Annotated in this window: 90 protein-coding genes and 3 tRNA genes; 50 read left to right on the plus strand and 43 right to left on the minus strand. The window is 39.9% G+C overall.

The genetic code is table 11. From position 1 onward, the window contains the following. Positions 1–204: 204 nt before the first annotated feature. The 3 genes from AC07WY_RS12215 (at position 205) to AC07WY_RS12225 (ending at position 2,600) form a co-directional block, all read left to right on the plus strand. Positions 205–280 (plus strand) — tRNA-Phe (locus tag AC07WY_RS12215). A gap of 201 nt (positions 281–481) precedes the next feature. Then, on the plus strand, positions 482–1,243 hold the full coding sequence (locus tag AC07WY_RS12220; RefSeq protein ID WP_270383326.1) for a class I SAM-dependent methyltransferase: 762 nt from the start codon (positions 482–484) through the stop codon (positions 1,241–1,243). A gap of 85 nt (positions 1,244–1,328) precedes the next feature. Then, on the plus strand, positions 1,329–2,600 hold the full coding sequence (locus AC07WY_RS12225; protein ID WP_419336007.1) for an OmpP1/FadL family transporter: 1,272 nt from the start codon (positions 1,329–1,331) through the stop codon (positions 2,598–2,600). A gap of 45 nt (positions 2,601–2,645) precedes the next feature. Here the strand turns inward: AC07WY_RS12225 and AC07WY_RS12230 are convergent, their stop codons facing one another. Continuing rightward, the gene (locus AC07WY_RS12230) at positions 2,646–3,065 is read right to left on the minus strand and encodes a GNAT family acetyltransferase (RefSeq protein ID WP_004725355.1); all 420 of its coding nucleotides are present in this window, start codon (positions 3,063–3,065) and stop codon (positions 2,646–2,648) included. Between the two features lie 213 nt (positions 3,066–3,278). Between AC07WY_RS12230 and AC07WY_RS12235 the strand changes: the two genes are divergently transcribed. Further along, a complete protein-coding gene (locus tag AC07WY_RS12235) occupies positions 3,279–4,925 on the plus strand; it encodes a GMC family oxidoreductase (protein WP_034616844.1) in 1,647 nt (548 codons plus the stop codon). 105 nt (positions 4,926–5,030) lie between these two features. On the opposite strand, the gene scpC is transcribed toward AC07WY_RS12235, so the two are convergent. From scpC to ompR, 3 genes are all read right to left on the minus strand, one after another. Next, on the minus strand, positions 5,031–6,554 hold the full coding sequence (gene scpC, locus AC07WY_RS12240) for a succinyl-CoA:acetate CoA-transferase ScpC (protein ID WP_004816606.1): 1,524 nt from the start codon (positions 6,552–6,554) through the stop codon (positions 5,031–5,033). A 205-nt stretch (positions 6,555–6,759) separates the two neighbouring features. Then, positions 6,760–8,220 carry an ATP-binding protein gene (locus AC07WY_RS12245; protein WP_419336011.1) on the minus strand — a complete coding sequence of 487 codons (1,461 nt, stop codon included), beginning with the start codon at positions 8,218–8,220 and terminating at the stop codon, positions 6,760–6,762. A 377-nt stretch (positions 8,221–8,597) separates the two neighbouring features. After that, positions 8,598–9,362: an osmolarity response regulator transcription factor OmpR gene (ompR, locus tag AC07WY_RS12250; RefSeq protein WP_004816610.1), complete on the minus strand. Its 765-nt coding sequence runs from the start codon at positions 9,360–9,362 to the stop codon at positions 8,598–8,600. A gap of 183 nt (positions 9,363–9,545) precedes the next feature. Here ompR and AC07WY_RS12255 point away from each other — a divergent pair, with 183 nt between their 5' ends. Together AC07WY_RS12255 and AC07WY_RS12260 are read left to right on the plus strand one after the other, a co-directional pair. Then, positions 9,546–9,965 carry a carboxypeptidase regulatory-like domain-containing protein gene (locus AC07WY_RS12255; RefSeq protein WP_419336013.1) on the plus strand — a complete coding sequence of 140 codons (420 nt, stop codon included), beginning with the start codon at positions 9,546–9,548 and terminating at the stop codon, positions 9,963–9,965. 108 nt (positions 9,966–10,073) lie between these two features. Further along, positions 10,074–12,446 carry a Tex family protein gene (locus AC07WY_RS12260; protein WP_262087226.1) on the plus strand — a complete coding sequence of 791 codons (2,373 nt, stop codon included), beginning with the start codon at positions 10,074–10,076 and terminating at the stop codon, positions 12,444–12,446. Positions 12,447–12,496: 50 nt separating this feature from the next. On the opposite strand, the gene AC07WY_RS12265 is transcribed toward AC07WY_RS12260, so the two are convergent. Continuing rightward, complete coding sequence (locus tag AC07WY_RS12265; RefSeq protein ID WP_004725368.1) at positions 12,497–12,874, minus strand: MerR family transcriptional regulator; 378 nt, start codon at positions 12,872–12,874, stop codon at positions 12,497–12,499. Positions 12,875–12,973: 99 nt separating this feature from the next. On the opposite strand from AC07WY_RS12265, the gene AC07WY_RS12270 reads away from it, so the two are divergent. Further along, positions 12,974–14,065, plus strand: a complete 1,092-nt coding sequence (locus tag AC07WY_RS12270; RefSeq protein WP_419336015.1) for an SDR family oxidoreductase — start codon at positions 12,974–12,976, stop codon at positions 14,063–14,065. 38 nt (positions 14,066–14,103) lie between these two features. On the opposite strand, the gene AC07WY_RS12275 is transcribed toward AC07WY_RS12270, so the two are convergent. Then, a complete protein-coding gene (locus AC07WY_RS12275) occupies positions 14,104–14,859 on the minus strand; it encodes an SDR family oxidoreductase (RefSeq protein ID WP_004725372.1) in 756 nt (251 codons plus the stop codon). A gap of 105 nt (positions 14,860–14,964) precedes the next feature. Between AC07WY_RS12275 and AC07WY_RS12280 the strand changes: the two genes are divergently transcribed. Next, the gene (locus AC07WY_RS12280) at positions 14,965–15,882 is read left to right on the plus strand and encodes a LysR family transcriptional regulator (protein ID WP_056517526.1); all 918 of its coding nucleotides are present in this window, start codon (positions 14,965–14,967) and stop codon (positions 15,880–15,882) included. Between the two features lie 30 nt (positions 15,883–15,912). Here AC07WY_RS12280 and AC07WY_RS12285 read toward each other — a convergent pair whose 3' ends face one another. From AC07WY_RS12285 to AC07WY_RS12300, 4 genes are all read right to left on the minus strand, one after another. Then, on the minus strand, positions 15,913–16,656 hold the full coding sequence (locus AC07WY_RS12285; RefSeq protein WP_419336018.1) for a hypothetical protein: 744 nt from the start codon (positions 16,654–16,656) through the stop codon (positions 15,913–15,915). Continuing rightward, entirely contained in the window at positions 16,656–17,582 is a 927-nt protein-coding gene (locus AC07WY_RS12290) for a DUF2167 domain-containing protein (RefSeq protein ID WP_419336020.1), read from the minus strand. The genes AC07WY_RS12285 and AC07WY_RS12290 overlap by 1 nt, the downstream gene beginning before the upstream one ends. 212 nt (positions 17,583–17,794) lie before the next feature. Then, complete coding sequence (locus AC07WY_RS12295) at positions 17,795–18,682, minus strand: SDR family NAD(P)-dependent oxidoreductase (protein ID WP_004725376.1); 888 nt, start codon at positions 18,680–18,682, stop codon at positions 17,795–17,797. A 358-nt stretch (positions 18,683–19,040) separates the two neighbouring features. Continuing rightward, positions 19,041–19,394, minus strand: a complete 354-nt coding sequence (locus AC07WY_RS12300) for an SEL1-like repeat protein (protein WP_004816626.1) — start codon at positions 19,392–19,394, stop codon at positions 19,041–19,043. Positions 19,395–19,661: 267 nt separating this feature from the next. Between AC07WY_RS12300 and AC07WY_RS12305 the strand changes: the two genes are divergently transcribed. Genes AC07WY_RS12305 through AC07WY_RS12320 form a run of 4 tightly spaced genes read left to right on the plus strand, consistent with a single transcriptional unit; the run spans position 19,662 to position 26,048 of the window. Next, the gene (locus tag AC07WY_RS12305) at positions 19,662–20,138 is read left to right on the plus strand and encodes a hypothetical protein (RefSeq protein ID WP_056517521.1); all 477 of its coding nucleotides are present in this window, start codon (positions 19,662–19,664) and stop codon (positions 20,136–20,138) included. Between the two features lie 58 nt (positions 20,139–20,196). Beyond that, on the plus strand, positions 20,197–21,561 hold the full coding sequence (locus AC07WY_RS12310; RefSeq protein ID WP_154129425.1) for a TolC family protein: 1,365 nt from the start codon (positions 20,197–20,199) through the stop codon (positions 21,559–21,561). Between the two features lies 1 nt (position 21,562). After that, positions 21,563–22,867, plus strand: a complete 1,305-nt coding sequence (locus tag AC07WY_RS12315; RefSeq protein ID WP_419336024.1) for an efflux RND transporter periplasmic adaptor subunit — start codon at positions 21,563–21,565, stop codon at positions 22,865–22,867. Further along, a complete protein-coding gene (locus AC07WY_RS12320) occupies positions 22,857–26,048 on the plus strand; it encodes an efflux RND transporter permease subunit (RefSeq protein WP_494736455.1) in 3,192 nt (1,063 codons plus the stop codon). The genes AC07WY_RS12315 and AC07WY_RS12320 overlap by 11 nt, the downstream gene beginning before the upstream one ends. A gap of 71 nt (positions 26,049–26,119) precedes the next feature. On the opposite strand, the gene AC07WY_RS12325 is transcribed toward AC07WY_RS12320, so the two are convergent. Beyond that, positions 26,120–26,920 (minus strand): DUF4198 domain-containing protein, encoded by an 801-nt coding sequence (locus AC07WY_RS12325; RefSeq protein WP_004816636.1) that lies wholly within the window; start codon positions 26,918–26,920, stop codon positions 26,120–26,122. 152 nt (positions 26,921–27,072) lie between these two features. Between AC07WY_RS12325 and AC07WY_RS12330 the strand changes: the two genes are divergently transcribed. Beyond that, a complete protein-coding gene (locus tag AC07WY_RS12330) occupies positions 27,073–28,038 on the plus strand; it encodes a cation diffusion facilitator family transporter (protein ID WP_419336028.1) in 966 nt (321 codons plus the stop codon). A 40-nt stretch (positions 28,039–28,078) separates the two neighbouring features. Here AC07WY_RS12330 and AC07WY_RS12335 read toward each other — a convergent pair whose 3' ends face one another. From AC07WY_RS12335 to AC07WY_RS12355, 5 genes are all read right to left on the minus strand, one after another. Further along, complete coding sequence (locus AC07WY_RS12335) at positions 28,079–28,420, minus strand: hypothetical protein (protein ID WP_004725393.1); 342 nt, start codon at positions 28,418–28,420, stop codon at positions 28,079–28,081. A 152-nt stretch (positions 28,421–28,572) separates the two neighbouring features. Next, positions 28,573–28,648: transfer RNA gene (locus AC07WY_RS12340), tRNA-Glu, on the minus strand. A gap of 26 nt (positions 28,649–28,674) precedes the next feature. After that, a tRNA-Ala gene (locus AC07WY_RS12345) sits at positions 28,675–28,750 on the minus strand. Positions 28,751–28,808: 58 nt separating this feature from the next. Further along, positions 28,809–30,317 carry a glutamate--tRNA ligase gene (gene gltX / locus AC07WY_RS12350; RefSeq protein WP_004725395.1) on the minus strand — a complete coding sequence of 503 codons (1,509 nt, stop codon included), beginning with the start codon at positions 30,315–30,317 and terminating at the stop codon, positions 28,809–28,811. A gap of 138 nt (positions 30,318–30,455) precedes the next feature. Continuing rightward, positions 30,456–30,767 (minus strand): hypothetical protein, encoded by a 312-nt coding sequence (locus AC07WY_RS12355; RefSeq protein WP_004725398.1) that lies wholly within the window; start codon positions 30,765–30,767, stop codon positions 30,456–30,458. A gap of 363 nt (positions 30,768–31,130) precedes the next feature. Here AC07WY_RS12355 and AC07WY_RS12360 point away from each other — a divergent pair, with 363 nt between their 5' ends. The 10 genes from AC07WY_RS12360 (at position 31,131) to AC07WY_RS12405 (ending at position 42,111) form a co-directional block, all read left to right on the plus strand. Continuing rightward, a complete protein-coding gene (locus AC07WY_RS12360; protein WP_004725400.1) occupies positions 31,131–32,123 on the plus strand; it encodes a sulfate ABC transporter substrate-binding protein in 993 nt (330 codons plus the stop codon). Between the two features lie 246 nt (positions 32,124–32,369). Beyond that, positions 32,370–33,386 carry a sulfate ABC transporter substrate-binding protein gene (locus tag AC07WY_RS12365; protein WP_004816643.1) on the plus strand — a complete coding sequence of 339 codons (1,017 nt, stop codon included), beginning with the start codon at positions 32,370–32,372 and terminating at the stop codon, positions 33,384–33,386. A 101-nt stretch (positions 33,387–33,487) separates the two neighbouring features. Further along, the gene (locus AC07WY_RS12370) at positions 33,488–33,922 is read left to right on the plus strand and encodes a GNAT family N-acetyltransferase (RefSeq protein WP_262087217.1); all 435 of its coding nucleotides are present in this window, start codon (positions 33,488–33,490) and stop codon (positions 33,920–33,922) included. Positions 33,923–34,095: 173 nt separating this feature from the next. After that, a complete protein-coding gene (gene rsmH / locus AC07WY_RS12375; RefSeq protein ID WP_056517503.1) occupies positions 34,096–35,022 on the plus strand; it encodes a 16S rRNA (cytosine(1402)-N(4))-methyltransferase RsmH in 927 nt (308 codons plus the stop codon). After that, positions 35,019–35,351, plus strand: coding sequence for a cell division protein FtsL (gene ftsL, locus AC07WY_RS12380; RefSeq protein ID WP_004725407.1), 333 nt, complete (start codon positions 35,019–35,021; stop codon positions 35,349–35,351). Before rsmH ends, ftsL begins: the two co-directional genes overlap by 4 nt. 9 nt (positions 35,352–35,360) lie before the next feature. Continuing rightward, positions 35,361–37,196, plus strand: coding sequence for a penicillin-binding protein PBP3 (gene ftsI, locus AC07WY_RS12385; protein WP_004816649.1), 1,836 nt, complete (start codon positions 35,361–35,363; stop codon positions 37,194–37,196). A 7-nt stretch (positions 37,197–37,203) separates the two neighbouring features. Further along, entirely contained in the window at positions 37,204–38,700 is a 1,497-nt protein-coding gene (locus AC07WY_RS12390) for a UDP-N-acetylmuramoyl-L-alanyl-D-glutamate--2,6-diaminopimelate ligase (RefSeq protein ID WP_494736489.1), read from the plus strand. A 9-nt stretch (positions 38,701–38,709) separates the two neighbouring features. Further along, the gene (locus tag AC07WY_RS12395; protein WP_419336031.1) at positions 38,710–40,119 is read left to right on the plus strand and encodes a UDP-N-acetylmuramoyl-tripeptide--D-alanyl-D-alanine ligase; all 1,410 of its coding nucleotides are present in this window, start codon (positions 38,710–38,712) and stop codon (positions 40,117–40,119) included. Next, complete coding sequence (gene mraY, locus AC07WY_RS12400; RefSeq protein ID WP_004725416.1) at positions 40,119–41,237, plus strand: phospho-N-acetylmuramoyl-pentapeptide-transferase; 1,119 nt, start codon at positions 40,119–40,121, stop codon at positions 41,235–41,237. Before AC07WY_RS12395 ends, mraY begins: the two co-directional genes overlap by 1 nt. Before the next feature lie 70 nt (positions 41,238–41,307). Then, on the plus strand, positions 41,308–42,111 hold the full coding sequence (locus tag AC07WY_RS12405) for a putative RNA methyltransferase (protein ID WP_262087214.1): 804 nt from the start codon (positions 41,308–41,310) through the stop codon (positions 42,109–42,111). 60 nt (positions 42,112–42,171) lie between these two features. Here AC07WY_RS12405 and ponA read toward each other — a convergent pair whose 3' ends face one another. Continuing rightward, a complete protein-coding gene (ponA, locus tag AC07WY_RS12410; protein WP_494736456.1) occupies positions 42,172–44,712 on the minus strand; it encodes a penicillin-binding protein PBP1a in 2,541 nt (846 codons plus the stop codon). Between the two features lie 163 nt (positions 44,713–44,875). Between ponA and AC07WY_RS12415 the strand changes: the two genes are divergently transcribed. The 10 genes from AC07WY_RS12415 to AC07WY_RS12460 all read left to right on the plus strand — a co-directional run bounded on the left by AC07WY_RS12415 (position 44,876) and on the right by AC07WY_RS12460 (position 59,037). Then, entirely contained in the window at positions 44,876–45,934 is a 1,059-nt protein-coding gene (locus tag AC07WY_RS12415; RefSeq protein WP_262087212.1) for a pilus assembly protein PilM, read from the plus strand. Beyond that, positions 45,934–46,575, plus strand: coding sequence for a PilN domain-containing protein (locus AC07WY_RS12420; RefSeq protein ID WP_494736457.1), 642 nt, complete (start codon positions 45,934–45,936; stop codon positions 46,573–46,575). The genes AC07WY_RS12415 and AC07WY_RS12420 overlap by 1 nt, the downstream gene beginning before the upstream one ends. Continuing rightward, positions 46,572–47,318, plus strand: a complete 747-nt coding sequence (locus tag AC07WY_RS12425; RefSeq protein WP_151801310.1) for a type IV pilus inner membrane component PilO — start codon at positions 46,572–46,574, stop codon at positions 47,316–47,318. Before AC07WY_RS12420 ends, AC07WY_RS12425 begins: the two co-directional genes overlap by 4 nt. Next, positions 47,315–47,845: a pilus assembly protein PilP gene (locus AC07WY_RS12430; RefSeq protein WP_262087210.1), complete on the plus strand. Its 531-nt coding sequence runs from the start codon at positions 47,315–47,317 to the stop codon at positions 47,843–47,845. The genes AC07WY_RS12425 and AC07WY_RS12430 overlap by 4 nt, the downstream gene beginning before the upstream one ends. Before the next feature lie 20 nt (positions 47,846–47,865). After that, a complete protein-coding gene (locus AC07WY_RS12435) occupies positions 47,866–50,049 on the plus strand; it encodes a type IV pilus secretin PilQ (RefSeq protein ID WP_494736458.1) in 2,184 nt (727 codons plus the stop codon). Between the two features lie 36 nt (positions 50,050–50,085). Next, positions 50,086–50,628 (plus strand): shikimate kinase AroK, encoded by a 543-nt coding sequence (aroK, locus tag AC07WY_RS12440; protein WP_004725433.1) that lies wholly within the window; start codon positions 50,086–50,088, stop codon positions 50,626–50,628. A 36-nt stretch (positions 50,629–50,664) separates the two neighbouring features. Continuing rightward, positions 50,665–51,744: a 3-dehydroquinate synthase gene (aroB, locus tag AC07WY_RS12445; protein WP_494736459.1), complete on the plus strand. Its 1,080-nt coding sequence runs from the start codon at positions 50,665–50,667 to the stop codon at positions 51,742–51,744. 16 nt (positions 51,745–51,760) lie between these two features. Further along, positions 51,761–52,624, plus strand: coding sequence for a hypothetical protein (locus tag AC07WY_RS12450; protein WP_262087203.1), 864 nt, complete (start codon positions 51,761–51,763; stop codon positions 52,622–52,624). Positions 52,625–53,049: 425 nt separating this feature from the next. Next, a complete protein-coding gene (gene gltB / locus AC07WY_RS12455) occupies positions 53,050–57,525 on the plus strand; it encodes a glutamate synthase large subunit (protein WP_239044765.1) in 4,476 nt (1,491 codons plus the stop codon). Positions 57,526–57,615: 90 nt separating this feature from the next. Beyond that, complete coding sequence (locus AC07WY_RS12460) at positions 57,616–59,037, plus strand: FAD-dependent oxidoreductase (protein WP_262087201.1); 1,422 nt, start codon at positions 57,616–57,618, stop codon at positions 59,035–59,037. Between the two features lie 73 nt (positions 59,038–59,110). Here AC07WY_RS12460 and AC07WY_RS12465 read toward each other — a convergent pair whose 3' ends face one another. Further along, complete coding sequence (locus AC07WY_RS12465) at positions 59,111–59,659, minus strand: NAD(P)H-dependent oxidoreductase (protein WP_262087199.1); 549 nt, start codon at positions 59,657–59,659, stop codon at positions 59,111–59,113. Positions 59,660–59,750: 91 nt separating this feature from the next. Here AC07WY_RS12465 and AC07WY_RS12470 point away from each other — a divergent pair, with 91 nt between their 5' ends. Both AC07WY_RS12470 and AC07WY_RS12475 read left to right on the plus strand, forming a co-directional pair. Next, on the plus strand, positions 59,751–60,104 hold the full coding sequence (locus AC07WY_RS12470; RefSeq protein ID WP_056517466.1) for a winged helix-turn-helix transcriptional regulator: 354 nt from the start codon (positions 59,751–59,753) through the stop codon (positions 60,102–60,104). A gap of 571 nt (positions 60,105–60,675) precedes the next feature. Beyond that, positions 60,676–61,566 (plus strand): metal-dependent hydrolase, encoded by an 891-nt coding sequence (locus AC07WY_RS12475; protein ID WP_004725446.1) that lies wholly within the window; start codon positions 60,676–60,678, stop codon positions 61,564–61,566. 44 nt (positions 61,567–61,610) lie between these two features. Here the strand turns inward: AC07WY_RS12475 and AC07WY_RS12480 are convergent, their stop codons facing one another. The 9 genes from AC07WY_RS12480 to AC07WY_RS12520 form a co-directional block, all read right to left on the minus strand. Then, positions 61,611–62,237: a riboflavin synthase subunit alpha gene (locus AC07WY_RS12480; protein WP_262087197.1), complete on the minus strand. Its 627-nt coding sequence runs from the start codon at positions 62,235–62,237 to the stop codon at positions 61,611–61,613. Positions 62,238–62,983: 746 nt separating this feature from the next. Next, positions 62,984–63,364 carry a Na+/H+ antiporter subunit G gene (locus AC07WY_RS12485; protein WP_034615073.1) on the minus strand — a complete coding sequence of 127 codons (381 nt, stop codon included), beginning with the start codon at positions 63,362–63,364 and terminating at the stop codon, positions 62,984–62,986. Positions 63,365–63,387: 23 nt separating this feature from the next. Next, complete coding sequence (locus AC07WY_RS12490) at positions 63,388–63,663, minus strand: monovalent cation/H+ antiporter subunit F (protein ID WP_494736460.1); 276 nt, start codon at positions 63,661–63,663, stop codon at positions 63,388–63,390. Next, positions 63,660–64,181: a Na+/H+ antiporter subunit E gene (locus tag AC07WY_RS12495; protein WP_004816689.1), complete on the minus strand. Its 522-nt coding sequence runs from the start codon at positions 64,179–64,181 to the stop codon at positions 63,660–63,662. Before AC07WY_RS12495 ends, AC07WY_RS12490 begins: the two co-directional genes overlap by 4 nt. After that, positions 64,182–65,984 carry a monovalent cation/H+ antiporter subunit D gene (locus tag AC07WY_RS12500; protein ID WP_262087194.1) on the minus strand — a complete coding sequence of 601 codons (1,803 nt, stop codon included), beginning with the start codon at positions 65,982–65,984 and terminating at the stop codon, positions 64,182–64,184. Then, positions 65,984–66,349, minus strand: coding sequence for a Na+/H+ antiporter subunit C (locus AC07WY_RS12505; RefSeq protein ID WP_004725457.1), 366 nt, complete (start codon positions 66,347–66,349; stop codon positions 65,984–65,986). The genes AC07WY_RS12500 and AC07WY_RS12505 overlap by 1 nt, the downstream gene beginning before the upstream one ends. 3 nt (positions 66,350–66,352) lie before the next feature. Further along, the gene (locus AC07WY_RS12510) at positions 66,353–69,190 is read right to left on the minus strand and encodes a monovalent cation/H+ antiporter subunit A (RefSeq protein ID WP_419336045.1); all 2,838 of its coding nucleotides are present in this window, start codon (positions 69,188–69,190) and stop codon (positions 66,353–66,355) included. Between the two features lie 450 nt (positions 69,191–69,640). Beyond that, complete coding sequence (locus tag AC07WY_RS12515) at positions 69,641–71,014, minus strand: ATP-binding protein (protein ID WP_494736461.1); 1,374 nt, start codon at positions 71,012–71,014, stop codon at positions 69,641–69,643. A 93-nt stretch (positions 71,015–71,107) separates the two neighbouring features. Further along, entirely contained in the window at positions 71,108–72,601 is a 1,494-nt protein-coding gene (locus AC07WY_RS12520) for a UvrD-helicase domain-containing protein (protein WP_004725463.1), read from the minus strand. A gap of 261 nt (positions 72,602–72,862) precedes the next feature. Between AC07WY_RS12520 and AC07WY_RS12525 the strand changes: the two genes are divergently transcribed. Then, positions 72,863–74,860 carry a PhoX family protein gene (locus AC07WY_RS12525; RefSeq protein ID WP_262087192.1) on the plus strand — a complete coding sequence of 666 codons (1,998 nt, stop codon included), beginning with the start codon at positions 72,863–72,865 and terminating at the stop codon, positions 74,858–74,860. 59 nt (positions 74,861–74,919) lie between these two features. Here the strand turns inward: AC07WY_RS12525 and hisIE are convergent, their stop codons facing one another. The 7 genes from hisIE to AC07WY_RS12560 form a co-directional block, all read right to left on the minus strand. Then, positions 74,920–75,705, minus strand: coding sequence for a bifunctional phosphoribosyl-AMP cyclohydrolase/phosphoribosyl-ATP diphosphatase HisIE (gene hisIE, locus AC07WY_RS12530; protein ID WP_004816700.1), 786 nt, complete (start codon positions 75,703–75,705; stop codon positions 74,920–74,922). Positions 75,706–75,871: 166 nt separating this feature from the next. Further along, positions 75,872–77,161: an FAD-dependent oxidoreductase gene (locus tag AC07WY_RS12535; protein WP_494736462.1), complete on the minus strand. Its 1,290-nt coding sequence runs from the start codon at positions 77,159–77,161 to the stop codon at positions 75,872–75,874. A 572-nt stretch (positions 77,162–77,733) separates the two neighbouring features. Then, entirely contained in the window at positions 77,734–78,816 is a 1,083-nt protein-coding gene (locus tag AC07WY_RS12540) for a patatin-like phospholipase domain-containing protein (protein WP_494736463.1), read from the minus strand. Between the two features lie 130 nt (positions 78,817–78,946). Continuing rightward, positions 78,947–80,566, minus strand: a complete 1,620-nt coding sequence (locus tag AC07WY_RS12545) for an ABC1 kinase family protein (RefSeq protein WP_105713844.1) — start codon at positions 80,564–80,566, stop codon at positions 78,947–78,949. Positions 80,567–80,569: 3 nt separating this feature from the next. Next, positions 80,570–81,241 carry a ubiquinone biosynthesis accessory factor UbiJ gene (locus AC07WY_RS12550; protein WP_262087189.1) on the minus strand — a complete coding sequence of 224 codons (672 nt, stop codon included), beginning with the start codon at positions 81,239–81,241 and terminating at the stop codon, positions 80,570–80,572. Between the two features lie 32 nt (positions 81,242–81,273). Then, the gene (gene ubiE, locus AC07WY_RS12555; protein ID WP_315074938.1) at positions 81,274–82,218 is read right to left on the minus strand and encodes a bifunctional demethylmenaquinone methyltransferase/2-methoxy-6-polyprenyl-1,4-benzoquinol methylase UbiE; all 945 of its coding nucleotides are present in this window, start codon (positions 82,216–82,218) and stop codon (positions 81,274–81,276) included. A gap of 152 nt (positions 82,219–82,370) precedes the next feature. Beyond that, a complete protein-coding gene (locus tag AC07WY_RS12560; RefSeq protein ID WP_262087186.1) occupies positions 82,371–83,078 on the minus strand; it encodes a DUF8198 family protein in 708 nt (235 codons plus the stop codon). Between the two features lie 199 nt (positions 83,079–83,277). On the opposite strand from AC07WY_RS12560, the gene pap reads away from it, so the two are divergent. Then, a complete protein-coding gene (pap, locus tag AC07WY_RS12565) occupies positions 83,278–84,696 on the plus strand; it encodes a polyphosphate:AMP phosphotransferase (RefSeq protein WP_494736464.1) in 1,419 nt (472 codons plus the stop codon). 117 nt (positions 84,697–84,813) lie between these two features. Here the strand turns inward: pap and AC07WY_RS12570 are convergent, their stop codons facing one another. Together AC07WY_RS12570 and AC07WY_RS12575 are read right to left on the minus strand one after the other, a co-directional pair. After that, a complete protein-coding gene (locus AC07WY_RS12570; protein ID WP_494736465.1) occupies positions 84,814–85,248 on the minus strand; it encodes a MarR family winged helix-turn-helix transcriptional regulator in 435 nt (144 codons plus the stop codon). 183 nt (positions 85,249–85,431) lie between these two features. Next, positions 85,432–86,469: a 2,5-dihydroxypyridine 5,6-dioxygenase gene (locus AC07WY_RS12575; RefSeq protein WP_262087184.1), complete on the minus strand. Its 1,038-nt coding sequence runs from the start codon at positions 86,467–86,469 to the stop codon at positions 85,432–85,434. A gap of 229 nt (positions 86,470–86,698) precedes the next feature. On the opposite strand from AC07WY_RS12575, the gene AC07WY_RS12580 reads away from it, so the two are divergent. From AC07WY_RS12580 to AC07WY_RS12610, 7 genes are all read left to right on the plus strand, one after another. Then, complete coding sequence (locus AC07WY_RS12580; RefSeq protein WP_494736466.1) at positions 86,699–87,841, plus strand: FAD-dependent monooxygenase; 1,143 nt, start codon at positions 86,699–86,701, stop codon at positions 87,839–87,841. Further along, positions 87,838–88,644, plus strand: a complete 807-nt coding sequence (locus tag AC07WY_RS12585) for an alpha/beta fold hydrolase (RefSeq protein ID WP_262087181.1) — start codon at positions 87,838–87,840, stop codon at positions 88,642–88,644. The genes AC07WY_RS12580 and AC07WY_RS12585 overlap by 4 nt, the downstream gene beginning before the upstream one ends. 12 nt (positions 88,645–88,656) lie before the next feature. After that, complete coding sequence (locus AC07WY_RS12590) at positions 88,657–89,412, plus strand: maleate cis-trans isomerase family protein (protein WP_494736467.1); 756 nt, start codon at positions 88,657–88,659, stop codon at positions 89,410–89,412. Positions 89,413–89,422: 10 nt separating this feature from the next. Beyond that, a complete protein-coding gene (locus tag AC07WY_RS12595) occupies positions 89,423–90,061 on the plus strand; it encodes an isochorismatase family protein (protein ID WP_239044783.1) in 639 nt (212 codons plus the stop codon). Positions 90,062–90,246: 185 nt separating this feature from the next. Then, positions 90,247–91,563: an MFS transporter gene (locus tag AC07WY_RS12600; RefSeq protein ID WP_262087180.1), complete on the plus strand. Its 1,317-nt coding sequence runs from the start codon at positions 90,247–90,249 to the stop codon at positions 91,561–91,563. Positions 91,564–91,619: 56 nt separating this feature from the next. Next, positions 91,620–92,810, plus strand: a complete 1,191-nt coding sequence (locus tag AC07WY_RS12605) for a hypothetical protein (RefSeq protein WP_244014253.1) — start codon at positions 91,620–91,622, stop codon at positions 92,808–92,810. A gap of 21 nt (positions 92,811–92,831) precedes the next feature. Continuing rightward, positions 92,832–93,536 carry a nitroreductase gene (locus AC07WY_RS12610; protein WP_262087178.1) on the plus strand — a complete coding sequence of 235 codons (705 nt, stop codon included), beginning with the start codon at positions 92,832–92,834 and terminating at the stop codon, positions 93,534–93,536. A gap of 71 nt (positions 93,537–93,607) precedes the next feature. Here AC07WY_RS12610 and AC07WY_RS12615 read toward each other — a convergent pair whose 3' ends face one another. Then, positions 93,608–94,114 carry a hypothetical protein gene (locus AC07WY_RS12615; protein ID WP_004725502.1) on the minus strand — a complete coding sequence of 169 codons (507 nt, stop codon included), beginning with the start codon at positions 94,112–94,114 and terminating at the stop codon, positions 93,608–93,610. Between the two features lie 184 nt (positions 94,115–94,298). Between AC07WY_RS12615 and AC07WY_RS12620 the strand changes: the two genes are divergently transcribed. The 3 genes from AC07WY_RS12620 (at position 94,299) to recD (ending at position 103,741) form a co-directional block, all read left to right on the plus strand. Next, positions 94,299–98,078, plus strand: a complete 3,780-nt coding sequence (locus tag AC07WY_RS12620) for an exodeoxyribonuclease V subunit gamma (protein ID WP_494736468.1) — start codon at positions 94,299–94,301, stop codon at positions 98,076–98,078. A 2-nt stretch (positions 98,079–98,080) separates the two neighbouring features. Continuing rightward, complete coding sequence (locus tag AC07WY_RS12625; protein ID WP_494736469.1) at positions 98,081–101,869, plus strand: UvrD-helicase domain-containing protein; 3,789 nt, start codon at positions 98,081–98,083, stop codon at positions 101,867–101,869. A 96-nt stretch (positions 101,870–101,965) separates the two neighbouring features. Next, positions 101,966–103,741, plus strand: coding sequence for an exodeoxyribonuclease V subunit alpha (gene recD, locus AC07WY_RS12630; protein WP_494736490.1), 1,776 nt, complete (start codon positions 101,966–101,968; stop codon positions 103,739–103,741). A gap of 634 nt (positions 103,742–104,375) precedes the next feature. Here recD and AC07WY_RS12635 read toward each other — a convergent pair. Continuing rightward, the gene (locus AC07WY_RS12635) at positions 104,376–105,674 is read right to left on the minus strand and encodes a serine hydrolase domain-containing protein (protein WP_494736470.1); all 1,299 of its coding nucleotides are present in this window, start codon (positions 105,672–105,674) and stop codon (positions 104,376–104,378) included. Between the two features lie 269 nt (positions 105,675–105,943). Between AC07WY_RS12635 and rpsO the strand changes: the two genes are divergently transcribed. The 3 genes from rpsO to AC07WY_RS12650 all read left to right on the plus strand — a co-directional run bounded on the left by rpsO (position 105,944) and on the right by AC07WY_RS12650 (position 109,928). Next, positions 105,944–106,213 (plus strand): 30S ribosomal protein S15, encoded by a 270-nt coding sequence (rpsO, locus tag AC07WY_RS12640; RefSeq protein ID WP_004725514.1) that lies wholly within the window; start codon positions 105,944–105,946, stop codon positions 106,211–106,213. Between the two features lie 255 nt (positions 106,214–106,468). Next, positions 106,469–108,556 (plus strand): polyribonucleotide nucleotidyltransferase, encoded by a 2,088-nt coding sequence (gene pnp / locus AC07WY_RS12645; RefSeq protein WP_171066865.1) that lies wholly within the window; start codon positions 106,469–106,471, stop codon positions 108,554–108,556. Positions 108,557–108,704: 148 nt separating this feature from the next. Continuing rightward, positions 108,705–109,928, plus strand: coding sequence for a magnesium transporter CorA family protein (locus tag AC07WY_RS12650; RefSeq protein WP_004725517.1), 1,224 nt, complete (start codon positions 108,705–108,707; stop codon positions 109,926–109,928). Positions 109,929–109,935: 7 nt separating this feature from the next. Here the strand turns inward: AC07WY_RS12650 and AC07WY_RS12655 are convergent, their stop codons facing one another. The 5 genes from AC07WY_RS12655 to AC07WY_RS12675 all read right to left on the minus strand — a co-directional run bounded on the left by AC07WY_RS12655 (position 109,936) and on the right by AC07WY_RS12675 (position 114,878). Next, entirely contained in the window at positions 109,936–110,205 is a 270-nt protein-coding gene (locus tag AC07WY_RS12655) for an HP1242/YdcH family protein (protein WP_004725519.1), read from the minus strand. Positions 110,206–110,327: 122 nt separating this feature from the next. Further along, complete coding sequence (locus tag AC07WY_RS12660) at positions 110,328–110,666, minus strand: chaperone modulator CbpM (RefSeq protein ID WP_004725521.1); 339 nt, start codon at positions 110,664–110,666, stop codon at positions 110,328–110,330. A gap of 41 nt (positions 110,667–110,707) precedes the next feature. Further along, a complete protein-coding gene (locus AC07WY_RS12665) occupies positions 110,708–111,676 on the minus strand; it encodes a DnaJ C-terminal domain-containing protein (protein WP_239044788.1) in 969 nt (322 codons plus the stop codon). Between the two features lie 347 nt (positions 111,677–112,023). Then, complete coding sequence (gene hslO / locus AC07WY_RS12670; RefSeq protein WP_004725526.1) at positions 112,024–112,899, minus strand: Hsp33 family molecular chaperone HslO; 876 nt, start codon at positions 112,897–112,899, stop codon at positions 112,024–112,026. An 83-nt stretch (positions 112,900–112,982) separates the two neighbouring features. Next, on the minus strand, positions 112,983–114,878 hold the full coding sequence (locus AC07WY_RS12675; RefSeq protein WP_262087171.1) for a monovalent cation:proton antiporter-2 (CPA2) family protein: 1,896 nt from the start codon (positions 114,876–114,878) through the stop codon (positions 112,983–112,985). Positions 114,879–115,343 lie beyond the last annotated feature (465 nt).

Genomic DNA, 115,343 nt, shown 5'->3' on the forward strand with positions numbered 1-115,343 from the left:
TGATAGCTCAGTAGGTAGAGCAACGGATTGAAAATCCGTGTGTCCCCAGTTCGATCCTGGGTCTCGCCACCATATTTAAAATCTTTGAGATTTCAATCCCTGATCCCATCAGGGATTTTTTTTGGGTAAAAAATATTCGGTTGAATAAAAAAGTCATGATTTTTATTGACTATTGAACTGAGATACGGCTTAATACACCGCATCGGCGTGATAGCTCAGTAGGTAGAGCAACGGATTGAAAATCCGTGTGTCCCCAGTTCGATCCTGGGTCTCGCCACCATATTTGAAAAACCTCAAACATTGTTTGGGGTTTTTTATTGCCTGCTTTTTATCTTCAATTCAGAAATTGATGTTCATCATTAAAACAGCATGTCATTTTGAATGCGTAAATTGAACCCATTGTCTTACAAAATATCTTGCTATGGACTATAAATATCGTAAGATAAACCTTTGGTAAGTGAAATAGATTGTTATAAGAACAATGAAAGATTTATTTTCATCAGGCAGCCAGCTTTATCAGCAAGCTCGACCGAGTTATCCGCAAGAAGTGGTTCAGGAAATTTTAAATCATGTTCCAGAGCGCGGTTTTGCTTGGGATTGTGGTGCGGGTTCAGGTCAATTTACTCAATTGCTTAGCCCTTATTTCGATCATGTTGTTGCAACGGATATGAGCGAAAAACAATTAAACCTTGCGCCTTATTTTGACAATGTCAGCTATCAAGTCCAGTCTGCTGAACAGACTTCATTTACAGCACAGAGTTTTGATTTGATTTCAGTGGCTCAGGCCATTCATTGGTTTGATTTTGATGGCTTTTATAAAGAAGTTGAACGCACATTAAAACCACAAGGTATTCTTGCTGTGATCGGTTATGGCTTAATTCATGTCGAAAATGCAGCCATCAATACCATGATTCAAAGCTTATATGCTGAAAAACTAGATGGTTATTGGGATGTGGAGCGCCGTTATATCGATGAAGAATATAAAACCATTCCCTTTCCTTTTGATGAAATAAACGTTGCTGAGTTTAAGATGCAGTATCAGTGGTCTTCTGCACAACTGTTAAAGTATTTATCTACTTGGTCTGCAATTAAACACTATTGCGAAAGAAATCAGGATCATCCATTACTTGATCTAGCTGAAGCATTAACCAGCGAGCTTGCAGATTTGACCATCACATTCCCAGTTTTTTTAAGAGTGGGTAAAATTAAAAAATCAAAGAAAAAATGCTTTATGCACAAATAAAATAAGGATCGCATTTTATCTTTGATTACAACAGATATAGCTAACAATATACTTACTTATATATTATTTAAAAGTAAGATAAATCATGAAAGCTCCAGTTAAAATATTATCCACTGCTGTATGGCTATCGGCATTCAGTTCTACCGCTTTTGCAACGACAGGCTATTTTATGCATGGCTATGGGGTAAAAGCCCAAGGCAATGCAGGGACTTCAATCGCTCAATTTCAAGATGCATTAACGATTGCCAATAACCCAGCAGGCTTAAGCTGGATTGGTGATCGTATTGATGTCGGTGCAACCGTGTTTTCACCTGATCGTTCAGCTGAGATTACCGCGAATCAAATGCCACAAGCTTACCCCAACGCCAATGGTCGATATGATGGCAATGGACGCAAATACTTTGTACTCCCAGAGCTTGCATTCAACCATCAAATCAATGACCAAGTTGCTTTAGGTTTAGCAATATATGGGAATGGTGGAATGAATACGGGGTATAAAAATAATCCATTTGCAGCATTTGGCAACAGTGGAACAGCAGGAGTGGATTTAACCCAGGTTTTCATTACTCCAGCAGTTGCTTGGAAATATGCAGAAAATCAATCTATCGGCATTGCAACCAATATTCTCTATCAACGTTTTGAAGCACGGGGAATTGCTGGGTTTAGCGGATTTTCAGCCGATGCTTCAAATTTAAGCAATCGTGGTAAGGATTCTGCGACTGGCATTGGTGCACGTATTGGTTGGGCTGGAAAATTCTTTGATCAACGCTTAACCTTAGGCGCAAATTATTCTTCAAAAATTAATGCAGATCGCTTTGATCGATATCGTGGATTATTTGCTGAACGCGGTGACTTTGATGTTCCTGAAAGTTATGGTGTGGGTGCAGCTGTCAACATCACACCTCAATTAACAGTGGCTGCGGATATACAACGAATTAACTATTCGGATGTGAAATCGGTAGGAAATCCTTTTGATCTTGCACAATTACAACAAGGTCATGCTTTTGGTACACCACAAGGGCCAGGATTTGGCTGGAATGATATCAATATCTATAAACTGGGTGTGTCTTATCAAGCCCATCCAAAACTCACACTAAGAGCTGGTTATAGTCATAATGATCAACCGATTCCAGACAGTGAAGTGTTTTTAAATATTCTTGCTCCTGGAGTAATTCAAGACCACCTCAGCGTGGGTGCAACTTGGAATCTCGATCAACATCAAGAAATCAGTATTGCCTATACACATGCCTTGGAAGATGAAGTAAAAGGCAAAATTTCCCCTGCGTTTGGTGGGGGTGAAGCGAAACTCAAAATGAGTCAAGACATTTTAGGGTTGTCGTATGGCTATAAATTCTAAGTTTTTCTGTCAATCGCCATGAAAGCAGATGGATTCGACAGATTTTTAATCTGAAATAAGACGTTTACCCAAACACACGACTTCGATTTCTTCATAGCCGAGTTGCTCATAAAAGCTTTGTACATCAATATTATCCTTACGGATTAACAGTTGCAGTTTGGGGCAACCTAATGCAACTAAACGCTTTTCAAGTTGTTGTATCAATGCAGTTGCAACACCATTACGTTGATCATGAGGATGGACAGCAAGATAATTGACCCAGCCCCGATGCCCATCATAGCCCCCCATAACCGTAGCGATCAATTGTTCATCTTTGACCGCCAATAGAAACAATCCGTCTTTTTGTGCGACTTTACGGAAGATATCAATTTCTGGGTTGTTCCAAGGACGGGTTAAATCGCAGACTTCCCACAGTGCGATGACTTCGTCTAAATCGGTTTCCTGAAACTGTCTGATAATAAACATAGAATTTTTATCTCTTGTTTTTTAAAACAATCTTTACAGCAGATTAATATAAAAAACCGCAGTTGATAAGTTTATTTTTTAGACAATGCGTAAATACTTTTTGCTGAGTTTGTTAACTTATAAAAACGTTATAGGCTGAGAATAGTGATTTTTTATTGATTGAAAGTGTGCATAATAATGGAGGCATAATTTAAAACAAAAAAGGAACTTCACGTGAATAAACAGGAATTTGATTATATTATTATCGGTGGTGGAAGCTCAGGCTGTGTGTTGGCTGGGCGTTTATCAGAAAACCCGCAAGTTTCTGTTTGTCTGCTTGAAGCTGGGGGCTCAGGAGAGGGTTGGAAAGTAGAAGTTCCTTGTGCAGCGGTGATTAGTATTCCAACCAAGATCAATAACTGGGCCTTTGAAACTGTACCGCAAAAGGGCTTAAATGGTCGTAAAGGCTATCAGCCTCGTGGAAAATGCTTGGGTGGCTCATCGGCAATTAATGCCATGGTGTATATCCGTGGACATCGACAAGATTATGATGATTGGGCAGCCTTAGGCAATACCGGTTGGTCATATGATGAGGTTTTGCCTTATTTTATTAAGTCTGAAAATAACCAAAGAATTAAAAATCAATATCATGGCAATGCTGGCCCACTTTCAGTTATTGATTTACGTAGTGATAACCCCTTACAGCAAAAATATATCGCAGCTGCCAAAGAACAGGGTTATCGAATTCTGGATGACTTCAATGGAGAAGAGCAGGAAGGTTTAGGCGTTTATCAAGTGACCCATATCAATGGGGAGCGTTGTAGTTCTGCGCGGGCTTATTTATTTCCACATCGAGATCGTAAAAATTTAACGGTGGAAACCCATGCACAGACTCAGCGAATCTTGATTGAAAATGGCGTGGCTGTTGGGGTGGAATACAAGCAAGGCGGTCAGCTGAAACAAATCTTTGCACGTCGAGAAGTGTTATTGAGTGCGGGAGCGATGCAGTCGCCACAGATTCTGATGCTCTCAGGTGTTGGTGACCAACAAGAACTTGCGCAACATGGCATTGAAGTAAAACAACATTTACCTGGTGTGGGTAAAAATTTTCACGATCATCCTGATTTTATTTTTGGTTATAAAGTCAGTGAAATTCAAGGCACCTTTGGCTTATCTATTCCAGGTTCAATTGATTTATTTAAACAAATTGGACGTTATCGTAAAGAACGCCGTGGTTTGTTGACTACGAATTTTGCTGAATGTGGCGGCTTTATTAAAAGTTCAAATGAGCAAAGTCTACCGAATTTACAATTACATTTTGTGATTGCACTGGTGGATAACCATGCACGAACCATGCACACAGGGCATGGTATTTCTTGTCATGTCTGCCTTTTAAATCCAGTCAGTCGTGGGTCGATTAAGATAAGTGGGCCAAGTATCGATGATCCTTTATTGATTGATCCGAATTTTTATGGTGAAGAATCTGATTTAGAAGAAATGGTTAAAGGCTTTAAACTCACTCAGAAATTAATGCAATCTGATGCTTTTAAAAGCATGATTAAAGAAGATTTATTTACAGCCACGGTAAAAACAGATGAGGACATTCGCCAAGTTTTAAGAGATCGCTCAGATACCGTTTATCACCCTGTGGGAAGTTGTAAAATGGGGGTAGACGATATGGCTGTGGTTGATCCACGGTTACGCGTTTATGGTATTCAAAACCTGCGTGTGGTCGATGCGTCAATCATGCCAAAAGTGGTGAATGGCAATACCAATGCCCCTGCAATTATGATTGCAGAGAAAGCGGTTGAGATGATTAATCAGGACCAAGCTGGTGTGGCGTTTATTGAAAAGAAAGATAAAGTGCGTGTTGCAATCTGAGTCTTTAGATATTTAAAAAATCAGTGGGTGGGCATTCAAACCCAAATAAGCTCGTAAAAAAACGCCCTGAAGGGCGTTTTTACTTTTTATATCAGATTTAAAATCTTATGCAGATTTTTTAGCTTGATCTTCTAAAGAAGCAAGCATATGGCCTGTTTCTTCAAAGTTATAGTGCCAAGAAAGTGCTTCGCGAAGAATATGCGGCGTTTGACCGCCTTTTTCACATGCACGATCAAAGTAATCATTCAATGCATCACGATACATTGGGTGAGCACAGTTGTTGATGACTGCACGAGCACGTTCACGAGGCGCTAAACCACGTAAGTCAGCAAGACCTTGTTCAGTCACAAGAATATCAACATCATGCTCAGCATGGTCGATATGTGAAGCAAATGGGACAACAGAAGAGATGTCGCCACCTTTTGCAATCGATTTGGTCACGAAGATTGCTAAATGTGCATTACGTGCGAAATCACCTGAACCACCAATACCATTCATCATCTTGGTGCCGCACACATGGGTCGAGTTGACGTTGCCGTAAATATCAAACTCAAGTGCAGTATTGATCCCGATGATGCCTAAGCGGCGAACCAATTCAGGATGGTTTGAAATCTCTTGTGGACGTAGAACCAGTTTGTCTTTGTATTGTTCTAGGTTGTTAAATACTTTTTCGCCATATTTAGCAGAAAGGGTAATTGATGAACCTGAAGCAAACTTCATTTTACCCGCATCAATCAATTCGAAAGTACAGTCTTGCAGTACTTCTGAATACATCACCAAATCTTCAAAGTTAGAATCTTTAAGACCGGTTAATACCGCATTGGCAATCGAACCGATGCCCGCTTGTAAAGGACCAAGATTCGAAGGTAAACGACCTTCTTCAACTTCTTTTTCAAAGAATGCGATTAAGTGGTTGGCAATACCTTGAGTTTCATCATCTGGTAGTGTCACTGTTGATGGAGAGTCATGATATTCGTTGTTAATTACGATACCCACGATTTTTGCAGGATCAATATTAATTGCAGGTGTACCAATACGTTGATCAACATGTGTCAAAGGAATTGCTTGACGTGTTGGACGGTAAGTTGGGATATAAATATCGTGTAAGCCTTCAAAAGCAGGGCTTAAGTTGGTGTTGATTTCAACAATCACTTTTTCAGCAAAAATTGCAAAGCTTGCAGAGTTACCCACAGATGTTGTTGGAATGATGCCACCATCTTCAGTAATCGCAATCGCTTCAATCACCGCAACATCAGGTTTTTTCAACTGAAGGTTACGCATTTGCTCAACAGTTTCAGACAAATGCTGATCGATGAACATCACTTCACCGTTGTTGATAGCTTTACGTAAAGTGTTATCGACTTGGAATGGTAAACGACGCGCAAGTACACCAGCTTCAGTTAATTGTTTGTCTAGGTCATTACCTAAACTTGCACCTGTGATTAAAGTAATCTTCAACGGATTCACTTTGGCTTGTTTTACCAGCGCTAAAGGTACAGCTTTTGCTTCACCTGCACGAGTAAATCCACTCATCCCCACAGTCATCCCATCTTGGATAAAAGTTGCAGCTTGTTCTGCGCTCATGACTTTGTCATGGAGAGATGCTAAACGAATACGATCTAAAGACATGGTTTACGCTCAATTCTTGTTCAAAACTAGACGGATTGTACCGCCCTCAAACTGAATTGTGCATGCCTCTAATGCTAAGGTCTAATTTTTTCAATAAATGCAGGTATAAATTCTGGTGATGGTTTTTAAGTTATTATTTATTAATAAAATAATGATAGCTGTTTGTTAAATAAACAAAGTTAAGTGTTGATTTATTGAGCAATCACTAAAAGTGATCACTCAAACTTTGTTTGAATTTTTGAATTGGATTTGTAGGTGTCGGTTCTTCCTCAACTTTTATTGAAGTTGGTAGTGAAATGATGGCTTGTAAGCCGCCTTCAGGACGGTTGGAAATCAACAGTTCACCTTGATGAATATCAACAATTCGTTTGACAATCGCCAAACCTAAACCACTCCCTTGCACTGTACGTGCAGCATCACCACGCACAAAAGGTTGCATAAGCCCTTCAATTTGGTCTTCGGGAATTCCTTCACCATTGTCTGCTACACAGATTTTAATATGCTCATCTTCTACAAAAGCACTGAGTTCAATTGGTTCTGCGCCATAGCGTTTTGAATTGTTGATGAGATTACCAATCAAACGTTTTAACGACAGTGAGCGAGCAGTAATGACGGGTAATTCTTGCGGCGTGAACTGAATATCTAAAGGTTTAAACTGAATGATCAGCTCTTGTAGCAAAGCATTGATATTGGTGTCTTGAAGCTCTTCATCTGAGCCATCACGCATATAGGAAATAAACTGGCTTAAAATGGCATCCATATCATCGACATCATAAATCAAACCTTCTTTTAAGAAGTCATCATCAGACATCATCTCTGCACTTAAACGGATCCGTGTTAGCGGTGTTCTTAAATCATGCGAGATACCTGCCAACATGATTTGGCGATCACGTTCAGTTTGTTCAAGTGTATAGATCATCTGGTTAAAAGCTTGGTTTACCTCACGGATTTCTTGTGGTCCATGATTGGTTTCCAAGTAGGGCGCTTTCCCTGTTTTACTGTAGCTATTCGCAGCATGTTGTAAGCGACGTAACGGGCGATTAAGCTGTCTGACCAGTGTCAGGATGATTGCCGCAGCAATCAGTGGAATACCCAATAACCAAGCTAAAATGAGTTCAGGACTATAGTTGGCATAGGTATTGAGAGGTTCACGGACCCAATTGCCATTCATTTCTGGGGTTTGGACCCAGATGCGTGGACTGGGTTTAAACTGGAAATAAACCGTCACATCTTTGATTTTTAATTCTTCTGCAAGCTGATTCTCAATACGATTGGTAAAGAAGTCCGCAATAATTTTATCTTTTACATTTGGGTATTCTTTGGGATTTGTAACGTATTCTACGCCAACCCGTTGCTTTAACCATTCGTCAATATCGAGTTGGATCTCGTCATGGTAAATCTGTAAGCGCGGATTATTGACCATTTCCAGCTCAACCGCCAAAAAACGTGCATGCTGTTGAATTTCAGGTAAATAAAGTGTTTTCCAAAAAAACCACAATGACATAAATAGGCTAAAGAACACCACGAATACCACCAATACCGTAGTACGCATTGCTGCCGAACGCGGTTTAACTTTATCGAGGAAGCGTTCCCAGGGTGTACGTTTGCGTTCTTTGTAGCTGACAAAGTCGGTAAATTCTTGTGGGTCTATGGGTTCTAATTTCACAGGAGCATTCCAATCTGTGCGATATTGTTAATCTATGGATTTAGTTTAAAGGATGGCAGATTTATCGCAATATTAAAAATGTTAGGTTACTCGGCTTTAACTTATTTATGGTCATAAATACTCAGATTTAAAATATTTTAAACTCAACAAAATAAGAGATGCATGGCATTGAGATCACACCGTTTTTGTAGAATCGCCAAATATGCTTATATTTAAAATACCAGTGAAATCATCAGTAAAGCGTCGCTCTAGGGCAAAGCCATCAAGACTATTGTTTTGGATGAATAAATATGGATAAAAAAATACTGGTCACATGCAAAACCAAATATGTGACCAGTACTTTTGAAACTGATTCATGTTATCGAATCAAGATCTATTTATTCCGCACCATCTGGAACGAACACATAACCTACGCCCCAAACTGTTTGAATATAACGTGCACGTGCAGGGTTTTCTTCAATCAGACGACGTAAGCGAGAAACTTGAACATCGATTGAACGTTCCATAGCACCCCATTCACGACCACGTGCAAGATTCATCAACTTGTCACGTGTTAATGGTTCACGTGGGTGCTGAACTAATGCCTTCAAGACTGCAAACTCACCTGTGGTTAATGTGACCACTTGCCCTTCACGTGTCAGGGTACGTGTTGATAAATCTAAAGACCAAGGGCCGAAAGACACAACTTCTACGTTTTGACTTGGTGCACCTGGAACTTCACGAACCTGACGACGCAGTACGGCACGAATACGTGCTAATAACTCATTTGGATTAAATGGTTTTGGCAAATAATCATCCGCACCAGCTTCTAAGCCAGCAATACGGTCAGAGTCACTGCCTCGTGCGGTCAGCATAATGACAGGTGTATCTATATTTGATGAGCGTAAACGTCTACAAATACTTAAACCATCTTCTACAGGAAGCATAAAGTCTAAAACGATGAGTGAAAATAACTCACGTTGTAATAGGCGATCCATCTGCGTTGCGTCGTGGGCCGTTTTTACCACAAAGCCTTTATCTTCAAGGAAACGCTGTAAAAGGGTACGTAAACGCACATCATCATCGACCACTAAAATGCGTTCGACACGGTCAGTTTCGTTTTGTACGATATCTGTATTTTCAGCAGGTACAACCAAACTCATGATGTACTCCCTTAATGTTGTAAATTATAAATATTCGTCAATCTCAGTATACTGCCTAAGCTCTTGTTAAGACTATGTATCAAATTGCTCAAAAATACAATTTTCAGGCTGTTTTGAAACCAAAAAACAACATCTATAACGATTTGAGATGATTCTATGTTTATAAATAAAAAGATATACCATATGCAAATGAAAGTTTTATGTATTTTGGCAATAAGTTTTGCTTTAAGTGCATGTATTAGCCGACTTTCCAGACCTGAAATCTCAGGACAAGTGATTGACCAATTTGACCAACCGCTTGGTCAGGTCCAAGTCGGTGAAACGCAAACCGACATGCAAGGCAACTTTCGACTCAAGGAGCGACGCTATGCTGCATTTTTGCTGAAAGAAATCATGTATATGGAAGCGCCACCAGTATTTGTACAAGAACGTCTAAGTAAACAGGGTTATCAGCCGTGTGATTTGCAATATTTCAATTCTCATGGCGGTGGACAGCGCAAAGGTGCACAATGGAAAGTTGGAAAAATTATTTTACAAAGCAATTTAAATAGAGCAAAGCAGGATGAAATACCCGATTGCACTGTAAAAACTCAAGAAAAATGATCTTTTATCACTTTTTTCACTGCTAATTTGCAAAACAATTGTGGATTTTATGGTCTTGGTCTTTATAATCACTAACTTTTAGTCCTTATCCTTGTGGAATTAAACACGATGACTGACTTAGTTCAGCAGTTGGCAAGTGAACTTGCCGTACGTCCAAACCAAGTAGAAGCTGCCATTAAACTGATAGATGAAGGCTCTAGTGTTCCATTTATTGCACGTTACCGTAAAGAAGTAACGCAAGGCTTAGACGACATCCAATTACGCCAACTTGATACACGCCTTGTTTATCTACGTGATTTATTTGAACGCCGTGAAAAAGTAATCGAATCATTAAAAGAACAAAATAAGCTCTCTGATGACTTACTTGCTCGGGTCAATGGCGCTGAAACAAAAAATGCATTAGAAGAACTTTACGCACCGTACCGTCCAAAACGTACCAGTAAATCATTCAAAGCAAGAGAAGCAGGATTAGGGGAATTTGCTGAGAAAATTATCGCAGAGCAAATTGATCCGACTGAAGCCTTGGCTGGTTTTAGCCATGAAGAATACCCAGATGTTGAAAGCCAATTAGACGCGATTCAACACATCATCATTGATGACTGGGCACAAAATATTTCATTAACCACAGAACTTAAATCAACATTTGCCAAAACAGCGGTGTTAAAAAGTTTAGTGGCGTCTGATGAGAAAAAAGAAGTCGGTAAGAAATTCCGTGATTACTTTGATTTCTCTGAGAATTTAAATAAAGTGCCTTCGCATCGTTTATTGGCAATGCTACGTGGCCGCCAAGAAAATGTATTGGGACTTAAAGTTGATGGTGATGATCATGCACCACTTGCACGTATTGAAACTGAATACGCGCTTGAAAGTGTGCAACCACAAGCACGTCAAGATTTCTTAAAGCAAATCGCAAAGCTGTTTTGGTTAGGCAAAATTCGCCCAACGATTGAGCATTCTTTGTTGACTGAAAAGCGCCTTGCAGCTGAATCAGAAGCAATGGACGTGTTTGCAGAAAACTTACGTCATTTATTACTCTCTGCACCTGCAGGTTCACGTACAACTTTAGGTGTTGACCCTGGTATTCGTACAGGGGTGAAACTGGCGGTTGTTTCAAATTCAGGTGATGTGCTTGCACATAGCACGATTTATCCATTTGCACCAAAAGAAGATAAAGCCGGCTCGATTGCTGAACTTGCACGTCTTTGCCGTGAATTTAATGTGGATTTAATCGCAATTGGCAATGGTACTGCGAGTCGTGAAACTGAAGCTGTTGTTGCAGAAATGATGGCTGAAAATGCAGATCTTACATTAACGCGTGTTTCAGTAAGTGAAGCGGGTGCATCTGTTTACTCAGCATCAGAATTGGCTTCTGCTGAACTGCCTGAGCTTGATGTTGCGATTCGTGGCGCTGTTTCAATTGCACGTCGCTTACAAGATCCATTGGCTGAACTGGTAAAAATTGATCCTAAATCTATTGGTGTTGGTCAATATCAGCATGATGTGAATCAAACCAATTTGGCAAAAACATTGGATGCTGTGGTTGAAGACTGTGTGAATGCGGTAGGTGTAGATGTAAATACAGCCTCTCCAGCAATCTTGGGCTATATCGCAGGTTTAAATAAAGCCATTGCGCAGCAAATTGTAGATTATCGTAAAGAAAATGGTCGTTTTGACAATCGTCAAGCATTGAAAAATGTACCACGTTTAGGCGAGCGTACCTTTGAGCAAGCTGCTGGTTTCTTACGTATTCAAGATGGTTCAGAACCTTTAGATGCATCATCTGTTCACCCTGAATCGTATGGTTTGGTCAACAAAATTGTTGAAGCAAAAGCGACTACAGTGAAAGATATCATTGGTAATACTGAAATTATTCGTCAAGTGAAAGCAGAAGATTTTGCGGACGACAAATTTGGTCTACCCACAATTCAAGACGTGTTAAGCGAGTTGGAAAAACCAGGTCGTGACCCTCGTCCAGAATTCCGTACAGCAAAATTCCGTGAAGATATCACTGAAGTCAGTCAATTGACTGAAGGAATGCAGCTTGAGGGTGTGATTACCAATGTGACTAACTTCGGTGCATTCGTCGATGTTGGTGTGCATCAAGATGGTCTAATACATATTTCAGAACTTGCCAATGAATTTGTTTCTGATCCACATAAAGTTGTGAAACCAGGGCAAATCGTACAAGTACGTGTATTGACTGTAGATGCTGAGCGAAATCGTGTGAATTTATCGATGCGCCCAGAAGGTTCGGAAGCACCAACTAAAGCACCACGTCAAAAGCGTGAGTTCAATAACAATGAACAACGTGGTGAGCGTAAGCCTCAGGGTAAACGTCCACAGCAAGGTCGTCCAAACCATGACAATAAAGACAAAGCACCACGTCATGACAAGAAACCACAAGCAGCTAAACCTCAAGAAAACAAAATTGGTGGTTTAGGTGCGTTGTTATTACAAGCAGGGATTAAAGGGTCTAAATAAGCCCTAATTTCTCAATAAAGAAACCGCCGTAAGGCGGTTTCTTTTATGGATTAGACAATTGCAGAAAGATCACAATCTTTTTTAAATGGACATGCTTCCCCAACCACAAGATTTTCAAGTAGATTTTGAATATTCTGTAATTGGAGAATTTTTTCACCAATGACACTGAGCTTATCTTTTAAAATCATATGAAATTGTTCTGCTGGAATTTCATTGACGTTGACCAAGTCTAAAATCTGTTTAATTTCAGCCAAAGTAAAACCTAGATTTTTAGCGACTTGAATCAGTTGTAATTGCTGTAAGTCTTGTTTTGAATAATCCTTATAACCATTATTTCGTGTCAATGGGCGGATAAGATCAAGCTTTTCATAAAAACGAATGGTATCCCGACTGAGATTTAATTGCTCTGATAATTCACCGATTAACATCACTTGCTCCAAATTTTATGTATTTGCAAGAAACACTTGACTGTGGAGTGTACTCCATCCTTTAGCTTAAGTGCGAGCATATAAAGGGTGTATAAAGTGATGCAAAATAATCAAAGCGTAGAAAAAGTTGCCTTGGTGGTTGGTGCAACAGGGTTTATTGGTAAATTTCTTGTAGCGCGATTACTTCAAAGCAATGACCAAGTTTTTGCCTTGTGCCGTCGTCTCGATCAGCAAGAGCCGAGTTTGAGAATGTGGCTGGAAAAACAAGGAATAAACCATCAAAAATTATTCTGTCTACAAGGCGATGTTACCTTGCCTGATTTGGGTATTTCAGTTGAAGATTGGAAACGGCTTGCTGAGGTAAATTATTTATTTAATACCAGTGCATTATTTGCATGGAACCTTTCAATACAACAGGCAAGGGAAGTCAATGTTAAGGGCTTAATCAATTTACTTGAATGTGTGAACGAACATTGCCAATTGAAACGGGCAATTCATCTTTCTGGCTATATGTTGACACTCACTCAGCACTTACAGCATGCTGGAGTCTGTTTAGAAAATATCGAGAGTACGAATTGGAGGCAGGTGTACCAAAAACTGGGTGCTTATGAGGCTTCTAAAATTGAAGCTCATTTTGCGTGGGTGAAATGCGCTCAACAGTTGAAAATTGACTGGACAGTGATTCATCCTGCAACAGTGGTAGGGGATGAAAATTCTGGTGAAATTGCAGACAACCAGCCAATTACTCACCTGATTACCCAGCTTAAACAGGGTAAAATGACCGCAATTCCTGCAACCCCTCAGCATTATTTACCTTTGGTTTCCGTGACAATGTTGGTCAATGCGATATGCAAAGCATCACAGGATCAACTTGCAAGTCACCAAGCTATATTGATTGCCAATCCCACTCAGATTTCTTTACAAGCGCTTATTCATAATGCAGCTCATAGATTAAATCTAAAAGCACCGCAATATTTCGTCTCGCTGAGCATTTTAAAAGTGATTTTAAAATGGAAGTGGCTTGCTCAAAAGCTGGATCTATCTGCTGAGATGTTGAATTTCATCCGAACTGAGCAATTAAATATGGATCAGTTTTTAACATTAAACCAGAAATGGCAAATACCAGAAACCAATCTTAAACAGAGCATTGCACTGACTGCAGAATGGGTGGATCGGAATCATCAGATCTAGCAATAAACTGCCCATTTCAATAAATGGGCAGTTTATTATTAACGTGTTGTATAACCACCATTGGCAAAAATAGTTTGACCTGTAATCCACCAACCCTCTGTCACTAAAAAGCGTACCAAAGGTTCAATATCTTCAATCTTGGTTAGACCACCCAGTGCAGAGGCAGATTTATGATAGGCCACTGCTTCAGGCGCTTCTTGACCATAGAAAAAAGGTGTATCCATTGGACCCGGTGCAACAGCAGTGACGGAAATACCACGATCGCCGTACTCTTTCGATGCTGCACGTGTATAGTGCTCCACAGGTGCTTTTAAGCCTTCATAGGTTGAATATAATCCTGTGTAGGCTGCTAAAAGACTGGTCACGATAGAACAAATTTTTCCACCATTGTTAAGATGTTTACCCGCAGATTGGATGAAGAAATAGGCAATTTTATTGTTAATGTCATTCATTGAATCAAACTCTTGTTCTGTTGTTTCAATCAATGGTTTTTTAAGTACTCGCCCTACGGTATTAATCGCGATATCGACACCACCGAAGATTTCTTTGGCTTTGATGAACAATGTTTCGATATTTTGAATATTAGAGAGGTCTGCTTGTATCAATGTTGCATTAACACCAAGTTGTTCAACGGCTTTGAGTGTTTCTTCGGCATCTTTTTGGGTTTCTAGGCTGTTGTAGTGAATAACAAGATTTGCACCTTGTTCTGCAAATTTACGTGCGATCAGACCACCTAGATTTTTAGCGCCACCCGTAATAATCACTGTTTTATCTTTTAAGCTATGCTGCATCATTTTTATTCTCCAATTTTGATAAATGATGCTGAAATTCTAAAAGCTATTTTTTGTTCTAAATAGTGATTAGAATCGAATAGATTGTTTGAAAAAGTTGAATAATAAATGGATAAAATTGACCGGCTAAAAATTTTTTGCTTAGTTGCGGAAAAGCATTCATTTGCCCAAGTCGCTAAAACGCTGGATTTACCACGTTCAACAATTACCTATGCAATACAAGGCTTAGAAAAAGAATATCAAGTATTGTTATTTAATCGAACCACACGAAAAGTTAACTTAACCAATGATGGGGTTCAGTTTCTTAAAGAAGTTCAACAATTGATTTTTCAGGCTGAAGGGCTAAATAAGTTTAAATTAAAAAACCGTCAATATAAGGGACAAGTTAAAATTGGCTTACCGTTAAGAATTTCAACGCAATATCTTCTTCCTTATCTGCATGAATTCTATGCAAAGTATCCGAATATTAAAGTCTCAATTTATAGCCACGATCATTATTCAGATTTAATTGAACAACGATTGGATTGTGTGCTTCGTGTTGGAAATGTGATGAATGAAAATCTAATTGTGAGGCCTATCACAGAGGTTGATTTATATACGGTGGCTGCTCCAGAATACTTAAATACATTGGAGAATGCTTTAGAAACAGAACCGTTAAATCAGCATATTATGATCGGTTATCAAATGAAAAATATGGATTCAGATTTTGGAAGTCTGGTTTTTAAAGATACCCAGATCAAACTTCCTTATCAACTTTCAGTTGAGGATACCGAAAGTTATTTACATGCGGGCTTGCAGGGGTTGGGGATTATCCAGATTCCAGCTTTTGATGCAATCCCGTTTATCGAGACCAAAAGATTAACCCGAATATTTGAGCAAGAAGCGTGCTTAAAAATACCCATCAATTTTCTTTTTTTAGAAAGAAAGTATCGACCCGTATATTTTCAATTCTTTATTGATTGGTTAGAGAATTTATTGAAACAGAAGCTTGCGAATCATACTGAGCTGTTGTCGTTTAAATCGTGAAAATTGTTGCTGAGTAAATAGCTTCGGTACTCAAGGTGGACTTAATAGATTGGTCAGGTAGTTTTGTTTAAGTGTTAATTGTTCAATGACCACTTGTTCTGAGTCATGATTATTTTTGAGTAATTCAATATCCGCAATCGTTTGAGACAACAAGGCTTGAAAATCATCTGCTTGTAATAAATGTTGGGAGAGGGTAATTGCATCTGTCTTAAAATCATAATTTAGACTAATTTTTTGCAGGAGGTTTAATGCAAAAGGCGGACAAAGTAGCGCATCGATGAAAAGATAGCTGAATTTTAAGTTGGACAAGTATAGTTGTTTTCGTCGAACAAAAATCCAAGTGATATTGATCAGGTTAAGCGCATAAATGCTCAGGATTAAAATTGCTAAATATAGATAACTGCTTTTATAAATCAACGCAATAGGTAATAAAACCAGTGTTAACACTGTATTTAAATAAATCATCAACTGCAACGGCTTTAAGATTTTTTGCAGATTTCGAATAGCCTTGATCTCGTCGCCAATAACTTGTTGGTGGTCTTGATGATGGGTCAGTTGCCAGCGAACTTTAAAGCATAAATAATGTGGGCAAAATGGCTGAGGAATAATCAGAAATTTTTTGAAGATGCTGACGTGATTGACCAGCATCTGAGACTTAAACTTTGCGGTAAAACCGTTGAGAAGATAAAATTCATTATAGAAACAAAGTTTAGCCGAATCATAGAGATAAAATCCGACTAAACCCAAAATAATAAGATAATCAAATGCGATCATTATTCTTTATTTCTTTTAAAAATCTTCCCGATAAAACCAATGCAAGCAGCAACGCCAACAAGGATAAACTTCCAAGTCGCTGCAAAGAAAGCAGCAATGACCGCCCAAAAACCTTTTTTAGTCGCAACGGCGGCAGCACCACCTACCACTAAAGCGGCTAGACCATATTCTGCTACTTTGTCGCCTGCTTGGAATTCAGTGTAACGTTCGCCTGAGTTATATTGGAAGCCTTTGATGGAGTTTTTAAAGGCTTGAATATTTCTATCTAGATTTTCAGGATCAGATACCAAGGTTGCACTCATTACACCGGTACGCCCCAGAAGACGTACGGTATAGTTAATGGTTTCCATATTATCTTCACCACGGACTTTTAATGCCCATTCAAGATGTTTAGATACAGGATCATATTTTGGAGGGACAGCCCAACTGTCTGTATAAAGTTTATCAAGCCCTAAACGCACTCGTTCAGCATTGGCTGCTTCATCATAAGATTTTAATTCTTTTAACAATGCATCAGCATCAATTTTCTCATCATCTTTGACGTAGCCTGATGGTTCAAAGTCAAAGGTTGCCCACCATGAATCATCCTCTGCGACCAGTACATTGGTACTGCCTGAAGTGAGATTACCAGTAAGCTCTAAAAATTTATCTGAATTTGAAATATCAAGAAAACCATCACCTTTGATTGTGTTTAGGGTGGCGACATCAGCAAGATCTTCCTTTTTGGGTCCAATTTGCCAATTCAGTTTGGAATACGGACTTTCTTGTTGGGTTTGTGTACTTTGGTCAGGTGTTGTGCTTTGTTCAGTTGTGGTCGTTTCCGCATAACTATAAATAGGTATGAGTGTGCTTGTGCTTAAACTTAGACAAAGCAAAACGGCATGGGTAACAGGTTGAAGCTTTAAGTTAAATTGTTTTTTTAACATGGTGGTCTCATTTTCTAATTGGTTATGTCTCTGATTATTTGAATAGCTTCGTGTTGTTAAATTTAAAATCAATGATTTTTTCTTTAATATTGAATGCGTGAAGTTATTCTTAGTGCTTAGTTTTTCTAATATTATTTTATTTATTCAAGATTTTCAATGTCTGTATTTGAACGGATAGTCTACTCAGTAAAATATCCGTTCAATGGCTTAAATTACCAATGTTCACCAGGGAACAAACGCGCATACGCTCTTTGTACCAGATTCAATTTTTGTGGCTCACCCACAGACGCAGTCGAACTTGGGAACAAGTTAAAGCCAATTGACATTAATTTGTTATTGATTCCAGGTGCAATCGAATACGTAATAGAGGCTAAACGGCCTAAGTTTGTCGCAACTTTCTTCGGACGTTTCACAATCGCATAAGCCACTAAATCTGCTGCTTGTTCAGGCGAAAGTGTTGGTACATATTTATAAATTTTAGTCGGTGCAATCATCGGTGTGCGAACTAAAGGCATATAAACTGAAGTAATTGCAATTTTATGTGAATGTACTTCCGCAGATAAACAACGACTAAAAGCATCTAATGCTGCTTTTGATGCAACATAAGCAGAGAAGCGAGTTGCGTTTGCCAACACACCAATTGAACTGATATTGATAATTTGACCGTCTTTACGAACCATCATTTGCGGTAAAATATTCAAAACTAAACGAACTGCGCCAAAGTAATTCAGCTGCATCGTACGTTCAAAATCATGGAAACGGTCAACAGATTCATGTACTGCGCGGCGAATCGAGCGACCTGCGTTATTGATCAAAATATCAATATGATCAACAGAGGCAATGATTTGCTTAGACACTTCATCAATAGCATCCATATCATTTAGGTCGCAAGGGAAAATATCAGCCTGCCCACCTTCAGCCTGAATTTCAGCTTGAACTTCTTTCAATGTTTCTTCAGTACGAGACACTAAAAGTACATGCGCACCTGCTGCTGCGAGTTTTTTTGCAACCGTTAAACCGATACCACTAGATGCACCTGTGATTAGTGCAATTTTACCTTGAACCTTTTTTTGAAAAAGTTGCTCTAATTTTTGATTCATAGCTATTTTCCTGATTCTACTGGCATAAATATATGCTGTATTTTTTTGTTTCGGGTGATTGGGTCTTTGTTTAAAAGATGATCACTTTTGTTGGAAGGCAATAATATACAAAAAAAATAAAAATACTAGTATTAAGTGACTGAATTTATAAAATATTTTTAGAGTAAATACTCTATTATATTTTTACTTATTTCGTGATTTTTACCATATAAAAATGAGTATTAAAAGCAAAAAATCAATCTTATTGTATAAAACATAACCAAATAAATTCACTTGAAAATTTGAATATATTTTTAAGTAAACAGAGTTGATTTCAACTCTGTTTATAGATGGGTATATGTAATATTTTTATCATGATTTATGAAAAAGCAAGCTCATCATATGCTTTTTTTAATTGTTCTTTGGCGTGGGTATGACCTTGATGTGCAGCTTGTTCAAGCCACTTTTCTGCATGACTATAACTTCGGTCTAACCCAAGTTGTCCATTTAAGTAGCTGAGTCCCATTTTATACTGAGCTTCTTGATCTCCACGCAAAGCAGCTCTTAAATAGCACCACATAGCATTACGATTTGCGATTTCATCTAAACTTAGATTTTGATCTTCAAAATGATGTGCTTGCGCTTTTTCGAGAGCAGCTTCGGAAGCATTCTGTTCAAATGCTCGACGAGATGTTGAATCTCCTAAAAAACGGTTAAAAATATGTACCAACATATACAACCTCCTTGCTAATCCATTAACAAAGTAAAAGAGACTGCTAATCACAAAAAAATGATTAGATATAATTAATCTAGCTGATTTTTTACACTTTGCAAATAGTTAAATGTAATTTGTCAATTGCGATTTTTACACATTTGTTAAAAAATACATTATTTAACAAACCAACAATTTTTATTTAAAGTATTAAATCACGCACTGTAATTTTATTACATTGAGAAAATTTGCTATATTTAGGTTGTTTTTTGATTTCGGATAGAATCTGTGAAACGCTCAAGTGTTTTCATCACAGTCTTGCTTAGTTTGTTTATGTTCCAAAGTCTTTGGAATGTAGCGGCAGCTTTTTGTGATCATGAAAGCACTACACTTCCATCACAAAGTCTAATTAGTCAGCATTTTGGACACCATAATGCGCCTGATTGTACTCAGGATCAGCAGCAGCATCCGCAGCTATTGGATGTGTATGGGATAGATAAACCGATTTCTGATCAGTCCGCATCAAAACAATTATCAGCACATCAACATGATGTGCGCTCCAATGATTTCCTGAATCATATAAATGATGATCATCGTGACCATTTGCCTTCCTTTGCGCATTTTATTGTGGTTGATGATCAGCAACAAACAGCGCAGCCTAAGTTTATAGGCTACCCTGAATCCCGCTTTATTGGCTGGAATAATTTGTACCAGTCACCTGATCTATATTTGCCCAATCCTCCGCCTCTCTCATCCCCGCTATAAGGTGGGGTAGCCAAAAAGATTGCCCACCGCTAATGGTTTAATTTAGTGGGGCATTTTTATGTCAAAAGAAATACGTAATTTAGTACAAAAGCCTGTATTTGGTTTTAGGCCGTCTTTGCTCGGTGCACTGATGTTGAGTGTGATGTCATCTCTTAGTTGGGCAGACAACCCATCTCAAGCATTAACCTTACAACAGGCAATTGCAAAAACTGAGCAATATCAGCAAACGCAGAACGTCTGGCAAACACAGCAACAAATTGCAACTGCGAACATCAAACAAGCAAAACTGTGGACAAATCCAGAGTTATCCGTATCGCAAACGGGTTTTGGTTCCAATCAAGATCAAGAGCTTTCAATTGGTGTTTCTCAACGTTTGGATATTTTTGGTGAACGTAGGTCAGCACAGCGGTTGGCACAACTTTCAAAAGACCAAAGTGACTTAAATCAGCGAATTTATCAGGCACAACTCGAATTGGCTGTGAAATACCAATGGTCACAGCTTGCCATTTTTGAATTAGAACGCAACGTGGTTCAAGAGCAACTCAACGTCAGTGAAGAAAATCTGAATGCAATTCAGAAGCGCTATCAAGCGGGGAGTGTCGCTCAGGTTGATGTAGATCGTGCCAGACTGAGTCATGCAGAAAATGCTCGCTTATATCGTCAAGCCGATTTGCAGGTGCAAGTTGCCAAGCAGCAATTATCCAATCTTTGGGGGGACGCTGATAAATCCATTCGTATTGGTTTAAATCCTCAATCTTTATGGCCGTCTTCGACACACCAACAGGTACAAGAATATCTCGCGGACAATCTTTTTGAAAAATCACGTCAGTTACAGGTGTTGCAAGCAAAAGCGACAGTGGCGCAATTAAAAGCTTCGGCACGGCCTAATCCGACTGTGAATTTAGGCGTGAATCGTACTCGATCACCTGAAACCTCGACTGACAATGCTTTAGTTGTGGGGGTCTCTATCCCATTGAATATTTTCAACCGCCAGCAATATGGTGTGCAAATTGCGCAAGCAAAGCAGGATTTACTCAGTAGACAACAGGAATTTTATCTCCGCCAAAATGCTTTGCAGGTGGGAACATTGTTGACTGAATTGCAAGGACTGGAAGTACAGTTTAAAGCCGTCGATGAGTCTCAGATTCCGCTTGCAGCTCAGGTTCAACGTAAAACTTTGCAGGGGTTTACTGTCGGTAAATTTGCCGTTAACGATGTGCAACTCGCAACGTTACAGTTGCAAGAAGTGCGTTTGAGAAAAGTGCAATTATTGAAAGATGGCTGGCAACGTGCCATTGAAGCGGAAAGTCTGAGTCTCGGTATTGAACCAAGTCAAATCATGGCAAAAGACGCTTTAGCTCAGATCAATCAGAGTTTATGGCAGGAAACACAAGCTTTACCAATCGTGGGCGGGGGAAATTAATATGCTGAATCAATTTAAATCTTTTAAACTTCAGAAAGGCAAAATTTCTCAACGCCTACTGATCATCATTACTATTGTGATGACTGCTCTTATTGCTATGGGTTTGTTCTTTTCATCTAAAAAAGCAAGTAGCAACGATGCTGGTGAAAATGAAGCAGGGCATGCTGAAGAAGGGCATTCACATGATGAAAATGCTAAGGGAACCACCAAAGACGGTGCGGAAGAAGCGAAGCACAGTGAAGAAGAGGGTGGCGAGAAAGAGAATGCTGAAGCCATTAGTCTGACTGCGCAACAGATTACTGAACAAGGAATCAAACTTGCTAAAGTAGAGATGGGCACTGTTACCAAATCAGCTTCTTATCCTGCAAAGGTTATGGTCAATACCGACCGTCAAGCACATGTATCACCTGCTTTTAGTGGGCAGGTGGTTGCCGTCAATGTTGAGTTGGGACAGCGTGTGCAAAAAGGGCAGGCATTGGCGACCTTGGTGGTGCCTGATTTGGTTGATCAGCAGGCAAATTTACAGGTTGCACAAACAAGCTTAGAACTGGCACGTCAGGACTATGAACGAGAGCGCCAGTTATGGTCACAAGGTATTTCTGCCAAGCAGGATTATCAACGGGCTTACAATGCTTACAAGCAAGCACAGATTCAGGTACAAGCCACCAGATCCCGTTTATCTGCTTTTGGTGCCTCATCAAGCAGTAATGGTCGCTATGTTCTCACAGCACCAATTGCAGGCATTATCAGTAAAAAAGACTTGGTCATGGGTGAAAATGTACAGCTGGCCAGTCAGTTATTTATCATTGATCAACTGGATCAGCTATGGCTTGAATTTATTGTACCAAGTTCTGAGTTTTCAGCGATTGCACCCAATCAACAGCTTGAATTTAAGTCGCTGCAAACGGGGAATACTTTTAAAGCGCAGATTCAAAGTTTAAATAGTGAAGCTGATGTGCAGACTGGACGTTTACAAGTGCGTGCCAAAGTGTTGTCAAATGCAGCTGAGTTGCGCCCGAATTTGATGGTCAATGTTCAACTGCAACAACAAGGCACTGCTCAAGCATTGCGCGTACTGAAAAGTGCCATACAGAAAGTTGAAGGAAAGGATATTGTTTTTGTTTCCAGTGAACATGACAAGAAAATCGAGTTTACTGCACAGCCTGTTGTACTGGGTCAGGTATCCGGTGATGGTCAGTGGATTGAAGTGAAGTCTGGTCTGACTCAAGGGCAGCAATATGCAGCTCAGGGTAGCTTCTTGCTGAAATCTGAATTAGAAAAAGGAGAGGCGAGCCATGGGCATTAATGATTCTTCTGATTCTAAGTTAGATCTCGATGCGGATTCAGCATTACCTCAACCTGAAGGGTTGTTTGATCGACTGATTCAATTTTCGATTAAAAATGCCATTTGGGTCATGCTGTTTATTGTGGCATGGATTGGTGTGGGGATTTACGGTTATCAAAAATTACCGATTGATGCGGTACCCGATATTACCAATACTCAAGTGCAAGTGAATACCCAAGCGGCTGGTTTTACCGCGTTAGAAGTTGAACAAAGGATTACCTATCCGATCGAAACTGCGATGGCGGGTTTACCCAAGCTAGAATTGACTCGTTCTATTTCTCGTTATGGTTTATCGCAAGTGACCATTATTTTTAAAGATGGGACGGATATTTATTGGGCACGACAACAGATTAATCAACGCTTACAAGAAGCCCAAACCGAGCTGCCAGATGATATTGCACCGACAATGTCTCCTGTATCGACTGGGTTGGGTGAGATTTATCAATGGGTGATCAAGGCTGAGCCGAATGCGAAAAAACCTGATGGTACACCCTATACCGCGATGGATTTACGTGAAATTCAGGACTGGATTGTACGACCACAGTTACAACGGGTTCCCGGTGTTGCAGAGGTCAACTCGATTGGTGGCTTTAATAAAACCTATGTGGTCACACCTGATTTAAATCGTTTGCAACAATTGCAAATCCCTGTCAGTGATCTACAAAACGCTTTAACTGGAAACAATGAAAACCGTGGTGCTGGTTTTATTGAAACCAATGGGCAGCAATTGACAGTGCGTGTTCCAGGAACCTTGAACAATATTGAAGATATTCAAAATGTAAGTATCGGCAATAAAAATGGTTTTCCGATCCGAGTTGCAGATGTAGCGACTGTTTCGATTGGACATGATCTACGTACAGGTGGTGCAACTTACAATGGCGAGGAAACAGTACTCGGTATCGCCATGATGATGATGGGTGAAAATAGCCGGACTGTGGCGAAATCAGTGGATGCCAAAATCAAGGAAGTCCAGCAATCTTTACCGAAAGGTATTGTGATCCAAACAGTATATGACCGGACAGCTTTGGTCGAACGTGCGATTAGCACAGTGCAGAAGAACCTTGTAGAAGGGGCAATTCTGGTTATTGTTATTCTGTTCCTATTTCTTGGTAATTTCCGTGCCGCGTTAATTACTGCGTGTGTAATTCCGTTATCGATGCTGTTTACTTTGGCGGGTATGGCTGAGCAGAAAATTAGTGCCAACCTGATGAGCTTAGGCGCACTAGATTTCGGGATTATTGTGGATGGTGCGGTCGTTATTGTTGAAAACTGTATTCGGCGACTGGCAGAGGCACAGCATGCAAAAGGCAGATTACTCTCACGAGCAGAACGTTTTAAAGAAGTTTTTCTTGCGGCTAAACAGGCGCGTCGCCCTTTAATCTTTGGTCAATTAATTATTCTGGTGGTGTACTTGCCTATTTTCGCTCTGTCTGGTGTTGAAGCGAAGCTCTTTCACCCAATGGCTATGACGGTGGTATTGGCACTGGTGGGTGCAATCATTCTTTCGGTTACTTTTGTCCCTGCTGCAGTGGCTTTATTTGTTAATGGTGAAGTTAAAGAAACAGAAAGTCGCTGGATGCTGTGGTTAAAGCAAAAATATGAAAAACTACTCAATTTAGCCTATAACTTTAGAATGTTAGTCGTCACCCTTGCGGTGAGTATTCTATTTTTAACAGGTGTGCTTGCCACTCAAATTGGTAGTGAATTTGCACCCACCTTGAGTGAGGGCGATTTTGCAGTGCAACAAATGCGTTCGCCAAGTACTGGTCTAGAGCAGTCTTTACGTATGCAGGAGAATACTGAAAAGTTATTGCTCAAAGCGTTTCCAGAAATCAAAGCCATCTTTGCCCGTACAGGGACGGCAGAAGTGGCAACAGATGTCATGCCGCCTAATATTTCCGATGCTGTGGTGCTGTTAAAGCCACGTGATGAATGGAAGAATCCAAAGCAAACCATTGATGAGCTACGTCAACGTATGATTGCATTTCTTGGTACATTGCCCGGAAATAATAGTGAGTTTTCTCAACCGATTGAGCTGCGTTTCAACGAATTAATTTCTGGTGTGCGAAGTGATGTAGGGATCAAGATTTTTGGCGATGATATGGAGGTGTTGAATCAGCAAGCCACTAAGATTGCACAACAAATCAAAGGGATTACTGGCGCAACTGCCGTCAATGTGGAACAGACGTCTGGCCTACCACTTTTAAATGTTGAAGTGAACAAAGCCGCGGCAGCGCAATATGGTCTGTCGGTGAGAGCGATTCAAGACTTGGTGGCAACCAGTGTCGGCGGGCAGAATGTTGGTCAAATCTTACAAGGTGACCGCCGTTTCGATTTTGTGATTCGTCTGGATGATGCTCAACGTACACCTGAGCATCTGGCCGTTTTACCTATTCAAACGCCAAACGGAGGTCTAATCCAACTTCAGGATGTTGCTAAAGTTGAAAATATCCTTGGTATTAATCAGGTCAGTCGTGAAAATGGTAAACGTCGTGTGGTTGTGACCGCCAATGTCGAAGGGCGCGATTTGGGCTCATTTGTCACCGAATTACAATCGACTTTGGCGAAGCAGGAAATGCCTGCAGGTTATTGGCTGAGTTATGGCGGACAGTTCGAAAACCTAACCTCTGCGAAGGCACGTATGCAGCTGGTCGTTCCGCTGGCGCTGATAACTATTTTTGTGTTGTTGATGGCCGTTTTCCATAACTTTAAGGAAAGCTTGCTGGTATTTACCGGTGTGCCATTTGCGCTGTGTGGTGGTTTGATTGCACTGTGGCTTCGCGGTATACCATTGTCGATGTCTGCAGGTGTGGGCTTTATCGCGCTCTCAGGTGTGGCAGTATTAAATGGTTTGGTAATGTTGACCTTTATTAAGGAATTACGTCAACAACTCGATGTTTATCAGGCCACATGGCAAGGCGCAATTTTACGTTTAAGACCCGTATTGATGACGGCTTGTGTGGCATCGTTAGGTTTTGTGCCGATGGCGTTGGCTACAGGGACAGGTGCGGAAGTTCAGCGTCCACTGGCAACCGTGGTGATTGGCGGCATCATGTCATCTACCTTGCTGACTTTGGTGATTTTACCGGTGATTTATCGCTGGATGAATGAACGTAAAGTTAAAGCACAAACGGAAGGTTGATCGTTAATTTAAAATAACCTCACCGTTCTTAGCTAAGAACGGTGAGGCATTGAAACTGTATAGATAGTTTATTATTGGCTGACAGGCAATACACCTAAACTAATGATGGTGTAATTTTGATTTACAGGTTGAGTGGTTTTGTTAAATGCTTCACTGACTTCAAGCAGATATTGCCCTGAATAAGGAAAAGTGACTGTCGCTGAACCATCTTGAGCAACCGGAAATTTTTGTGCTTGTTTATCGGTTTGCCCTTGAGCACGGATAAGCAGTTCAGCATTTTTGAGTGCTTGTCCTGATTTTTTAATCAAGATTTGTACAGGTTGCTGCGCAGTAATGCTGTTGGGATGGGTTGTAAATTCGACTTGTATTGCAGCATCAGTGTTGTTTTGAATAGGTGACGTTTTTTCTTTAGAAATATAGCTTTGGATTGACCATTCTCGGTTAATGGTGATCGGTACAGGCGGTTTTTTAAAGTCAGCAGGAATCACATATTCGCGCTCAGCGATCTTACCTGCTTTATCAGCAGGGACATCAAAAAGCATTTTCCATTCTTTATTATGTTGGACATATTTGAGTGGGAAAGACGCTTTACTGAACAGGTGATAGGTGCCTGCTTGTGGTAGGGCTAAGTCAAACACCGTAGCCGATTTTAAAGTGCTTGCAGCTTCAACTTGTAACTTGCTTTGATCTGGTTGAATCACATTGAGCGCGGTTTGTTTCATGGCATGTTCTGCATTCAGTGCTTCTTCAGCATAGGATGCAATCACTGGGATTTGTGTATTTGTGGTGTTATAGCCTAGAGGTGCAACATAGGGTTCATGTGCATAACTATAAGAGCAAAGAAGTACAGAAAGGTAGAGGTATTTTTTCATTGTCGATATTCCATTAACAGGGGTATTTTAACTGTGGAAAATATAGTCGCCATTATATAGAAGAAACCTTATTATTGATAATAATAATTATTATCAATAATAAATAGAAAAAATATTCAATATTTTGATAAAACAAAATCAGAGGTATCAACATGAGCGAACAACAAGGGCATGATCATAGTCATGCTGTCGTCACAGAAGGAAATGTAAAAAAACTAACCTTTGCATTGGCATTAACCAGTACCTTTTTAATTGTTGAAGTGATTGCGGGTTTTATGACGCAAAGCTTGGCTTTATTGTCCGATGCCGCACATATGTTTACTGATGCTGCAGCATTGGCAATTGCATTGGTTGCCATCAAAATTGGTAAATTACCCGCAGATGATAAACGGACCTTTGGCTATCAGCGTTTTGAAATTTTAGCAGCGTTGTTTAATGCCATGATGTTGTTTGTCGTTGCAATTTATATTCTCTATGAGGCGTATCAGCGCTTTAGCCAACCCCCTGAAATTCAGAGTGTCGGTATGATGGTTGTGGCGGTTATTGGCTTGGTGATTAACCTCATTTCAATGAAGATTTTATTCTCCAGTTCAAAGGAAAGTCTCAATATAAAAGGTGCTTATCTGGAAGTATTGAGTGATGCACTCGGTTCCGTGGGTGTGGTTATTGGGGGCGCAATTATTTATTTCACTGGCTGGATGTGGGTGGATACGATTATTGCTGTACTCATCGGCTTCTGGGTTTTACCACGAACATGGGTTTTACTAAAACAAAGTATCAATATTTTACTGGAAGGTGTGCCTGAGGAAATTGATATTGAAAAATTACGTAATGATCTTTTATCGGTTAAAGGTGTAGAAAGTATTCATCAACTTAAGGTTTGGGCGATTACATCTAAAAATGTCCATCTGACAGTGCATTTATTTGCACCAGAAGCGGATCGGAATCAATTGTACCAACAGGTCATGGAAATGCTCAGTCATCAACATGGGATTACTGAGATGACGCTACAAATTGAAGACAATGAGTGTATGGTGCATTCGCATGAGTCAGATGGGCATGATCACCGTAATGCTGATAAAACACAGACAGATGAAGCAAAAAACCATTCACATTAAGGTGAATGGTTTGATTTGAACATCAGGCAAAGCTCAAGAATTAGATTTGCCACTCATGATTGCAGTCACGGCACTTCCAGCTTTTATTGGCTTGCATAAATGACTGCATTGAGATTTTAAAATCGGGCAGATCACGCCAAAACATTACCCCTGCAATCACAGCTGCAATGAAGACCACGACGGTTGCAATTTGCAATGTTTGACCTGCGCCGTTGCTGAAAATCCACATCACAATACTAATGACAACCAATAACAACAAAATAAACAGTAATGGAATCAAAAATACCAAGCTTTTTGGAACAACAGGACGTACAGCAGGTGTATTCCCATGGGTAACAGGCAAGATTTTTCGACTTTGGCACTTTGGACATTGGTATTGCATGGTGGCTCCACATTTATAATCTAAGCATATTCTAATCATTCTATTTTAGAATGCAAAAAAGACTGAATAGCAGCTTAAAAGCAAAATTTAGGCAATAAAAAACCCAAGTCATTATGCTTGGGTTTTTTACAAAGATGTCGCCATCTTGAATATGGCGTCCCTACGGGGATTCGAACCCCGGTTACCGCCGTGAAAGGGCGATGTCCTAGGCCTCTAGACGATAGGGACAAGTGAGGCAACACAGGTAAAACTTTTGGTGGAGTCAAGGAGGATCGAACTCCTGACCTCTACAATGCCATTGTAGCGCTCTACCAACTGAGCTATAACCCCCAGTCTGTGTGAGCGCAATATTAGGGATATTGCACTCACACGTCAACAGAAAATTTAATTAAGCTTCATCAACTGCATCATTTTTCGGCAATTTGATGCTTTCGTTCAGTTTTTCCCAAACTTTTGCTTCTTTTTTGCTCGGGCCACCCACAATTTCAAGTGCATGACGTAAACGGGCAAAGGTTAAATCAGGGCCAATGGTGACCATCGATTGCATCACAGGGGTCGATGATGTTGAACCAGCAATTGCAATAAAGAATGCTGGCATGAAATCACGGAGTTTGATTTCCATTTGATTCGCCAAATCCATCAAAGTTTGGCTTACAGTATCGTTGTTCCAAGTAAACAAGCTTTCTAAACGCCAAATTGCAAATTGCAAGCTTTGACGAACTTGCTCTTCAGTCAACTTTTTGCTGTCAAATTGCTCTTTGGTCAATGTTGGGAATTGGTTGAAGTAAAAACCAGCCCAATTTACCGCTTCAGACAGTAAGTTAATACGTGGTTGAATGGCCGCAGCAATATCCTCTAGGGTTTGGCGATCAGATTTCCAAGCCAAAAGTGTATTTAACAGTTCAGCAGGGCTGAGTGCTTTAATCCATTGTCCATTGAGCCAGTTTAGTTTTTCAACATCAAAAATTGGACCACCCAAAGACACACGCTGGATATCAAAGTGTTCAATCATTTCAGCCAAAGAGAATTTTTCTCTTTCATCTGGCATTGACCAACCCATACGGCCTAAATAGTTCAGTAAGGCTTCAGGCAGCACACCGATGTCTTTGTAGTAGTTGATTGAGGTTGGGTTTTTACGTTTAGACAATTTTGACTTGTCTGGGTTACGCAACAATGGCATATGGCACAATGTTGGCATGTCCCAACCAAAATATTGGTAGAGCAACTGGTGTTTTGGTGCAGATGGAATCCACTCTTCACCACGAATCACATGGGTGATTTCCATTAAATGGTCATCGACCACATTGGCTAAATGATAAGTTGGCAAACCATCTGTTTTGAGTAGGATTTGCATGTCGACTTGCGCCCAAGGGATCTCCACTTCACCACGAAGTAAGTCATTGAATTGGCAAACACCTTCTTCAGGGACTTTCATACGGATCACATGAGCTTCACCCGCAGCCAAACGCTGTTGTACCTCTTCTGGGGAAAGCTTTAAGCCACGACCGTCATAACCAGGGGTTTCACCACGGGCTTGTTGTTCAGCACGCATTTGATCAAGCTCTTCCGCTGTTGCGAAACAGTAAAAGGCATGACCTTTTTCAACAAGTTCTAGAGCATATTGTTTATAGATTCCCATTCGCTCAGATTGGCGATAAGGAGCATGAGGTCCGCCGATATCAGGCCCTTCTGACCAATTTAAACCTAACCAACGCAGCGAATCTAAAATCATTTTTTCAGATTCAGGGGTTGAACGGAGTTGGTCGGTATCTTCAATACGAAGAATAAATTCGCCACCATGTTGTTGTGCAAAGCATAAATTAAACAAGGCGATATAGGCAGTGCCTACATGCGGAAAACCAGTTGGAGAGGGTGCAATACGAGTACGGACTTTCATAACTAAATATTATTCAGAATGTAAATTGAAACTATTATAACGAAAAAGCCCAACTGCTTAAGGGTTAATTCACCAATAAACGATTGGGCTTCTAAATTCTTTTGAGGAGCGTAGAATTTATTTTTATAAATCAAATTTTTACAAAGTATGTGGTTGGAATAAAGCTTGTACAAAACAAGAAAATTTCTGATGTTGTTCAGCTAAAAAGTTTTGTGAGGCTGTGGTTTTAATCGACGTTAAAACTTTAAGCTGATCTTTATCTGAGATCAGTTTATTCTCGCCACGCTTTTGTTGATTGAGCGCTTTTTCAATCGGTGATTGTTTGTCTACCACAACAATTAACGATTGTATTGGCTTGGTCGTATCTTTAATTGCAGCAGTATGGCCTGTCTGTGCCATCACTGCGAGTCCTAGACTTAAGCCCAAGATCTTTAAATAAGAATCATTCATTCCATCGGCTCCCCTTGATGGTCAAATTTTTGTTCTTGAACATGGTTATTGTAGCAAAACAACTTACAAAAAGCATAACTACGTCACATTTTTTAATAATACTACACAAAAAATGTTTAAAAAACAATCATTGAAACGAAATGTAATATTTTAATTGATAACATATAAATGTGGATGAATCGTGAAGAATTCGAGTTTAGGTTGAATTGTGTAAAAAATATACCAAATAATTTACATGAGTAATACACATTTTTAGATATCTTAAATTATGAATAAGATAGTTTAAAAATTTATAAGTAATTGATTGTTAAATTAAAATAATAAAAATATAGTGCTTCTAAATCATTAAAAACCGAGAAAGAAATGAAAAAACTACTGCTTTTAAGTGCGATCAGTTTAATCGTCACGGGGAATGCTTATGCAGCGAAAGAATTTTTAAATGTATCTTACGATCCTACCCGTGAATTTTATCAAGAATATAACAAGAGTTTTGGTCAATTTTGGAAATCAAAAACAGGCCAAGATATTGAATTTAAGCAGTCCCATGGCGGTTCTGGTAAGCAAGCACGTTCAGTGGTAGATGGTTTGCAAGCAGATGTGGTCACACTGGCTTTGGCCAATGATATTGATGAAATTGTCAATGCGGGTCTGATTGAAAAAGGTTGGCAAAAAGAATTTCCAAATAATTCTGCACCCTACACATCTACCGTTGTTTTTTTAGTGCGTAAGGGCAATCCCAAAGCAATTAAAGATTGGAATGATCTGGTAAAACCTGGGGTTGAAATTATTACACCAAACCCTAAAACAGGTGGTGCGCCGCGCTGGATTTATTTATCAGCGTGGGGTTATGCATTAAAACAACCGGGTGGCAATGATGCAAAAGCGCGTGAATTAGTCAAACAAATATATAAAAATGTCAAAGTGTTAGATTCAGGCGCACGTGGCTCGCTCACAACATTTGCGGATCGTGGTATTGGCGATGTTTTGTTATCTTGGGAAAATGAAGCAATTTTGGCGACGTCTGGTCCAGATAAAGATAAATATCAAATTATTTATCCATCCATTTCAATCCTAGCTGAGCCTTCAGTCGCAATCGTCGATAAAGTGGTTGATAAAGATGGTAATCGTAATTTAGCAAAAGGCTATTTAAATTATCTTTATTCACCAGTAGGGCAGGACTTGGCAGCAAAATATAATTTCCGTCCGCGTAACGCCAAAGCTGCGGGTAAATATGCGGCAAAATTTCCAAAAATTAAACTCTTTACCATAGATCAAGTTTTTGGCGGCTGGGCAAAAGCGCAAAAAACCCATTTTGCCAATGGGGGAATTTACGATCAATTTACGGCTGAAAAGTAATTTGAATCAAATACAAACAAGTCCTCTTTGATCAAAGGGGGCTTTTTTTAGCTTGATACATTTGCGATAAAAAATAAATAAAACAGACAAAATATAAACTACAGCGATGTTGAGCGCTTTCATCAATTAAAACTATAGATTGATTTTTAATCTGTGCTGAGTTTGCTGGTATTTCGCTTTTTGATTGAAGTTTATTCGCTTATTTCATATATTTAGAATAATTTTAGCGATGTTAGCACTCATAATATGAAAACTAATTTTAAAGCACTGATGAGTGCTGTGGTTATTGCGACAGGATTAACTGTTGCAACGACAGCAAGCTATGCTGCTGACCGTGAATTTTTAAATGTGTCTTATGATGCAACACGTGAGTTTTATGATGAGTTTAATAAATCATTTGGTGCTTACTGGAAATCTCGTACAGGTAAGACTGTTGATTTTAAACAATCACATGGTGGTTCAGGAAAACAAGCGCGTGCTGTGGTTGATGGCTTAAAAGGTGATGTAGTGACCTTGGCTTTGGCCAATGATATCAATGAAATTGTGAAATCAGGTCAAATTAATCCAGGTTGGGAAAAAGAATTTCCAAATAACTCAGCACCGTATACGTCTACCGTTGTGTTTTTAGTACGTAAAGGTAATCCCAAAGGCATCAAGGATTGGACAGATTTGACCAAACCTGGTGTACAAATCATTACCCCTAACCCTAAAACAGGCGGTTTACCGCGCTGGATCTATCTTTCAGCTTGGGGCTATGCACTTAAACAACCAGGTGGTAATGATGCTAAAGCACGTGAGTTTGTTTCTAAGATGTACCATAACGTAAAAGTTATGGATCCAGCTGCACGTGCATCGATGACCACATTTGCTGAACGTGGGATTGGTGATGTTTTACTGACGTGGGAAAATGAAGCCATGGTGAGTAAGAAAGCATCTGGCAATAAATTTGATATTGTCTATCCATCGATGTCAATTTTGACTGAACCGTCAGTGGCAATTGTTGATAAAACAGTAGAGAAGAATGGCAATAAATGGTTAGCAACGGGTTATATTAACTATTTGTATTCTCCAATAGGTCAAGATATGGCAGCACGTCATTTCTATCGTCCGCGCAATGCAAAAATCTTAGCTAAATATTCCAACCAATTCCCTGAACTGAAAACATTTACCATCGATGAAGTCTTTGGTGGTTGGGCAAAAGCACAGCAAACTCACTTTGCCAATGGCGGTGTTTTTGATCAGATTTATAATAGCAAACGCTAAACATCCACTATTTTGATTGAATCAACCTCCCTTTTAGGAGGTTTTTTCATTCTGTTATGAATCAGTTAGACTAATATCAAAGTGAGTAATCAATTTAAACTATGGATATTACGCTAAGACTCGCGACTGAAGATGATATTGAGGTTATTTTTGATATACGAACGTCAGTCAAAGAAAACCATTTGTCAAAACAACAACTGACTGAACTGGGTATCACTGAGTTGGTCATATTGGATTTAATTCAAAATACTTCGACTGTCTGGCTTGCAGAGCTGCAGCATCAAGTGTGTGGTTTTTCGATCGCAGATTTAACTGACGGCAGCGTATTTGCCATGTTTGTCCACCCTGATTTTGAAGCCAAAGGTGTCGGAACTGCGCTTTTGAAAAAAGCAGAAGATTTATTATTTGAATATTTTCAAGAAATTTGCTTGGAAACCGATCAAAAAAGTCGTGCTTTTGAATTTTATCTCCGACAAGGTTGGCGTGTTTCAGCGTATTTTGACAATGGTGATGTAAAAATGCTCAAGACACGATAGCGCTTTATCGCAGGATGGATGCGCTATTTTTTGTACTGAACTTTTATAAAAAGCACTTTAAAACGGTTTTCTCTATAAAAAGTAATATTTCCCTACAAAAAGTCGTTTGGAGCTTTGGCAAAACAAGGTAATAATGTGCAGTTACTTTTTTTGCTTAAACTGAAATCATAATTATGTCTCATATTTCTGTATTACTACATGAAACTGTCGATGCTTTACTTGCAGATCGCAATACAGGAATTTACGTGGATGGGACATTTGGACGTGGTGGACACACCCGTTTATTGTTGTCTAAATTAGATGAGCATTCAAAAGTTTATGCTTTTGATAAAGACCCACAAGCGTTAGAAGTGGCATATCAGTTAGAAAAAGAAGATCCTCGTTTTAAAATTATTCATGCCAGTTTTGCAGATTTACAACAAGAATTAAATCAATTAGATATTTATCAAGTCGATGGGATTATGGCAGATTTAGGGGTGTCATCACCACAGCTAGATCAAGCAGACCGTGGTTTTAGTTTTATGAAAGATGGACCACTTGATATGCGTATGGATAATTCTCAAGGACAAACAGCCGCAGATTGGCTAGTGGATGTAGACGAAGAACATTTGGCCAATGTGATTTTTCAATATGGTGAGGAACGTTATAGTCGTCGTATTGCACGTGCGATTAAGCAAGCAGGTTATATTGAAACCACTGGAAAATTAGCGGAAATTGTGAAAGTTGCGCATCCAAAGTGGGAAAAGAATAAACATGCTGCGACACGGACATTCCAAGCTATTCGTATTGAAATTAATAAAGAACTCGATGACGTACATACCTTTTTACCTCAAGCCGTAGATTTGTTAAAATCAAATGCACGTTTAGCCGTCATTAGTTTCCATTCACTTGAAGACCGGATTATTAAACAATTTATTCAAAAAGAATCAACGTTGCCAGAAGATAATGGTTGGGGATTGCCTCAAAAAGTACAAGATACTCGTCGACTGAAAAAAGTAGACAGAATTCGTGCCAGTGAGGAAGAAGTCAAAGCCAATCCTCGCTCACGTAGTGCTTGGCTTCGAGTTGCAGAACGCTTAGAACAAAAAGGCGCAGAATGAAACAAGAAATTATAGAAGAATCAAGTCATAAGCTGGCAATAAAAAAAGCGATTGTTTATGGCGTATTGGTTGTTGCAGTGTTGATCAGTGCCTTTATGGTGGTGTTGCAAGTCTTTGCTTATCGTCATGATTTTCGTGATTTAAATAGTTATATGCGTGAACGTGAAGATATCAATGCGGAATGGGGACGTTTGCTCATTGAACAACAAACATTTGGTGCAACTGCGCAAATAGGAACACGCGCAGTAACACAATTGAGAATGTATTCACCGCCAGCTGCGCAAACAGTTGTCATTTCATTACCAACTGAATCAGAGCAGAAGAAGTAAGGCATCTGTATGGCAGATAAGCAAACTAAACCGACTCGGCAGCCACGTAAAAAGCAGCCATCCATTACCCAGAAAAGTACTGTATCGATAGATATGTGGCGTTTCTATTTAATGTGGGGCGTGGTGCTTTTATGTTTTGTCGGCTTGGTCGGACGTGCATTTTATGTGCAAGTGATTAATAAAGACTTTTTACAAAATAAAGCCAATGCCAACATTCTACGTTCTGAAACATTAAAAGCCATGCGTGGTGTGATTAGTGATCGTCATGGCGTGCCTTTGGCAATCAGTTCTCCAATCATGAAAGTGGTGATTGATCCACGTGAATATTTTGAGACTAAAAAACAGTTTGATACCATCACGGCTGAATTACAGAAGACACCCAACAGTCGTAAACTCAAACGCCAATTGCCTGATGAAAATTTAAATTTAGATGAATTGGCAGATGCGGTCGGTCTTGATCGTGCAGACTTAAAAAAACGTTTAAATGAACGTCCACGTTCTCGTTATTTGGTACTTAAAAAAGAAGTTCCGCCACCACAAGCAGATTTTATTACCCAACATAAATTTGCTGGCGTTTATGCCGAGAAAACCTACAAACGTTATTATCCTCAGCCGCAGCCCAATGCGCAAATTATTGGTCTCACCAATAGTGAAGGGACGGGGATTGAAGGTTTAGAGATGCAGTTAAACTCCCGTCTGGCTGGTGAAGATGGTGAGCAAAAGATTTCTCGTGATAAACATGGTAACCGTATTACCACCCCTGAAGTCGTGAAAGAAGTGAAAGCAGGGGAGAACATCACCTTAAGTATCGACTCACGTTTGCAATATATTATGTATCGTGAGTTGACTGCGGTGGGTGTTGCCAATAATGCACGTTCTGCTTCCGCAATTGCTGTGGATGTAAAAACGGGCGAAATTCTGGCTATGGCGAGTTGGCCTTCTTATAATCCTAACGATAAAAATGGCTTAAGTAATAAAGATGCCATGCGTAACCGTGGTGCAATTGACATGTTTGAACCTGGTTCAACCATGAAACCTTTTACCATTGCAGCGGGTTTGGAAAGTGGCAAATATACCCCAAACTCGGTGATTAGTACCAGCCCAGGTTCGATGCGTTTAGGTTCCCATACCATTCGTGATACACATAACTATGGTTCATTGACCGTTACTGGTGTGATTATTAAATCCTCGAACGTCGGTTCGGCAAAAATTGCCTTGTCTTTACCAAAAGAAACCTTGCCAAGCTTCTTTAGAAAGGTCGGATTTGGTCAGCGTTCGGCGGTTAAATTCCCAGGTGAGAGTGGAGGTTTAGTGCTTCCACCTGAAAAGTTAAATTCTTCGCAAATTGGCACAATGGCTTATGGCTATGGTTTAAATGCTACGATTTTACAATTGGCGCAAGGCTATGCAATGTTGGCCAATCATGGTGTGGAATATCCTTTAAGTCTCTATAAATTAAATGATCAGCCCAAAGGCAAACAGGTTTTAGCGCCTAAAATTGCTGATGAAGTTTTGTTGATGTTAGAGCAAGTTACGATGCCTGGTGGTACTGCAAAACAAGCCAATATTCCCGGCTATCGCGTGGGTGGTAAAACAGGTACAGCACACAAGTTGCGCCCTGACCATAGAGGTTATTCGAATACTGAATACCGTGCTTTATTTGCCGGTGTGGCACCGATTAGTGATCCTCGTTTGGCCGTTATTGTTGTAGTCGAAAATCCGCGTGGACAATACTATGGTGGTTTGGTTGCCGCTCCAGTGTTTGCTCGAATTATGCAAGAATCTTTACGTTTAATGAATGTGCCTCTAGATAAACCTCTTGAAACGGCTAAGGCCAAGCCATAGGTAAACCATAATGATTAATTTTCAAGATATTTATAAAGTTGATAATACAAAGGCTTGGATGTCTGAGTCATTTAATGGCTTTTCTCTAGATAGTCGTTATGTACAACAAGGGCAAATTTTTATTGCTTTGACCAGTTATTCGCAACCAGAAAAAACCGCACAATTTGCTCAAATCGCTTTAGACAAAGGCGCATTGGGCATTATTAGTGAAACAGATTTAGGTTTTGAATCTGCATTGATCTGCCCAGATGTGCGTCACTTGATGGGACAATGGCAAAAACAATATTTACAAGCGACATCCCCAGTAAAAGCTGCGCAAATTCTTGCAGTCACTGGAACCAATGGTAAAACCACGATTTCACGTCTCGTTGCTGAATTACTGGCATTACAAAATAAAAAATGTGCAGTGATGGGAACTACGGGGAACGGGATTTTGCCAAACCTAGAAGCGTCTTCGCATACCACTTTAGATGCGTTGCATTTACAAAATTTTCTGCATGATTTTGCTATGCAAGGTGCTGAATTCGCTTCAATTGAGGCAAGCTCGCATGGTTTGGAACAAGGTCGTTTAAATGGTTGTGATATTGAGATTGCTGCATATAGTAATCTAAGTCGAGATCATTTGGATTATCACGGGACGCTTGAAGCCTATGCTGAAGCGAAAGCATTGCTGTTTAAATTTGCTGCGTTAAAAGTTGCAGTAATTAACATAGATGATGCGCATGCAGATCTAATGATGAATGCGGCAAGCAGTAATCTGTCACATCCGAAAGTATTGACTTATTCAACCTCTAAAGCGGCTGATTACCAAGTATTTGGGATTAAATATAGCCTAGATGGGGCAACATTCCATCTCAAAACAGCCAAAGCTGAATTTACAGTGAATAGCCCATTGCTTGGGCATTTTAATATTGAAAATTTGGTGGCCAGTTTAATTGTTGCTGAACAAGCAGGTTTTGATTTAAAACAACTTATCGCAACTGTACCCAGCTTAAAAGGTGCACCTGGACGTATGCAGGTGATTCGTGATCAGGATCGTCTGTTTGTGGTGGATTATGCACATACACCAGACGCTTTAACTCAGGTTTTAAAAACCTTAAAACGTCATGTTGAAAATCAGCTTTGGGCTGTCTTTGGTTGTGGCGGTGATCGTGATCGCGGTAAACGCCCATTAATGACCAAAGCGGCTTTGGAACAAGCCAATCCTGTGATGATCACATCAGATAATCCGCGTACCGAAAATCCTGAGCAAATTTTTGCCGATATGAAGCATGAAATTGATTTTAGCCAGCATGAGGTTCACGAAATTCGTGATCGCCGTGAAGCAATCAAATATGCAGTAAAGCATGCCCAATCAGGCGATATTGTTGTGATTGCCGGAAAAGGGCATGAAAATTATCAAGAAATTGATGGTGTTCGTCATTGGTTTGACGATGTCGTTGAAGTGCAATCGGCAATAGATGCACAACACCATAAACCCAATTCAGCTTATCCAGCTCATTAGGAATAAGAGATGCACACCTCTACCACCAGTACTGTGCCTTTGGAGCCATGGTCAGCAGCACAACTTGCTGAAGCAACTCAAGGTTATTGGTATTTAGATCAAGCACCACAAGGTGAAATTAAACGTATTTTGACTGATTCACGTCATGCTGAATTAGGTGATGCTTTTTTGGCGCTCAAAGGTGAGCGTTTTGATGCACATGATTTTGTTGCTCAAGTGGCTGCGAATGGCTGCCAAATTGCCATCGTGAGCCATCCTGTTGATGTAAATATCTGTCAACTTGTCGTGGCAGATACACGTTTGGCATTGGGGCATTTAGGCGCGTATCGTCGTGCTCAACATCCACAATTAAAAGTGATTGCACTTACAGGCAGTAGTGGCAAGACCACCACCAAAGAAATGTTGGGGAGTATTCTTTCACGTTTAGCCCCGACCTTGATTACACGTGGCAATTTAAATAATGATCTTGGTGTGCCAATGATGTTATTGGAGCTGCGTTCAGAGCATCAATATGCGGTGATGGAACTTGGTGCAAGCCATCAAGGTGAAATTGATTACACCTCAAATCTTGTGCAGCCACATGTTGCCGGTATTTTAAATATTGGAACTGCACATTTAGGCGAATTTGGTGGACGTGATGGAATTTGCCGTGCCAAATCTGAAATTTACCGTCATATTGATCAAGCTGGAACAGCAATTGTTCCTGCTCAGGATGATTTTACCGATACGATTCGTCAAGTGGTAGACACGGAGCAAGTGTTAAGTTTTGGTCAGGGTGGCGAGGTCTTTGCGACAGATGTTCAGTTACACGCACAGTCTGCAATCTTTACCCTTAATACACCTCAAGGTGCAAGAACAATCAATCTTCCTTTTGCAGGCGAACATAATGTCCATAATGCAGAAGCAGCGACTGCATTTGCCTTGGCGATTGGCGTTGATTTAGACGATATTGTAATCGGCTTGGAGTCGGCACAAGGTGCAAAAGGGCGTTTGAATTTTATTCATAAGCACAAGCATTTATTTATTGATGATACCTATAATGCCAATCCGACTTCAATGCGTGCAGCAGCAGAAGTACTTGCGCAACAGCAAGGCATCAAAGTGATGGTGATTGGCGATATTGGTGAACTGGGCGATACTGCTGCGCAGCAACACTATATGTTGGGTCGTGATCTGGTTTCAGTGGATGGGATCCAATTTGTTGTCGCGGTAGGGGAGTTTGCTCCTGCTACACAAGAAGGTGCGCGAAGCACTCAATATGGTAAAAAATTACAAGCTTTTCTTAGCCAAGAACAAGCTTTACCTTTATTGTTAAGTTTAATTGCAACACATCAACCACAGTCCATGAGTTTCCTGTTTAAAGGTTCTCGCTATACCCATATGGAAACGTTGATGGCTGATTTGATGGAGAAAGTTTAATGCTGTATTGGTTATTTCAACACTTGGCGGGTTATGAGAACGCGTTCCAAGTTGTTCGATACTTATCGTTACGAGCATTGCTCAGTGTACTGACTGCACTTGCGATTGGTTGGGCCTTGGGACCAGTCATGATCCGTAAATTACAAGCGCTCAAATATGGTCAGGCTGTCAGTTCATATGCACCTGAAAATCATGCCAAAAAAATGGGTACACCAACAATGGGCGGGATTTTAATTCTGCTTTCAATCGGAATCAGTACCTTGCTTTGGGCAGATTTATCCAATCCTTATGTGTGGATCGTCTTGGCTGTTATGGTGATCTTTGGTGCTGTAGGTTGGGCAGATGATTGGATTAAAGTCCGTTATAAAGACAATGCAGGTTTACCTGCCAAGAAGAAATTCTTTTGGACTTCAGTTGGCTCTTTGGGGGCGGGTATTGCGTTGTATATCATTGCAACTCAGCAAGACAGTCCTGTACATACAGCGAATATGCTGGATTTATTGATTCCATTTTTTAAAAATCTGAGTATTCCATTGTCCTCAATTCCATTGGGTATTGGCTTCATTATTTTTACTTATTTGGTCATTAATGGTGGATCAAATGCAGTGAATTTGACAGATGGTTTAGATGGTCTGGCGATCATGCCGATTGTTTTGGTTGCCGCTGGTTTAGGTGTTTTTGCATATTTGGCAGGTGATATACGCTTTGCCAATTATTTACATATTCCCTATGTAAAATATACCTCTGAGCTGGTGATTATTTGTGCTGCAATGATTGGAGCAGGTTTAGCATTTCTTTGGTATAACGCGCATCCTGCCCAAGTCTTTATGGGAGATGTCGGTGCATTATCATTGGGTGCAATGCTGGGCACTATCGCGGTAATGGTTCGTCAAGAGATCGTCTTTGCAATTATGGGCGGGGTCTTTGTGGTAGAAGCAATCTCGGTATTCTTACAAATCGGATCATTACGTATGCGCAATAAACGTGTATTTCTTATGGCGCCGTTGCATCATCATTATGAGAAAAAAGGCTGGCGTGAGACTCAAGTGGTGATCCGTTTTTGGATTATCACAATTATGCTGGTAGTTTTAGGTCTAATGACATTAAAATTACGTTAAGCCAAAGTGATTTGAAAAGTCGGCATTTGCCGGCTTTTTTATGGCCTAAAAATATCTTTTGGAGAATACAATGAATTTGTTGATGTGCCCTGTATGTCGTGAGGCATTGAGCCTATCGGATCGGACTTGGCGCTGTGTAAATAATCATAGTTATGATGTGGCAAAACAAGGCTATGTAAATTTACATGTAGTACAACATAAGCATAGTAAAAATCCAGGGGATACCCCTGAATCTGTACAAGCACGCCGTGGATTTTTAAGTGGTGGATTTTATGCACCTTTACAGCAAGCCGTGGTTGAGAAAATTCGTGAGTTAAGGGTTGAAAACTTGCTGGATATCGGCTGTGGTGAAGGCTACTATACTGATGCAATGCAACATCAAGTGATGCAATGTATTGGGGTTGATATTGCAAAAAATGCAGTTCAGGTTGCTGCAAAACTCAATAAAGATGTGACATGGATTGTGGGGACAGGAGCGACGCTACCTGTTTTGGATCATTCGATTGATTTGTGTACTAGCTTATTTAGCCCGATCCCAGAAGAAGAAATACTCCGAGTACTTAAGCCAAAGGCTTATTTGATGGTGGTAACACCTGCACCAGAGCATTTATATGCCATGCGTGAGGGTTTGTTTGATGAAGTTAAAGCCCATGAGCCGCAAAAGTTTGTTGAACAATTACAAGCATCTTTTGAGTTAATAGAGCAGCCGATTATCGAAACAACGTTTGAGTTGGATCAAGCACAACTCAAAAATCTGATTGCGATGACCCCTTATGCTTATAAAGCAAAACCTGAAAAGCGTTTAGTTTTGGAAGCACAAGTTAAAACGACGTTAAAGGCAGCCTTTCAAATTTATATTTTTCAGAAAAAATAATAGAAATTTAAGCCATAAAAAATGCCATCAATCGATGGCATTTTTTATTTGAGAAACTAATTATTGAACTTCATTAATCAAATTCTCAAGAGAATCACTTTCTCGTTTCGCACTGCCTTGATTCATTGCAGGCGGTGTTACTTTGTTCGGTTTGAGCGGTTGATCTGTACCTTCATCAGGTAAGTCTTCAAAGTCATTTGATGAATTACGTGATGGTGTAACAGGCGCAGGTTTAAAGATTGGACGTGCTAAAGGTGGTGATGAACCATAGCCTTCGTTTTGAGTCACACCTTCAACTTGTGTTTGATTACGTTCTTCACGAGAGATTGGTGCTTTGGCATTTTTGTCAAAATGTACCCAAGCAGATGGCGTGTCTTTTAACGCTTTACCCATAAAACCTGTCCAAACTGGCAGGGCTGCGATCCCACCATATTCACGACGACCGAGAGTTGAAGGCTGGTCAAAACCGACCCAAGCAATCGCAACTAATTTGCCATTGAAGCCAGCAAACCACGCATCTTTAGCATCGTTGGTTGTCCCTGTTTTACCGCCAATGTCATCGCGACCAATTTTAAGTGCTGCACGACCAGTACCATGCACAATCACGTCACGAAGAATATTTGCCATATCAAAAGCAGATTGTGATTTTAAAATCCGTTGTGCTTGACGATATTTACTTTGTTCTTCTTTGCTTAAAGGGGTTTGAACCTCATCCACTGTAATGTTTGTACCTTCAATGGCCTCGTCATCAGGGGTGGTTGCAGTATTGGCCACAGTTTCTTTTTGATTGATACATGGAATACACGCATATTCAGGCGCTGCTTCATAAATGGTTTTGCCATAAGCATCTTCAATACGGCTGATGAAATGCGGTTGAATGCGATATCCACCATTGGCAATTGCGGCATAGCCTGTTGCCATTTGAACAGGAAGTACTTGTGGAGTACCCAGCGCAATCGTGAAATTACGCGGGATTTGATCTTCTTGCAGGCCAAAATCCATCAATAATTGGCGCGCACGTTCTACACCTACGCTTTGTAATAAACGCACAGAAACGGTATTACGAGATAAGTACAACGCACGACGCAAAGGAATCATGCCTAAATAACGACCATCAGAGTTTTTAGGTGTCCAACGACCAATGGTGATTGGACTGTCATTGACCATGGTGTATGGAGTCATACCGCGTTCAAGCGCCAGTGCATAGATAAATGGCTTAATGGTTGAACCTGGTTGGCGCCAGCCTTGTATTGCGCGGTTAAATTTGGATTGGTAAAAGTTGTATCCACCCACCACTGCTTCAATTGAACCATCATTGGGGTTGATTGCAATCAGTTGACCTTGTGCTTTCGGGGTTTGAACCAATGACCACGCGGTTTTATTTTCATTGGGACGTAAACGGATAATATCTTTAACAGTTACAATCTGCGAAGCGCGGCTTGGTGCACCACCCACTGCATTGGCATTGATATATTTTCTTGCCCAAGACATACCAGACCAAGGCACAGTCACTGTAGAACCATCTTGCATTTTGGCATCAAAACTATTGCTGCCTACTTTGATGACTTCTGCAGGGTAGGTATTGGCATAAGGGATGAATTGTTTTAAAGGTTTATCATGTGCTTCAGCACCACGCCATCCATGACGACGATCATAATCCTCCAAGCCTTTTTGTACTGCATCTTCTGCATATTGTTGGCGTTGGCTGTTTACGGTTGTATAAACTTTATAACCCGAATCAATTGCTTGTTCACCAAACTTTTCAACCAATTCTGAACGAACCATTTCGCCTACATAGGGAAATCGATTACTTAAGCCGCGATCAGGCATACTTAGGTTAATTGGTTCAGCGACAGCTTTTTCGTATTCTGCTTGTTTAAGATAGCCGAGTTGTAACATACGACCTAGAATCCAGTTGCGGCGTTCTAAGGCGCGTTCAGGATTCACTACAGGATTGTATTTTGACGGTGCTTTAGGTAAGCCTGCAATCATCGCCATTTGTGCGACACTGAGTTGATCTAAGCTTTTGTCATAATAAATTTTTGCAGCAGCAGCAATACCATAGGCATTTTTACCCAAAAAGATTTTATTGACATATAAAGATAAAATTTCTTCTTTCGATAGATTTTGTTCTATTTTACGTGCCAAAAAAACTTCAGTAAGTTTGCGCTTAAGTGTTCGTTCAGGGGATAAATAATAATTTTTAGCCACCTGCATGGTTATTGTTGAGCCACCTGTTTGTACATTTGACCCAGTGACACTTTCACTCACGGCACGCCCTAAGCCTTTAAAGCTAATCCCGCTATGTTCGAAGAACGATGAATCTTCAGCAGCAAGGAAGGCATGAATGAAATGTGGGGGGATCTGATTGTACTCAACAGGCACCGAAAGCTTGCCACCATATTCAGCGATCAGCTGATTATCTGCTGAATAAACTTGCAAAGGTTTAAGCAATGGCGCCTTTTTTAAAGAGCTCATTTCTGGTAGTGATGGGGCAATATATAGATACATTCCATAAAAGCCCATCGGAATTGCGACTAAAATAATGATAATCAGCAAAAAAAAGGGATGAATATAACCTGAACAAGATAGCTTTTTCATAACAAGTAAGTTTTAATAATAGCTAATGGCAAACTAATTGCGTTCAGTATAGCTTCTCATGTGATGGATTGTTAGATGGGATATTGTATCTGTAAAAAATTAAGACCAAATGCAGTCGGTTTGTGTTATTTATTGGGGATAAAAAAATAATAGGAAATCAATCGTGCTTAGACTATATCGTAAGCCAAATAAGGGGTTAATAGGAGTAGATATTAGTTCTACTACTGTAAAGATTTTAGAGCTCTCTGTTAAGAACGGTCGTTACTGGGTTGAAAGTTATGGATTAAGTCCACTGCTGGATGGGAGTGTTGTTGAAAAAAACATTCTTAATCCTGAAGCAGTTGCTGATGCGTTGGAAAGGGCAGTCAATATTGGCAATCCTCAATCGCAAAATGTTGCGGTTGCTGTACCTACATCTATGGTGATTCACAAAATCATCGAAATGGATGCAGATATGTCGGATGAGGAAAGAGAAGTTCAGATTCGAATGGATGCTGAACAATATATCCCTTTCCCGTTGGATGAAGTCAGTCTAGATTTTGAAGTGTTAAAAGATAAGCTGGCAAATCCAAATCGAGTCAATGTGTTACTTGTTGCAACACGTGCAGAGAATATCGATTCTCGTGTTGAAGTTTTAGAAATCGCAGGCTTATCACCTAAAATTGCAGATGTAGAAAGTTATGCAATTGAGCGTGCTTTTGAGGTCTTTTCCGATACCTTGCCAATCGGTGTAAATCTTGTGGGTATCCTAGATATCGGCCATACCATGACTACTTTGTCTGTGATGCAAAATGGCAAGATCATTTATACCCGAGAGCAAGTTTTTGGTGGCAAGCAGCTGACTCAAGATGTACAGAACCGTTATGGTTTGTCTTATGATGAAGCTGGTCGGGCCAAAAAAGATCGGACTTTACCTGACGATTTTGAAACAGAAGTTTTAATGCCATTTTTAGAAGCAGTTGTACAACAAGCTGCTCGTTCATTACAGTTCTTCTTTTCATCCTCTCAGTTTAACGAGATCGACCATATTTTATTGGCGGGTGGTAATGCCAATATTCCTGGTTTGGCAAAATTATTACAACAAAAACTCGGTTATCGCGTCACGATTGCAAATCCTTTTTTACAGATGGGGTTTTCGCCACAAATTGACTTAAAAAAAATAGAAAATGATGCACCTTCATTAATGGTTGCATGTGGTTTAGCTTTGAGGAGTTTTGATTAATGGCAAAGATTAACTTACTCCCTTGGCGTGATGAGCTAAGAGAACAGAAGAAGAAGCAATTCGTTGCGATATGTGTTGGGGTTGCACTGATTGGCTTGGTGACAGTGTTATTGGCGTGGTTCTATTTTGATCATAAGTTAGAAGATCAGGAGCAAGCCAATCAATTGGTGACCAGTACCAATCAAAATTTAGATACGCAATTAAAAACTTTAGATGGTTTACAAGAACGTCGTAATGCCATTATTGAACGTATGAAACTGATCCAAGGCTTACAAGGTCAGCGTCCTGTGATTGTTCGCCTCGTTGATGAGTTGGTTCGAATTGTCCCTGCACAAATGTACATCACAAAATTTAGTCGTGTGGGTGATAAATTTACCATTGAGGGGAAAGCTGAAAGTCCAAATACAGTTGCTGAATTGTTGCGTGGATTAGAGGCGTCTGAATGGTATCGAAATGCATTTATGAATTCATTCTTAGCTGCAGATGAAAATAAAAATAAAGGACAGACTTCAGTGATTCCTCGTGTAGAAGAATCATATGGAAGTTTTGTGGTGACTGTAGATTTAGGTGAAATAGCATCTACTGCAGATGGGGATGCGACGAAAGCTGAACAAGTTTCAGCTGCTGGGGGTGCAAAATGAGTCGTGAAGATTTTGAGCAATTAGAATCATCTGTAAATGATGCTCCAAAAAAGAACAAGATGACTGTTGAGAAGTTTTTTCAACAGTTCAATACCTTGGATATGAATAATTATGGCAGTTGGCCTTTATCCGTTAAAGTCACCTGTTGGGTATTCTTGTTTTTTGTGGTGTGTGCAATTGGTTATTTTTTAGCAATTAAACCTAAACTAGATGCAATTGATCAAGCTCGTACAGTTGAGCAAAACTTATTAACTGAGTTTAAAGAAAAAGACTCTAAATTAAGAAACTTGCAGCAATATCAAGCACAACTGCAACAAATGGAAGCAAATTTTAATCAGCAATTAGAACAACTTCCTAAAGAAACTGAAATTCCGAGTCTGGTTGAAGATATTAATGTGACAGGGGTAAGTTCGGGTTTGAAATTTAAAAATATCAAATTAGAACCAGAAGTGAAGCAGGAGTTCTTTATTGAGCAGCCAATCTCGATTGATGCAACAGGGGATTATCATTCATTTGGCAGTTTTGTAAGTAGTTTGGCTGCTTTACCACGTATTGTCACTTTGCATGATTTCACAATTACAGGAACACCTAGTCAAGACAATAAATCTGATGTGCCAGTGATTGACTATACAATTAAAGCAAAAACCTATCGTTATATTGGAGCTGATGAGCAGAAAATAAATAAATCAGCGAATGCTGCGCAGACAACAACGACACCTCAGCAAGGAGGGACGCCACAATGAACCAGCTCAGTAAAATAGTTTGTGGAATCTCGTTTGCGCTATTGCTGGTGGGGTGTGACTCTCGTATTGACGCTGTTAATCAAGAGATGGCAAATATTCGAAATCAGCAACCAATGCCGATTGAGCCTGCACCAGTATTTAATCCAGTACCAAGTTTCAATTATTCAGCTCAACAATTACGCAGCCCATTTTTGCCAAACTCATTGGCAAATGAATTGAAAATCATGTCTGGCAAGCGCGTCTACCCGAATTTTTCAAGACAACCACAGCCGCTTGAAAGCTATCCTTTAGAGTCGTTAACACTGAAAGGAAGTATGAAAGGGGCTGTTGGACAGACCGTGGGTTTGATCAAAACACCAGACGGTGAGATTGAGCGAGTTCAACTTGGCAATTACATGGGTATGAATCAGGGGCGAATTATTGAAATTACGCCGACCCGTATTGATTTATTGGAAATCGTTCCAGATGGTCGAGACGGTTATATAGAAAGACCACGGAGTCTAGTTCTAATCGGTCCAATAGATTAAAACGGAATAAAGGAATAAAAATGAAAAAGAGTTTGAAAAATATCTTTAACGGGGATGGTAAGTTTATGAATAGTCAACTTCGTCAATTTACTATGGCGGCAGTGTCAATTGCGATTATGCAGGTTGCAGCAGCGCAAACAACCATGACCAATATTGTACCGATGAAAATACCGGGGCAAGGTACAGAAATTCGTGTGATGTTTAATGGCTTACCGCCACAGCCTCAAGCCTATCAATTGGATAATCCATCTCGACTGATTTTGGATTTTGATCAGGCGAAGCAAACGATCAATCAATCATCTATTGCTGTGGCGAGTGAAGAAGCGTCGACTGTAGATATTGCGGCCGATGATCAACGTTCACGCTTAACAGTAAATTTAAAAAATAGTGGTTCTTTTACAACACGTGTTGAAGGGAATACCTTTATTTTAAAGATTAATAATGCTAATCAAGCTGCAACTTTACCGACTTATGCAGCATCTGCATCTACACAGAATAAGCAAAATCAAGGCATTGCAGATATCGGTTTCCAGCGAGGCAATGCGGGTGAGGGCCAGGTTATTGTAAATCTGTCTGGTGCAAATACCCCTGTAGATGTACAACAACAAGGCAGTAAAGTTGTTATTCGAACCTTAGGGAATAAAATTCCAGCACATTTAATTCGTCGTTTAAATGTCAATGACTTTGCAACCCCAGTTTCTTCAGTGGATGCTTATAATGACGGTTCAAATGGTGTGATTACCATTCAATCTGCGGGTAGCTATGAATATATGGCCTTCCAAGCGGAAAATAAATTGACCGTGAGTTTAAAGCGTCCTGTAGAAAATAAAGTAAATCGCCCAAGTTCAAGTCAGTCTTATACCGGTAAGAAAATCTCACTTGATTTTCAAGATATCGAAGTACGCCGTGTGCTACAGCTACTTGCTGATTTTACCAGTATTAATATGGTGGCTGCAGATTCAGTTCAAGGTAATATCACTTTACGTTTAAAAGATGTACCTTGGGATCAGGCCTTAGATATCATTTTAAAAACCAAGAATTTGGACAAACGCCGTAATGGAAGTGTGATTTGGATTGCGCCTGTCACCGAGTTGATTAAAGCTGAAGAAGATGAAGCTAAAGCAATTGCACAAAGTATTAAGTTGGCACCGATTCAAACAGAATATATACAACTCAGTTATGCAAAAGTTGCCGAGGTTCTAAAGTTACTCGAAGACTCTAGAAATCCTAAAAATGCACAGGCGAATAATACCACGAATACAGATTCTTTAGCTTTAGAAAGCCTACTCAGCTCAAGAGGAAGTGCGGTTGCAGATATACGAACAAATACATTAATTATTAACGATACGGCTAATAATATCGATAAAGTTCGAAAAATGATTGATTTACTTGATATTTCGGTAAAACAAGTCATGGTTGAAGCACGTATCGTTCGAGCGACAACAGATTTTACCAAAGAAATGGGAGTAAAGTGGGGGATCTTATCTCAAGGGATTACCAAGAATAATGACTTATTGGTTGGGGGAAGTAATCAAACACTTTGGGATTTACGTGATCCAGATGATGAAGGTAAATATACCATTGATAGGACTAATGGTAATAATTTAAACGTCGATCTTGGCGTGACGACTGCGGGTGCAAGTAAAATTGCATTTGGTTTAATTAGTCTTTCTGATTTTATGTTGGACCTAGAGTTGTCGGCTTTACAATCTGACGGCTATGGGGAGGTGATTTCAACACCAAAAGTAATGACTGCTGATAAACAAAAAGCCAAAGTTGCTTCGGGTCAACAAATTCCTTACCAGACTACATCAACAGCAGGTGGTACTGCTACAGCCACGACAGCATTTAAAGATGCTTTGCTCAGTCTGGATGTTACACCAAGTATTACCCCGGAAGGGAAAGTGCAAATGCAGTTAAATATTACCAGCGATGCACGTGGTGGTGTGGCACCGAATGGTGAAATCATTCTGAATAAAAATGAGATCAATACCAATGTGTTGGTTGATAATGGTGAAACTGTGGTGTTAGGTGGGATTTTTGAACAAGAAAATACCACGAACCAAGTCAAAGTTCCATTTTTAGGCGATATTCCATATTTAGGACGATTGTTCCGTAAGGATGCCAAAACAGAGAATAAACGAGAGTTACTAATCTTTGTGACACCAAGAATTGTTAATGACAGTCGTACCAGAAATCATTAATATACTTTCAATGAAAGCAATTCGATAGGTGACTCCTTGCCAAGCAAAGAGTTGGAAACCCTACCAAATATTTATTTGGTAGGGCCCATGGGAGCAGGAAAAACAACAGTTGGTCGGCATCTAGCGGAACTGTTAAGTCGTGAGTTTTTAGACAGCGATCATGAAATAGAAAGAAAAACTGGGGCATCTATTCCTTGGATTTTTGAAAAAGAAGGCGAGCAAGGTTTCCGTACAAGAGAAACAATCGTGATTGATGAGCTCACATCAAAAAAAAATTTAGTGGTTGCAACAGGCGGTGGTGCTGTCACTCAAGCCATGAATCGAGAATATCTCAAGCATAGGGGTATTGTGATTTATTTATATACCCCTGTAGAAATCCAATTATTACGTACACATCGAGATAAAAATCGTCCTTTATTACAAGTCGAGAATCCTGAGCAAAAGTTAAAGGATCTACTTAAAGCACGAGATCCACTATATAGAGATGTTGCACATTATATTATTGAAACCAATCAGGGTGCTGCGCGAGATTTAGCGCTGAGAATATTGCAACTGATCGTTTCAAAAGAAATTATTTAGTCAGTAAATTATCATTCATTGTTATTTGGCAGAATCATGCAAACTTTACATGTTGAACTGGGTGAACGTCGTTATCCAATCTTTATTGGTAGTCATTTGAATCCTCAATCATTACTTGAACCTTATATTCAGGGACATCAAGTGATGATTGTTACAAATACCACAGTTCAGCCTTTGTATTTGTCGCACTATGTTGACGCAATTCAACAATTGGGTAAGCAGGTTGTAACATGTGTTTTGCCTGATGGTGAGAAATATAAAGATATCCAGCACCTTAATTTGATTTTTGATGCTTTGCTTCAAGCTGGTTTTAATCGTGATTGTACGGTTTTGGCTTTAGGTGGTGGAGTGATTGGTGATATGGCTGGTTTTGCTTCAGCCTGTTTCCAACGAGGTGTATATTTTATCCAAGTTCCGACCACATTATTATCTCAAGTGGATTCAAGTGTTGGTGGAAAAACAGGAATTAATCACCCTTTAGGCAAAAATATGATTGGTGCATTTCAGCAACCTCAAGTGGTTTTGGCTGATATGGCACAACTCAAAACCTTGCCTGAACGTGAGCTTTCAGCAGGTTTGGCTGAGGTGATTAAATATGCGTTACTGGGTGATTTAGAGTTTTTAACATGGTTAGAAGAGCATATGGATGGGCTGATTGCCCAAAATCCAGAATTATTGGCTGAAGCGGTTTATCGTTCTTGTGCGCATAAAGCAAGAATTGTGGCTAATGATGAGAAAGAGCAAGGTGAACGTGCTTTATTGAATTTAGGCCATACTTTTGGTCATGCCATTGAATCGTATCTTGGTTATGGGGTGTGGTTGCATGGCGAAGCAATTGCAACGGGTATGGTGATGGCTGCTGATTTATCTCAGCGTATGGGATGGATTTCATCCGATGATCTGGAACGTACAAAAAAAATCATACAACGTGCTCAATTACCTGTAGCATGTCCTAAAATTCCGCTCGATGAATTTTTGGCATATATGTCACATGATAAAAAAGTATTAAATGGTCAACTTCGTTTAATATTGATAAAACAACTCGGCCAAGCCATCATCACTAAAGATTTTGATGTTGAGTTGATGAAACAAGCGATTCTCGCGAATCAGTTATAGAAAAGGTTAGTTCCAAATGGCAGCAATTCGTACAAATTGGCAAAATATTCGACAATATATTTGGTTGGTTGGTGGATTAATCTGTCTTTTGGTCGCACTGATTTTTTGGGCAGTGACCGACACCAAAGATCTGGTCACTGTGGTCAATCCGATTGAAGAGTCCCAAGTTCAAATTCAACCTGAAAAAGTTGCTGCGACATCGCATTTAGGCGCTTTGATGGATGAAGTACGTCCACTTGAAATGACCACACGTATTGTGACTGCGGGTAGCCATGATGCAGAATTTCGTGGTACAAAATTTTTTCAAGAAAATAAGAAAGCTTGGACCATAGAGCTATTTAAGACTTCAGATGAAGATGTCATTTTGGGCTTTTTACAGAAACAAGCGGATCGTAAAAATTTTATTTATTTCCGTTTAAGCGGTGAAGATCAAGCAGAGCAATATGTTTTAGCCTATGGTCTATTTAAAAGTGATGATCAGGCCAAGAGCCAGTTACAACAATTAAATTTAAAATTGCCTGCATCTATTCATCCTCAAGCGATCCAGTTTGAAAAATATAGTGCTTTAGTCAATGATCTGGGCTCAGATGAAATGGCAAGTGCAAATAAACTCTATCAAGTAAAATTAAAATCTGCACCTTTACCTGTAGTTGATGAAACGCTATTGGCTCAAGCAAAATCAGCATTGTCTTCTTTAACAGGTTCAGCTCCTGCAAATCAGACCACCAAAACCACAATTACCCGTCGTGATGCATCTGGCAATGTGGTAGATGTACAAAAGTCACAATCTCGTGCACAGCCTTCAAGCAACAATAAAGAAACCGGTGCTACTGCTGATAAAAAGCCAGCTGAGCATGAAGTCAGTGATCCATTTAATTAAAATTAGCTCTAAAATGAAGCAGAATTAATTATTTAATTTTATATTTGCACAAAAATGGTGCTATAAATGCCTTTATAAGACGCTTAGAATTTTAAAGAATATCTTTATTTCACTATCTTTTAGTGATTTGGTGAACAAAAATAAAATTTGGCATATTTTTTGCTTTATTGTTGCGCTAATTGAGTTGATTGTCCCTGTTTTGGAGCGAAATGATTCAGTTGGTGTGCGATTTAAGTCTGATTGAGTGCTTTATTTCAGTGCGGAAGTTGTAAAACAATCTTGCAATTAAAGTAAAAACAGACTGGTATTCGATTCTGACTCAGTGGTTTACTTGAGCTAAGAAAATACTTAAAAATCGTAATTGAGTGTTCGAATGTTTTTCGCCCTTTCATGGGCCTATGTAGAAAGAAGGGTACGCTATGCACATGCCATCGCCTAACACTGTAGCTCCCGCTCAAGGTTTATACCAACCGGATGAGTTTAAAGATAACTGTGGTTTCGGCTTGATTGCCCATATGCAGGGTGATGCGAGTCATGATTTAGTCAAGACCGCGATTCATAGTCTAAGCTGTATGACGCACCGTGGTGGTATTGCCGCAGATGGTAAGACCGGTGATGGTTGTGGCTTGCTCTTGGCTATGCCTAAAGCATTCTTCCGTGAAGAAGCAAAAAAGATCAGTGACATTACACTGAGTGAAATTTTTGCGGTCGGGACGATATTTTTAAATTTAGATCCAGCACTTGCGGCCCATGCAAAGCAAATTCTAACCCATGAAATTGAAGAAGAAGGCTGTCGTGTGATTGGTTGGCGTGTTGTTCCAACCAATAATGATGCCTTGGGTTCAATCGCAATGCAGTCTTTACCTGCATTTGAACAAATTTTTGTCAATTGTCCAATGGGTGTGACTGAGGTTGAATTTAACCGTAAGTTACTTATGGCACGTCGTCGTGCAGAACAACAATTAACAGCTGATCCCTATTTTTATGTGACCACACTGTGCTCTACAGTGATCACCTATAAAGGCTTAATGATGCCTGCATATATTGCAGAATTCTATACAGACCTTGCTGATGAACGTTTGGACTCACACATTGTTGTGTTCCATCAACGTTTCTCGACTAATACTTTACCCCGTTGGCCATTGGCACAGCCGTTCCGTTATTTGGCACATAATGGTGAGATTAACACCATTACTGCAAACCGTAACTGGGCAGTGGCACGTACACCAAAATTTGAAAATCCATTATTGCCAGGCATTACTGAACTGAGTCCAATTGTAAACCGTACAGGCTCAGACTCATCAAGTATGGACAATATGCTTGAGCTGCTTGTGGGTGGCGGGATGGATTTATTCCGTGCATTACGCATGCTTGTTCCACCAGCGTGGCAAAACGTTGAAACATTAGATGCGGATTTACGCGCGTTTTATGAATTCAACTCTAAGCATATGGAAGCTTGGGATGGCCCTGCGGGTCTAGTGATCCAAGATGGTCGTCATGCGATTTGTATGCTAGACCGTAATGGCTTGCGTCCTGCACGTTGGGTGATCACTAAGAATGGTTATATCACTTTGGCATCAGAAATTGGTGTCTGGGGTTATGAACCTGAAGATGTGATCTCTAAAGGTCGTGTAGGTCCTGGTCAAATCCTAGTGATTGATACCTTGACTGGAAAATTGCTCGATACCAAAGATGTGAGCAATCATCTGAAAAAAATGCGTCCTTACCGTGAATGGTTACGTGAAAACTCAGTTCGCTTGCAAGGTAGTCCAGAGCTTGAAGAATATTTGTGTGATCAAGGCCTAAAAGGTGATGACCTTAAAGCGGCTCAAAAAATGTTTATGGTGACATTTGAAGAGCGTGATCAACTGCTTCGTCCAATCGCTGAAAGTGGACAGGAAGCTGTCGGTTCAATGGGTGATGATACACCAATGGCGGTATTGTCTCGTCAAGTACGTCATGTGACAGATTATTTCCGTCAACAATTTGCGCAAGTGACCAATCCACCGATTGATCCATTACGTGAATCAATTGTCATGTCATTGGAAACCTGTTTTGGTCGTGAGCAAAATGTATTTGAACAAGGTCCAGAGCATGCAGATCGTTTAATTGTATCGAGCCCAGTCCTTTCAAATTCTAAAATGCATCAGATTCGTACCCTTGGTCGTAAAGGTTACGAAATTGCAGATATCGATTTGAATTATCCTGTAGCTGAAGGTCTTGAAGCTGCGATTTCACGTATTTGTGAAGAAGCTGCACAAGCGATTCGTGATGGCAAAACCTTATTGGTCATTTCAGATCGTAAAATCCGTGAAGGCTTTTTACCTGCAAATGCAGCAATGGTGACGGGTGCAATTCATCACTTCTTGATTAATGCTGGTTTACGTACCGATGCAAACATCATTGTTGAAACTGCACTTGCACGTGATGCGCATCAATTTGCCGTGATCTTAGGTTTTGGTGCAACTGCGATTTACCCTTATTTGGCTTATGATGTGATCAATGATTTGATTGCAAAAGGTGAATTATTGGGTGATCCAATTCACGCACAAGCGAATTTCCGCAAAGGTATTGATAAAGGTTTACTCAAAGTCCTCTCAAAAATGGGGATTTCAACAGTCGCATCTTATCGTGGTGGACAGTTATTTGAAGCAGTCGGCTTATCTGAAGAAGTTGTTAGTAAGTGCTTTACAGGTGTGCCAAGCCGTATTAAAGGTGCAACATTCATTGACCTTGAAAATGACTTAAAAAAACTAGCAGATATTGCTTGGAAAGCACGTAAGCCAATTGAACAAGGTGGTTTGCTCAAGTTTGTCTTTGATAAGGAATACCACGCATTTAATCCAGATGTGATCAATGCGTTGCATAAATCTGTACGTTCAGGGAATTATGCTGACTTTAAAGAATACGCTGAGTTGGTGAACACACGTCCAATTGCGACAATTCGTGACTTATTAAAACTCAAAACTGATCATTCTATTCCATTAGAAGCAGTTGAATCCGTAGAAGAAATTCTGCCACGTTTTGACTCCGCTGGCATGTCTTTAGGTGCATTGTCACCAGAGGCACATGAAGCCATTGCGATCGCAATGAATACGATTGGTGGTCGTTCGAACTCGGGTGAGGGCGGTGAAGATCCTGCACGTTATGGCACCATCCGTAACTCTAAAATTAAGCAAATTGCTTCAGGTCGTTTTGGTGTAACACCTGCATATTTAACATCTGCTGAAGTGTTACAGATCAAAGTAGCGCAAGGTGCAAAACCAGGTGAAGGCGGTCAGTTACCGGGTGGTAAAGTGAATGGCTTAATTGCGCGTTTACGTTACTCGGTTCCAGGAGTGACTTTGATTTCACCACCACCACACCATGATATTTATTCTATTGAAGATTTATCACAGCTCATCTTTGACTTAAAACAAGTCAATCCACAAGCCATGGTGTCTGTGAAGTTAGTATCAGAGCCTGGGGTTGGAACAATTGCAGCAGGTGTTGCAAAAGCCTATGCAGATTTCATTACCATTTCTGGATATGACGGCGGTACAGCGGCTTCACCTTTATCCTCTATTCATCATGCAGGTTCGCCATGGGAATTGGGGCTTTCAGAAGCGCATCAAGCACTTCGTGTCAATGACCTGCGTGGTAAAGTACGTGTACAAACTGATGGTGGCTTAAAAACAGGTCTAGATGTGGTTAAAGCCGCGATTTTAGGTGCGGAGAGCTTTGGTTTTGGTTCTACCCCAATGATCGCACTTGGATGTAAATACTTGCGTATTTGTCACTTAAATAACTGTGCAACAGGTGTGGCAACTCAGCAAGATCATTTACGTCAAGAGCATTATATTGGCGAGCCAGAAATGCTGATTAATTTCTTCCACTTTATTGCGGAAGAAACACGTGAATGGTTGGCTGCTTTAGGTGTTGCATCATTGAAAGATTTGATCGGTCGTACTGATCTACTTGAGATGTTGCCAGGTGAAACGGATAAACATGCACATTTAGATTTAAGTGCATTGTTAGAATCACACCCATCTGCGGAAGGCAAAGCGCAATATTGCCAAGTACAAGGCAATGAACCATTTGATAAAGGTATTCTTGCCGAGAAAATGGTGGCAGAAATGCTACCTGCGATTGAAGCAAGTACTGGTGGTGAGTTCCATTTTACTGTGGGGAATTGTGACCGTTCAATTGGTGCGCGTCTTTCAGGTGAAATTGCCAAACGTTATGGCAACCTCAGTATGGAAGCACATCCTGTTAAAGTGAATTTAAAAGGAACTGCGGGTCAGTCATTGGGTGTTTGGAATGCGGGTGGTTTGCATATCAGCCTTGAAGGTGATGCAAACGACTATGTGGGCAAAGGTATGGCAGGTGGTCGAGTATCGATCTTCCCACCAAAAGGTTCACCATTCCAAACTCAAGAAACGGCAATTATCGGCAATACCTGTTTGTACGGTGCGACAGGCGGTAAATTATTTGCTGCGGGTACAGCGGGTGAGCGTTTTGCTGTACGTAACTCTGGCGCGTTTGCGGTCATTGAAGGTGCAGGCGACCATTGCTGTGAATATATGACAGGCGGTATCGTGACCGTACTGGGTAAAGTTGGACACAATTTTGGTGCAGGTATGACCGGTGGTTTTGCTTATGTACTTGACTTGGATAACGACTTTGTTGATTACTACAACCACGAATTGATTGAATTAAACCGTATTTCTACAGAAGCGATGGAAGAACATCAAGAATTCTTACTTCGTATCTTAGATGAACACATTGCTGAAACAGGTAGTGCTTGGGCGTACAAGATTCGCAACGAGTTTGATTTCTATAGCCGTAAATTCTGGCTGGTGAAACCAAAAGCGGCTAATTTACAAACGCTTTTGAAAACAACTCAAGCAGATCCACAATAATTCCACTACTCAAATTTTAGGTAGGTGTGGATAACTTCGCAGATATACACAAGCGAATGAAGTTATCCACGCTCACCCACGGAGAGAGACATGGCTGAACGCCTGAATAATGACTTTCAATTTCTGGATGTAGCACGCCAAGATCCAGAGAAAAAAGATATTAATGTCCGCAAAGCAGAGTTTGTGGAAATTTATAAACCTTTTACAGCGGAAGTTGCAGCAAACCAGACCCACCGTTGTTTAGGCTGTGGTAACCCGTATTGTGAATGGAAATGTCCCGTACATAACTATATTCCAAACTGGTTAAAACTGATTGCAGAAGGACGTATTTTCCAAGCAGCTGAGCTTTGCCATCAAACCAACACTTTGCCTGAAGTATGTGGTCGGGTATGTCCGCAAGACCGTTTATGTGAGGGTGCTTGTACCCTGAATGATGGTTTTGGTGCTGTGACCATTGGTAATGCCGAAAAATATATCAACGATACTGCCTTTGCTTTGGGCTGGCGTCCAGATATGTCATCGGTAAAATGGACCAACAAAAAAGTTGCCATTATTGGTGCAGGTCCAGCAGGCTTAGGTTGTGCAGATATTTTAGTCCGTAATGGAGTAAAACCTGTTGTATTTGACAAGCGTCCTGAAATTGGTGGATTGCTTACATTTGGTATTCCAGAATTTAAAATGGAAAAAGATGTAATGAAACGCCGCCGTGAAATTTTCACAGGCATGGGTGTTGAATTCCGCTTAAATACTGAAATTGGTACAGATATCACTATCGATCAATTGCTTGCTGATTATGATGCTGTATTTATGGGTATGGGAACCTATACCTATATGAAAGGTGGCTTTGCAGGTGAAGATTTTGATGGTGTCTATGATGCACTAGATTTCTTGATTGCAAATGTTAATCGTACACAAGGCTGGGAAAAAGATCCATCTGAATACATTAGTGTTCAGGGCAAAAAAGTCATCGTTTTAGGTGGTGGTGATACTGCAATGGACTGTAACCGTACTTCAATCCGTCAGGGTGCAGAGTCAGTAACTTGTGCTTACCGTCGTGATGAAGAAAATATGCCAGGTTCACGTCGTGAAGTGAAGAATGCGCGTGAAGAAGGGGTAGACTTCCAGTTCAACCGTCAGCCAATCGAAATCGTCGGTGAAAACGGTAAAGTGACGGGTGTAAAAGTTGTGACTACCCAGCTGGGTGACCCAGATAGCCGTGGTCGTCGTAGCCCTGAACCGATTCCAGGCTCTGAAGAAGTTTTACCCGCAGATGCGGTATTGCTGGCTTTTGGTTTCCGTACCAGCCCAGCAGAATGGTTTGCAGATGCAAATATTGGGTTAGATGGTTCTGGCCGAGTCATTGCAGCTGAAAAACAACAATTCAAATTCCAAACCTCTAACCCAAAAATCTTTGCGGGCGGAGATATGGTACGTGGTTCTGATTTGGTGGTGACTGCAATCTGGGAAGGTCGTGAAGCTGCTGAAGGAATTTTAGATTATCTTGATGTTTAATTTTAGACATTAAATAACATCTATTTAAGAGCCCGCAGTCATGCGGGCTTTTTAATGCAACAAACTCAAAAAATTAATCTGAGTCAATCGTTTGCAGATAATGATTTAACTTTAAACTATGTTGTTTTGCTCGAGTTCTTATTTCAGTATGCGTATGTCCTAAAACAGTTGAAATATCATATAAGAACACGGGTTCTAAATATTCCATTCCGGTATAAAGTGCTGATTTTTGAATTGGAGATAAAAAGTCCTCCAATAATGAATGCTGTTGTTCCGTACTAAAATTCTGCTCAGGTTGACCAATGGTCATACTCAGCAAAAGCTTTTTATGTTTAAGCTTGTCTCCTTTAGAACCATAGGCAAATTGATAGGTAAATACCTGATCAAACCAAATTTTTAAAATGGCAGGTATACTGAACCAGTACATAGGACATTGTAAAATAATCAGCTCATGTCTTAATAGCGCGCTTTGTTCAGCAGTAATATCGATTTGATAATCTGGATATAAATCATGGATATGGCGAATTTCTAAATCAGTTTGAGTTCTTGATAATTCATCGACAATGGTTTTATTTGCGACAGATTCAGTAAAACTGGGATGCGCTAAAATCAGTAATGCCATCTTGGTTTTTCCAACTATAAAAATTATAGTGAATATAAATATTATAGTTTTTATGTACAATAACTATCCATTTTGATAGCTAGCAGAAAAAATGAATACTGAGCAAAACACCTGTGAAGTGACCTTTCACGATAAGACCTATCATTGTCCGATTAGTATGGTGATGGATTTAATCGGTGGGAAATGGAAAACCGTGATTCTTTATTATCTAAAGGAGGAGTCAAAACGCTTTAATCAACTTAAGCGTGATATGCCAGATATCACAGAAATGACCTTAAGTTTGCAACTTAAGCAATTGGAAAAGAATGGTTTTATTTCCAGAACCGTATTTGGTGACAAGCCTCCAGTCAAAGTGGTGTATGAATTAACTGCATTTGGTCAAACATTTATACCTGTACTGGATGCTTTATCTGCTTGGGCACATGGCTTTTCAGAGCAAAACTGATTCAAAGTGAAGGCGTTGAAAGAAGCAGTTTTAATGCTCAAATCGGCTATGGAAAGCGATGAAAAGTGCAATTTAACAATAAAATTTGCCAATCATACTAAAGCAACAGTTTGTTTTTTAATACAAAAAAGTTACTAGACGAATCATGTTTGTTTGGGTTCTATAAAACACATGCTTTTTTGTTGAATGTTTATATGACGTTGCAAGCATAAATATTTATAAATTGAGTTCTAATTTTGAATAGATCCTATGTGATTGTTTTAAAAATTAAAATACAATTCAATCTGATTGAAAAATGTCATTTAAGTCAATAAAAGCATGCTTATAAATCTCGATTTTAGGCTTTCTGTAAACGATAAAGCACTTTTTTGTGAAGATAAGAAATATATTTATTTTTAATAAGTTTAATTATATCAATAATTTATATTTTTAATTTTTTTAAGTTTTCAATTGAGCCATGTGTTTTCTTGAAAATGATATTTTAGGTCAACTGTGTGGATGATTCTGCAATATACAAATATTGAGATTGTGCCAATATAGCTTAAATTCAGACAAATGTAGGATTATCCTTATGTCAACAGTTCAAGCGACGGCAGAAAAATCATATTTAAATCGTCCTAAAGCTATTGGTATTAAAGTCCGTAAACCAAGCTTTAACCCAAAAGCAATTCGCAGACATTTTTTTGCCAATTCTCCTGTTATGTCACATTTATTGACTGCGCTTTCTTCAACATTTCCGATTGGTGAGCAGTTCTTTGTACATAGTGTGCGTAATGTACGTGACAAAATCACGGATGAAAAATTGCAAGCGCAAATTGCAGCATTTATTGGTCAAGAAGCCATGCACTCCAAAGCCCATACAGAATTCAATGATGCATGGCGCCGTGATGATTATAACTTAGACAGTTTCCAAGCATGGTTAGCGCGTCGAGATGCACTGATTAAAAGTGTACATCCTAAATTACAACTGGCTGTTACCGCAGCTTTTGAGCATTTTACTGCCTTATTGGGTGGCTATATTCTTCGTCATCCTGAAGTTTTAAGTACTCTGGATGATGATGCGGTGAAACTTTGGGTGTGGCATGCAATCGAAGAAATTGAGCATCGTGCAGTGGCATTTGATGTATATCAGGCGATTTATAAAGATGATCGTACTCGTCGTACAGTGATGCGTAATGTGACTACGGGTTTTGCAAGTTTAACGTTTTATTCGGCTACCCGTTTGTTTATGCAAGACTGGAGGAAAAGTTTACCTAAAGTGCCGCAAAATATCTTTGGGGTATATATGATTTCTAAAATGTTGATTTCATTGATTCCTGAATATTTATCTTATTACAAATCTGACTTTCATCCGGATGAAATTGATTATTCGAAGATTGTGGCGTACTGGAAAGAAAAGCTGGCAGATGATTATGGAATGGAAAGTTTCCAAGAAGAAGTGCACCTGCCGTTATATAGTTAAGACAATGCTTTAGATCAAAGGGCTAATTTATATGATTGGCTCTTTTAGTTTTCTTGCTGACGTTGATGGATACTTTCTAAAGTATCGACCATAGTGCGGGTCATTTGGTCAATTTCATAATTGAGTTTGCCACCAATTTGGATATATTTAAATGTCGTCAAACGTAAGGTTTCGGGGATTAAATCCACCGAAATTTCATTAGTTTTCCGATCCACACGATTGACCGTCAAGCTGCAACCTTGCAGTCCAATAAAGCCCTTTTTAAAGAAGTATTTGATATTGTCATCTGGAATAACGATATCAATGTGTAGCGTTTCACCAGTATGAACCACATCTTTAATGGTTGCCATACCCTCGATATGCCCAAAAATATTGTGCCCACCGTTTTCCATACCAGCTTTGATGGATCTTTCAATATTGACTTCATCACCAATTTTTAAAAATTGTAATGTGGTGAGAGAAGTGGTCAATGCTGAAACATCAAATGAGGCTATATTTGCAATAGTATCAAAACTTGTTGCGGTTAGGCATGTACCATCGATTGCAACACTGGCGCCAATAAAAACATCATTTAAAAAGCCATTTTCATTGGAAATATAAAGGGTTGTAAAATTATCACCTTGTTGGATGTTTACAACTTTTTCTAAGCCTTGAACGATACCTGTATACATCGCTGATCTCTTTTATTTAGCTGATTTTTATTGTACAGATTTCATTGAAGAGGACTAGGGTTGAATTTTAGATTTATGTTGTATAGAAGAGTCTAGAGTTATACTTATAGTTAACCCGTCAAAAAACTCAGACACAATCATATAATTTCTCTTAATCAATATTTTTAATTAAATCAATTGCATGGGAAAATAAAATTGTTTGATTATAAAAAAGTTTGCAATGCCACACCTTACATTCAAAGTTTCAATACCTTTGCGTAGGCGATGCCTCACTTTTCAGAGATGAAAAGGTGACAAAAATCTTTTGTTTAACAGGGCTCTTGCGCTGCAAACAAAGCAGTGCTTTATTTTTGCTCATATACCCCCGCCCAACGGCGACATCCATGTCGCCTCGCGGTAGAATAACTATCTATGATTCAAAAGTACAAAAAATGAATTGATAGCTAACTGTTTCTAAAAGTTAATACAAAAACATAAGCTTTATTTATGATCAATGACTTGATAAAAATCACTTGTATGAATAATTAGGTGGTTTGGCTATAGATGATTTTTTAAAAGAGAATGAATATAGCAGTAAGGTTTGCCAAAGCTTATTTTATAGGGAAAAGTTTATATAGTTTGATGATAATGTATTTCAGACAATCTAAGCTTGGTTATGGCTTAAATTGGACTAAGTCAGTATGTACCTAGACTCAGTCCAATTCAATTTAGCCAACCAACCAATCAACAATTAGTCAGAAAATGAATTAAATCTTATCTTTAAACTGTTTTATGATTTTTTGACGTTGCCATGGTAAAGGACGATTAATCGCTTCAGGTACATCACCAGAGGTTGAACGTAGACGTAAATGAATTGCCGCCTGCGCAATCAAATTTGCCGATACGGGAGCTGTAATAAAGGCAAGCAGTGTGATCAATAACTCTGCAAAACCTAAACGACTGTTAAATGCTGCGTAAATCATTCCCGCGATTAAAAAACTGCCTAAACCCAAGGTACTGGATTTGGTCGGTGCATGTAGACGCATAAATAAGTCTGGTAATTTGACCATACCTATGCCACCCACCAAAGTAAAAAACGCACCAACAATCAAGAAGAATGAAACGATGATTTCCATGACAATTTGCATATTATTTTCCATGTACTTTCTCCTTAATCAACCACATGACCCGTTGTAAAATAACGAGCCAGTGCAGCAGTTGAAACAAAGCCCAGCATTGCAACCAATAATGCGCCTTCAAACATTGAGGTACTTGCCCAATAAATGCCAAGAATGACAACTAAGCAGGTTGCATTTAAAAACAATGTATCCAATGCCAGTAATCGATCTACGATAGAAGGGCCCATCACCAAACGGACTAAACATAACAACATAGAGATGGTCACTGCGAGCAGGCTAATACCAAGTGCATAAGGTAAAATACTCATGAACGTGCTCCTCGTTGCAGGTCAAAGATTTCGATTAAAGGAACTTCATAGCGGGCTTTAATCGCTTGAATTTCTGCGTCTACATCATCACAACTTAGTGCATGAACCAAAATATCACCACGTTCTTGATCAATCCCAGCACTGACTGTACCTGGTGTGGTGGTAATGATCATCGCCAATAACGTATTGACATGTTCATGGTCGGTTTCCAAAGGAACTCGAAACCATTTCGGGGTGAGATTTTTGGTTGGGCCTAAGACTTGTTTAGCAACTTTGATATTACTGATGACGATGTCCCATAGCACCACAAAAAATAATTGAATGGCGCTTTTCCAATGAATATTGGGCGTATGAATGATAAAGGGTTGAATCAGTTTAGGAATGATTAATCCCAAACTGATTGCCACAACAAAATCAAAGCTTTCAGCACTATGGTTCAACATCAGCCAACTCATTGCCACAATCACCGACACAAAAGGATGCGGTAAAATACGAGCGAATAATGATTTATTTTGCATTTATTGCTCCATAGGCTTGAGTTGAGCATTTTCAACATGTTGTTGCTGTTCTTGTCCCTGAATTTGGCGTTGCTTAAATTCAGAGATATGTTCACCTTTTAGGGTTTCTGGGCTAATAATATAGGGAATATAGTGTGCATTTGGATCAACCATTTCACCATTGTATTTTGTTTCAGGTACATAGTGCGGATCGAAAGGTTGTACACTGATGGTTTCACCATGCCCATCCAATTTTAAAATACGCTGTTGATAAAGTGATGCATCAGAAACTTGCAGCGCAGTTTTTTCAACATAATTTAAAATTGGAGCAGCACAAACGACATAGACAATCAGTCCTGCCAATAGCAGGTAAACGCTTTTGTCATTGCGTGCAGGAGCTTGCTCAGGTAAGTCCTGATAAGCTGTATAAGCCTCTTCTTTCGGGTTGTCCTCAGGTGTCGTCGCTCGCCAAAACAGGATAAATCCGACTCGTGTAAATGCCAGAATACTTAAAAAACTCACAATCAAGATAATCGCAATAATCCAGCCTTGTGCAGCCAAGTTTGCAGTTGCCTGTAAGATTAAGACTTTGCCTAAAAAACCACTAAATGGTGGCAAACCTGCCATCATCAAAGCGATAAGAAAGAACGTCATGGCAATGACTTTGTCTTGCTTCATCTTTGGTGCGACTTTGAGATGATCTTTCATTGCACCACGTTGTGAAGTAATCCAACCACAGAGCAAATAGAACGAAGCGGCAATGATGGTACTGTGAACAAGGTAATACAATCCAGCAGCCCATGCTGGTGTGTTAAACATGGCAATGGCAACTAAAATCGTTCCGACTGAGGATAACACCATAAAGCCAACGAAGCGGCGTAAGCGTTCAGCTGCGAGTGCACCGATCACACCATATAATGATGTGATTAAACCAATTGGCAATAAGTAATTGCTAAAGATCGTTTGACCAAGCTGATCATTAAAGACGGTACCATTGACCCGTAAAATTGCATACACACCCACTTTGGTCATGATGGTGAAAATAGCAGCAACAGGTGTCGCCGCAACAGCATAGGTTTTTGGCAACCAGAAACCCACAGGTAACATGGCTGCTTTGATGCCAAATACAACAAATAGAAGCAAACCACCTGCTATAGCAAGACGATGTTGATCATGTTCCAAGGTCGGTAATAAACGACCGACATCGGCCATATTCAAACTGCCCACACTGCCATAAATCATACCTAAACCGATGAGGAATAGGGCAGAAGCCAGTAAGTTGATAGTGACGTAGTGAATACCTAATTGGAAACGGGCTTTGCCTTGACCATGTAACAGCAAGACATAAGATGCCATCAGTAATATTTCAAAGAATACAAACAGGTTAAATAAGTCACCTGTTAAGAATGCACCAGTCAGACCCATTAAAAGAAGATGGAACATGGCATGAAAATAACGCCCACGTTCATCCCATTCTTTGCTGGCAAACCACAATACAGGCGCTGCAAGTGTGTAGGTGAGAACCAGCATTAACGCCGATAAGCGATCCAGTACCAAGACAATCCCAAATGGTGCAGACCATTCAGCAAGTTGATAAACAAAGATTTTCCCGGTATTGGCTTGAATCAGGTAAGCAATCGCAGTGGCGAGTCCAAGCATAACCGAGATTAAGCTAATACCACGGCGCCAAGGTTGTCGCCAATCATGTTTTAAAGCGCCTGAACCAGGATTGCCTAATAAAATCAGCATAAAGCCTGTAAATGCAGGAATTAAAATACTCAGGATTGGAGAATGAGCATACCAAAAATCTAAAAAGCTGGTCATTATGGCTCATCCTCACGTGGGTCAAAATTACTCGGTTCCTCTTTGGTGTCTACATGGTCTGTCCCAGACTCATAACGACTGCGTAATGCCAATTGAACGATAAAAGCAGTCGTTGCAAAGCCAATGACAATTGCGGTTAGCACTAAAGCTTGAGGCAAAGGGTCAGTGACTTTGCTGGCTTGGGTTAAAATCGCAGGTGAACTGATTTGTATTCTTCCCATCGAAAACAGGAAGATATTGACTGCATAGCCAATCATGGCTAATCCAAGAACGACTGGAAAGGTACGTGCACGAAGAATCAGATAAATTCCTGAGGCAACCAATAATCCAATCGCAGATGCAATTAAAAATTCTAAACTGATCATGCATTACTCCTTGGGTACTGGACCAGACATGCTTGAATGTCTAGAGTCGCCTAAAACAGAAATGAGTAACATGGCTGCACCAACAACCGTGACGTATACGCCAAGGTCAAATCCGGCAGCAGAGGCCAGATGGAATTTGCCAAACAGCCCTGATTCCACATAAATATGTGCACTGGTAAGAAACGGACGTGCCCAGAACCATGAAGCCAGACCTGAAAGCCCAGCAATGATCAGCCCTAAACCAATCCAGATTTCGTATAAACGACCAGATTGAGCACGCAGCATTTTTTCAGCCTGATCTTGTCCAATCGCAATATATTGGATCACCAATGCCATGGAGGTAATTAAGCCTGCAATAAAGCCGCCACCTGGATAATTATGTCCTCGTAGGAAAATATACAGACTTACCACAAGTGCGATTGGCAGTACCCATGAAGCAGTCATACGGAACATCAACGGCGATGGATTGAAACGATAGCTCAGGCCTTGAGTGATCGTGGTGCCATGAGCACGCATCCCATCCATCATGCACAGCGCACCAATGGCTGCAATGCCCAATACTGCAATTTCACCAAAGGTATCGAAACCACGGAAATCAACCAGAATGACATTGACGATATTTGAGCCACCGCCTAACGGAATTGACTGCTGAACAAAGAACCATGAAATCGAATTATGATCACGTGTCATGATTAACCAAGTAATCCAACCAATACCAATACCGCCACCAATTGCAATGACTGCATCACGCCAACGACGGGTTTGGCTGGACTCATAAGGGGTTAATTGAGGAAGCAGTGATAAACTCATCAATAGCAGAACTGTTGTGACAACATCCACGGTAATTTGTGTCAGTGCTAAGTCTGGCGCAGAGAGTGTGATGAAAATCATCGTTACGACCAAACCAATTGCACCACTAATTAGAACCGCTTTGATACGTTCATGGTGGAACCACAGCATCATCCAGCAGGCGGAGAACAATAACAGCCATAACACGATTGCAGTAAAGGGTGCATGTGTGAGTTCACGTGTTCCTGTAGTTAAATTTTGGTTGATCAATGGTGTGGCAACCACGGCAATACTTAAGGCCAAAATCCACAATAAATAATTTTGTAATGAGCCCGTTTCAGTTTTTTTCTTAATTTTGCGTGAAATCAGCAGGAGATTTTTGAGAAAATCTTCAAATAATAATTTGCCTTGGAAACGACCTAAGTGTGGATCAAGATCAATTTCACGAATTCGCCCGCCTTTGGCTAAGGCGAAATAGAAAATCACACCACCAATTAAGGCAATTGCACTCATCAGTAACGGTAAATTAAAACCATGCCAGATGGCTAAATGAACCCCTTCAAAACTGGCAATTTGTGTTGATGCGCGTGTTCCGGCATTGACAATGTTTTCAACCAATAGTGCCGGAATGATCCCCACTAAAATACATAAAGTTGCCAATATGATTGCTGGAATTCGCATACCGATTGGCGGCTCATGGGCATTTTTATTGGGAACATCACGCCCCACATCACCATCAAAAAATACACCGTGTACCAGACGAACTGAGTAAGCAACCGCAAATAAACCTGCCAATGTCGCAACAATCGCTGCCAACACAACATAACCACCAGATAAGTTTGCCAATAACTCAGTAAAGAACATTTCTTTCGAGATAAAGCCATTGGTCAAAGGTACACCCGCCATACTTGCAGCGGTAATCATGGTTAATGTTGCTGTAAATGGAAGAAGTTGCCAAAGCCCACTTAACTTTCTTAAATCCCGTGTACCAGATTCATGGTCAATGATCCCAGCCAGCATAAATAATGCTGCTTTAAAGGTTGCATGATTGATAATATGGAAAACTGCAGCAGCCACGGCTAAAGGTGAGCCTATACCCAAAAGGCACATGATCAAGCCTAAATGACTGATGGTTGAATAAGCCAGTAAGCCTTTTAAATCTTCTTTAAAGATGGCAAAAAATGCCGCCATACATAAGGTCAGCAGACCAATTGTGGTGACAAGATTATGGAACAATGCCGAGCCAACAAAGATTGGCAATAAGCGTGCAACCAGAAAAATCCCTGCTTTTACCATAGTTGCTGAATGCAGATAGGCGGATACAGGGGTTGGTGCTGCCATGGCATTGGGGAGCCAGAAATGGAAGGGAAATTGCGCACTTTTAGTAAACGCACCCAATAAAATCAACAATAAAGCGGGAACAAATAAACCACTATTTTGAATTGTACTCGCCATCATGGTGAGTTGGTCAATTTGATAGGTTCCTGCGATTTGACCAATCAGAATAAAGCCACCCAGCATGGCTAAGCCACCCATACCAGTGATGGTCAGCGCCATCCGTGCACCACGTTGCGCAGCGTCGTAGTTACTCCAATAGCCCACCAGCAAGAACGATGAAATACTAGTCAATTCCCAAAAAACCAATAAAATAATTAAATTATTCGACAAAGAAATGCCCAACATTGCGGCCATAAACAGCATCAACAATGCATAGAGCTTACTCAGAGAATTTTTCGGGTTTAGATAATAATAGGCATAGATATAAATCAGTGTACCGATCCCCGTGATCAGCAATGAAAAAATTAAACTTAAAGCATCTAATCGGAAACTAAAATCAATACCAATTTGAGGTAGCCATTGCCACTGCTCTAAAACGGCTTGTCCATTTAATACTGTTTTCGCTTGAGTCAGTAGCAGGATAAAACTGCTTAAACTGACCCCGATTGCCCCTAAAGCTGTTACCCCGCGAGAGAATTGCTTCAGCCACAGAACAACGATAGTGCCAAGTATTAATGGTAAAAGAATAATAATCGGAAGCACACGCGTATCCATTGTCGTGAATAGGTCGTGAAACCTATGTGAATCTTATCTTTCAAGGATTTGAGGAATGCAAGGAACAATCCAATAACTTAAATCTTGAAAGCCGAATTAAATTAATAATTAAAAAATGAGTTGTGTTGCGCAACTTGAGAAAGCGATTAGAAAATCAATTTGCATTGAAAAATCTAATTTAAATTGATTTTTTCATCTTATTACATGAGTAGAATAACATCAATTTATTTTGTCGTTTTTTACGCAAACATTTGTAATTATACGCTTCATGTGACTTTTTGCTGCTTGAAAAGCGTGCGGTAACAATCAATCTAGTGTGTTTGGAATTTTATAGAACAATGAATATGAACGTGAATATATTCATGATTTGAGAATGGAGTATAAAAGACAGTGTTTCACAATTGATGATCATTCATTGTCTGCTATTGATGGGTATAGGCTGAGTTATTTCTATAATAAGAACTTATGTGACGTTTGGCCATCACCAGACTGCATTAAACGTTTTAATTCGGTCTTTTGTTCTTCACTCAGGTGTTTAAATTGCTCAAAAAGCTGTTGAACATTTACTGGTAGATTGGGTTCGGGTTCAAGCAAATCCTGTTCAGCGCTTTTGGGAACTTCTTTGAGCAAGTTTGCATAAATATCTTGGTATTCTTGCCATACTTTATTGTTCTGAATTTCATAAAGCTTTTTATTATCCAGTTTAAAACATTGATATTCGTCGGCTTGCTCAAGCAGTTCTTCATGACTGGCTGTGGCAATGACCTGTAAACGAGGAAAGGCTTGATTTAAACGATCGAGAATTAACTGAAGGCCAAATTGGTCTAAATCAACATCAATTTGATCAATCAGTAAGATGCCTTCACCTTCTTCACAAGGATAAAGACTTAAAGGATTGAGTATGCACATACGACGCACCAAATCACCGACTAAGGCCAGCCAATTTTTAACCGTATTCGACAGTTGTGAGTAAGTCAGACTTTGATTTTTATAAGTGACCATCAGTTGTAATTTGGGCTGATACTCTAAATAGAGATCTGTGACTTCAGGAAGGACAATACTCAAGCTTTGCTTTAAGGCTTTTAAGCTGGGTGCATGTAACTGAGCACGGGCTTGAAATAAAATACTTTGAAAATCCTCATCGCTTTGATTTGAAGATTCTTTTTGCGCTAAAACACTTTGAAAAAGTTGTGCGATTTGTGCATTTTCAATATCACTGATTTCGCGAAACCATTCGAAAAATCGTGCAAAGGTGGTATATGGAATCGGTACTAATTCATAGGCATTGTGCGCTTGTAAAATAATAGGATTATTTTTATTGAGAATATTCACTTCATTTACAAATCGTTCAGCAGGGTAGTAGGCAATTAAAGGTAAGCCTTGAACAGGATCTTTTTTGAGCACCAGATTATAACGTTCTACCAATTGTTCGAGTTGTACTAAGTCAACTTTGCTCAGACCAACACCAGAACTATTTAAGGTTTTATATAATTGCCAATGACAAGTTTGCGGATCTTGTTCTGCTGTTGCAGTGCTTTCTGCGAGTTGACCAAACTCTATTGGGAATTTGATTTTAACATCTATTTTGGATTGCACTCGATCTAACATAATGTCTTGGTCGAGCATCACCACACCAGGTGTGCGCAAATCTTTTAAACGTGCAGGAAACCAAGTCAAAGCTTGGTAAATATTTTTAATAATTGCCGTTTTTCCACTGGCTTGTTCGCCAACAATTAAACTGATTGGTTTGTTTTTATAATTAAAATCTATTTTTAAATCAGCAAAATGGTATGTATGGCGAAAATGAATTGCTGCTAGTTTCATAGGATACCTGAAAATTGACGGACAGCATAAAAAGCTGTTGATATTTTCACCTTGCGATTTTTTTCGCTGATACAGATGAACTGCTCAAAACCCTTATGCTGTTGCTTTATTTTTAAATGGCGCTTTTACTTTCAATTGTTGCACGAGATCATAGATGTGATGAATATTTAAGCTGACCTTTGCCCGTGTACAGGCAACATATAACAGTCTTAATTCTTCATCGCTGATTTTATGTTCTAAACCGTTTATTTTAAATTGGTAATCATCTTCGATATGTACACGATTCCATTCTAGCCCTTTGGCTTTATGTGCAGTTGAAATCACATAATCAGCTTGCTCTATTGGGGTTATTTTAGCAAGTGCTTTTTTGAGTGGTTCCGTACCGTGATCGTCAACCAATTTGACTAAGGGTTTGATATCACTACCGTCATTGGTTTCACAGTATTCATGTACATCATGCCAAGAGTTAAACCAAGCCAGTTCAGGCACATCAACAACACGTTTACCTTGTTTAAGCAAACTTGCCGCATCAACAAAACGGTTGAGTTTTGCATGATCGGCTTGTAGTCCAACTTTATCGCCTTGCACGAGGCCAGAAAGAAGCAATTCCATTGCACGTGCATTGGTGCGACATAAAATCGCATCACGCATTTTAGTATGTGGTTTATTGACCACACTCGATTTCATTTCAGGATTGCCCAATAAAGGCACAGTTTCATCCAATGCACCGAGCAAATGATTGGCCACATCTGCAATCGCATCGCCAAAACGGAATGAAGTGGTTAAACGAGATTCAGGGAGTGGCATTTGTTGCATGGCATTGACCGCACCACGCCATGCGTAAATTTGTTGATGGGCATCACCGACATAAATCACTTGGGTATTACGCTGACGCAATAAAATACCAAGCATTAATGGATCAGCATCTTGAGCTTCATCAAAGAGTACATAATCTGCTGGAATAAATGGATCTGATAATGCCCAGAGTTTTAAATAAATATCATGACCTATACCAGCTTGATGATTGGTATCAATCGACTCTAACCAACGTCTTTCTACAGCAGGGTAAAGGTGTTTTTGTAAAGACTCGATATCATCTGCATGCAGCCAACTTGGTGCTTGGATATGACGTGGTGCTGGGTATTGTGAGCTGGTCGAGCAGAAATAACTTACAGCATTGGCAACTAAACTTGCCAAACGACTGGGCATTAGCACATATTTTTCATAACGCCCGCCCATTAAACGTCTAAGCGTGATGGGTTCGAGACGATATTCTTTGGCAATAAAACTGGGACTTAAACGCGGCAGACGTAATTTATCGGTGACTCCACGCGACACACTACGAAAAGCCAAAGAGTGGAAGGTGCGACAATCTACATTTTGATGAAATTTATTCTGTGCTTCTGTGGCAATTGCCTTATTAAAGGCCAAATACATCCCACGGCGCTCCGTCATCGCATCACTGATTAACTGCAAAGTCGTGGTTTTACCTGTGCCAGCATAGGCAATCACTTTAAATGATTGTCCTTTTTTCGCTTCTGCGATTGCAAAGCTTTGCTCAGATGTGGGTGTAAAAGAATAAGGCACAGTATTTATAAAATCTTATTAGCTTGAAAATTCAATATGGGACAGAGTATAGCAAAAATTGCTCAGCACTAGGGTGAAATCTAAAAAGATGTTATTTAAACGACTGTGCTAAGAATCTGCGGAGCGTATCCTGATCATTTTTATCATAATATGAGGTATTGGGGCTTTTGTCTTTAAAATGACTTAAAAGTGAAACTAGATTGTCATAACTGCTTTCTAAACTGAGCACGGGAAAATTCTAAAACATATTCGGATAAAGTTATGACAAATTCAGCCAGCCGACATACACGCCGTGAAGTGCTTACTTGGTTAGCCAGCATTCCATTTCTTCCACTTGGGGCAATGGCAACTTCAGCCACACTAGCAGGTTGTAACGATGATGATAAAAATACTGCAGTTAAACCACCGATCAATCCAGCTAAATTAAAATCTGCAACATTTACACCAATGGATGCACCAACATTGGCAAATGCAGCAGCAATGGCAACAACAACAGTTGCTTCTGGTTTAGCTGTAACTTGGGATGACAATAGTAAGACTGATTACAAACTTGCCTATAAAACCTTCTTCCAAACAGGCGATATGGTCAATGATGGAAAAGGTGGAAAGATCTTGGCTGGTGGTTATTATGATATTAAAAACCAACCAATTATCGATAAATCTGTGGCAGGCAAAGAACGTCAATTCTTTTCAGACTGCCCAGATGGTACTTCATTATTGACAGTGAAAGATGCCAAGGTTGATGGTGTAAAAGGCAACCCAGTATTTGCGGTGGTGCAATTTGAATATACCACTCGTGATTTAGCTGGCAATGATATGTATGGTAAATTGCCATCACCAATTGGGGTAATTTCACTGGATCAAGACCCAAAAACAGGTCATTTAACTTTAGTTAAATATCATAATGTCGATATGTCTAAAGCACATGGTTTATGGATTACGTGTGGTGCGAGTTTATCACCTTGGGGAACACACCTTTCAAGTGAAGAATACGAGCCAGATGCATTTGGTCAGGGCTTAGGCACTGATATGGCAACAATGAAAGCCTATAGTAAAAACGTCTATGGTGATGAAACCTCTGCAAAACCGTATAACTATGGACATTTGCCTGAAATTACAGTGAACAAAGATGGTACAGGTACTGCAAAAAAACATTATTGTTTAGGTCGTATCTCACATGAACTAATCCAAGTTATGCCAGATAATCGTACTGCGTTAATGGGTGATGACTATACCAATGGTGGCTTGTTTATGTTTGTTGCAGATAAAGAAAAAGACTTATCTGCGGGAACATTGTATGTGGCGAAGTATTTGAATGAGTTAAATGAAACCTCAACGGCACAAATTCAATGGATTAAGCTGGGTCATGCAACTAGCCAAGAAATTGAAGATTTGGTGAATGTTCAAAATATTCAACCAAGTCAAATCATGGAAAGCTTGGACAAAGATCCACAAGATGTAAGCTATACTAAAATTATTCTGCAAAAGAAAACCATTTGGGTGAAAGTTAAACCTGGAATGGAAAAAGCAGCAGCATTCTTAGAAACCCATCGTTACGCTGCTTTGATGGGCGGTAGTATGGCATTTACAAAAATGGAAGGCACAACAGTCAATGCCAAAGACAAAGTTGCTTATTCTGCTTTAGCCAATATTCAAGATTCAATGATCAAAGGCAATGCGGCTTGGGTCGATACGCATAACGTGTCATTCGCTAAGAAAATTTCAGCAGGTGGAATTGTTGCACATGATCTAGCAGGTTCTAAGAGTGATAAATCAGGTAGTCCAATCGTCAGTGAGTGGGTGCCTTATCAATCGCATATGCTGTTAATCGGTAAGGATATTGATGCGGCTGCTGATCCACTAGGTATTGGTAACACTTCTGATCCAAACACGATTGCAAGTGCAGATAACTTAAAGTTCTCTGAAACATTCCGTACCTTATTCATTGGTGAAGATAGCGGTAACCATGTGAATAACTACTTATGGGCGTATAACGTAGACACCAAGAAATTAGATCGTATTCTTTCTTGCCCAGCAGGTGCTGAATCTACAGGTTTACATGCAGTCGATTCAATCAATGGTTGGACTTATATTATGAGTAACTTCCAGCATGCTGGGGATTGGGGTTCTTTACATAGTAAGGTTCAAGCAACTTTGGATCCTTTGATTCGTGCAAATTATAAAGATCGTTTTGCAGCTGCAGTGGGCTATTTAACAGCAGACCCAATTGCACCTTCGGTTGAGAAAAAATCTTCTTAATTTCAATTTTGAATAAAAAAAGGCAGCGAAATTTCGCTGCCTTTTTTATAAATCCCAAATTAATGATCTCGATTGGCTTTTTCAACTAGGCCAGAAAGCCCTTGACGACGTGCAAGTTCGTTGAGTACCAATTGCACATCCAACTCAAAATAACCAAGCATCACAATGGTATGGAACCATAGATCTGCAACTTCATAAATCAGATCATTTTTATGATCTTCACACGCTTCAGATTTAAAATCTTTTGCAGCAATGATGGTTTCAATACTTTCTTCACCAATTTTCTCTAAGATTTTATTTAAACCTTTATGGTAAAGCTTTGCCACATAAGAGGAATCTGGATCAGCTGCTTTACGTTCAGCCATCATTTTGCCTAAATAACCCAAGACTTCGACTTGTTCAGCCTGCGCATTGGAGCTATTCATGGCAATAGTATGTGGATTCGATGAAGGTTTTTCACCGTATATTGCATTTGGATCTTTTAATTGTGCATCGACAATTTCCCAACCCGTTGCAGTGAGCTTGCGATAGAAGCAAGACTCTCGACCTGTATGGCAGGCGATTCCGCCATGCTGTTCAATTTGTAAGACGATAACATCTGCATCACAGTCTAAACGGATTTCGTAAACGGTTTGAAAATGGCCAGACTCTTCGCCTTTAAACCATAATTTATTTCGTGAACGAGAAAAATAAACACCCTGCATTTTTTCAGCAGTCAGTTGTAATGCTTCACGGTTCATCCATGCCACCATCAAAATACGTCCAGTTTGATGATGCTGTGCAATAGCAGGAATAAGTCCTTGTTCGTTAAATTTTACTTCATCGAGCCATTGCAGATTGTTCATAGGATTTCACCAAGTTATAAAAAGAAAGAGCGCTACGTTGACATGGTAGCGGTTGTATAGTGTACGTTATTTCCAGCATTTTAGGAAAATATTGATTATGGATTGAGTCGAGATTAAAACGCTTGTTCACACTTTTAAATTACAGAATTAGCAACTTGAGTGCACATCATTTTTCCCTTGCCAAGGATGATCGAGCAATATCCTCATACTTCATTTGGGTAAATATACCCGATTTTAATCCCGACACTGTGATTGCCATTTCTTTACGAAAATAAGGGATACGGTACATCCATGAGAAGCTTAGATCTCGTAAACCGCCTGCCCACCAAAGATCAGATTGGTATAGGGGCGTCAGTAAGCGGCTTAAAAATTGATAGAATGCAGATGAGCTTTTGCGATGTTGGTGATAGCACTGCCATAGCTTTGCATAATCGATCGTTTGATTGTTTCGGGCAACTTGGACTGCTTGTCCCAAAGCCCATGCATCTAAAAGCGCCATATTTGCACCTTGTCCAAGCTGTGGGCTCATTGCATGTGCAGCGTCTCCAATGATACCGATGCGACCTTGACCAAATTTAGACAGCACTACATCACGATAATGGGCAGAAAGCCATTGTTGCTTTTCTTCAGGATTGGCGATTACTTGTTCTAACCATTCTGCTGCGGGCTTCCAGCGTTTGGATAGCGCATTTAACCACTCAGCACGGGCTTGTTGATGAGGCAAAAAATTTCCAAGCTGATCGGTTGGAAGACTCCAGAAGATACTGGAAAGTCGTTGCTTGGGCTGAGAGGGAATTGCGCCTGTAGGTAAGATTCCCATCATGATCTTGGAGCGATCATAAAATTGGTGCAAAATTTGAGTATTAAGCTGCAAACATTCAGGCACAATGGTCCATTTCGCGCCCCAAGGGTAGGCTTGATCGATTTTAACCCATTCGATTGGTCTTAATTGGCTTCGCGCACCATTGGCAACAATAACGCTATCAAAGACTTCATCAAAAGACTCACCATTGACCTGACCTAAAACTCGGATTTCATCTGCTGATTCTTTGAGTTTTTCAATATCGGCATTCATGTGCCAAGTGATCAGTTCAGGAAATTCATGGCATTTATTTTGCAAAACATGACATAAGCTTGCTCTATGAATGCCTAAACCATAAAAATCGGGATGGGCTTGGGCATAATGACTATCTACCAGTTTAAAGCCATTGGCGAGTTGTCCCTCTAAGCCTGTGACCATTGCACCGAGTTTAACCGCATCATCAAGCACACCTAAGTGCTCAAAAACTGCAAGTCCAGACGGTTGAAGCAATAAGCCTGCACCGACAGGTTCAAGCTCAGATACTTTCTCAAAAATAGTAACTTGTATATTTTGTTGTGCGAGTAAAATTGCTGCAGCAAGCCCTGCTGTTCCTGCACCGACGATGGCAAATTTTGGCGTTTTAGTTTGATTCATTATTAGAGTAAGTGCTTTGAATGATTTAAATTTAACAAAAAGCAGGGAATTAACAAGCAGTAATTTGAATCAAGCTCTTTTTTACTAGGGTCTGTTGACAATTCGTCTACGTTTGCGACGACGTGTGTTTTTTAGGCAATACTAGGCGCGAAATACGAAATTTAGTCATTCTAAATAAGTAGTTCGTAACGACGTAGTGGCAAAAAACACGCTAGTCCCGAAGGGTTGTGGCTAAAATTATCTCAATACGTTATGAAACTCGGAAATAGTCCCGCTATTCTCTTCGTTTCCTGCTTTACGACGTATACCTCTCATGCTCAATTTTAACCTACAACGCAAACCATTTATGAAATGTCAACAGACCCTAATGGATCTTAGCCAAGAATCAACGCCTATAGGCGAGACCAGATACGGATTAAATTCAGTGCAAAATAAATGATTTAAAGCTTGAGCCATGACTGACATGGCTCAGGCTGATATCTCAAGTCATTGAGAATACTGTTGTGATGTATTTAAGCTGTTGAAAATCAAATTTATTCACCGCTGGATGAGGTGATCAATGGGGGTAATAATTATAAATCTAGCATCACTTCAGCAAAATTTTGTTTCTCCACTATTTCTAAAAATTCATCACCTAGTCGCTGACTTTCTGCTACAGACTGCTTCCACAATTGTTTTCGCTTTTGATCATCCAGACCTTTCATCACAAAATCTTTACGATCTGGTAAACGTCCTAAAGGTAAAGATTTTAAATAGTCTTGAGAAGGCGAGATCAGTAAAGTCCGTGCTTGGTTTGCAGGATTAGCTGTGCGAGATTTAAACATTTTGTCAAACCAGCCTGGGATGATACTGTCGGAAAAATGTGGATATAAAACAATCCCTTTACTCTCAAAAGGCAAATCGATGTGATAGTCGATCAAACCACCATCTCGATACGCGCCTTGTGGCGCATCGGCAATATTTTTTACCGCAGGTGTAACTGCGGGAATCGAACCTGAGGCCATCAACCAATCCGCAACATTGTGCTGATTAAAATTTAAATAATGGGTTTTAAAAGCATCATCCTGAATTTTAAATTGTGGGAACTGAGCAGGTTGACAAATGACTCGCTGCATAAATTTATTCAGATGGTTTCTTGAAATTGCATTACTGCCGATAATGCCGAGTAAGGAACTATATAGTGCAAGCTTTTGATCACTTTGAAATAAATGTTCTGCTTTGGCTGCGATAATCGTAAGGTGATATTCGGGATGTTCGACCAATTTTTGGCTGTGTTGGTCTAAAATGCTGTACAGCATCTCGCGAGATATTTTCTCAATCTCTGCAATGGTCATCTTTTTATGAAAGGGCAAGTTGATATATAACTCCGCCAAACGCTCAGGACCGAGTTGTTCACCTTGCGCTAAAATTCCAGCAAAGCGCCATGCACCAACAGATGAACCAATTAAAAAACGTCGTTGTTTGGCACGCTGTAGAAAATCACCGAAAATCGCCTGATCCAAGCCCATTAAACCAATGCCTTTGGGGCCGCCAGCTGCGCCAGGAATCATATCGACTTGATGTGCAGATAAGCCTTCTTGTTGTATGTGTTGTTTGGCGAGTGAGCCTGCACGTAAGGTGATTGCTGCAGGGCGTTTTTGTAGAATTTGGGTCATGATTTCACTCACTCAAACGAATATTTTTTATTTTAGAGTGCGTGATAGATTGAACAATGGCGAGAGCTGTCACTCGGTGACTTAGCAGTCATAGCCAAAAAAGCCTATTCATTGAATAGGCTGAATCGCGTTATTTGGCAATCCGCCAAACTGCTAAAACAGTGGTCAAGACAATCAAAACAATTGAAATATACCACGGTGCAATGATTGCAATAGAGAGCAAAATCGCCATGATGCTACCGAAAATCCAGCTACGTTTTTGTTGCTGTTCCACCTCTAAACGCATCATTTGCAACTCATGCAGTTGTTTGGCATGCCATGCAGATTGATTTTTTAAACCATTTAAGCTGTCAACCATCAAGGTTGGGAAATCCTGTGCACCTAAAAGTAAGTCAGGAATTTTCTGTCCTAACTCTTTTAAGTTCTTCTGAGGATTCATTTGTGCTTTTACCCATTCGGTGAGAATCGGTTTTGCCAGCTTCCAAATGTCGAGTTCAGGATATAAATCGGTACCTAAACCTTCCACATGTACCAGTGTTTTGAGTAATAACATCAATTGTGGTGGAATTTCTAAATGGAAGCGACGCGCAATGTCCATGACTTGAATCAAGATACCCGCAAAGTCCAATTCATGCATCGGTTTGGACACCATTGGTCCAACAGTGCGACGCATTTCACGGGATAGCGCATCTTGATCGGTACCCGGTGGAATCCAGCCCGCCTGATGCACAATTTGAATCAGTTGTAAGAAATCGCTGTTCATGACCGCAAGCAACATACGTGCAACGGTCATTTGATCTTGTTTAGATAGCTCACCCATAATTGCACAGTCAAGGGCAATATAACGAGGGTGGCTTGGATTCAAGGTTTCAACAAACACGTTGCCGGGATGCATATCGGCATGGAAGAAATTGTCACGAAATACTTGTGTAAAGAAAATCGTTAAACCCTTTTCAGCAAGATCTTTACGATCCATCCCAAGCTTTTCAAAGGTTTCAATATCTGAAATGGGAACGCCTGTGATCCGCTCAGCAACCATAACATCCTTGCTGTCCATGTAGACTTCAGGCACATACATCATGCTTGAACCCGTGAAGTAATGACGCATACGACGGGTATTGTCTGCTTCTAACGTAAGATCCAGCTCATTTAAAATCACTTGACGGTAGTTCTGGATGATTTCAGACAAATGCACTGCACGAGCTGCTTCAAGCCGTTTTTCTAAACTTGCTCCAAGCCATTGCAGAATTTCAAAATCCTGTAGAATCTGACTGCGAATATCTGGACGAGTGACTTTCACCACCACTTCACGACCATCATGGAGCGCAGCAGTATGGACTTGTGCAATAGATGCAGCAGCCAAAGGTTGCTCATCAAAACGGGCAAAAATTGTAGAAATATTGGCTTTCAGTGATTGCTCAATACGCGCTTTTGCAATATTGACCTCGAAGGGTTTAACCCGATCTTGTAATAAAACCAATTGCTGTAAAATTTCAGGTGGAATTAAATCACGACGCGTAGAAAGTAATTGCCCCAACTTAATTGCTAAAGGCCCCATTTCTTCTAATGCTTCTTTAAGCTTGAGCGGATTTTTACGTTCTTTACTAGACCATGCCGCAGGGTGTAAGCGAATTAAAGCTAAAGCATGCCGAGCTTTTTCAGGTAATTCTTCCGCAGGGACCAGTGTGTCGAGTCTATAGTGCGCGGCGATGCGCCAAAGTTCGAATAAACGGGCAATATGCGGAATCATATATTAAATTACCTGATCTTGATTTTGAGTAAAGTGAGATTGAAGTTGCTGAATTTTTGCTTCAAGTCGGTCAATATTTTGGTTCAGTTGACGGGTATCTTGTTGCAGATCATCCATTTGCCAACGTGGAGCCAATACACCCGTATCTTCTTTTAAAAAGTCTTCTACAAAAAATAAATGACTTTGCAGTGAGCGTTTGAGATGCTTTGGCGCCAGTTGTATTTTGCCAATTTCATGCGCGAGTGCAGGACCAATCCACGGGCTAAGCTGTGCTGCCAAATCAGGCTCAAGCTGTTGGACAATATTTTGAATATCCTGTAACAGATGATAATCACCTTGTAGAGGAATATTGCCAATATCATCCGCAACAAATAATTTAGCCAATTCAACAACATTCTTTACATGTAATGTTGCTGTGGCTTCTGCAATCGCAACATTTTTGTCAAAAGGGCGTTGTTCAAAAATTGAAGGTGTTTCGCTTTTACCAGTCACAGTCGGTTCAAGACGGATTTTATTTTGATCAAAGTAAACATCGACAGAAAGCTGAGGCGTATCCATCACGACACGTAACAGTTTGCCTTGTAACTGATTAAATTGGATGCGGGTAATTGCATCCAAATTAATAAACTGATTGATTAATCGTTCAACTGCACCGAGTGCCAGAATTGACCACATAATTCAACCTTGCTTGTTATATCTTGGGGAAATTACAGTTTAAAGCCACGGTGTACCGCCACAATACCACCGGTTAAATTGTGGTAATCACAGTTTTGGAAACCAGCATTTTCCATCATACCTTTTAAGGTGCGTTGGTCTGGATGCATACGGATAGATTCAGCCAAATACTTATAACTTTCCGCATCATTGGCAACAACTTTACCCATAAATGGTAAAGCGGTGAATGAATAGAAATCATATAGCTTTGAAAATGGTTCAAATACTGGTTTTGAGAACTCAAGTATCAGTAAACGACCACCTGGCTTTAATACACGATACATTGCTTGGAGTGCAGCATCTTTATCAGTCACATTACGTAGACCGAAGCTGATGGTGAGCAAGTCAAAACTATTGTCTGCAAATGGCTCTAAGGTTTCAGCATTGGCCAATACAAAATCAACATTGGTACAGCCAGCATCAATCAAACGATCACGACCAACATTCAACATGGACTCGTTAATATCGGATAAAACCACATGACCTGTTGGACCAACTTCACGGCTGAAAACTTTGGCTAAGTCACCTGTACCGCCTGCAATATCAAGCACGTGCTGACCACGACGGACACCTGACATATTGATCGCAAAACGTTTCCAGAGGCGATGAATACCAAATGACATTAAATCATTCATAATGTCGTATTTGCTTGCTACAGAATGGAAGACTTCAGCGACTTTTTGCGCTTTTTCTTCACTATTAACAGTTTTGTAGCCGAAATGCGTAGTTGCGCCAACATTACCTGTATTAGCACCACGTGGAAGGTTGTATTTTGGCACAGTCCCAGAAACTGGCGTATCTACCAGTTGTTGCTGCAAGGACTGTTGTTGACCTTGTGGAGTACCTTGCGGTAATGGTTCTGTTAGAAATGGACTCACTTTGTCTGTATTCGTTGCCATTTCAGCTGGGGCTGTAGGCTTTTGGTTTTCATTCGACATTTGAGTCACTCCTGAACACAAAAATGGGAAATTTTATATTGCTCTGCATAATGACAGATTCTGCATAATTTTGCAGTCCTCATCATGAAATTGTTATGAATAATATACAAAAACCGATCTTAGAGATCGGTTTGATACAGCCAGAAATTAAATTAATCCTGAAATGGATTGAGATCTCCAGCATGCACTTTTTCGACAATATCACGTTCTTTTAGGGTAAATGCATGGATAAAATCAGCTGCGGATTTCATCGGTTTCATCGCAATAAAACCTTCGCCAATAAAGTCATACATCAATTCAAATTTATATTTTATTGCAGTGCCTTTACACATTTTAAATGCAGTATGCATAATGAATGAACGCATGTATTTGTCTAGTGCACCACCCAAATCATCCAATAAACCCAGCTGTTGTTGACGGGCTTCTGCTTGATCTAGTTTCAGCAAGGTCAGTCGCATCATTTCATCATCAATCACTTGGTCAACAGGGTAATCCTTAAGTAATTGTGCCGCGACTTGCTCATCAAGTTGCATAGCAAGTACCGCCAATCCAACAGATTTTAAACCGGTCTTAATGGCATTTTCAGGGAGAATTTTTTCTGCTTTGTGCGCATATTTTAATAAACGTTCAATTTGTATCGCCAAATCATCAAATTCAGGCCCACCATATAAGCGGTTGATAAAATATTTTGCCATCAATTGATTTTCTTTTTGATTAAACAGCGCATGATGAGTCTTTTCAATACGCATTTTTAACCAGTCCTGCGCTTCATGCAGGCGTTTTTCTAGAATTGGGTCAGTGTGATAACTCAATTGTTGATATTGTTCTAAAAGCTGATCAAGTGCAGCAAGTTTTGACATATAAAAACTCTAGATTTCGTTTAGCAACAGCATAAAGGCAGTTGCTGCGTATCACTATGACAAAAGTTAAAAAACAATAGAGAAATATGGTCAGTGGATTTTTAAATAGCCAATATCAAAGATTTTATACAGAAAATAATATAACTCTGTTTTTGGGAATGGGTATACTCAATTGAAGTTTTAGATAATAGAGAAGCAGATGATTGAAGAACAATTAGCGTTTGCGTTGCGTGATGAAGAAGAGTTATCCGTTGATCTGATTGAGGCACAATATGCCTTAAAGAATTCTAAAGATAAAAATAATGCCAAAAGCTTGGTCATTTTAGTCAGTGGTATCGAGCTTGCGGGGAAAGGGGAAGCGGTTAAACAATTACGTGAATGGGTTGATCCTCGTTACTTACGGGTTAAAGCAGATCCAGCCAGTTTATTTAGCAGTAAACAAAGTTTTTGGCAGCCTTATGCACGGCATATTCCATCAGAAGGGCAAATTCAGCTGTTTTTTGGCAATTGGTACAGTGATTTATTGTCAACAGCGATGCATGTTTCTAAACCCTTAGATGAAACCTTGTTCGATACCTATATTGAAAATATGCGTGCTTACGAACAAGACCTAAAAAATAATCATGTCGATGTGATTAAAATCTGGTTTGATCTACCGTGGAAAAGTTTACAAAAGCGTTTAGATTCAATGGATGCGTCTGAACAGCGTTGGCATAAGTTAATGGGTTTGGATTGGCGGAATAAAAAACAATACGACATTGTGCAAAAATTACGTCAACGGTTTACCGATGATTGGTATGTGATTGACTGCGAAGATTGTGTTGCTCGAGATCAACAATTTGCTCAGTATATTTTGCAAGCATTCAAGCAGTTGCCTCGACATAAAACAGCAGTGAGAACCAAGTGGAAACAGGCGACTGTACCTGAGTCGTTATTGCAACCTGCCACAGAAGAACTGGATAAAGATCAATATAAAGCTGAATTAAAGAAATTAACCAAAAAAGTATCGGAAGCGCTACGCAATGATTCACGCAATGTCATCATAACCTTTGAAGGCATGGATGCAGCAGGTAAAGGTGGGGCAATCAAGCGGATTGTGAAAAATCTTGATCCGCGTGAATACGAGATTTATACCATTGCAGCACCAGAACAGTATGAATTGCGCCGACCCTATTTATGGCGTTTTTGGACCAAGATTCAACCCGAGGAAAAAATCAGCATTTTTGATCGTACTTGGTATGGTCGAGTATTGGTTGAACGTATTGAAGGCTTTGCCAAGCCTGCGGAATGGCAACGTGCCTATGATGAAATTAATCGCTTTGAAAAAGATTTAACGGATAATCAAACCGTGTTAGTTAAATTCTGGTTGGCAATCAGCAAAGATGAACAAGAAGCACGTTTTAAAGCACGTGAACAAACACCGCATAAACGCTTTAAAATTACCCCTGATGACTGGCGAAATCGTGGACATTGGGACGATTATTTAAATGCGGCTGCGGATATGTTTGAACGAACCGATACTGAGTATGCACCGTGGCATGTGGTTGCGACCAATGATAAGTACACGGCACGTATTCAAATCCTTAAAACGATTTTAAAGCAGTTAAAAGCGGATTGATTGTTTGCTAGCAACAGCTAAGTTGAGGTTATAAATAGTATCGCACTAAAGAATAGATGCTCTTATTCTACGCTTTAGTGCGATGCCAATCACAATGATCTAATGCGGTAAAAGATCCTAATCTAATGGATGCCCCAGAATTTTTTTAAGTAAAAATTTTAAAGCAATTTTTTCGGCGGGATTTAATGCAGCGAGGGTTAAGTCACTAATACTTGCAGCAATTGGAATCGCTTGCGAAAGCTCTTGAATACCCGATGGTGTAATATGAATCAACACCTTGCGTTTGTCATGTTGATCAGGATCTTGTGAAATAAAAAGCTTGTCTTTTAATCGCTGGATAATGCCACGAATGGTTGCTTGGTCGATACCAGTTTCCTCAACCAATTCTTTTTGCGAACATTCTTTTAATTTATTGATGGCATAAAGTACAGCGAACTGAACCGAAGTGAGGCAAGTTTCATCCAAGCTTTGTTGAAAAATCGTTAAATGATGAAAGTAAGTCCGTCTAAGTAAATATCCCACTTGTTCTTCAATTACATATTCATCATTCATGTTTGACTTCTTTATCATGTGAGGAAAATTAGACCCGAAGATTTAAAATATTGAAGTTTTTTTTAAACTTTAACAGGGTCAGTATAAAAGGATTGCATAAAAATAACGACCATAATACTACTTGGTCGTTATGCTTTGGTTGGATGTATTAAGCATTTGATTTTAATCGTTAGTTTCTTCGCGTTAGCTGAGCGCTATAGGAACGCCTTGATCAACAACCACTAAATCATCGAGTTTCACTGTGCAGTTACGAAGTGGAATATCCATATGACATGGTGTCTTACGGCTACCACCTACTTCTGTGTTGGGTCCCGTTGAAAATAAAAAGTTACCATTAAAAGCACGTGCATCCATACACATCCCATCATTTTTATCATGCAAACCCATCGCTGTCCATTGTGCTCGAGGTTGTAAGCCCCAACCAATGTGTGAAATTCCATACACCTCTGGATCATTAAAATATTTCATATAATCACGAAGATATTCTGCTTCAAATCCACCATGAATTTGAGTAATTACCCCCTTTTCGATTTCTAAAGTGACTCTTTCACGGGTATAGGTTTTAAAGGGTAATAAAATATCACCAATATCTACAACCAAGATGCCTTCTGCCATATTTTCATTGGGCCAAGTGAATAAGAAACCACTCGGCCAGTGATCCCAGCGCCCAACTTCGTCGGCAAAGCCATATTCAGTTACAGCAGGGTATTGCCCAAGCGGAGCATAAAAATCTGTGCCTGCCTTTGAGCTCACATGCATACTTTTCGCTTTCTTTAAGTATTTTTCAGCAGTTTGAACCCGATGTTTGTCTTCTAGAGTGGGCAGTATACGAGCGAGAATTTCTGGGGGTTCCACGGCCAATAAAATCCGTGTTCCTGTTTTTAAGATCTGTTCCTGTTCTGGTGAGTGCAGCAACATCATAGTGTCAATGATGAGGTCGACAGATTCAAGTGCTTGTTGAGCAGCAAGATTGCCTGTTAAAGCAGTATCTCCACAATAAGCAGTCATATCATTTCCCATGGCTCTGGGATGATTGAACGAAGGTAATTCTAAAATAAACACTTTGGCTTTTAACCGACATGCTGCATCAAGTGCGGCTTGAACGGTTTGTTGATGTGAATAATGACTTTTTAAAATGGCCACACTTTGTGTTTCATCGACTTTGGATAAGGTTAAAACATGCTCAAACATTTGGGTCAGTTCAGTGCTATTTACAGGCATGATGATGCTCCTTTTTCATCGCTGTTTTTTGTATTTTTAAAGAGTATACACTTTAATTGTGTTGATTATATATTGATTGCAACATTGTAATGTAAATATTATTTCATGTTAAACAATAATTTATTTGATTTTATAAAATGAGATTTGTTTAAAAATTTAAAGTGCATAGACTTTAATATTGTCGTGGGGTATATCTATTAAAAGAAAAATTTGTTTGATGGAGTAAACAATGAATAAAGCAAAAAAAATTGCAGTGATTGGTGCAGGTCTTGGTGGAGCTTCAATGGGGCTACTACTACAGAGAGCGGGTTTTGATGTTGATGTCTATGAGCAAGCCGCAGAATTTTCTCGTTTAGGTGCTGGTATTCATATTGGCCCAAACATTATGAAAATCTTTCGAGAAATGGGTTTAGAGCAAGATTTGGAAGACATGGGATGTCATCCAACGCATTGGGTCAGCCGTGATGGAAATACTGCAAACTATATGTCCAATGTTGGTTTGACTGGATATGGAGCAACCTATATCACGATCCATCGTGGTGATATGCATGCCCGACAAATCGAAGCATTGCAACAAGACAAATTACATTTTGCCAAGCGCTTAAGTGCTGTTACTCAAAAGCTAGATGGAGTAACCCTAAGCTTTGAGGATGGCACAGTAAGTGATGTTGATATTGTGATTGGTGCTGATGGGATTAACTCAAAAATTCGAGAAATCATTCTTGGACCCGAAGCCCCTTTATACAGTGGTTGGGTTGCACACCGTGCCATGATTAAAGGTGAACAATTAGAGAAATTAAAACAGCAATTTGATTTAGATGATTGTGTCAAATGGTGGTATGAGGATCGCCATATGATGGCCTATTACACCACCAAAGAACGTGATGAGTATTACTTTGTTACAGGTGTGCCTCATCCAGCATGGGATTTCCAAGGGCAAAGTTTTGTGCCTTGTTCAAAACAAGAACTATTTGAAACATTTAATGATTTTCATCCAACCATCTTAGCCATGATTGAAGCCAGTGAAGATATTACCAAGTGGCCATTAAACAATCGTAATCCATTACCAATATGGAGCAATGGCTGTATGGTATTGCTTGGTGATGCTTGCCACCCCATGAAACCACATATGGCACAAGGCGCAGGTATGGCGATTGAAGATGCTGCAATGCTCACGCGCTGTTTGCTGCAAACAGGGTTAGACCACTATCAGGAGGCGTTCAAATTATATGAACAAAACCGTAAACAACGTGCCAGTCGAGTGCAAGAAGTTTCCAATGCCAATACCTTCTTAAAAAGCCAAGAAGATCCAGCTTGGGTGTATGGATATGATGTATATGCACATGCATTAAATGAGGAGGAGGCCGTATGAGTCAATTCCTGTATGGGTCTAATGTAGCGATCAATCAAGTCCGCTTACATTATCTTCGTTATGGTGGGAGAGGGCATGCTTTGGTGTTGATCCCCGGGATTACCAGCCCTGCCATTACTTGGGGGTTTGTAGCGGAAAAATTAGCACAATTTTTTGATGTCTATGTTTTGGATATTCGAGGCCGAGGGCTGTCTTCTTCGGGGGAGCATCTGCAATATGACACCGATACCTGTGCGCAAGATATTCTAGATTTTGTTAAAAAATTGGATTTGGAATCTTATTATTTGGTTGGGCACTCGATGGGCGCGCGTTTTGCAATTCGTTGTGCTGCGTTTGAGCCCAAAGGTTTGAAAAAAATTGTGCTGATTGATCCTCCTGTCTCAGGTCCAGGACGGCGTGCTTACCCGAGCCAATTATCTTGGTATGTCGACTCTATTCAGCAATCTATTCAGGGTATGAATGCAGAAGACATGAAGCAATATTGCCCATCTTGGACTTTAGCGCAAAGACAATTACGTGCAGAGTGGCTACATAGCTGTTATTTACCAGCCGTTATCAAGTCTTTTCATGATTTTCATCATGTTGATATTCATCAATATATCCCAAAAATCAAAGTACCAACTTTATTGATGGTGGCTGGCAAAGGCGATGTGATCTCGGCAGGCGATATTGCAGAAATCCAATTGCTTAATTCACGGATTTTGGTGAGCCGTGTGGAAAATGCAGGGCATATGATTCCTTGGGATGACTTAAATGGTTTCTTAGCCGGCTTTTCAGATTTTTTAGGACAGAGGCTTATTTAAGGAGGAATGCTCATGCAACGAATTTATAAAATTGGTCAAATCGTACCCAGTTCCAATACCACGATGGAAACTGAAATTCCAGCGATGTTGAAAGCACGTCAACTGATTCGTCCTGAAACATTTACCTTCCATTCTAGCCGTATGCGGATGAAACATGTCAAAAAAGAAGAGCTTGCGGCAATGGATGCACAGTCTGACCGTTGTGCTTTAGAACTTTCAGATGCCCAAGTGGATGTATTGGGATATGCCTGTCTGGTTGCGATTATGTCCATGGGCATCGGTTATCACCGTGAGTCAGAAAAACGTCTACATCAAGTCACGGTTGATAATGCTGCTGCTGCACCTGTCGTCACCAGTGCGGGGGCTTTGGTTGACTGTTTGAAGCTGATGAAGGCGAAAAAAATTGTTGTTGTTACGCCCTATATGAAACCCTTAACCGAATTGGTGGTGAATTACATTGCTGAAGAGGGGTTTGAAATTCTCGATTATGTGGCCTTAGAAATCGCTGACAACATTGCTGTTGCGCAACATGACCCTACTGATTTGCCCAACATTGTGCAGAGGCTGAATTACCAAGATGCAGATGTGATTGTGCTTTCAGCATGTGTACAAATGCAGTCACTTCCTGCAGTCGCTAAAGTTGAGGCACTTACGGGTAAGCCCGTGATTTCAGCAGCAATTGCAACAACCTATCAGATGCTTAAAGCAATGGATTTAGAGCCAATTGTACCGGGTGCTGGTGCATTGCTCTCTGGCGCATATGCATAAGGAGTGTGAAATGAATCAACAATCCCTAAATGATAATTACCAAGGCGTGTGGGGAAATCGAATTGGTTTTGGCAAGAAACCCGTGCTGCTGTTGGTTGATTTTATCCAGTCTTATATTACGGCATCTGAGCCTTTATATGCGCCTGATGTGATTACTGCAGTTCAAGAAACCGAAGCGGTTTTGGCACTGGCACGTGAACAGAATATTTTAGTGATTCACACCAATATTCTTTATCACGCTAAAAACCAAATTGACGGGGGAATGTGGGTAAAAAAATCACCCGTAATGGCAGCGATGACGGTGGATAATCCAGCCACTCAATTTTGCCCACAAGTTCAACCGCTCGACACTGAATTGGTGATCACTAAAAATTATGCAAGTGCTTTTTTTGCAACAAGTTTGTCATCAGTTTTAAACGCTGAGGCGATAGATACCGTGATTATTGTGGGTTGTTCGACCAGTGGGTGTGTTCGCGCAACAGCCGTGGATGCTGTGCAACATGGATTTAGAACCATTGTGATCCGTGACTGTGTTGGGGATCGTCATCATGAGCCCCATGAAGCCAATCTGTTTGATATCGATAGCAAGTATGGAGATGTTGTATCAAAACAAGAAGTCTTGAATTATTTCACTCAAAACAAAAATTGATGATTGATACAGCTAAAAATTATGGACGTTAGGGTAATAAAAAACCAAGGATAGAATGGTTTTTGGTGATGCATTAAAACAAAAGAGAATGTGCAGATCATCAGTGACATAAAAGTTTTGTTCATTTTGTTCTAAGTATTACAAGAAAAACAACTCACTTGGTTTGTGATCTAAAGGAGTTAGATATGTCTACCAGTGTTGTAAAACCACAAGAAATTTACCCTGAACAAGAGGTTCAGGTTTATAAAAAAGTGATTTGGAAACTGATTCCATTCCTGTGTTTCTGTTATATCGCAGCCTATTTAGACCGAATTAATGTCGGGATTGCCAAATTACATATGTTAAATGATGTGAACTTAAGTGAGGCAGCATTTGGGTTAGGTGCAGGACTTTTCTTTGTTGGCTATATTATTTTTGAAGTACCCAGTAACTTGGTTCTGGAAAAGGTTGGCGCAAAAATTTGGATTGCGCGGATTATGATTACATGGGGGATTTTGTCTGGTTTAACCATGTTTGTGACCACACCGATGCAGTTTTATGCGTTGCGGTTTCTGCTCGGTGCTGCGGAAGCAGGCTTTTTACCCGGGGTTTTGTATTATTTAACCACATGGTTCCCAACATATTATCGCGCTAAGATCATTGCCTTATTTATGATTGGTTTACCCTTGGCGGTGATTATTGGTAGCCCGCTATCAGGTTGGATCATGACCACCTTTGATCAAGTTTATGGCTGGGCAGGTTGGCAATGGTTGTTCTTTTTAGAGGCACTTCCAAGCGTGATCTTGGGTATTTTGACATTTAAAATGTTACCGAATCACTTTTCCAAAGCCAAATGGCTCAATGATGCTGAAAAATTAATCATTGAAAAAAACCTCAATAAAGATTTAGAAGGCAATGACTCTGCCAAACAAAAGCATAGTTTTAAAGATGGATTTTTCAATACCAATATCCTGAAACTCGGTGCAATTAATTTTTCGATGTTGCTGTGTACTTATTCTATGGGCTTTTGGTTGCCGACATTTATTAAAACCACAGGCGTTGCCAACTTATTAAATATCGGTTTACTGGTTGCCATTCCAAGTATTGTTGGCTTGATTGCAATGTTGGTCATTGGGCGGAGCTCAGATAAATATAGAGAGCGTCGTTGGCATATGGTCGTACCATTTATTTTTGGTGCAGTCGCACTGTTTTTAACCACAATGTTTAGTACCAATATTGTCATGACCTTGATTTTGTTCTCGATTGCTGCGATTGCGACCACAGGCACCATCCCCGTGTTCTTTAGTCTTCCTGCAACTTTTTTATCAGGAACTGCGGCGGCGACAGGGTTTGCACTGGCGTGTTCTATTGCCAACATTGCCGGCTTAGTCAGTAACACTTTGGTGGGGTATGCCATTCAGATTACTGGTAAACCAGAAGGCGCACTCATCGTGTTCTCAGCATGTTTATTGTTGAGTTGCTTCATTGTGCTGTCTTTGCCTAAAACTTTAGTAAACAAATAAATTAAAAAAATTGAATGGCAATGCGTTCGGGAGAACAAATTGCTGAGGAGGTTCTCATGTTAAAAATTAAATATTTAGGATTAATTGTATCGAGTTTGATCTCATTTCAAGCCTATGCCAATGCACAACCTTCACCGTTCCAATGGGAAACTGAAGATGGTTTAAAACAATTGAAATTAGGCGGTTTTGTCCGAACCAATTATCGTGATGAGCGATGGGAAAGCCCCAATAATGGCAAGTTTTTGTTTGATAATGCCCGTTTAAATATTAAAGGCAAATATGACCAATTTTATTTGGATGTAAGTTATGCCTTCCAAAGTGATCATAAACGTTCTGTTGAACATGGTTTTGTCGGGTATAAGCCTGATGACAATAATGATTTTCAGGCCGGAATTATTTATAAGCCTTTTGGAATTTATCCATTCCCAGAGCATGCATGGACTTTCCCTATTCCATTTTTCTTAGGATTTGCCGACAGTGTAGCGCCGGGATTGAGTTGGAAAAATACCTCGCCAACACATGATTTTACCGTGGCGTATATGCCAATCATGAGTCCAGGCAATATTCGTTATTCGCCAGAGTCAGGTTCGGCGGATAAATTGGATAATGTGCTGCCTCACCAACAGCAATATCTCAATGAAAAAAGAAATCAGCTCAATCTACGTTATGCCCATAAAATGGATTTGGAATTTGGTAAACAGGAGTTTGGTGTCAGTGGGGCATATTCACAATTGCGTAATAAAGCGACGGACAAAAATGGCGATTATTATGCATTTGGAGTGCATGGCTTAAATAATTACGAAAAATGGAATGTGCAAACTTCAGCGATTCGCTATAAATATGATGCAAAAAACCCAGAGGGTTTAAATAATGATCAAATTTTAATGCAAGCGAATGGTATAACACCTGCTTATTTTGTCGCAGCTGAAGGGACGATTGGTTCGTTTAATATCGGTTATACCCAACCTGTGCAAACCAAGTATTTTCCGAATTTAAAAACTGTAAAATTCTATAATGATTATAGTGTGTTATGGAAAGACAAAGCCGGCTGGGATCGCTCGCAAATGGACACCTTTGGAGTGCAGTTTAATGCAATGCCTTTCTTAATTTGGGTAGACGGAAGTGTCGGGAAGAATGTCAATGTGTTGGGTGGTGCTAAAAATGCAACTGGCTATACCTCGACGAATTCGGACTATAGCAATGACTGGAAATTTAGGTGGAATATCAACGTCGGATATAACTTTTAGTCTTGACCTATGAGGGAATAAATGGAATTCACAGCCAATAATCTGGTCGAAGCAGTGATTTTAAATCGACATTCTGTACGTGCATTTACAGATCAGGCTGTGGATCCTGAGATCATTCAGGATCTGCTGCGAAAAGCCAGTTATGCACCCTCTGGAACCAATACTCAACCGTGGAAAGTCTATGTGGTTCAGGGCAATAGTAAATTGAGGATTAGCCAGCAAGTGATTGCAGCAGCGGATTCCGTTTATTCTGGTCAATGTTCAAGAAGCGAATTTACGGCCCCTTATCTTTATTATCCTAAACAATGGTTTGAACCGTATATTAGCCGTAGACGGGAGAATGGTTGGGGGATGTATGCTGTACTGGGCATTAGCAAACAACAACGAGAGGAAATGCACCAACAACACCTTCGAAATTTTAAGTTTTTTGATGCGCCTGTTGGTTTATTTTTTACCACGCATCGTCAATTAGAAGCGGGCGCAAAAATGGCGATCGCCATGTTGATGCAAAATATTATGTTACTTGCAAAAGCACAAGGCTTAGACACCTGTCCCCAAGCATCATGGAATGATTATCACAAGATTATCATGCCAATTTTAGGTGCTACAGATGATGAACAATTGGTTTGTGGCATGTCTTTAGGCTATGCCGATGTGAATGAAAAAATTAATTCTTTTCATCCCTCACGACTCAGTCTTGAAGAATTTGCTGTATTTTTACAATGAACAAAAAACAAAGAGATATCAGATGATATCTCTTTGTTTTACTAAGTATAGATTTTAAAATGTAGCAGCGCTTAGCTTACTAACTTTTGCGTTTGTTTATTTTGAATATTTTTGGCTAATTTATAACATTCATCTACATGCGCTTCAGCAACTTTTTTCATCACAATATAGCCTAAACTTGCTGCAATGATTGAGCCACCCAGTGGGATAAATTTGGTCACTTGTTTGGTAATGATTTTAGCCGCCATATTATTTAATGATGCCTTTACCGCTGTACGCGCAACCACTAAACCTGAAAACTCAAAACCACGTTTACGTAATTCATTCCAATGAATTTTCTTGGTTGCAGGATCATATACACTGATTTGATCTGGCGCTAAACCAAAGCGGGCATTGATTTCAGGAATCAGAAGCGACAACATCCCGACATCAATCACCACATCTAAAAACGGAACAGGAATCACTGCGACACCAGCAGAGACATAAGAGCGCTTTTTCACTTGCTCCAAGCATTCATCACGAATTTGTTCTAGGTTTAAGCTTGGATCGATTGCGTCTGGAAGTTTATCAATTTTCATAAAACAATTACCTTTGTTTCAAGCTTTTTTTCATATTTTTGAAAACGCATGTTTAAGCTTGAAATTGTGAAGTTATTTCCAAATAATGTTTTAAAAATGCCATAGTATGGTGTTGTTGTATAGTGGCGAATGTTTATGTTTTGTGCATAAACGTAGACAATAGAAGATTGAAAGTTGAGGAATTATGGCCATTCATGTGATTCAAAGCCAACGCATTGATGTTTTGGTGCAAGGGCTTTTGCAAAATACCATTCGGTCATCCAAGAATCCTTTTGCAGTCTTGCAAACACAACATTTTATTGTCCCAAGCCCTGCGGTACAAGAATGGTTGAGCCAGCGTATTGCTGAACAACAAGGCATCAGTGCCAACAGTCAATTTCATCAACGTATTCGTGGTTTTCAGTGGTTTGCTTATCAGCAAGTTTTAGACGACAAAGACAAAGTCCGTAAAGCCAATATTCCGCGTTTGATTATGAAGTGGCGAATTTATCAAACGTTGAAAAGTTTTATTGAGCAGGATGAAAATAGCTTAGCCCAAGAGCATCCTTTGCATGGCATTATCCAGCGTATTTATGATGCAGCCTCGCAACTGGAACAAGGTTTAGAGAAGCAACTCAAAAAACAAAGTATGTTGTATTGGGTCTCTGAACAAGTGTCAAAATTGTTCAGTCATTACATGTTGTATCGTGGGGACTGTCAACGCGGTTGCCAACAGAACAATGGACAAGCATGTAGTTGCCCAGGCAATTGGCTAGGGCAGTGGGGACGAGGTCAAGCACTTAACCTCGAACAGCAATTCTTTAAAACCAATCAACAAATTTCAGCATTTACTTTAAATCAAGCACAAGAGTTGGAAACTTGGCAACGTTGGTTGTGGCAACATACATTTCATGATGATTTTATTGAAATGCAAAGTATTGATCATGATTTTTGGCAAATCATGGATGATGATCTACAACGCCCTCAAGCCTTAAAGAAATTACCCAGCCAGCTGATTATCTTTACTTTATTGGATTTACCACCAAGTCAATTACAGTTTTTAAGACGACTGGGACAATATTTGGATGTGGTGATTTTACATTACAACCCATCACAAGAATATTGGGCTGACAGTGTCGATCCAAACTGGAAAAAACAATATGATTTGCGGGTAAAGGCGCGTTTTGTCAGTAAGCATCCCAAAGCGACTGATGCAGATATTCAAAAGTTTTTTGATGAATTTACTTTGAATTTTAATGCAGAAATTCGTGAATCACGACATCCATTATTAACCCGTTTTGGTAAACAAGCCCGTGATCACTTTTCGATCTTATCTAATCTGTCTTCAGGCGAAGAAGGACAATGGGTGGATGCCTTTGTCGATGAAGAACCGATTCATTTATTAAGTAAATTACAATCAGATATTCTGTATTTGGTTGAGCCTGAACCGCATGCTTATCCAATTGCCAAAACGGATGACTCAATTCAAATCCATGTGTGTCATTCGTCTTTACGACAGCTTGAAGTATTAAAAGACCAGTTGGTTGCTTGGCTGATGAAAAGCACTGTTGAACAGCCACATCGGCCAAGTGATGTTTTGGTGTTAGTGCCAGATTTAAAACAAATTGAACCGCTTATTCGCAGTGTATTTCCGCATACACCAAACCAAGACAGTATTTATTTGCCAGTGAAGATTGCTGGTGTAACGCAACTGGATGCCAATAATGCTTGGCGTGCTGTTTTAGGCCGTATTCAATTGGTTGAAGGTCGTTTTAGCGTTGAGGATTTTGCAGATTGGTTAAGTTTAAATGCCACGCAATTACGTTACGCTCTGGATATTTCAAATACAGAAAGAATGATTGAGCTATTGATCAATGCTGGGTTTAAACGTGGTCTAGATGCACAACATTTACGACGATCTTTAAGTCAGGATGATGAAGATTTTCGTTTTAGTTTTAAATTTGCTCTTGATCGTTTGGCTTTAGGTATTGCGATTCCAGAGCATACGATTTTTGAAAATACCCTAAGTTATGCCCAAATTTTGCAAAGTGATTTTGAGTTAGTGGCTAAACTGATTCAGATTTATCAAGATTTTGATGTGCGCCGTGACTGGATGATTGCGCATGAGTTGGGGAAAAATACCACGTTAAAATGCAATGTTGAGGCGTGGTTAAAACTACTGATGCAAGACATTGTTGAGTTTGAACAAGCCGGTGTTGAGTCGTTAAAAGTCGTACGTGAAATTGTCAAAAAACAAGAGCGTATGCTGACTTTAGCCAGTTTTTATGATGAACATGCGCAACCCATCCTTAAAAATATTTATTTACCTTTACCCTATCTATTGAATGAAATTCAAAATTTATTAGAAGGTCAAATCGATCAGGCTTTACCGACAGGGCAGATTACCTTTAGCCAAATTGGCCAGATTCGTCCTTTGCCTTATAAGTTGATCGTCCTGTTAAATTTGGATGGGGGTAAATTTCCAGATCGAAATGTGCATTTACCCTTTGATTTGATGCAAATTCTCAAGCCGCAGTTGGGGGATCGTTCCCGCCTAGATGATGATCAAGGCGCTTTCCTCGATGCTTTATTATTGGCGCAGGAAAATCTATGGTTATTCTATAATGGCTTTGATGTGAGTGATGGTGAAGTTCGTGAGCCAACCAGCGTGTTACAGGAATTGATCAACCATATTGCCCTGATTGCCCAATCTGAAACGGCATTATCTACGGATAGTAAAGATATCAGTCCTGTTGATCAGATGATTGAGCTTAAGGGGATTCAAGTCCCTGAACATTTGCAGTGTTTATATCACATTCATAGCCTACAACCTTTTGATCCAAATGGTTTTGAGTCAACCACACCGCTTCGTTTTCAAGATCAATGGTTCAATGTTGCACAACACATCCGTCAAGCGGAAATGCTTGCTAAACGTGAGGCTTGGGCAAATACACAATATCCTGCTGTTCAAGAAGAGCTCACTGTTTTGGATGCGCGACAGTGGATTCAAGATGTCACTTTCCCGGCACAGTTATATTTAAAAACTTTAGGCGTAGAGAATCTGCGCGCAGAAGATATTCCTGCAATGAATGAACCCTTAATTTTGGATGGTTTGGCACGTTATCAGATTCGAGATTTCTTGCAGAAACAATCGACTCATTCTGCTGAAGACTCTTGGTCTCAAGAGATTGGATTACTGCAAAATCAATTACCCATTGGTAAGGTTCAGCACAGCGCATGGCAAATCAGTTTGGCGGAGCAAGACAGTTTAAAAGAGCGGTTACAGCGTTATGCTGCTGATGTGACGGTGACAACGCAACGGCAATGGCGAATTGACGCTGGTTTGGTCATGAATATTACTGTACCTCAGCAAGCAGGGCAGCATTGGGTGAGTTTGGATGCGTCAAGCGGTCGTGCTAAACGTCGTGCCAAAGTTTGGTTAGAATATTTACTTTGGTTAAGCTATTTAAATGTCGATGCTGAAAAGTCTAAAACACTACAACGTATTGCGGTATTTAGTGATGTCACGATCATCAGTACTGGGTTAAGTTCAGAACAGGCGAAAGCATATTTATTGCCGTGGTTTAAAGCATTTGCCTATGCCCAATCGGAACCTTTGGTTCTACCTGCTGCTTTGTTATTAAAGCCCGCTGAAAATAATAAGCAGTTGCAATGGTCACTCGGGACTGTTGAAGGTGGCTTAGCTGAACATCGTTTAAATGAACATGGTTTAAATGCGGATACACAACCTCATGTGGAAAGCATGTTGATCGATAACTTTGCAGATCTTTTAAATGAATGGAATAAAAGCGATGCGTTTCTACCTTATGATTTGACTGAAATGGAATGGAGTAAAAAGCATCGGGATTGGCAATTTATTTTGCAAGAGCAAGATGCGACCGCATTGTTAAAACATGCTTGTGATCATTTTGGCTATGCGTTGTATCAGCCGATTTATCAGCATCAATTTGTTGCGGAGGAATAAACATGACTTCCGTAAATTCACAGTTACCAGCAGCACAAAACGGCACAGCCAAAAAAGTTTCGATTCAGCCGATTGAAGATATGCAATTTGCTGGATTGCACTGGATCGAAGCTTCTGCAGGTACAGGCAAAACCTATACGCTCTCAAGCTTGATGGTGCGGATTTTTTTAGAAAAATACTTACCGAGCCAAGTCATTGCGACCACATTTACCCGTAAAGCTGCGGCAGAATTGAAAACACGTATTCGCTTACGATTACAGGAAACATACCGCTATTTTGACTCATGTCGTGAATTAACCGAAGCGCAAGTCTTGACCAAAGCAGCCCAAGAGTCAGATCCATTATTTTCTAAAGTGTTAAAGATGTTTGCCTCACGGATTGCGTATGCCTGTGAACGCTTGAAATTGGTGATTGATCAACTGGATGAACTTTTTGTCGGGACTTTAGATAGTTTTAGTCAGAAATTACTGCGTGAGTTTGCTTTTGAAAGTGGCAAAATCGAGCGGGCTGAAATTACTGATGATGCGAAAAGTTATAGCCAGCAATTGATTCATGATGTACTTCGTGCATGGATTCAAAAACAGCCCCAAGATATTGTGGATAGCTTGATGTTTGCGGGCGAGTTACATGGGGTCGATTATTATGTTGCAACGGTGGAACAAAGCTTAAATTTTGCCTCGGCAAATTTTATTGAGCCTAAATTTTCCAATGCAGATGTTCAGCTATTCCAACAGGTGATTGAACAGCTTGCCAAGATTCAACTGGATCAATTGCTGACTTTGCAAAGTTATTATTTATTGGATGGTGAGTTTTATAAATTTGCGAATGGGACAAAATTTAGAAATGATCGATTGAATCGTATTTTTGCCAAGAGCTTGCCGCGAATTATTCAAACCCTACAACAGCATGACTATAAGCATTATCTAAGTTCAAAGCTGAGTGTTGAAAAGTCCGACTTTGCAACCTTGATGAAGGTGATTCGGGAGCAGCAAATTTTTAAAAAAGCGGCACCTGAAAATGTACAATCCGATTTTTATCAACACCCACTTATTCAACAATTACTCAGTATTTATGCGCAGATTGAGATATATGAAAATCAACTGCTTGGAACCAATACATTCTTAAAATATTATCTGGCAAAAGAAGTTAAAACACGTTTACCTCAAGTGTTACAGCAAAAGGGTGAAACCACCTTTGCACAACAAATTCGTACCCTTGCAGAGGCTTTGCAAGGTGAACAAGGGCAGCGTTTTGCGAGCTTTGTACATGCGCGTTATCCACTGATTCTGGTCGATGAATTTCAAGACACCAACCAAGATCAAGATGATATGTTGGCACAAATTTGGCGGCATCCCAATCGTGTCAAACAGGGTTGTATGATCATGGTCGGAGACCGTAAACAGGCGATTTATGGTTTCCGTGGTGGGGACATGTTGACCTTTTTAAAAGCGCATCAGGATGTGTTTGGTAAAGCAGGGCATGAATATAATCTGATTTTTAATCATCGCTCAGTCAAGCCTTTGGTTGAAGTGGTTGATGCCTTATTTCAACGCCAAATGGATTTTGGTGAACAGGTCTGGTATACCCCAGTACAAGCAGGTCCTCGTCCGCATCCTGATTTACTGGATCATGGCCATGTCAATCCACAGCCTTTAAGATGGATCAAGCTTGAAGATAAGAATCAAGAAGCTGAACAAGTGGCATGGAAAATTCGTGAGCTACTGAATCAGGGGATTCAAGGCAGTTTATATTTTATTGAAAAATCAGTGCATCGTGCAGTAGATGAAAATGATATCGCCATCCTCTCCAAAAACCATGATGGCTTAGATAAAGCACAATCCGCGTTGGAATTTTTAGGGATTCGAACCAGTCGACCCTCGAAAAAAAGTGTCTTTGAAAGTCAGATAGCTGGTGATGTTGGGGCTGTGCTTGCTGCAATTTTGCATCCTTATCATGAAGCCAAAGTAAAACGGGCTTTGTTAAGCCGCCTGATCGGCTTTGATTTAAAAGCGTTGATTGCCTTGGAACAGCATGCCGATGGTTTGAGTGTCTATATTGAACTGTTCGATCAGATTCGTGAGATGTGGCTCAATCAAGGGTTTTTAACGGCTTGGCAATATCTGCTTAACCAATTTTCTGTCTGGACAAAATTGGTGGAAAAACACAGTCGTGACAATGAGCGTGTGGTGGTGAATTTACGTCATTTAACAGAGTTATTGAGCCAGCACAGTGAAGACTATCAAGGTGCACAAAATCTTTATCATTGGTATTTAAAACAACTGACTTCACCGATGGAGAGAGAGTGGGAGATGGAACGGAAACTGTCCAATGAGGCAGGGGTTCAGTTGATGACCATTCACCAATCCAAAGGGCTTGAATTTAAGTTTGTGTTTTTATTGGGCGCTGATAAAGACTTTAAAGAGATCAATAAAACGCTGAATTTCTCGACGGTTGAACAGCTGAATGTACGAACAGGACAGAATGAACAACAGCGTGTGGTGGCAATCAATGATGCCAATCTACTCGATAAAAAAGACATTGAGCAGCACAATGAGCGCGCTTTAGCAGAACATCACCGGTTGTGGTATGTGGCATTGACCCGTGCTAGTTATCGGGTGTATGCGATGCTGAGTGATGTAAAGGAAAAATCCACAACAGGACTGGCATTTTGGCGTGGTCAGGGTGCAAATACGTTTCAGCATGCAGGAACTATCATGCAAGCTTTATTGACCGAACGCCCACCACGTTTAGAAAAACCCAAGAGCGAAGTCCAATTGCCTTTACTTGCACAAGCCTTTCCTACCCAACGCTTTTATCCGCGGGGTAAAACCAGTTTTAGTGCTTTGGCTCAGCATTTAACTCGGCAACAAATTCAGGATGCTTTGGCCGTTTCTGAACAAAAACAGGATCGAGCAGAAGATGAAATTCAACAACCCATTGTTGAAATCATTACAGATGTAGTTCCTACTCAACCGCTTGCATGGATCAAAGCCAATTTCCCAATGGGTACAATTGCAGGAAATTTCCTGCATGAAATTTTTGAGCATATTGATTTTAAAGATACGCATTATTGGCGTTTGGAAATACGTCGTCGCTTTAAAAATGATTATTCAAGTTTATGGACGGAGTTACTGGAAAAATATCAGCAGGCTTTTCTCAACGACAATTCGAGTGAGGGCGTTTCTCAAACAGAACAGGCTATAGAAGAGACGCTGATTGATTGGATGGCTGAGTGGCTACAGGATGTTTTATCGACTCCAATTCTCAGTCATTTTAAAATGGGGCAACTTGAACCACATGAGCATTTAGCTGAGTTTCCATTTTATCTGGCCCTTTCAGATCGAGTTTTGGCAATTAAACGTATACATCAATTGTTTGATGAGCATGCCATTGCAATGCCTGAGTTTAAAGATGCCAATTCAGCACGTTATTTAAATGGGTCAATTGATTTGGTGTTTTTTGATGGTCAGCAATATCATATCGCCGATTATAAAAGTAATTTTTTGGGTGTAGATCAGCAAAGTTATTCATTTGAAGCTGTTCAGGACAGCATGTCGCATGCCAGTTATTGGCTACAGGCATCTTTGTATTTGGTGGCATTGCATCGTTATTTGAAAATCCAGCTCGAAGATTATCAAATTGATCGTGATCTGGGAGGCGCAACCTATTTGTATTTACGTGGTATGAATGGTCAAAGCGGACAAGGTTACTACTTCTGGCGACCCACGACGGAATTTATTTTAAGACTTGATGCCATATTGGGCTATTTTACTGAGGATAAATCCAGTTGAATCGTGTGAATAGTTGCTTGAACATCTTTGCAAACAATAAGTTATTCTGTGGATAACTCTGTTGAAAACCTTGTAGATAACTCTGAGGATAACCGTGTGGAAAATAAACAGGATTTAGAAAGCCAAGTCCCGCAATGGATTGAGACTTGGAGTAAATACATTTTAGCGCAGTATTCCACAGCTTCAGGATTAGATGAACAGACACTTGAATTAGTACAAGAAATTTTATTGGCGACCACACAAGGGGATAGCTGTATCTCCGCAGAGGCGCAAAACACCGCCTTATTAAAGCCATTGATTGTAACGCATGATATTGAAGAACTTGATATTGTAGAACATAGTTTAGCTGAAACAGTGGTTGCACCATTTGTGCAACAGCATGGCTTGATTTATCTATACCGTTATTGGCAACTTGAGCGCCGTTTAGCGATACAAGTGGCACGGTTAAAACAGCAGAAGATTCAACCTGTTGATGTTGTTGCGTTTGATTCGCTTCTCACCGATCCACATCAAAAAGCTGCCTTAACTATGGTGGCAGGCAATGCTTTTAATATTATTACTGGCGGACCAGGTACAGGTAAAACCTATACCTTGGCCAGAATCATTGCAGTATTGCAGCAAACTCTTCCTGATATTCGTATTGCAATGGCTGCGCCGACAGGCAAAGCCGCACAGAGAATGGGGGAAGCATTACAAAAATCATTGAGTGATCCAAAACTACATAGTTTTGGACTGAACCAACATCAATTTAATCCTATGACCTTGCATCGGTTATTGGGCTTGGGAAATCAGCATATTCCTCGTTTTAATCTGCGACAGCCATTGCCTTATGATGTGATCGTGGTTGATGAAGCATCGATGCTAGATTTAAATTTAGCCACGATGTTATTTGAAGCCATTCCTGAACATTGCCGTTTAATTCTTTTGGGCGATGCCAATCAGTTGGCTTCTGTAGATGTCGGTTCGGTGTTGGCAGATTTACAGAATGTACAATCATTACAGCACAATCGGGTCAATCTTAAGACCAGTCAGCGCTTTAAAGATGGTGCCTTAATTGGAAAAATGGCACAGTTTATTCAATCACAGAAAAATCAAAGTATAGACCGTGCAGAATTATTGGCGACTTTTGAGCAAGAGATTGTTGAGGCGAGTGCGCTTAAACCAGTTGAACTCAAAGCAAATATGCAAGATGTGATTCAGCTTGAATATCTGCCTGAAAAGATTTTGCCAGCAGATTTAATCCAGTATTACCAAAAACTCAGTTTAGGTTTTCAAGCTTATTTTCAAAGTTTAAACAGCTATCTGATGGCCGAAGAGCCTCATCATCAAATTGAAGCGGTGACACAAGCATTTGACCTATATCGTATTTTAACGGCTGTTCGGCATGGTGCATTAGGATTGAATAGCTTAAACCATGAAATGGAAAAAGCATTATTTGAATATCTTCCAACATTGGCTCGTTATGGCGACTGGTATGTTGGGCGTCCTGTGATGATGAGCTATAACGATTATCAACTTGGTCTTTCCAATGGAGATATCGGGATTTGTCTAAAACATCGCCAGTATGCTGATCAATTTGAAGTCTATTTCCCCAGTTTAGACAAATGGATTGCTGCAACGCGTTTGCCTAAATCGATGCAAACCGCTTTTGTTTTAACCATCCATAAGTCTCAGGGGTCAGAATTCACCCATACCGCCGTAGTTTTGGATGTTGCAGCAACACGTTTGCTAAGCCAAGAGTTGATTTATACTGCCATCACACGGGCCAAATCTGTAGTGAGTTTATTGGTGGATCGACAGGCATTTATCCATGCTTTAGACACAGCCACAACCAGAATGAGTGGATTGGTTAGCATGATTAACACGGCATAGTTATTTTGTAGTTTTTATTGATAATTTATCTCTATGTACGAAATTGCTTACATGAATTCGAGAGATTTGCGCATAGAGCTTCTTGTTACTTTTTGAGATGATGAAGCCATAAAGAACTCAGCAAGGATCGTTGAGTAAAATCGCAAAATAATAACAATTTAAAGTCGTGAGACTGCGAACTTACATGAAAGTAAGTGATAAGAGGAAACTTACAGCCGCTAAGCCTTGTAGTTTTGGGAGAGACTACAGGGCTTTTTTATTGAAATTAAATTCTGAATTTTTTACTTCAAAGAGAATCAAATTATTTAAATTTAGTAGGTTTTTTTAAAGGCTACAACCATTGCCTCTATGTACGTTATTTCTCACATAATCTTGCGGTAAATGCGACTTCTGTTCAATGTCTGTCACAGGCATAATAAGTCACATAAGGACATAATTGGTCACATGGTTGTGAAATAAGTGTCATGTACAAAAACAAAAACTGCTTAGGGTACAAGCAAATACTATAAATAAGATAAGCACAATAACTAAACAAGAAACTACAGCGCAAAGGAAAAGCCCTAAGAGTAATCTTAGGGCTTTTTCATATTTTATCTGTTGCGTTTAAACCAAAACCGCTGTTTAAACCGACAATTTAAACCAATTCGGTTTCTGTTCGATCTGTGCCAAATAATGCTCGACGTTGTGTTTTAGGGATCTTAGGACACTGAGTAGAAATTTGATAAAGCGTTTGCGCCAGAGCAGGAATATGTGTTCCAACTACAGCTTTGCCTGTATTTAAAATACTGACGCTAATATCACGCTCTGGATCAGCCCAGCAGAGAATGTTGGAAAAGCCTAAATGACCAAAGGCTTGCCCCGTCATTGGCCCAAATATACCCACTGGGTTACTGCCGAGCATAGGCCCCAAAGCATAGCGCATCGGTGCAAGTAAGGTTCGGTCGATGTTGGTGGTTGAGGTAGGCAAAGTTGCACGAAATACCGTTTCAGGACTCATGATTTGCTTGCCATTATATTGACCGCCATTCAATAACATCTCAAAGAAGCGATTGGCTTGTTCAGCACTGGTGTAAATATTGCCCGCAGGGCATACCGTATCCATAAAACGTGGATCATTGGTCACATCGACAGCAAGCTGTAAGCCACCACCGAGCACATGGTTTAAATATAAGTCTGTACCGAGTTTAGGGTGTACACCAGTCGGGTAATTTAAAGCAACTTGATCTCTATATTCTGGTTTTAAGCCATAGTTGAAAAATTGCATATCCATCGGTTTTTCAATATGTTCATGTAAAAACTGACGAATATCTTGCCCTGTTACCCGCTCAATCAATTCACCTAAAATATAGCCTGCAGTAACAGCGTGATAAGCCAAATGCGTACCAGCAGGTGAAATGGGTTGTGCAGCGTAAAGGTGTTGTAAAATTTGATCTTTGTCAAAAAGCAGTTCTGGGGTGACTTCCATTTCTATCCGTGGAATTCCACCACGGTGGGACAATAAATGGAAAATTGTGGCACGGCGCTTGCCATTTTGTGCATATTCAGGAATGTAATAACTGATCGGATCTAATAGATTGATTGCACCTGTTTCATCTAACATGTGAATCAACATTGCTGTAATTATTTTTGATGCTGAAAATAGACAAATCGGGGTGTCTGGATTGGCAAGTACCGCATCTGAAGCCAGACCATCGGCAGAATTACCAGACGCATAACCCAGACTACGATTGAGAATAATCTCACCTTTGCGTCTTAAGCACATGGTGATCAGGGGATGGTTGCCTGTTTGATACAGGTTTTCAATACTTTGCCAAATCTTTTCAACTTGTTGTTGGGTCATCCCTCCCAGTTCTGGAGAAACTTCATTTTTGCGCTGCGTGATACTGCTTAAGTCCTTGGGTACATAGCAGGTATTGGTTGAAAACAATTTCACAATCTTTTTCCATGATTATTTTTATTCCACGGCAGTGTGAACTGAGTTGAGCATGATGTCAGTGTCCCAATTGCCATGCGATTTGTAAAAAAAATGCAATAGTTTGGTAATTAAGCCTTATGGGATATGGTTGTACGATATTTTTGCAATCTCACCCCACTTCCTTTAAAATAGGCGACTGCTGTAGTGATGCACGGCAGTTAAATTGATTTTGAAGAATCAATTTGATTTGTATCAAATATTTAAATTAAGCATCTCGGAGAAATCGAATGGCTTTAACAAACGCAGATCGCGCAGAGATCGTTGCAAAATTCGCTCGTGCTGAAAATGACACTGGTTCACCTGAAGTACAAGTTGCTTTATTGACTGCTCAAATCAATGATTTGCAAGGTCACTTTAAAGAACACAAACACGACCATCATAGCCGTCGTGGTTTGATCCGTATGGTTAACCAACGTCGTAAGCTTCTTGACTATCTTAAAGGTAAAGATGCTACTCGTTACAGCGATTTGATTGCTGCTTTAGGTTTACGTCGTTAATTCGATTTAAACTTTTATTTTCGGATTATTGCATGCTGAATGCTGTACTGATGAAAACTAAAGTCTATCCAGTATTTACTGGATAAAAGGGAAGGGGCGAATATTCGCTCCTTCTTCGTGTTTAAAATTAGTCTAACTAAAGATTTATTGTCTAGTGAGGTCGGCTTCTAAGCTTTGTCATTTATGCGGTTGATGTGAATGCCAAACCTTAGGGGTCTCCACTAGAATAAAATTAGGAAACAAAAATACATGTCAATGTTTAATGTTATTCGTAAAGAATTTCAATATGGTCAACATCAAGTTGTACTAGAAACAGGTCGTGTTGCTCGTCAAGCAAACACGGTTCTTATTACAATGGGTGGCGTAACAGTACTGGTTGCTGTTGTTGCACAACCTACTGCTAAAGCGGGTCAAGACTTCTTCCCACTTACAGTTAACTATCAAGAAAAACAATATGCTGCGGGTCGTATCCCAGGTGGTTATGGTAAGCGTGAAGGCCGTGCTTCAGAAGCAGAAACTTTAATTTCTCGTTTAATTGACCGTCCAATTCGTCCGTTGTTCCCAGAAGGGTATTACAACGAGATCCAAGTTACTGCAACAGTTGTGTCTTCAGACAAAACTATGGATGCTGACATTGCTGCAATGTTAGGTACGTCTGCTGCACTTGCAATCGCTGGTACACCTTTCCGTGGCCCAATCGGTGGTGCACGTGTTGGTTTGATCAATGGCGAATATGTCCTTAACCCAAATTTAGAACAACTTGCTCAATCTGACCTTGACCTTGTCGTTGCAGGTACAGAATCTGCAGTATTGATGGTTGAATCTGAAGCAAAAGAACTTTCAGAAGACCAAATGTTAGGCGCTGTGCTTTTCGGTCATGACGAAATGCAAATTGCGATCCAAGCGATTAAAGAGTTTGCTGCTGCCGCTGGTGCAACAGAATCAACTTGGACTGCTCCAGTTAAAAACGAAGATCTTCGTGCAAAATTAAAAGACGCATTTGAAGCTAAAATCTCTGAAGCGTATACCATTGCTGTTAAGCATGACCGTTATGCTGCTTTAGATGCACTTCAAGCTGAAGCAACGGCTCAATTCGTTCCTGAAAATGACGAAGCTGGTATTGCAGATGACTTAAACGAATTATTTGAAGATCTTAAATACCGTACTGTGCGTGACAACATCCTTTCAGGAAAACCACGTATCGATGGTCGTGATACTAAAACTGTTCGTGGATTAGACGTACAAGTGGGTGTGTTAGATCGTGCTCATGGTTCATCATTATTTACACGTGGTGAAACTCAGGCGTTGGTTACAACGACTTTGGGTAATACACGTGATGCGTTGATGGTTGATACTTTGTCTGGTACAAAAACTGACAACTTCATGTTGCATTACAACTTCCCTGCATATTCTGTAGGTGAAACAGGTCGTGAATCTGGTCCTAAGCGTCGTGAAATTGGTCATGGTCGTTTAGCACGTCGTGGTGTACAAGCTGTTCTTCCACCAGCTGATCGCTTCCCGTATGTGATTCGTATTGTATCTGACATTACTGAATCAAATGGTTCATCTTCAATGGCTTCTGTATGTGGTGCTTCATTATCACTTATGGATGCAGGTGTTCCTCTTAAAGCGCCAGTTGCGGGTATCGCAATGGGTCTAGTAAAAGAAGGCGAGCGTTTTGCTGTTCTTTCTGACATCTTAGGTGATGAAGATCACTTAGGTGATATGGACTTTAAAGTTGCTGGTTCTGCAAACGGTATTACTGCGCTTCAAATGGATATCAAAATCGAAGGTATCACAGAAGAAATTATGGAAGTTGCGTTGAATCAAGCCTATGCAGGTCGTATGCATATTCTGAATGCAATGAACCAAGTGATTTCACGTGCACGTCCTGAAATTTCTATGCATGCGCCAACATTCCAAGTGATCAATATCAATCCTGATAAGATCCGTGATGTGATTGGTAAAGGTGGTGCGACAATCCGTCAAATCACAGAAGAAACAAAAGCAGCGATTGATATCGAAGATAACGGTACTGTACGTGTATTTGGTGAAACCAAAGCAGCTGCTCAAGCTGCGATTGCAAAAATCCAAGCGCTTACTGCTGAAGTTGAACCAGGTAAAATCTATGCTGGTCGTGTGATTCGTATCGTTGAATTTGGTGCGTTTGTAAATATCATGCCAGGTACAGATGGTTTACTTCACATCTCGCAAATTTCAAACGAACGCGTTGCAAACGTGACTGATATCTTGGCTGAAGGTCAAGACGTTAAAGTTCAAGTTGCTGACGTAGACAACCGTGGTCGTATTAAATTAACCATGAAAGATGTAGACCAAGCATAATATTTGCAAGGTTTAAATCCTTTAGGGTTTGATTAAAACTTAATACAGAAAAGACTGCCTTGTGCTTCGCCAAAGTTACAACTTTGGCTTGCTCAGGGCTTTTTTTATGGCATGATGCATAACAATAAAGACCAAAAATATCGTGAATATGCAAAGCTTTTATTTTTTTCAACACACAGATGAACCTTATACCTGTATACAAAAAGAACCTGTTTTTAATGCAGAGCAACAATTTGTCTGGGTGGATTGTACCCGTGAAGATGTGGTCAATCGTGCTGAGCTATGGCAAAAAGAAATCTATAATGCGACCGAAATTCATCTCAATGAATACCATATTCGAGATATTTTAAATATCGAACATCCATGCGCATTTGATGCAATGGAAGATTATGATTTATTGATTTTTCGTAAATTAATTACCCCAGATGATCAAATCGATAGTGGCGAAGATGCGCTTGAACAGCATGATCGTGTTTTTGGTTTGGCGTCCTCGCCAGTCAGTTTTATTATTACTTCACAAGCTTTAATCACCATTCATGAAAAGGGCAACCATGCCTTTGAAAGTTATCTTGCACGTATTTTCAATATCATGAATAAGAGTTTAGAAGAACAAAATAAACCACGTAAATTACCGACTACGCCTTTAGATTTAGCACTGCGCTTGCTGAATAGTATGATTGATGGCTATTTGGATTTACGTAATCCTCTGTCTCGTCGGGTTGAATTCTGGCAACAAGAACTATTGCAAGGCAATCGCCGTTTTACCAAGTGGCATCAACTGTTTCAAGAGAATCTGGTTTTTCAACAAATTGAAAATTTGTGCGAAGAACAAATAGATTCCCTACAGGAACTTCGAGATGAAATTGTTGAAAACTATGCACATTTAAAAGGTAAAAAGCGCACTGAAAAGCAAGATATTATGTTGGTTCGCGTGGATGATCTGGTTAGCCATGTTGAGCGTATTCAAAAATATACGGTACGCTTAAGTACCGCAATTCAAACTGCAATAGATTTACACTTTTCTGCAATCGCCAATCAAACCAATGAGAATATGCGAATTCTTGCGATTATTACTGCGGTGTTTGCGCCATTGACCTTATTAACAGGGGTATATGGAATGAATTTTGAGTTCATTCCAGGTCTACGTAGCCCGATAGGTTTCTGGGTGATGCTGGGTGTGATGTTGGGCTGTACGATTGGGCTGTTAATCTATTTTTACCGCCGTCATTTGGTTGGACGCGGTGAAAGAAGTGTGATTGATATGTTGGCACAACAACATAAAAATCAGCACGTCAATTTACTCTGGTTTTTAGATTATGAACCGATCAAACAAACCATGAAAGAAGTCGAAAAAATCACAAAACTGAAATAATTAAGCATTATTCTAGTTGAGGATTTATCTGAGCTGTCTTTTGTAAAATTAAGTAGAGTTGATCTTTTAATCTTAATTTTTTCCGCTTGAGCTGCTCAATATTTTCATGAATATGATTGAGTGGATCAAGCTCAAGGTGACTGATTTCACGATCAAGTTCATCGTGGTCAATCAAAAGTTTAGCAAAATGCGGATCTTCTTGTTTTAAACTACACATGAGATCGCGGTGTTCTGGGAACATGTGTTTCAACTTTTTATTCATTACTTTCGAATTCATCAGAGCTCATTAACCTCTTTGTCAGAAAATTCTAAACGAAAAAACAAAAACGGAGAGACAAGTTCTCCATCATGACAGGTTAAATATTAACCTGTCACTAGGCATTAACATTTTGAAATGAATTAATGAGTATGAAGGTGAAGATGTTTGACTTGTTTACGCAATTGTTGAACTTCATCAAGTAAATCCATCATCATTGCAACGGCAGATAAACTGGCTTCAAAGTCACGTTGTAAACGATAAGCACGACGTGCGCGTGAGATGTCTTCTCCAAAAAATTGATGAATACGGTCTTCAGGACGTGCAGGTAAAATTTCATATTCAAGCAATTGCAAAATCCAATCCGGACTTTGACCGCATGCCTCAGCAAAGTGCTTGAGATCTAGATTTAGGTTTTCATCCACGATTTCTGCATCATGGAAACCGTCATAGACAATTTCACGATATTGAATAGTTGTCATGATTGCTCTCCTTTAGCAAGGCTATGTTGGTATCTATAAAATTATGAACGAGGATTAAAGTCAGTAAAAGCATCAGCAAATTGTTGATAGGCTTTTTGCTGTGTTTCGGTGGTTGCTTTGGGATAAACAATATTGATCACCAAATAAAGATGACCTGGTGTTTTATGCGGTATCCCTTTGTCTTTTAAACGGAGTTGCTGATTGGGTTTGGCATTTTGTGGCACAGTAACTTTTACTTTACCTGCTGGGGTATCAATTTCAATACTTTGACCAAGTGCTGCTTCCCAAGGTGTGACATCAACCGTGTAATAGACATCAGCACCTTCAACACGGATACGGTCAGTGTCTTGGTATTGGATCTCAATATAAAGATCGCCATTTTCACCACCGTTAATTCCAGCTTGTCCTTGTTTTGCAAGGCGAATTTGCTGACCTTCTTTCATTCCTTTGGGGATTTTAACTTGGAGGGTTTTCCGTTGTACCTCGGGTTCACCATAGGCATTATAGGTTGGGATTTGTAAGGTGATACTCTGAGTTGCGCCTTCATAACCAATGCTTACAGGAATTTCAATACTGGCATGTTGGTCTTCACCTTTATAGCTGCGTTGTTGCTGAGAGCCGCGTTGCCCAAAATCTTGTTGATGTCCACCGCCAAAACCGCCACCGAAACGTCCAAATAGATCTTCAAAACCACTAAAATCTTGTCCACCATTGCTACTGTACGAACGATGGAATTGGCTACCATCAAAACCACTTTGACCTGTAGATTGCCCACCAAACCCACCTGTATTGGCATAGGGGTTATCGAGTTCAAAATCGTATTGCTTTTTCTTTTCTTCATTGCTTAAGGTGTCGTAGGCGACATTGATGGTCTGCATTTTTGCTTCAGCATCAGTTTCTTTACTCACGTCAGGATGATATTTACGTGCGAGTTTTCGATAAGCTTTCTTAATTTCGTCTGGTGTCGCATTTCTAGAAACACCCAAATCTTCATAATAATTTTTTGCCATACTTAAGGTCATTATTTTGTTTAACTTTATTCTAGTTTTATGCCTTTTTGGCTACATATGGAAGAGCAACTTAGTGTGGTTATTGTTTCAAAACTTATCTAGCGCAAAAGCCCGCTTATGCTGATAAAGGTGGTGTTTCATGTTCTATGGGCTTTGTGTGTTCGGGTTGGTGCTTTGGTTAAGTAAATGACGATTCTAAATAGCTATTCAACCTTTTAATTTATAACACTTGCTGATTATGCTTTGAATTTTAATTGAAAAAAAAAGAGCAAACTGAATTTGCTCTTTTCTTGGTAAAAATCGATAGTTAAATTTTTGCAAATTTAAACCATTCAGATCTTAATAGATTAACTCAAATGCTCACCAAACAGATTTAAAGCTTCTTTTGCAGTGAACTGATATTTTTTATTGCAAAATTGGCAATCCATTTCAATTGGATTTTGAATTTCTAGAGTTTCTTTGACCGCATCTAGACCAATCTGGATCAATGCATTTTTGCATTTATCGCGTGAACAGGTGCAGTTGAATTGAAGCTGTTCAACGTCTGGTAGACGAACTTCTTCTTCATTGTATAAACGGTAAAGAATTTCTTGTGCGGTTAAATCCGTCAATTCTTCAGGCTTTAAGGTCTGCGTCAACATAATCAAACGTGGCCATAAGTCTTCATCTACACGTTGCTGTTCTTCTTCATTATTACGAGGTAATAACTGAATCAGTAAACCGCCTGCATTGTGATGGGTGCTTGCCAAGACAATACGTGTTGGAATTTGTGCAGAAAGGTCATAATACTGCATTAAACAAGCCGCAAGCGTCGGTTGATCAAGTGGCACAATCCCTTGATAACGCTCACCAAATTCAGGTTCAATATTGATAAATAACACAGGTTGTTGCAACGTGCTGAGCACAGTACTGCTGTCTTCACTCAACATAAAATGCGGATCTTCTTCATAATCTGCAAGTGCACGTACATCACCTAAATGGTTGCATTCAGCCATCGCCCATTTGAATGTACCTTGTGCTTGAATTTGTAAGCTAATACGTCCTTTAATTTTTAATGTGCTTGCAAGTAATGCTGTTGCACTCAACATTTCACCCAATAAAATGCGTACAGCAGGCGCATAATTACGCTGCGATAGAATCGTTTGTAGTGCTGTATCTAAATGTACAATTTCACCACGTACAGGGCTATCTTCAATATAAAAACGTTGACGTAAATCAGACATAAAATTCTCCAAATCCCTGTTTAGATGGTGGCGATATTATAAATCACAAGTTTATTTCACCTGAAAAACGCTGCATCTTAAAGTTAATTTTCGTCATCACGCATAATATTAATACGATCATGCTTGGCATGTGTGGTTTGAGCTTTTGCTGTGGGTCTTTCTAAGCCTGATTCATCCAAATCTGGAACATCTTTATATTGCTCAGGATTGTGGTTTTCAACTTGCGCATCGCTTTCAAACAGGTGCTCAAGCTCCGAAATAAAGTCCCGATAGCTTTCAAAAAGCTTTTGCTCATCGGTATAAATACGCTGTTGACGTGTTAACAGTTCTTCATCGTAGTTTCTAAATAGCTCAACACTATCATAAGCCTCTTGTTTACTCATGCCCAGTTCACACAATGCTCGATAACCCATCCCCAATGAAGTCAAATAGGTTTCACGCCAAATATGTTTAACTCCGACATCACGTAGGAGATGCATGTGATAACGATCTCGTGCTCGAACCAATAAGGTAAGGTTTGGATAATTGAGCAAAATATGTCGCGCAACATTCATTGAATCTTCAACATTATCAATTGCCAATACAAAAACCTTGGCCTGCTCAATTCCGGCTGCACGGAGTAAATCGGGTTGAGTCACATCGCCATAATACAAAGTACCACCATAGCGTCGAACAAAATCAATTTTTTGTAAATTATTATCAATGGCGGTAAAAGTAAAATGACGGATACGTGCCAAACGAGCAACAATTTGCCCTACACGACCAAAACCAGCAACAATAAGAGCAGGGTGTTCGTTGGGAATCTCATCGTATTTCGGCGCACTGTCTTTATTGATTAATGGCAATACTTGCGTACTTACCAGCCAAAAGAAGATTGGGGTCAGTACCATGGATAAGGTCACAATTAAAGTGATGGGCTCCATGATTGCTTCAGCCAATACTTTTTCGCTTTTTGCCACGTTTAATACCACAAAGGCAAATTCACCCCCTTGGGCTAAACAGGTTGCGACCATTAAACTGTTGGTCCAACTCATTTTTTTATAACGTGCAATGGCTACCATCGCGATCATTTTGATCAGAATTAAACTGACTGCGCCACCAATAATCAGTAATGGCATATCTGCAATTAACGAGATTTGCGTGGTCATTCCCACCGTCATAAAAAATAAACCGAGCAATAAACCTTTAAAGGGCGCAATACTGGCTTCAAGTTCATGACGGAATTCAGAGTCAGCCAGAAGCACACCTGTTAAAAAAGCGCCTAAGGTTGTGCTGATCCCGAGTGTATCCATCAACAACACCACACCCAGCACAATAAATAGGCCAACAGCTGTGATCAGTTCTGTTGCACCACTTTTTGCCACAAAGCGGAAAAATGGTCGCATCACATAACGGCTAAACAGAAATAAACCCGTGAACGTGGCGATAATCGCAGCAAAGTAAGCAACGCCATGATGACTCGATTCGCTGCCCGCTAAGAGAGGGATGATGGCAAGTAATGGAATCGCAGCAATATCCTGAAACAGTAAAATCGAAAAGGATTGCTGACCATGGGTGGTATTGAGTTGTTGTTTTTCTTCCAAAAGTTGTAAAACAAAGGCGGTTGAAGAAAGTGCTAAGGCAAAACCAATCACAAAACTTGCGGGGAGTGATTGTTGAAAGATTAAATAGATGGTTCCCATCAGCACCAAACCAGTAACCCCCACCTGTAAACTTCCCATCACAAAAATGGATTGGCGCATTTCCCATAAACGCTGTGGTCGAAGTTCTAAACCAATCAGGAACATCAGTAAAATCACCCCAAATTCTGCAAGGTGCATGATTTCCTCTGGATCATTGGCGATGTTAAACGCGCTTGGACCCAGAAGTATTCCTGTAAATAAGTAACCCAGTACGGTGGCGATACCGAGTTTTTTCCCTAGAGGAACCAGAATTAATGCTGCACCAAGGAAGATGGTGATTTGGAGTAACAGTGACATTCACTTGCCTTAAGTTTTTTTCTTTCTTTAGAAATTGTAGCGTGATTTTGTGATTGACTTGGATATATTTATTAAGAAATTGTCTTTTTACCCAATAAAAATTTAAAAGTGATTAGCGAGGTAAAAACGAGAACTGATGTGTAAATAAAGTCGTGATAATAAATTGTATTGAAAATCCATTACTTTATATGGCGGTAGATTTTTTGCTTTTTTCTAAATGATCTCTTTAAGCTGATGATAGCAGGCTTAAATGGAATACTATATTTTTCAATTTATTTAGAAAATCTTAATAAATGGCAAATTTTATTTAAAAAATCAATTGAGAATGATTCTTATTTAATTTTTAGCGTGATACAGTATTCTGTAGTTCAAGATTTACTGAGAATAAAAATGAGAATATTTGTACTATTATTTTTTATAATTTTTTTTCCAATCAAAACATTTGCTATAGCTTTAGAAGCATGC

It is taken from the genome of Acinetobacter sp. GW821-FHT01C12 (genome assembly GCF_059422625.1).

Excerpts from the sequence above, each read along its gene's own strand:
- AC07WY_RS12220 (WP_270383326.1), top strand. The coding sequence starts at position 482 with ATGAAAGATTTATTTTCATCAGGCAGCCAGCTTTATCAGCAAGCTCGA.
- AC07WY_RS12225 (WP_419336007.1), top strand. The coding sequence starts at position 1,329 with ATGAAAGCTCCAGTTAAAATATTATCCACTGCTGTATGGCTATCGGCA.
- AC07WY_RS12230 (WP_004725355.1), bottom strand. The coding sequence starts at position 3,065 with ATGTTTATTATCAGACAGTTTCAGGAAACCGATTTAGACGAAGTCATC.
- scpC (WP_004816606.1), bottom strand. The coding sequence starts at position 6,554 with ATGTCTTTAGATCGTATTCGTTTAGCATCTCTCCATGACAAAGTCATG.
- ompR (WP_004816610.1), bottom strand. The coding sequence starts at position 9,362 with ATGAGTTTGGTTGTACCTGCTGAAAATACAGATATCGTACAAAACGAA.
- AC07WY_RS12255 (WP_419336013.1), top strand. The coding sequence starts at position 9,546 with ATGCAAATGAAAGTTTTATGTATTTTGGCAATAAGTTTTGCTTTAAGT.
- AC07WY_RS12260 (WP_262087226.1), top strand. The coding sequence starts at position 10,074 with ATGACTGACTTAGTTCAGCAGTTGGCAAGTGAACTTGCCGTACGTCCA.
- AC07WY_RS12265 (WP_004725368.1), bottom strand. The coding sequence starts at position 12,874 with ATGTTAATCGGTGAATTATCAGAGCAATTAAATCTCAGTCGGGATACC.
- AC07WY_RS12270 (WP_419336015.1), top strand. The coding sequence starts at position 12,974 with ATGCAAAATAATCAAAGCGTAGAAAAAGTTGCCTTGGTGGTTGGTGCA.
- AC07WY_RS12275 (WP_004725372.1), bottom strand. The coding sequence starts at position 14,859 with ATGATGCAGCATAGCTTAAAAGATAAAACAGTGATTATTACGGGTGGC.
- AC07WY_RS12280 (WP_056517526.1), top strand. The coding sequence starts at position 14,965 with ATGGATAAAATTGACCGGCTAAAAATTTTTTGCTTAGTTGCGGAAAAG.
- AC07WY_RS12285 (WP_419336018.1), bottom strand. The coding sequence starts at position 16,656 with ATGATCGCATTTGATTATCTTATTATTTTGGGTTTAGTCGGATTTTAT.
- AC07WY_RS12290 (WP_419336020.1), bottom strand. The coding sequence starts at position 17,582 with ATGTTAAAAAAACAATTTAACTTAAAGCTTCAACCTGTTACCCATGCC.
- AC07WY_RS12295 (WP_004725376.1), bottom strand. The coding sequence starts at position 18,682 with ATGAATCAAAAATTAGAGCAACTTTTTCAAAAAAAGGTTCAAGGTAAA.
- AC07WY_RS12300 (WP_004816626.1), bottom strand. The coding sequence starts at position 19,394 with ATGTTGGTACATATTTTTAACCGTTTTTTAGGAGATTCAACATCTCGT.
- AC07WY_RS12310 (WP_154129425.1), top strand. The coding sequence starts at position 20,197 with ATGTCAAAAGAAATACGTAATTTAGTACAAAAGCCTGTATTTGGTTTT.
- AC07WY_RS12315 (WP_419336024.1), top strand. The coding sequence starts at position 21,563 with ATGCTGAATCAATTTAAATCTTTTAAACTTCAGAAAGGCAAAATTTCT.
- AC07WY_RS12320 (WP_494736455.1), top strand. The coding sequence starts at position 22,857 with ATGGGCATTAATGATTCTTCTGATTCTAAGTTAGATCTCGATGCGGAT.
- AC07WY_RS12325 (WP_004816636.1), bottom strand. The coding sequence starts at position 26,920 with ATGAAAAAATACCTCTACCTTTCTGTACTTCTTTGCTCTTATAGTTAT.
- AC07WY_RS12330 (WP_419336028.1), top strand. The coding sequence starts at position 27,073 with ATGAGCGAACAACAAGGGCATGATCATAGTCATGCTGTCGTCACAGAA.
- AC07WY_RS12335 (WP_004725393.1), bottom strand. The coding sequence starts at position 28,420 with ATGCAATACCAATGTCCAAAGTGCCAAAGTCGAAAAATCTTGCCTGTT.
- gltX (WP_004725395.1), bottom strand. The coding sequence starts at position 30,317 with ATGAAAGTCCGTACTCGTATTGCACCCTCTCCAACTGGTTTTCCGCAT.
- AC07WY_RS12355 (WP_004725398.1), bottom strand. The coding sequence starts at position 30,767 with ATGAATGATTCTTATTTAAAGATCTTGGGCTTAAGTCTAGGACTCGCA.
- AC07WY_RS12360 (WP_004725400.1), top strand. The coding sequence starts at position 31,131 with ATGAAAAAACTACTGCTTTTAAGTGCGATCAGTTTAATCGTCACGGGG.
- AC07WY_RS12365 (WP_004816643.1), top strand. The coding sequence starts at position 32,370 with ATGAAAACTAATTTTAAAGCACTGATGAGTGCTGTGGTTATTGCGACA.
- AC07WY_RS12370 (WP_262087217.1), top strand. The coding sequence starts at position 33,488 with ATGGATATTACGCTAAGACTCGCGACTGAAGATGATATTGAGGTTATT.
- rsmH (WP_056517503.1), top strand. The coding sequence starts at position 34,096 with ATGTCTCATATTTCTGTATTACTACATGAAACTGTCGATGCTTTACTT.
- ftsL (WP_004725407.1), top strand. The coding sequence starts at position 35,019 with ATGAAACAAGAAATTATAGAAGAATCAAGTCATAAGCTGGCAATAAAA.
- ftsI (WP_004816649.1), top strand. The coding sequence starts at position 35,361 with ATGGCAGATAAGCAAACTAAACCGACTCGGCAGCCACGTAAAAAGCAG.
- AC07WY_RS12395 (WP_419336031.1), top strand. The coding sequence starts at position 38,710 with ATGCACACCTCTACCACCAGTACTGTGCCTTTGGAGCCATGGTCAGCA.
- mraY (WP_004725416.1), top strand. The coding sequence starts at position 40,119 with ATGCTGTATTGGTTATTTCAACACTTGGCGGGTTATGAGAACGCGTTC.
- AC07WY_RS12405 (WP_262087214.1), top strand. The coding sequence starts at position 41,308 with ATGAATTTGTTGATGTGCCCTGTATGTCGTGAGGCATTGAGCCTATCG.
- ponA (WP_494736456.1), bottom strand. The coding sequence starts at position 44,712 with ATGAAAAAGCTATCTTGTTCAGGTTATATTCATCCCTTTTTTTTGCTG.
- AC07WY_RS12420 (WP_494736457.1), top strand. The coding sequence starts at position 45,934 with ATGGCAAAGATTAACTTACTCCCTTGGCGTGATGAGCTAAGAGAACAG.
- AC07WY_RS12425 (WP_151801310.1), top strand. The coding sequence starts at position 46,572 with ATGAGTCGTGAAGATTTTGAGCAATTAGAATCATCTGTAAATGATGCT.
- AC07WY_RS12430 (WP_262087210.1), top strand. The coding sequence starts at position 47,315 with ATGAACCAGCTCAGTAAAATAGTTTGTGGAATCTCGTTTGCGCTATTG.
- AC07WY_RS12435 (WP_494736458.1), top strand. The coding sequence starts at position 47,866 with ATGAAAAAGAGTTTGAAAAATATCTTTAACGGGGATGGTAAGTTTATG.
- aroB (WP_494736459.1), top strand. The coding sequence starts at position 50,665 with ATGCAAACTTTACATGTTGAACTGGGTGAACGTCGTTATCCAATCTTT.
- AC07WY_RS12450 (WP_262087203.1), top strand. The coding sequence starts at position 51,761 with ATGGCAGCAATTCGTACAAATTGGCAAAATATTCGACAATATATTTGG.
- gltB (WP_239044765.1), top strand. The coding sequence starts at position 53,050 with ATGCCATCGCCTAACACTGTAGCTCCCGCTCAAGGTTTATACCAACCG.
- AC07WY_RS12460 (WP_262087201.1), top strand. The coding sequence starts at position 57,616 with ATGGCTGAACGCCTGAATAATGACTTTCAATTTCTGGATGTAGCACGC.
- AC07WY_RS12465 (WP_262087199.1), bottom strand. The coding sequence starts at position 59,659 with ATGGCATTACTGATTTTAGCGCATCCCAGTTTTACTGAATCTGTCGCA.
- AC07WY_RS12470 (WP_056517466.1), top strand. The coding sequence starts at position 59,751 with ATGAATACTGAGCAAAACACCTGTGAAGTGACCTTTCACGATAAGACC.
- AC07WY_RS12475 (WP_004725446.1), top strand. The coding sequence starts at position 60,676 with ATGTCAACAGTTCAAGCGACGGCAGAAAAATCATATTTAAATCGTCCT.
- AC07WY_RS12480 (WP_262087197.1), bottom strand. The coding sequence starts at position 62,237 with ATGTATACAGGTATCGTTCAAGGCTTAGAAAAAGTTGTAAACATCCAA.
- AC07WY_RS12485 (WP_034615073.1), bottom strand. The coding sequence starts at position 63,364 with ATGCAAATTGTCATGGAAATCATCGTTTCATTCTTCTTGATTGTTGGT.
- AC07WY_RS12490 (WP_494736460.1), bottom strand. The coding sequence starts at position 63,663 with ATGAGTATTTTACCTTATGCACTTGGTATTAGCCTGCTCGCAGTGACC.
- AC07WY_RS12495 (WP_004816689.1), bottom strand. The coding sequence starts at position 64,181 with ATGCAAAATAAATCATTATTCGCTCGTATTTTACCGCATCCTTTTGTG.
- AC07WY_RS12500 (WP_262087194.1), bottom strand. The coding sequence starts at position 65,984 with ATGACCAGCTTTTTAGATTTTTGGTATGCTCATTCTCCAATCCTGAGT.
- AC07WY_RS12505 (WP_004725457.1), bottom strand. The coding sequence starts at position 66,349 with ATGATCAGTTTAGAATTTTTAATTGCATCTGCGATTGGATTATTGGTT.
- AC07WY_RS12510 (WP_419336045.1), bottom strand. The coding sequence starts at position 69,190 with ATGGATACGCGTGTGCTTCCGATTATTATTCTTTTACCATTAATACTT.
- AC07WY_RS12515 (WP_494736461.1), bottom strand. The coding sequence starts at position 71,014 with ATGAAACTAGCAGCAATTCATTTTCGCCATACATACCATTTTGCTGAT.
- AC07WY_RS12525 (WP_262087192.1), top strand. The coding sequence starts at position 72,863 with ATGACAAATTCAGCCAGCCGACATACACGCCGTGAAGTGCTTACTTGG.
- hisIE (WP_004816700.1), bottom strand. The coding sequence starts at position 75,705 with ATGAACAATCTGCAATGGCTCGATGAAGTAAAATTTAACGAACAAGGA.
- AC07WY_RS12535 (WP_494736462.1), bottom strand. The coding sequence starts at position 77,161 with ATGAATCAAACTAAAACGCCAAAATTTGCCATCGTCGGTGCAGGAACA.
- AC07WY_RS12540 (WP_494736463.1), bottom strand. The coding sequence starts at position 78,816 with ATGACCCAAATTCTACAAAAACGCCCTGCAGCAATCACCTTACGTGCA.
- AC07WY_RS12545 (WP_105713844.1), bottom strand. The coding sequence starts at position 80,566 with ATGATTCCGCATATTGCCCGTTTATTCGAACTTTGGCGCATCGCCGCG.
- AC07WY_RS12550 (WP_262087189.1), bottom strand. The coding sequence starts at position 81,241 with ATGTGGTCAATTCTGGCACTCGGTGCAGTTGAACGATTAATCAATCAG.
- ubiE (WP_315074938.1), bottom strand. The coding sequence starts at position 82,218 with ATGTCGAATGAAAACCAAAAGCCTACAGCCCCAGCTGAAATGGCAACG.
- AC07WY_RS12560 (WP_262087186.1), bottom strand. The coding sequence starts at position 83,078 with ATGTCAAAACTTGCTGCACTTGATCAGCTTTTAGAACAATATCAACAA.
- pap (WP_494736464.1), top strand. The coding sequence starts at position 83,278 with ATGATTGAAGAACAATTAGCGTTTGCGTTGCGTGATGAAGAAGAGTTA.
- AC07WY_RS12570 (WP_494736465.1), bottom strand. The coding sequence starts at position 85,248 with ATGAATGATGAATATGTAATTGAAGAACAAGTGGGATATTTACTTAGA.
- AC07WY_RS12575 (WP_262087184.1), bottom strand. The coding sequence starts at position 86,469 with ATGCCTGTAAATAGCACTGAACTGACCCAAATGTTTGAGCATGTTTTA.
- AC07WY_RS12580 (WP_494736466.1), top strand. The coding sequence starts at position 86,699 with ATGAATAAAGCAAAAAAAATTGCAGTGATTGGTGCAGGTCTTGGTGGA.
- AC07WY_RS12585 (WP_262087181.1), top strand. The coding sequence starts at position 87,838 with ATGAGTCAATTCCTGTATGGGTCTAATGTAGCGATCAATCAAGTCCGC.
- AC07WY_RS12590 (WP_494736467.1), top strand. The coding sequence starts at position 88,657 with ATGCAACGAATTTATAAAATTGGTCAAATCGTACCCAGTTCCAATACC.
- AC07WY_RS12595 (WP_239044783.1), top strand. The coding sequence starts at position 89,423 with ATGAATCAACAATCCCTAAATGATAATTACCAAGGCGTGTGGGGAAAT.
- AC07WY_RS12600 (WP_262087180.1), top strand. The coding sequence starts at position 90,247 with ATGTCTACCAGTGTTGTAAAACCACAAGAAATTTACCCTGAACAAGAG.
- AC07WY_RS12605 (WP_244014253.1), top strand. The coding sequence starts at position 91,620 with ATGTTAAAAATTAAATATTTAGGATTAATTGTATCGAGTTTGATCTCA.
- AC07WY_RS12610 (WP_262087178.1), top strand. The coding sequence starts at position 92,832 with ATGGAATTCACAGCCAATAATCTGGTCGAAGCAGTGATTTTAAATCGA.
- AC07WY_RS12615 (WP_004725502.1), bottom strand. The coding sequence starts at position 94,114 with ATGAAAATTGATAAACTTCCAGACGCAATCGATCCAAGCTTAAACCTA.
- AC07WY_RS12620 (WP_494736468.1), top strand. The coding sequence starts at position 94,299 with ATGGCCATTCATGTGATTCAAAGCCAACGCATTGATGTTTTGGTGCAA.
- AC07WY_RS12625 (WP_494736469.1), top strand. The coding sequence starts at position 98,081 with ATGACTTCCGTAAATTCACAGTTACCAGCAGCACAAAACGGCACAGCC.
- rpsO (WP_004725514.1), top strand. The coding sequence starts at position 105,944 with ATGGCTTTAACAAACGCAGATCGCGCAGAGATCGTTGCAAAATTCGCT.
- pnp (WP_171066865.1), top strand. The coding sequence starts at position 106,469 with ATGTTTAATGTTATTCGTAAAGAATTTCAATATGGTCAACATCAAGTT.
- AC07WY_RS12650 (WP_004725517.1), top strand. The coding sequence starts at position 108,705 with ATGCAAAGCTTTTATTTTTTTCAACACACAGATGAACCTTATACCTGT.
- AC07WY_RS12655 (WP_004725519.1), bottom strand. The coding sequence starts at position 110,205 with ATGAATTCGAAAGTAATGAATAAAAAGTTGAAACACATGTTCCCAGAA.
- AC07WY_RS12660 (WP_004725521.1), bottom strand. The coding sequence starts at position 110,666 with ATGACAACTATTCAATATCGTGAAATTGTCTATGACGGTTTCCATGAT.
- AC07WY_RS12665 (WP_239044788.1), bottom strand. The coding sequence starts at position 111,676 with ATGGCAAAAAATTATTATGAAGATTTGGGTGTTTCTAGAAATGCGACA.
- hslO (WP_004725526.1), bottom strand. The coding sequence starts at position 112,899 with ATGTCTGATTTACGTCAACGTTTTTATATTGAAGATAGCCCTGTACGT.
- AC07WY_RS12675 (WP_262087171.1), bottom strand. The coding sequence starts at position 114,878 with ATGTCACTGTTACTCCAAATCACCATCTTCCTTGGTGCAGCATTAATT.